The sequence below is a fragment of the Citrobacter sp. CK199 genome, from assembly GCF_030333285.1.
Lineage (GTDB): Bacteria > Pseudomonadota > Gammaproteobacteria > Enterobacterales > Enterobacteriaceae > Citrobacter_B > Citrobacter_B koseri.
The window spans coordinates 173,015-288,357 of the sequence record NZ_JAOWGF010000024.1; the positions used below are offsets into that span (position 1 = coordinate 173,015).

Here is a 115,343-nt window from a genome sequence, read left to right on the forward strand (position 1 = left end):
AGACCCTGTATGGCTATGTATCAAAATATGCTGGTGGTCATCGACCCAAACCAGGACGATCAACCCGCATTACGACGCGCTGTTTATTTGCATCAACGGATTGGTGGCAAAATTAAAGCCTTTTTGCCGATCTATGATTTTTCCTATGAAATGACTACCCTGCTCTCGCCTGATGAGCGTACCGCGATGCGTCAGGGCGTCATCAGCCAGCGAACAGCCTGGATACGCGAACAAGCGAAATACTACATCGAAGCAGGTGTTCCCGTTGAGATAAAAGTGGTCTGGCACAACCGTCCCTTTGAAGCCATTATCCAGGAAGTAATCAGCGACGATCACGATCTGGTGCTCAAAATGGCGCACCAGCATGACCGCCTGGAAGCGGTAATCTTTACGCCGACTGACTGGCATTTGTTACGTAAATGCCCAAGCCCGGTATGGATGGTCAAGGACCAACCGTGGCCTGAAGGCGGTAAAGCGCTGGTGGCCGTGAACCTGGCGAGCGAAGAACCTTATCACAATGCGCTGAATGAAAAGCTGGTCAAAGAAACGCTGCAACTCGCAGAACAGGTGAACCACACCGAAGTCCATCTGGTTGGCGCCTACCCCGTGACGCCCATCAATATCGCAATCGAACTGCCTGAATTTGATCCGAGCGTTTACAACGACGCGATTCGCGGTCAGCATTTGCTGGCGATGAAGGCGCTACGGCAGAAATTCAGCATTGATGAGAAAGTGACGCATGTTGAAAAAGGGTTGCCTGAAGAGGTTATCCCGGATTTAGCCGAGCACCTACAGGCGGGTATCGTTGTACTGGGTACGGTTGGTCGTACCGGGATATCTGCGGCCTTCCTGGGCAATACGGCGGAACAGGTTATCGACCATTTGCGCTGCGATCTGCTTGTCATTAAACCCGATCAGTATCAGACACCGGTCGAACTGGACGACGAAGAAGACGATTAAGCCTATTTTCGTGCCGGGTAGCGCTTATGCCTACCCGGCGAAGCCGCTCACTCACGTTACTGTTTGTCCTCACCACCGAGGAAATAGATCCCCAGCGGAATGGCCAGCAGAATGGTGAAAACCAGACTGTAGACGCAAATCATTGATGACTGGATGAAATACATCGAGGTTGTCCACTCGGACAACGGAATATCATACTGTTCGATCACGCCGCCGATAGTCGCCCGCGTAACCACTGATGCCGCAATAATAAACACCGCCAGCAGGCCCAACAGAAATTTCTTCCCCTTTGCTGTCTTCAGCTTTGTCATGATCATGGTATCGTCCTTTTGCAGATGAAAGCTCTGTTACTTGCGCGTAACAATACCATGACAATCCCCCGTTGTCTGCCACACAAGTCGTGACATAATATTCACATCGCGCGTCCCTGTCTGAAAATGCGCTACGTCTTATTCTTTTTGATCAATGACCAGCGCATTCGAAGCGGATAAAATATCTGCACCTCAGAATCTTTTAGCGTTATATCAACCATACGGGGTAGTGACAGACCAAAATGATTGCAGAATTTTTTTTCAAAAACGCGTTTAATCTGGCAATAATTTTTGGCAGTGGCGCCGCCTTACTTCTGATGAGTATTGTGTTTCGTCGTGGCGAGAAAAGAAGAAAAGGATTTATATTTCATGCCGTACAGTTCTTCGTTTATGCCCTTATCATCGGCACGCTGGGCAGTATCGCCAATAATGTTATTGAAAACTACGATCTGAAATTCATCTCTCCAAATGCCGTCGATTTTATCTGCACATCTCTGATTGCGCTGATTCTGACAATAAAACTGTTTTTACTCATCAACCGCTTTGAAAAATCACAGATCGGTAAAGGCAGAGATGTCACCAGTGCGAAGATCCTGTCTCGCATTATTAAGATCACCATTATTATCGCCATCGTTTTACTCTATGGCGAACACTTTGGCATGAGTCTGTCCGGGTTGCTGACTTTTGGCGGCATTGGCGGCATCGCTGTTGGGATGGCGGGTAAGGACATTCTGAGCAACTTTTTCTCGGGGATTATGCTCTATTTTGATCGCCCCTTTAGCATTGGCGACTGGGTCCGTTCCCCGGACAGAAATATTGAAGGCACCGTGACTGAAATCGGCTGGCGAATGACCAAAATTAACACCTTCGACCACCGCCCTTTATATGTGCCGAATTCGATTTTCTCCTCCATTAGCGTGGAGAATCCCGGCAGGATGACCAACCGACGTATTAAAACGGTGATCGGGTTACGGTATCAGGATGCCAGTAAAACAGGCGTTATTGTTGATGCGGTCAGAACGATGCTGCAAAACCACCCTGATATCGATCAGCGCCAGACGCTACTGGTCTATTTCAATGAATTCGGCGAATCATCGCTGAATATCATGGTCTATTGCTTTAGCAAAACCACCGAATGGGAAGCCTGGCTTGCGGTTCAGCAGGATGTTTACCTGAAGATTATCGACATTGTTCAGGCGAACGGCGCAGATTTTGCGTTTCCAAGCCAGACGCTTTATCTGGATAACGTCGCGTCACCGCAATCCGAAAATTAAAAAAGACGCGGTATTCCGCGTCTTTTCGCTCACTGCTGCATATTATTTGTCGTGCTTCACAATATACATTGTCCGGCTATACGCCACGTCTTCCGGGTTATTAATGGGATAACCTTTCAGCCACGGTTTGATCAAACGTCCGTTGGTATACTGGTAAATCGGCGCAATCGGCGCCTGTTCCATCAGGATTTTCTCTGCCGCGTTATAGTCCGCATTGCGCGCCTTCGCCGTATTTTCTACTGTCGCCTGCGTCATGATTTTATCGTAGGCCGGGTTATTGAAGCGCGAGATATTGCCCGTATGGGCCGAGGTTAATAATGACAGGAAAGTAGACGGTTCATTGTAGTCGCCCACCCAGGAGGCGCGGATAACATCAAAATTACCGGTGTTGCGGCTGTCGATATAGGTTTTCCATTCCTGGTTTTGCAGCTTCACCTCTACGCCCAGATTCTTTTTCCACATCGAGGCGACCGCAATCGCGATTTTCTGATGATTTTCAGACGTGTTATATAACAGCGTCAATTTGAGCGGTTTCTGCGGGCCATAGCCAGCCGCAAGCAATAACGTTTTCGCCTGAGCATTGAGTTCTTCCTGGCTCATTTGTTCAAATGGCGAAGGATCGGGAGTAAAGCCTGCCGTCACGTCCGGGGTGAAACGCCAGGCCGGTTTCTCCCCGGTTCCTAACACTTTTTCCGCCATGATGCGGCGATCAATCGTCATGCTCAGCGCCAGACGAACGCGGGAATCCGCCGTCGGGCCTTTTTGGGTGTTAAACGCATAATAATAGGTGCCCAACTGCGGCGGCGTGTAAACCTGCCCCGGTATATCCTTCAGCAACTTCTGATACAGATTTTTCGGGAAAGATTCGGTGATATCGATATCGCCAGCCAGATAACGTTTAGTCGCTGACGACTCCTGATTAATCGGCAGGAAAGTCACTTTTTGCAGCACCGTCTTCGCATTGTCCCAGTAGTGGGTATTGGGCACCACCACCAGTTTTTCGTTGACCACGCGATCATTCAACACATAGGCGCCATTGCCGATCAGGTTTCCGGGCTTCGTCCAGTCTTTACCGCTTTCTACATTGGCTTTCTGTACCGGGTAAAAAGCAAAGTTGGCAGTCAGGTTAACAAACCACGGCAGCGGTTTATCCAGCTGTATTTTTAGCGTGCGGGCGTCCACGGCGCTAACCCCAAGCGTATCCGGCGACGCTTTACCATCAATAATCGCCTGGGCGTTATTAATGCCAGCAAGGGCGGCAAACCAGGCAAACGGTGACAGGGTTTTCGGATCAACCAGACGTTGCCAGCTGTAGACAAAATCCTGCGCGGTCACCGGAGTGCCGTCCGACCACTTTGCGTTATTGCGCAGGGTAAACGTCCAGATCCGGTTATCATTGGTCTTCCAGCGCGTAGCGACGCCAGGAATGATTTCCCCTTTCTCGTTCTGATTCACCAGACCTTCAAACAAATCGCGAATGACCTGAATCTCCGGCAGTCCAACCGCTTTTGCCGGATCTAACGACGCCGGTTCATCTTTAATATGGCGGACCAGTTCTTGCTTCTCTGCCAGTACCGTTCCGCCGGGAACATCCGCAGCGTGTGTCAGGGAGACGCTGCTAATCAACAGCGCACAACAGGTAACTGAAACAGAGTGCTTCATAAGATGCCCTTAAATGATGAAGTTAGATGACTGCGTAATTATTTGTTTCGCATGAAGGAAATGCAAACGTCTTCCTACAGAAAGTTGATATTAACCCGATATACGCATCCGCTTCCAGGAAGCCAGACAGAGGATATTGCATAGCGCGCGCAACGCGTGAAAACGATTTGATTATCTGGACAATTTGCACAACACTGCGAGTAATAACAACAGCATTCAGAGACACTTATGACCGTTACCCGTCCTCGTGCCGAGCGCGGCGCATTTCCGCCAGGAACCGAACATTATGGGCGTTCATTGCTGGGAGCGCCGTTGATCTGGTTTCCGGCTCCGGCTGCCGATCGCGAAAGCGGCCTGATTCTGGCCGGAACGCACGGCGATGAGAACGCGTCGGTGGTGACGCTCTCGTGTGCGCTGCGTACGCTGAATCCTTCACTCCGCCGTCATCATGTGGTGCTGGCGGTGAACCCGGACGGTTGCCAGCTTGGTCTGCGCGCCAATGCCAATGGCGTCGATTTGAACCGTAATTTTCCGGCGGCGAACTGGAAAGCGGGTGAGACGGTTTATCGCTGGAACAGTAGCGCCGAGGAGCGCGATGTGGTGCTGCTTACCGGCGAACATCCGGGGTCCGAACCCGAAACCCAGGCGCTGTGCCAACTGATACACCGGGTGCATCCTGCCTGGGTGGTCTCCTTTCACGATCCTCTCGCCTGTATTGAAGATCCCAGACATAGCGAGTTAGGCGAATGGCTGGCCCGGGCATTCGAACTGCCGCTGGTCTCCAGCGTAGGTTACGAAACGCCCGGTTCGTTTGGAAGCTGGTGCGCCGACCTCAATCTGCACTGTATTACCGCAGAGTTCCCGCCGATCTCATCCGATGAGGCCAGCGAAAAGTATCTGATGGCGATGTCTACTCTGCTGCGCTGGCACCCTAAAGATGAAGTTGCCCGGTCGTAAACCGTAAAGCGGGCTCGACATCCACCGCCAGCCAGGTGGGGCCATCGAGGTCAGCAAAACGCACCTGTGGGGCCAGCGGCAACGCTGCGCTGATGGCCCTGGAGGTACACAGCATACATCCCAGCATCAGCCCAAAACCCTGTTCTCTGGCTTCGGCGGCCAGCGCCAGCGCTTCCGTCAGACCACCGGTTTTATCCAGTTTGATATTGACCATATCGTAGCGCCCTTGTAACGCCTTCAGGCTACTGCGGGTATGGCAACTTTCATCCGCGCAGATAGGGAGCGGATGAACAAAATTTTCCAGCGCGGCGTCATCCTGCGCAGGTAACGGTTGTTCCAGCATCGCGACGCCTAAATCCGCCAGCAGCTGGCATCGCGCCGCCAGCCCTTCTGTACGCCAGGACTCGTTTGCATCCACAATTAGCGTCGCATCAGGCACGACGGAGCGAATCGCGACCATTCGTTCGCTGATCAGGCGATCGTCCAGCTTAATTTTGAGCAGTTTCGCCCCTTTTTCCCACAGTGCCGCCGCGCTGGCCGCCATCTGTTCAGGCGTACCGATCACGACAGTCTGTGCTGTTGTCTGCGTAGCGGGCAATTCAACGGCCACAAACTCCGCCAGCGTTTGCTGCTGCTGGCGAGCGCTCAGATCCCACAGCGCGCAATCGACCGCATTTCTGGCCGCGCCGGCAGGCAGCAATTTTTGTAGTGCTTCGCGGGTCAGCCCCTGTTCCAGTTGCGGCGCGATACTCATGATCTGCGCCAACACCGAGGCATCGCTTTCGCCATAACGTGGATAAGGCGTACATTCCCCTACGCCTTTTACGCCCTCTTCCTCCAGCTCCACGACCACAACATGCGCTTCGGTACGACTTCCCCGGGCAATCACAAAGGGCGTGTGCAGCGGCCAGGCCTCCTCATACACCTTAACAGATCTCATTGGTTCTCCTTTTCTCGCCGTTTTTCACGTTGCAGATGCGTGGCGGTGGATTAAACACAAATAGCGTTTGCCGTGTTAACTGCTGATGGCATAAACTAGCCACGACGTTAACTATATGTAAACAGGAAGATAACCATGTCACAAACCGTTCATTTCCAGGGCAATCCAGTCGCCGTCGCCAACACCATTCCTCAAGCTGGTAGCAAAGCACAGGCTTTTACCCTCGTGGCAAAAGATCTGTCTGACGTCACACTGGCTCAGTTTGCAGGCAAGCGCAAGGTGCTGAATATTTTCCCAAGTATTGATACCGGCGTTTGTGCGGCATCGGTACGTAAGTTTAACCAACTGGCGACAGAAATCGACAACACCGTCGTACTGTGCGTTTCTGCGGATCTGCCGTTCGCCCAGTCTCGTTTCTGCGGCGCGGAAGGTCTGAGCAACGTCATTACCCTTTCCACTCTGCGTAATCCTGACTTCCTGAAAGACTACGGCGTTGAAATCACTGAAGGCCCGCTGAAAGGTCTGGCGGCGCGTGCCGTGGTGGTCATTGATGAAAACGACAACGTCATTTTCAGCCAGCTGGTGAACGAAATCACCAACGAACCTGACTATGCTGCTGCGCTGGACGTGCTGAAAGCGTAAGACGGTAAAAAAGCCCGATGGCGCAATGCTCATCGGGCTTCTAATTCTTGTGTCGTTTCTACTCTTCGCTTTTCTTCTGATTCAAACCGTATTCACGTAACTTATTGGCAATCGCGGTATGTGAGACGCCCAGGCGTTTCGCCAGTTTACGCGTGCTCGGATAATTGCGATAAAGCTGCGTCAACACGGAACGTTCAAAACGACTGGTGATATCATCCAGCGAGCCTTCCATCGCATCTTCACCAACGGCAACGGTCGTGGCGTCGTAATCCGGCAGCAAGATATCCTGCGGACGTAGTTCGTACCCTTCAAGCTGCGTCAGCGCCCGGTAGATGGCGTTTTTAAGCTGGCGCACGTTGCCCGGCCAGCCATAACGGGTTAATACGGTGCTGAGATCGGCAGAGAGTTTTGGACGCGGCACCCCCTGCTCATCGGCAAAACGCGCCACGAAAAGTTCAGTGAGCGGCATGATATCCTGCGGGCAATCACGCAGCGGCGGCAGATTGAGCGTCAGCACATTCAGACGGTAGTAGAGATCCTCGCGGAACAGCCCTTTTTGCACCAGTTCCACCAGATTCTTCTGCGTGGCGCAGATCACCCGGACATCAACGTGAACCTCATGATCCTCGCCAACGCGACGGAAAGTGCCGTCGTTAAGAAAACGCAGCAATTTGGTCTGCATGCGTGGCGACATCTCACCAATCTCATCCAGCAGCACCGAACCCTCGTTGGCCTGTTCAAAGAAGCCTTTTTTACCTTCCGGCGCATGACCAAACAGTTCGCTTTCAACCGCATCTTCAGGAATGGAGGCGCAGTTCAATGCCAGATACGGTTTTGCCGCACGCGGGCTTGCCAGGTGACAGGCATGGGCGAAGAGATCTTTACCGGTTCCGGTATCGCCGGTAATCAGCAGTGGCGCGCTCAGCGTAGCCAGCTTGCGAGCCTGCTCTACGACATGCTTCATTTTCGCGCTGACGGCGATAATCTGGCTAAACGCGCTCAAATCCTGAGTCGTCAAATTCTGCAACTGACGCCCCATTCGGATGGTGGAACGTAACATAACGACAGCGCCCGTGAGCATGTACTCGTCATTTTCCCCTTGCAAATGAACCGGGGTAATCTCCATCAGGAAGTTCTGCCCATTGATCACCACATGCTCGTTGTGAGAGACCTGCGGGTTGCTCTCCAGCCAACGCTGGAAGTTGAAGCCGTTGATCAACTGCGCGGCAGTGTGATTGCGCATACGCTCCTGATTTTGTGAGAAAAGCTGACAGCTCGCGGGGTTCGCCATCTCTATTTTACTTTTCATATCCAGAGAGAGGACGGGTTCCGGCAACGCTTCGAGCAGTGCGCTCAGCGCCAGATGCTCGCGTTCAGACGGCATCCACGGCACCGTACGGACATCGGTCACGCCGGAAATGCGGCGGATCTCCGCCATCAGGCTGCTGAAGTTGGTGAACTCCAGTTCAGCAAAATTAAGGTAAATTCGCCCGATGGGGTCAATCTCAATACCGCGTAAATCAATGCTACGAAGCACCAGCAAATCGAGTAATTCGCGGGTCAGACCAAGACGGTCTTCACAAAAGACTTCCAGACGCATGGGAACTTTCACCTAAAACAATGAGCTATTAGATAGATGATAAGCCAGTATTCGATTAGCAGGAAGGATTCTGTCAACAATTATTGACAGCATGACGGAAAATTGGGCGCCGGGCCGTAAAGTTATACGGTCAGCGCCCTTCCAGCGATCAGTTTTCGCGCGGGGTTTTGCTTTTCTGCAAGGTTTCTTTGACCTGAACGATAAGTTGGCGACGAAAATCCCCCAGACGCGGCTTATCATCGTCGATCCACGGCAAGGGACGACACAGTTCCATCGCTTTAATGCCCAGACGAGCGGTTAACAGCCCGGCGCCAATACCCTGCGCCGCACGGGCAGACAAACGCGCCGCCAGATCCTGCGACATCCAGTCCATCCCGACTTCACGCACCAGCTCGCTGGCGCCCGCAAACGCAATATTGAGCAACACCAGACGAAACAGGCGCAGACGGCTGTAATACCCCAGTTCAATGCCATACAGCGTCGCAATGCGATTGATCAGTCGCAAATTTCGCCAGGCGATAAATGCCATATCCACCAACGCCAGCGGGCTGACGGCGATCATTAACGTGGATTCGGCGGCTGAACGGCTGATTTCACGTCGCGCCTGGGCATCCAGCACCGGTTGCACCAGTTGAGCGTATAAGCTGACCACTTCCCGATCGTTTTGCGTTTCGTGAATCGAAGCATACCAGCGCTGCAACGCCGGGTGAGACTGATCGATACCGGCCTGCTGCGCCAGCTTTTCGCAAAACGCACGGCCCTTTCCCGTACCGTGGCTGTGCAACAGGTCGCGCGCTTCATCCCGTTCATGCGCCCGCTGGCGTAATCGCCATAGCCGACGCCATTCTGTCGCGACCGAGCCAACGCCTGCGCCAATGATCAACGCCCCGGCGGCACAACCGCCCAGCGCCACCCAGTCCTGGGTTTGCCATGCGTTCATGGTCCATTGCACGCCCTGGCCCACAACGCTGACGCCAAACAACGCCAGTCCCCCCATCACCATCTTGCGCCACAAACTGCGTTTCGGGCGCAGCGCGGCATCAATGACCGCTTCCGCCTGCCCCTCGTCTTCCAGAGGTTCATCCACCTGCGCGGGGGCAAAAGTCTGCGCCTGCGTCTCGCTGAAGGTCTGTTGCGTTTTAAGCGTCTGGTTTTGCTCCACCTCCAGTGGACCTGCGAAATCGATACGCGGTTTTAACGGTTCGCTCATCGCAATTTGTCTCCTATTAAAAATTCCAGCGCGGCATCCAGACGAATGTGCGGCAATGGTTTATCCACATCCATCACCTGCGGGCGAAACGCTTCAAACTGGAAACCCTGACTGTCCCAGAACGCCTGTCCCGGCAGGCGTGCGGGCACTTCGCCGGGGTACACCGTTAACGGCGTTCCGTCGCTTAAACGGTTACCGCGTAAAGCCGGGATCTTTTCACCATTCACGTCGATCAATCCACTGGTCGTCGCCTGTACGGACGCCAGTCCCAGACAATCCATGCTGATGCCTTCAAACGCCGCGTTTTGCCAGGCATCCTGAATCAGTTGCTGGAGCAAAGAGACCATATTGGCATGTTGATCGACAGTCACATGGTCTGCCTTGGTCGCCGCAAACAGCAGTTTATCAATCACCGGGGAAAAGAGTCGGCGAAATAGCGTTCGCTGACCATAGTGGAAACTCTGCATCAATTGCGTCAGCGCCAGACGCATATCGTTGAACGCCTGCGGCCCGCTGTTCAACGGTTGCAGGCAATCCACCAGTACAATCTGGCGATCAAACCGCAGGAAATGGTTTTTATAGAACCCTTTCACCACTTTTTCACAGTAGTAATTAAAGCGTTCACGCAACATTCCGGCGTTGGTGTGTTTGTCCGCCTGCGCCAGTATTGATTCGCCATGCGCATCCACATCCGGCCACGGGAAAAACTGCAACGCAGGCGCGCCCGCCATATCGCCCGGCAGCACAAAGCGGCCAGGCTGAATAAAGTGCAGCCCCTGCTGTTTACATTGGTGCAGATACGCCGTCCAGGTCGCGGCGATCTCCGCCAGGCGATTTTCATCAGCAGGCGCCAGCGGGTCCAGCCCCTGGCATAGCTGACGCCATTTGGCCGACCATTCGCCCCGCTGCCCTTGCAGTAAGCCGGTCATTTGCCGGGACCAGCTCAGGTAATCCTGCGCCAGCATCGGCAAGTCGAGCAGCCATTCGCCGGGATAATCGACAATCTCCAGGTATAACGTCGAGGTGTCTTTAAAATGGCGCAGCAAAGAATCATTGGATTTATAGCGTAACGCGAGGCGGATTTCGCTCACGCCGCGCGTTGGCGTCGGCCAGGCAGGCGGCTGGCCATAAAGCTGGGCCAGCCCTTCATCGTAGGTAAAACGTGGAATACCAAAATCACGTTGTGGAACGCGTTTCACGCCCAGCAAACGCTCCTCACGCACCGCGCTTAGCAGCGGCAGTCGCGATCCGGCATGGATGTTGAGCAGTTGGTTAACCATCGCAGTGATAAACGCGGTTTTTCCACTGCGGCTAAGTCCGGTAACGGCCAGACGTAAATGCCTGTCTACACCGCGATTAACCAGCGAGTTAAGTTCGTTTTTGAGTCGCTTCATCGCCATCCTGTTGTGCCTGAAGACCAGAAAAAAATTATAACCTATGCGTATTGATGTGGGGGCAGGCTGTTGATAATCAACCGCCTTGTGTTGTCATCCGCCAGTTAACTCCATAAGATGTGCGTCATTAACTCTCGAACGGAGTTCCCCCGACTATGTCCCCTACTATTTATGATATCGCGCGCGTCGCCGGAGTATCAAAATCCACGGTATCGCGCGTGCTGAATAAACAAACCAATATCTCCCCGGAAGCACGGGAGAAAGTATTACGCGCCATTGATGAACTGCAATACCAACCGAATAAACTGGCGCGCGCCCTGACCTCTTCCGGGTTTGACGCCATTATGGTTATTTCTACTCGTTCAGCAAAAACAACGGCCGGTAATCCTTTTTTCTCTGAAGTTCTGCATGCGATTACGGCAAAGGCCGAAGAGGAAGGTTTTGATGTCATATTACAGACCTCCCGCAGTACGGAAGATGACTTGCAAAAATGCGAAAGCAAAATTAAGCAGAAAATGATCAAAGGCATTATTATGCTGAGTTCCCCGGCGGATGAGTTCTTCTTTGCGCGTCTGAATAAGTATGATGTTCCTGTTGTCGTCATTGGCAAAGTGGAAGGCGAATACGCTCATGTTTACTCTGTTGATACGGATAATTTCCAGGACAGTATTCAACTCACAAATGCATTAATTGACAGTGGTCATCAGCATATTGCCTGTCTGCATGCGCCACTTGATTTCCATGTTTCCATCGACCGTGTTAATGGTTATAAAGCCAGTCTGGAAGTCCATAAAATCCAGTGCCGTGATGAATGGATCGTTGATGGTGGATACACGCATGAAAGCGCGCTACTGGCCGCCAGAAAACTGTTAAGCCAGACTCCATTGCCAAATGCCGTTTTCGCAACAGACAGCTTAAAGTTAATGAGTTTATACCGGGTGGCGGCAGAGAAAAATATCGCGATTCCACAACAACTCGCCGTTGTCGGTTACAGTAATGAACTGCTCTCGTTTATGCTGACTCCCGCCCCAGGCGGCATTGACGTTCCCACGCAGGAATTAGGCGAGCAAAGTTGTAATCTGTTATTTAACCTGATTGCCGGCAAGAAAGGCCTGCAAAATATTATCGTAAAAACGCAAATATCATTAGCCGGCTCCCTCGCTTAAAAACTGGGGCATGAATATGCCCCAGTACATTTTAGAACGCGTAGTTGATGCCGATCCCCGCATAATGGAATTTGTCACTCTCACCTTCGTCGTGATCTTCCCACTCAAAGGCATATTCCAGCGACATTGATAACCCATTCTGGAAATCATATGCATAAAGCAAACCGAGACGGTTAAAGTCGTGACCTTCACGCTCAGGATCATCCTGCCAGTCCCAGTTGGACCAGCGATCCAGACCGATACGGGTATAAGGCGTGAGGGTGGTATTGCCTAATGCTATCGGTAAATAGGCACGGATTTCCTGTGTGGAGAATTCACCGTTATCACGGTTTTCGGCAAGATTGAAGCCACGTTCCAGGTAATAATTCACCGTCAGACCAACCGTTTCATTAAAAGTGTAATTCAGGCCGGTTTCACTTTCGACACGACTGTCTGAGTAGCCGGTGATACTCAGGTCATTGACGAATTGATACATCGCCAGCCAGCCGCTGAAACGTAAATCGTCGGTCAGTTTCACATCCCAGTCCGGTTGTACTTTCCAGCGTTGCATATTGGCGGTGTCTTTACCCGCTTCATTTACGTAATGGTAGCCATAGTTACGAAAACCGCCGGTTAAACCGAAATTAACATCATCGCTTTCGAGGAATTGATAACGAACTTCCAGTTCCGGGCGATCAAACCATGTACCGCGTTTACCGGCACTATAATCGAAAGGTCCTTCCTGATAATACGCCAGTGAAATTTTCCACGGACCGGTTGCCGCATTAAAATAGATGGACGGTTCACCCAGCCCATCCATATCTTCACCATAGCCTTCGACGTTTTCTATTTCATACATAGCACCGATATTAAAATGCCAGTCATTGTTTTCAGCGGCCTGCGCGCAAGCCATTCCTGCGCATATGACCAGCGCAGTAGAGTACAGTAAGGTTTTCATTTTTATTCCTTGTTAAAATACCGACAAAAAAAATGCACCTGCTACCGGGGGATAATTCCCCCGGAGGAATTATTTATTGAATAGCCAGTTCGGTTTCAGCATCAAAGAAATGGCATTTCGCCATATCAAAATGTATGGTGATATTTTCTCCCGCAGAATAATCGTTAATCGCCCCGGCACGGACGACCAGCTCGTGCCCCCCAACGGTGGTATAAAGCATAAATTCCGCACCGGTTAATTCAGCCACGCTAATACGCGCCGTTATGCTATTACCATCCTGTTTTTCAGGATGGATATCCTCCGGGCGAATCCCCATTACCACCGCTTTATGCTCGTGGCCTTGTTTTATTAACGCGTTCAGCTTGTCATCCGGGATTGTTAATTTCAGCGTTTCGGTAACGAATTTATCGCCATCAATTGCACCACGAATAAAGTTCATTGCAGGAGAACCAATAAATCCTGCGACAAACATATTGGCCGGATGGTTATATACCATCTTAGGCGCACCGACCTGCTGAACAATGCCATCTTTCATAATGACGATTCGCGTTGCCATCGTCATGGCTTCAGTCTGATCGTGCGTAACGTAAATCATGGTGGTATTCAGCTTCTGGTGCAGCTTACTGATCTCTGCGCGCATCTGGACACGTAATTTTGCATCCAGGTTAGACAACGGTTCATCCATCAGGAACACACCCGCTTCACGAACGATGGCGCGCCCAAGCGCAACACGCTGACGCTGTCCGCCGGAAAGCGCGCCCGGTTTGCGTTTCAGGTAATCCCGCAATCCAAGAATTTGCGCCGCCCAGTTCACGCGTTCATCAATAATGCCCGGGTCCATCTTTTGCATTTTCAGCCCAAACGCCATGTTGTCGTAAACGGTCATGTGCGGATATAAGGCGTAATTCTGAAAGACCATGGCAATATTGCGCGCTTTTGCCGGTACATCATTCATCCGCTTACCGTCGATCAATAATTCACCGGCGCTGATCTCTTCCAGCCCCGCAATCATGCGTAGCGTGGTGGATTTGCCGCAGCCCGACGGACCGACAAAAACGATGAACTCTTTATCCTCAATCTCCAGGTTAAAGTCTTTAACCACATGCACCTGGTTATCGTATATTTTTTGGATATGTTGCAACGAAAGCTGTGCCATATTGATTCCTTTACTTTGCGTTTAGCCAGAAAGCCGATAAGCACGGCCACGTCAGAAATTCCGTTGAAGGAAGATGTAACTCCGCGCCGGTTAACCCCGGACCGATACCGACAGAATGCATACCGCAGGCATTGATGGCATCAATACCCGCCTGTGCATCTTCAATACCGATGCACGCATCAGGCCTCACCCCAAGACCGTTGCAGGCGGCAAGAAAAATCTCAGGATCCGGTTTCGAGCGGGATATGTGCGCTGCGTCTGCACAAAAATCAAAAAAGTCAGCAATCTCCAGCGCCTGTAAGATTGCAGGGGCATTGAGAGAGACGGATGCCAGCCCTACCGGAATCTGTAATTCATGCAGCGAGGTCAATAACACCCGAATACCGGGCAGGACAGAGTCGGTCGTTAACTGGCGCAGAGCGTGAACGTACAGGGCATTTTTACGCGCAGCTAGCTGCAAACATTCAGCATCGGTAAACACCCCTTCTTTACCGCCATGCTGCAAAATGCGGCACAACGATTCATTACGGCTAATGCCTTTCAAACGTTCATTGAACGCCTCATCAATCACGATCCCCGTCTCATCGGCTATCTGTTTCCACGCCAGAAAATGCAGGTGCGCGGTATCAGTAATTACGCCGTCTAAATCAAAAATGATGGCCTGAGGTTTCATTTCCCCTCCCTGGTAGCGGTCCCATTAACAGGTAAAATAACGTCACTGCATTTGAATGACCGCTCACCGTCGACAGTAACCTTGCGGTTGCAAATCCACACATCGACGGGGCCGATGCTGGTGATGCTGATGTTATCTGCATCCATGGTGATAAACAGTTCTCTGCCCTGCCACTGCAACGGAAAAGCGAGGCGTTTCCACTGCGCCGGGAGCGCCGGATGCAGATGCAGTTCGCCATGACGCACGCTTAACCCTGCAAATCCTTGTATCGCGCCCAGCCAGATAGCCCCTGTCGCTGCGGCATGAATGCCGTCATCGCAACTGTGCGGATCGTCGCCAAGATCGATTTGCCCCCCATCGCGCCAGAACTGATACCCCATTTCTGGATCTTTACAGCGCGCCGCCACGATACCGTGGATCGCTTTACTCAGAGAGGAGTCATGAATCGTGCGCGCCTCATAAAAGCGCAGGTTCGCCAGGCATGTCTGCGGCGTAAACAGCTCCGGCAGCATATACATCAGCATTACCACGTCCGCCTGCTTGAGAATTTGCATCTCATTAACTTCAGCGCGTGAATAATCAAGCAGGATCGTCTGCTTGCCCGCATTGGCTTTATATTTCGCTAAATCGATAACCGGTTTGCTGAGAAACGCATCATCCTGCGGCAAAATGCCATCCTGCTGAATGTCAGGCCGCCAAAGTTTCTGCAAAAAGTATTCCGCGCGATAAATAAACGTGTCGTCAACACAACCCTGCGCACGCGCAAAACGCAGCGCCTGCTCCACGTTGTACCAGGCCATGTAGTTGGTGAAGGCATTGTTATTAACGTGCTCGGTGTACTCATCCGGGCCAATAACGTCATGAATCTCCAGACGTCCGTTCACGTCAACCGCACGACTTATCCAGAATTTGGCGGTTTCCAGCAGCAGCGCCATACCTTCACGCGCCATAAAACTCATGTCGCCTGTGGCTTGCCAGTAGCCGATAACAGCCCAGGCAATATCGGCGACAAGATGGTGTTCCGCTAATGCCGACGCCACTTTTTGCCGCAGGCCAGTACGGATGTTGATCGCCGCAAACTCCGGCGTCTCTTCCTCACCGCTACGCGCGCTTTCCCATGGAAACAACGCGCCTTGCCAACCGTTACGTCTCGCTTTCTCACGCGCGCCGGGCAGATTATGCCAACGGTAACGTAACAGGCCTCTGGCAGTGTCTGGCTCGGTAAACAGATGAAACGGCAGCAGGAAAACCTCGGTATCCCAGAATACGTGGCCCTTGTAACCTTCTCCGGTTAATCCTTTTGCCGCGATGCTGCTGCGCTCATCATGAACCGGCGTCATGATGCGTAAGTGATAGAGCGCGAAATCCAACGCGCGCTGATCGCCAGGCGCCACGCTGCTGACCTGAACACGGCGACGCTGCCACCAGCGATGCCAGTTAGCGGCGTTTTCTGCTCTTAGCGCGTCGTACCCCTGCTCAGCACAGGCTTCCAGTTGACGAAGGGCCTGACTCCCCCAGATTTCAGGCGAGGTATTCCGTTCAGATGTCCATTCAATCCAGACCAATTTCTCCAGCGTGATACGCTGGCCCGCTTTTACACACAAACTGTTGTGCTGCATCAGGCGGCGATCTTTTGCCGTAAAGCAACGTTGCACATCGCCTTTCACGTGGCAGAAAGCGGAAATGGAAATATCGTTGCGGCCATCCTGAGTCGTATAGACCCCCTGCAAAAGGTGCTGTCCAAACACTCTGACCTGTGTTTCGTCCAGATGCTGACGGCCATGGTTAGTTATCGTCGCGTCAATGCCGGTCGAGAGAGAAAGCGTGGCGTCGGCGTCCAACGGCGTAATAGTCATTTCCATCGCAAACAGCGGTAACTTTTCTGCGGATGCAAAACGGCGGCTTTCGATCGCAAAGCGCATGCCGCCAGGCGAGCGCCATATCAGCGAACGGCGCAACTCTCCGGTGGCAAAATCCACATCGCGCCGCCAGCTTTCAATTGTGCCGCTCAGCAGGGAGAAAATATCGCCATTCAGCGTTATCTCTACGCCAACCACATCGGGGAGATTGACCAGTTCATTAATCTCTCCCTTGCCAGCCTGATGATAGAGACCCGCCAGAAACATGCCGCGAGTCTGTACTGTGTACGCTTCTTCGTGGCTTGCGCGGATCCCCATATAACCATTACCTGACGCCATAAGTGAGGCATATTTATTCAGGCTGTGCAGGCAAAAAAACGGGTCTGTTAACATTACAGGCTTCATCATAATTCCACGCAGGTTCCTGTTTCAGCAGAGTGATACAACGCAGCCACAAGTTGTTGAATGACAAAACCTTGTTCTGCATCGGCGATCGTCACCGGCTCCCCTTTCACATGATTGACAAAAGCATCCATACTCCGAAAATGGCGGTGATCATCCGCAACGTCACGCTGAAACAGGACCGCCAGCCCCCCCTCCCGGTCGGTGTAAACCTGTGCCGGGAAAAGCGTTGCTCCGGCCTTATCACCGCAAAAATTCACGTTCATGACCGACTGCTCTGGAATGTTGAGCGCAAAGGAGGTTTCCAGCCGCAAGATGCCGCCATTGTGAAATTCGATTGTGCCGAACAGCGCATCTTCAACGGTGTACGTTGCCGGGTCCCATTCACCAAACTGCCCGCTGTTTTTGCAGGTGCCGATTTTTTGAAAGCTGTGCGCGCAAACCCGTTTAACCGCCGGGAACCCTAAGACATACATTGCCGCATCCAGCATATGCACGCCGATATCGATCAACGGCCCCCCGCCCTGCAAGGCTTTGTTGGTGAATACACCCCAGCCGGGCACTCCGCAGCGGCGCAAGGCTCTGGCATTGGTGACATAGATTTCACCCAGCACGCCAGCCACAACCTGTTCACGCAACAATTGCGTGTCCAGCGCAAAGCGATGATGAAAATCGTAGGCCAACACCTTTCCCATTCGTCGCGCGGTTTTGCACATCTCCAGCGCCTGTTCTGGCGTCATGGCGGGAGGCTTCTCGCACATCACATGACAACCGGCTTCCAGGGCCAGCATGGTGTGTTCGTAATGAAAACGATTTGGCGAACAGACGCTGACGATATCCGGCTGAGCGTCGCGCAGCATCTTCTCTGGGTCATCCCAGACCTGTGCATTACCGTATTTATCTGCCAACGCTTGCGCCTGGGACAGGCGGCTGTCACAGACAGCCACCAGTTCCAGATCCTCGCGGGTGCAGTAGTACGAAGCATGAACTTTATCCGCCACCTGCCCGGCGCCAATGATGGCGACACGCAACGGCGAGCTTGTCATTGCACTTTTCACGGGAACCCTCTTAGCAGGTACGCAACCAGGCCAATGACTGACGGTAGGCTTCCGGCAGATTATCTGCGCGTACCCGCCCTTCATACACCACATAGCCCTGATAATTGTCCTGACGCAACTGATCAAACAGCGCGCCGAAATTCAGGGTGCCGGTTCCCGGCTGATAGCGGTGGTTGTCGGCAATATGCACATGGCCGAGCAGATCCCGGTTGTCATGCAGCGCCTTCGCCATATCGTCTTCTTCGATGTTCATGTGATAAAAATCACCGATAATCTCTACATGTTTGAGATCGTTTTCGACGATATAGCGACGAGCGTCGGCAAGCGTATTGATCATGTGATCCTGGTAGCGGTTAAGCGGTTCCAGGTACACCACCGTTCCAGTGCGCTCAGCCACGTTGTCAAGGAAACGCAGCGAGTCGCTCACCGCTTTGCGATCGCCTTCCAGGCTGCGCGGCGAGGCCATTGGCGGCAAACGGAAGGTAAACATTCCCCACGCGGCCGGCACGATAATGCCTTTGCCGCCCACTTCCGCCAGCGCTTCAAGAATGCGTTCAATTTGTTTCAGGCCATTCAGACGGCGCTCTTCAATAAAATCGCCAATCCAGCCGTCATAACCACCGCAGGCTGTGGTAACAGGCAGACCCGTTTCTTTAATCGCCGCTTTGACGTCATCAAGGTTATTGACCAGCAATTTGCCGTCGATCTCAAACCCGTCAAACCCCATCTCTTTGATATAGCGAAATTTATCCAGAATATTTTCTGGAAAGAAAGCCTGATTCTGAGTTCCAATTTTCATAGTATTCATTCCCTTAGAATTAAAACGTCACGCCCATTTTGATGCTCTTTTCCGGGTGCTTGTCGACAAACTCCATATAGCTTTCCGGGCTGTTGGCAAACGTTACGATGGGGTCGATAATCTCTTCGCAATCGAGATAACCATTCATCAGCAATTCCCAGCAGGTTTCTTCAATACGCTTACGGTTCCAGCGCGGGTAATCAGGGTTCGGCTCACTACAGGCACGAGCGAAAACGATTTTGGCGTTATTGAAGTGCGCTTCACGCCCGAGATTGAATCCCGCCGCAAACGGTTTAGCGAAAGCCACATAGGAGATAGTGCCGCCGTAGGCCAGCCCGCGCAGCGCCGACTGTAACGCGTCAGCATAACCACAGGTTTCGATGATCACATCAGCGCCCTGTTTCCCGGTCAGTTTTTTAATTTCCATACCGACATCCGTGCCGACCGGGTTCAGGCAATAATCCGCGCCATGACGACGCGCAATATCGCAGCGGTGAGCGATCGGGTCTACGCCGATAACCACTGACGCTCCCGCTTTTTTCGCCAGTTGCACCGCAATCTGACCAATCGCGCCCAGCCCGACAATCACGACAAAGTCACCCACGCGCACATTCGCGTCACGCACGCCGCTCATCGCGAATTGTGCCGGGTCATAGCAGACTGCGTTTTTCCAGGAACACCCTTCCGGCATTTTGCGCAGCTTATAGTTATTAACGGCGTTGATGATGACCGTCTCAGAAAGCGGACCATAACCACATACGCGATCGCCCACGGCATAGTCCGTCACGTCACTGCCGCATTCGATAATGTCGCCCACCACCATGTTACCGAGCTGGAACTTACCGAATTCGATACCGCGCGGCGCGCCTTCCGGGCGTGGCATAAACATCTGCCATTGCGCATCAAAATCTTCATCAATGAACGGGCTGGCAGCGCGGAAATCAACCACCTCAGTACCATGCTTCGGCGCGCCAAACAGAACGCGGATTTTCACTTCGTTGGCTAAAATCGCGCGATCTTCATACTCCACAAGCGCCGCAACGCGCGGTTCGGTGGCAACTAACTTTTTCATTTACAACTCCTTAATTAAACTGGCCGCCTTAGCCCTTCACGCCACCAGCGGTCAAACCACTCTTAATAAAACGTTCGGAAAGCGCATACATAATGACGACAGGTAATGCCGTTACCAGCGACGCCGCCATCATGCGTCCCCAGATATAATCCGGCGTGCTAAACAGCGTATTCAGCCCTACCGGAAGGGTGAAATTGCTGGCGCTGGAGAGGAAAATCGACGCAAACAGATAGTCATTCCAGGCCACCATAAAGCAGTAGACAAACACCGAGACCAGGCCAGACATCGCCAGCGGAACGGTAATGCGAAAAATAATTTGCAGACGGTTCAAGCCATCCATCATGGCGGCCTCTTCAATCTCATCCGGGATGGTGTCGAAGTAGCTTTTCAGCATGAACACCGCGGTCGGCAGCGTCTGAGTGACCATCGTGATAATGAGCGCCATTTCGGTGTCATAAATGCCTAACGCAGTGATGATTTTGAACAACGGCACCACCAGCAAAATGCCGGAGAACATGTACACGGTGTAAAAGCTGGCATTAATGGTCATGCGACCTTTAAAGCGCAGACGTGACAGCGCGTACGCGCCAAGCGTGCCCAAAAATACGGCCACAACGGATGACACTACCGACACCACCATGCTGTTGCGGAAATAATCGACAAACGGGAAAATCAGCGGATTAAAAATGTCGATATAGTGTTCCAGCGTCCAGTGCTGCGGGAAAAGGGTCGGATGCAGTGAAATCGCCTCTTTCGCGCTTTTAAACGAGGTCATCAGCATCACAAAGAAAGGAAACAGCGTGATGAGAAGAAAGACGATCAGGCCACAGTAAAAGCCGACACGCTCAAGTTTGCGTTTATTTGTTGCCATTGAGATTCACCCGTTTTCTGGTCAGCAAGATGACGGCAAAAATAATGATGAAGAGCACCACGGAAATGGCGGCTGCTTTACCTAAGTCATTAAATGCAAATGCTGTTTTGTAGAGATACACCCCGAGAATATCGACCTTCGTCGTCAACAGATAAACATCGGCGAACATGTAGAACATCCAGATGGTGCGTAAGGTCACGACCGTCGCCAGCACCGGCATGATGGCGGGCAGCGTTACGATGCGAAATCGCTGCCAGGCATTCGCGCCATCCATTTCGGCTGCTTCATACAGCGATTTATCGATAGTCTGTAAGATCGCCAGGAATGAAATGAACGCATACGGGAAGTAACGCCAGATCGCAAACAACACCACCAGCGCGAAACTACTGCCCGGATTGTCGAACCACAGCGGCGCATGATCGTAGAGATGCAGCAGATCCACGCCGAGGTAGTTCACAATGCCGTAGCCGTTGTTGAACATGTACTTCCAGGCGAACACCAGCGAGATGGACGGCGTCACATAAGAGAGGATCACCAGCGAACGTGCCGTTTTACGCAGGCGAAACTCCCGGTTAAAGAACATCGCGACGCCCAGCCCCAGTGCGGTACTACCGGCCACAACCAGCGCGGTATACCAGATCGTCATCCACAGCGCGTGCCAGAACCCAGGATCGGAGAGAATGTTAATGTAGTTGCTAAACCCCACGAACGTTGAGGCAATTCGCGGATTAAGCGGCAAACGCAAAAAACTGATTTCGATATTCGATATCATCGGCCATGCCACCAGACCGCCCAGCAGTAATAAACTGGGCGCCAGCAGCAACATCGCGAATGGCATATCGGAACGACCGGAAAAAAGCCTGGTCATAACTGCTTTCCTCTTTCCGCATTAGCGCTGTTCAACAAGGGTATCCAGCTTTTTCTGGCTTTCCTTTAGGGCCGAAGACAGGCTGGCGTTACCCACCGTCACGTTATGCACCAGCGAACTCACCACGCCAGAGCCCGTCACGTCGCCCATACGGGTAAAGTTCTTGTCGCCCACCGCGCCAAACACCTGGATATTAGGCAGTTTTGCAATCAACTGATAAGGCAGATCGCCAAGCGCGTTGATCACATCGTTTTCCTTCCACACGGGCGTGTTCACCACGGCTTTGTTGACCGGCAGTGCCGCTCCCGGAGACATCATCACCCAGTCCGCAATGTTGTCCGCCTGCTCCATAAAGGTGACAAATTTCTCGGCCGCCTCCGTCTCTTCCGCTTTCTGTCCGCTGGTGATGGTCAGCGAAGTCAACATGCCATAGACGGCAGAGGTTTTTTCCGTCGGAACGACAAACCCCACGTTCTGCGGTTCGCCTTCTTTAATGACGGCCGGGAGGATATAGGTGGAATAAATCGCCATTGGTGCAGTCCCGTTCATGAAAGCGTCTTTCACTTCCATGATGTCGTTAGAACCCGGCATCGTATTTGCCGCCAGCGCACGATAATATTCCAGCGCCTGCGCCATCTCTGGCGTATCAAGGGTTATTTTTCCTTGTGCATCAAAGACGTTGGCCTGATTTGACAACGCAAACTGCGAGAAAGACTGTTCAGTCAGCACGCTCTCCGCCGTCGGTAGCGCAATACCGTATTTCTTACTGGCGGGATCGTTGAGTTTTTGCGCGACGGTCAGCAATTGCTGCCAGTTTTTTGGCTCTTCCAGCCCGGCTTTCGCCAGAACATCTTTGCGATACCAGATACCGCCAATCCAGGCACTTACCGGAACGCCGGTCCACGCCGCGCTATCTTCAGTACGCACAATGCGCAGCACACCGTCATAAAACGCGCTTTCACCCACGTTCTGAATAACATCCGCAACAGCATCACGGTCGATCAGTTGCTCTTTATCCATCACTTTGGCGTAATCATGGCTGGTCTCAATAACCTCCGGCAGCGAGCCGCTGCGCGCCAGCGTGATCACTTTGGTGTTATAGGCATCTTCCTCAACAGGAACCTGTTTCACGGTGATTCCAGGATTTTCTTTTTCAAAACGCGTAATCAGTTTTGTAATAACGGCCTGACGCTCCTGTTCCACCGACGAATGCATAAATTCAATGGAGACATGAGATTGTTTGTCATCTTTGCACCCTGAAATCAGGGCGCAGGAAACCAGTGCTGATAACAGCACAACGTTAGATTTAAGCATTAGATGTTCCTTATTATTTTTTAATCCACATAACCTGCCATGGGTGCAGTGTTAATGTTTCCCCGGTGATATAACTTTCACTAATTAAGTCATAACCACCCGAGCAACAAATATTCACAGTTTGAATTTGATCGCTCACATTAAACAATGCAGTAATGGCTTCGCCATCTTTTGTTGTACGCGTCACTCGCATAACTTCTGATGTGAGACTCTCTATTTCAAAAGCGCTGTTCGGATGAAAGGCATTATTATGACGACGTATAATAATAAGCTTTGATAATGTCTGAAAGACGTTATGTCTTAGCGTGTCGTCATCGTTTAAAGCCGATCCAATTGTTGCCAGATCATATTTTTTACGATTAATAGCGCGGTTATACCCCAGTTGTTCCACACCATCATAGTCATTACGAGAACCCAGAATACTTTGAATATATACCGCAGGTACGCCAGGGAAACTCAATAATATGGCATGCGCTAAAATAAACCGGGCGAGTCTCTCATCATCACTACTGTCGCGCTTGCTGAGCGCATCCATATAAGTAACATTGATTTCGTAAGGGCTTCGACTCCCGTCCGGGTTGTTTTTCCAGTTGACTAACGCCCCTTCCTGCTGCAACGCTTCAACTAATTGCAGTATTTCCTCTTCCGGCAAAATACCGCGTAATGGATTCAGGCCTATTCCGTCATGGGAAGCCAGAAAGTTAAACCAGGTCGTTTTCGAGGATGGCAGCGACAGCGTTTTCGCCCAGTCGCACAACGCACGCGTATCCTGGCGTTGCACGGCATGCAATACCAGCGGCGGAAGAGAAAACTGGTAGACCATGTGCGCTTCATCATAGCCATTACCCAGATAGGAAATGTTATCCTGATGCGGAACGTTGGTCTCAGTAATGATGACGGTCCCCGGAGCCACCTCATCAGCAATAGCCCGGAACAGCTTGATTAACTGGTGCGTTTTTTCCAGGTGAATACACGTTGTACCCGGTGCTTTCCACATAAACCCGACGGCGTCCAGACGAATATAGTCCGCCCCTTGTTCGAGGTAGGTCAGTAAAACATCAACCATCGCCAGCAGCACGTCAGGGCAAGCATAATTCAGGTCAATCTGATCATCACTGAATGTCGTCCATAAATGACGGACGGTGCCATCGTGCAATGTAAAAGGCGTCAGTAACGGTAATGCGCGCGGACGCGTCACTGCACTCAGGTCTGTCGAAGGGGCCATTTCAATAAAGAAATGCTCATAGCCCGGCTTTTGCTGTAAATAGTTTTTAAACCATTCACTTTTGGCAGACATATGATTGCAGACAAAATCAAACATTAATTGACTTGTTTGATTCAGTTCACCGATATCTTTCCACTCCCCTGTTTCCTGCGCCACCTGGTGATAATCAATGACCGAAAATCCATCATCAGATGACCATGGATAAAAAGGTAACAGATGGACATGAGAAAAACTCGCGTTTAGCCGTTTACGGAAGAACTGATTAAATGCGGGAAGCGGTTTTGACGTCTCACAGTGAAATTGGTCGGCATAGGTAATAAGCACAACATCACTTTCATCCCAATGCAACTTACGCTGTTTTTTAATTAATGAACGTGATTTTTCAATACGCCTTTCCAGTACGTCGTAGTGGCGTTGCGAAAATGTTTCCCCATAGACTTCAAGCAGGTATTTCTGGATTTTTTGGCTCACTTTTGTTTTCCGTGGTAGCGGTCCCATGAAAGAAGAGACTACTCCGTGAAAAATAAGCTGTCAATCAGGCGAGCGGGTTTAGAGGGAGGATAAAAAAGAATTTTGGCAGCCCAAAAATCGTATTTGTGAGCTGCCGCAAATTACCGGGGAATATGTAATCGAAGTGTTACTCTGCGTACACAGAATCGTAGTCAGGGATGATTTCCGGTATAACGCCGGGATAATTTAGCCGCTGCCCGACTCAGTAAAGGCTCAAGCGCCACCGCCAGCAACATCTTCAGCGGGCGCCGGGCCACGGATTTCACCGCCCACCCCGCTACGCCTGCGGGACCGTAGCGTAACGCGGTCAGGAGAACCAGCTTCCCTGCAAGTTTAAAGCCCGGCTTCACCTTTTGCCCGGCGCGTTGCCAGCGAGTATTCATCTCTGTCCTCTTACAATTGACGGAAGCGGCTGCGTAACGTGAAGGTATCAGAGGTCACATAGCGCTCCATTTCGCGTAAACGTTTTTCGCCTGCGGCCAGTTCACGATCCACCGCATCTAACAGTTCACCGCAGGAAGGCTGTTGCTCGCCCGTTGCCATGCTGTCCGGCATCGGGTCCAGTACAAAAGAGAGAATGATGTAAGCCACCAGGGTGAAAAATGCCAGACCAAAGAAGATCGATAACACCACCAGGATACGCACCAGTTTCACCGGTACATCAAGGTACTGCGCGATACCGGCACACACCCCTCGCACCATCCCCTGCTGCGGCATACGCCATAATTTCTTGTTCAGGTTAATTCCTCCCATTAGCGATCCCTCCAGTTCGGATGTTCGGCGTCAAGAATGGCTTCCAGCGCCTGAATACGCTCGCGCATGCGTTGCGCTTCGTCGGTTAGCTGCATTAAACGTTGCTGTTCGCTTTGCGACAATTCGCCCCGACCGGAACGGTTGCTGTAATGCAGCCATAACCAAATCGGTAACACGAACAGCACGAAAATGGTTAACGGTATGGCCAGAAATAACGCGCTCATGAGTGCTCCTTACAGGTGATGAGCGGCGGCGCGTTCGGGCGCCGCCAGGTATTATTATTGGTTATCTTGCTTCATTTTGGCTTTCAACTGCGCCAGTTGTTCGCTGATTTCATCATCTGCTTTCAGATCGGCAAACTGCTGATCCAGGGTTCTCTGCTTGCCAAAGTTTTGGCTTTCCGCTTCCGCCTCCATCTGATCGATACGGCGTTCAAACGATTCAAAACGCGCCATAGCCTCATCCAGTTTGCCGCTGTCCAGTTGACGACGGACATCACGGGAAGAGCTTGCCGCCTGGTGGCGCAACGTCAATGCCTGCTGACGGGCACGGGTTTCACTGAGTTTATTTTCCAGCTCGCCAATCTCTTTCTTCATCCGCACCAGCGTGTCGTCAACCAGTGCCGCTTCCTGATCGAGGGTGGCGATCAAATCCGTCAGTTTTTGTTTCTCAATCAGCGCGGCGCGCGCCAGATCCTCTTTATCTTTACGCAGCGCCAGCTCGGCTTTCTCCTGCCACTCCGCCTGTTGCGCGGCGGCCTGCTCAATGCGACGGGATAACTGTTTCTTTTCTGCCAGCGCGCGCGCGGAATTAGAACGGACTTCCACCAGCGTATCTTCCATTTCCTGAATCATCAGGCGCACCAGCTTTTGCGGATCTTCCGCTTTTTCCAGCAGCGCATTAATGTTGGCGTTCACGATGTCGGCAAAACGAGAAAAAATACCCATAATTCAATCCTCACACGGTATGTTCTGATATCGGGCTATGCCCTGCTACAGGGTTAATACAATCTGCGTGCCAACTTTTTAATTTATTGATTATTAAAACAATGTACGATTTTACCTCACGAGAGAAATAGGCTAAAGTGGTGAATAACACTAACAAGTGGTGAATCTCATCATGGCAGAATACAAAGATAACCTTCTCGGCGAAGCCAACAGCTTTCTTGAAGTGCTGGAGCAGGTTTCCCATCTGGCGCCGCTGGATAAACCCGTGCTTATCATTGGCGAACGCGGAACAGGGAAAGAGCTGATCGCCAACCGGCTGCATTTTCTCTCAACGCGCTGGCAAGGGCCGTTCATCTCCCTTAACTGCGCCGCGCTCAATGAAAACCTGCTCGACTCCGAGTTATTTGGTCATGAGGCAGGCGCATTTACCGGCGCGCAAAAACGTCATCCCGGGCGCTTTGAACGCGCCGATGGCGGTACGCTCTTTTTGGATGAGCTGGCGACCGCTCCCATGCTGGTTCAGGAAAAACTGCTGCGGGTGATCGAATACGGCGAGCTGGAGCGCGTCGGCGGCAGCCAGCCGTTGCAGGTTAATGTGCGTCTGGTCTGCGCGACAAATGCCGATTTGCCACAAATGGTGAGCGAAGGGACATTTCGCGCCGATCTGCTGGATCGGCTTGCTTTCGACGTCGTGCAGCTTCCCCCTTTACGCCAGCGTCAAAGCGACATCATGTTAATGGCCGAACACTTTGCCATTCAGATGTGCCGTGAGATTCATCTGCCCCTCTTCCCGGGTTTTACCGCGCGGGCGAGAGAAACCCTGCTTCAGTACCGCTGGCCGGGAAATATTCGTGAGCTGAAAAACGTGGTTGAGCGTTCGGTTTATCGGCATGGCAGCAGCGATTATCCGTTAGATGAAATTATCATCGACCCATTTAAGCGTGACATTCCCGAACCAACGCCGCCGGAAACGCCCGTTTCTGCGCCATCATTGCCGCTGGATTTACGCGAATTTCAGCAACAGCAGGAGAAAGACTTTCTGCAAATCAGCCTGCAACAGGCGAAATTTAATCAAAAACGGGCAGCAGAATTGCTGGGTCTGACCTACCACCAGTTGCGCGCATTGCTCAAAAAACATCAGATTTAGCGCTCATGCCCGGGACAGTTGTTCTCATTCTGTGGGGGTAATATGTTAAGTGAATTAATGAGGTTTTCTTTATAATTAATTTCGATATTGGTTAATAACATAATAAAAATAATTACAAAGGTGATTGAATTTCCAGCGTAATGTTATACCCAACGATTTTGAATACAAGGGAAATGCCATGAATTGGGATAAACACGCAGCCGTAGAATACGCACGCAGACATGCTATGATGGGTGCGAGCCTGGCTGGCTTGTTAATCAGCTCTTCTGCTTTTGCGGCGTTGTCTCCCGGCGGACCCGAAGCTACAGCTTTAACATTTAATCGCTGGTACATATCCCAGTTAATACAGGAGAAAAATCCACTGGCTGATTATGAGGGACTCCAGCCCTACGTTACAGCAAACACCATTGCTGCGTTAAAGGCCTCAAATACAGCAGACCCAGACTCCGAAGATGTACCCGATTCTGATATGTTCATCAAAGCCCAGGATTTTGACGATGACTGGCAGCAAATAGAGATCGTCTCATCAGACTTAGATCCCGTATGTACACAGGTCTATGTCTCTTTCGGCGCTGAACAGAAACACACCGTAATAGACTGCATGGTGAAAGAAAACGGTACCTGGAAAGTACAATCTGTCGCAGGCCAGAAAATATTGCGAAACGTAAGCCTGAAGTAATCATGTATCAAAGCCCGTAACTTAACTGAACGGGCATTTCCTTTGGTGTTTATTCCACCAGTATGACGATTCCTTCATCGCAATTGTGTACATTTACGCCAGTTGTCCGCAGTCATTTTTACCTGGCGGGCCGAAGTGCGATACACTTTGCAGATCGAATCTAAAAACCTTAAAAATTATGCGCCTGGTTTTATCGTCTCTGATCGTGATGGCTGGACTCCTGAGTGGTCAGGCTGCGGCTGCGCCTGAACCGACTACGCACGCTGATATTCGCGACAGCGGCTTTGTCTATTGCGTCAGTGGGCAGGTCAACACCTTCAATCCACAAAAAGCGAGCAGCGGCCTGATCGTTGATACGCTTGCCGCCCAGCTGTATGACAGACTGCTGGATGTGGACCCTTATACTTATCGTCTGGTGCCGGAACTGGCAGAAAGCTGGGAAGTGCTGGACAACGGCGCGACCTACCGTTTCCACCTGCGTCGCAACGTCGCTTTCCAGAAGACCGCCTGGTTCACCCCTACCCGCAAGCTGAACGCGGATGACGTGGTGTTTACCTTTGAGCGCATTTTTGATCGCAAACATCCCTGGCATAACGTTAACGGCGGCAGCTTTCCCTATTTCGACAGTTTGCAGTTTGCCGATAACGTCCAGAGCGTGCGTAAGCTGGACAACAATATCGTCGAGTTTCGCCTGACCCAACCAGACGCCTCCTTCTTATGGCATCTGGCGACGCACTATGCGTCAGTCATGTCAGCGGAATATGCGGCGCAGCTGACAAAGCAGGATCACCCGGAACTGATTGACCGCCAGCCGGTCGGCACCGGCCCGTTCCAGCTCTCGGAATATCGCGCCGGACAATATATTCGTCTGCAACGTCATGAGGGATTCTGGCGTGGTAAACCGCTGATGCCGCAGGTGGTGGTTGACTTAGGCTCCGGCGGCACAGGCCGTTTATCGAAATTGCTCACCGGCGAATGCGATGTGCTGGCCTGGCCCGCCGCCAGTCAACTCACGATTCTGCGCGACGATCCGCGCCTGCGTCTGACGCTGCGCCCCGGTATGAACATCGCCTACCTGGCCTTTAATACCGATAAGCCGCCGCTGAATAATCCCGCCGTGCGCCATGCGCTGGCGTTGTCGATCAACAACCAGCGGCTGATGCAGTCGATCTACTACGGTACAGCAGAAACCGCCGCCTCTATTTTGCCGCGCGCCTCGTGGGCCTATGACAACGAGGCTAAAATTACAGAATACAATCCGGCTAAATCCCGCGAGCAGTTGAAAGCGCTGGGGCTGGAAAACTTAACGCTACAGCTGTGGGTGCCGACCAGTTCCCAGGCCTGGAACCCCAGCCCGCTGAAAACCGCCGAGCTGATCCAGGCGGATATGGCGCAGGTCGGCGTAAAAGTGGTGATTGTTCCGGTAGAAGGTCGTTTCCAGGAGGCGCGGTTAATGGACATGAACCATGATCTGACGTTGTCCGGTTGGGCAACCGACAGTAACGATCCAGATAGTTTCTTCAGGCCGTTGCTGAGCTGCGCCGCCATTAACTCACAAACCAACTTTGCACACTGGTGCCATCCTGAGTTTGACGGCATTCTGCGAAAAGCGCTCTCGTCCCAGCAGCTTGCGGCGCGTATTGACGCGTATGATGAAGCGCAAAATATTCTGGCAAAAGAGCTGCCGATACTGCCGCTCGCCTCCTCGCTGCGTTTACAGGCTTATCGCTATGATATTAAAGGGCTGGTTTTAAGTCCCTTTGGTAACGCCTCGTTTGCCGGTGTTTCGCGGGAAAAAGAAGATGAGGTGAAAAAACCATGATTATTTTCACCCTGCGTCGGTTTCTGCTGCTGTTGGTCACGCTGTTCTTTCTGACCTTTATCGGCTTTAGCCTGAGCTATTTCACGCCCCATGCGCCATTACAGGGCGCATCGTTGTGGAACGCCTGGGTTTTCTGGTTTAACAGCCTGATCCACTGGGATTTTGGCGTTTCCAGCATTAACGGCCAGCTGATCTCCGAACAGCTCAAAGAGGTTTTTCCCGCCACGATGGAGCTGTGCGTTCTCGCTTTCGGCTTTGCTCTGATGGTCGGGATCCCGGTGGGGATGCTGGCAGGCGTAACGCGGAATAAATGGCCAGACCGTTTCATCAGCGCCCTCGCCTTAGTGGGATTTTCGATTCCGGTCTTCTGGCTGGCGCTGCTGTTGACGCTGTTTTTCTCGCTCACGCTCGGCTGGCTGCCGGTATCAGGTCGTTTTGATCTGCTTTACGAAGTGAAGCCGGTCACCGGTTTCGCCATTATTGATGCCTGGATTTCCGACTCGCCCTGGCGCGATGAGATGGTGATGAGCGCAGTGCGCCATATGGTATTGCCGGTGCTGACGCTGGCCGTCGCCCCCACCACGGAAGTGATTCGTCTGATGCGCATCAGCACTATTGAAGTGTATGACCAGAATTACGTGAAGGCAGCGGCGACGCGCGGTCTGTCACGGCTGACGATTCTGCGTCGGCATGTGCTGCACAACGCGCTGCCGCCGGTGATCCCGCGTCTCGGCTTGCAGTTTTCCACCATGCTGACGCTGGCGATGATCACCGAGATGGTCTTTAGCTGGCCGGGGCTGGGACGCTGGTTGATCAACGCTATCCGCCAGCAGGACTACGCCGCTATTTCCGCAGGCGTAATGGTGGTTGGTTCGCTGGTGATTATCGTCAACGTGATCTCTGATATTTTGGGTGCTATGGCTAACCCTCTGAAACATAAGGAATGGTATGCCTTACGATAGTGTGTACAGCGAAAAGCGCCCACCGGGAACGCTGCGCACTGCCTGGCGCAAATTTTATGGCGACGCTTCTGCGATGGTCGGTCTTTACGGCTGCGCAGGTCTGGTGGTGCTGTGTATTTTTGGCAGCTGGTTTGCTCCCTACGGCATCGATCAGCAGTTCCTCGGCTACCAGTTGTTGCCACCGTCCTGGTCGCGCTATGGCGAAGTCTCGTTTTTTCTGGGGACGGACGATCTGGGGCGTGACGTTTTAAGTCGCCTGCTGAGCGGCGCGGCGCCCACCGTCGGCGGCGCGTTTATCGTCACGCTGGCGGCAACGCTGTGCGGCCTGATTCTGGGCGTTGTCGCCGGGGCTACGCACGGCTTACGCTCCGCCGTACTCAACCATATTCTGGACACCCTGCTCTCTATTCCGTCGTTGCTGTTGGCGATTATCGTTGTTGCCTTTGCCGGGCCGCATCTGAGTCACGCAATGTTTGCCGTCTGGCTCGCACTGCTGCCGCGTATGGTGCGCTCGGTCTACAGCATGGTGCATGACGAGCTGGAAAAAGAGTATGTGATCGCCGCGCGCCTCGATGGCGCCACCACGCTCAATATTCTCTGGTTTGCCATTCTGCCCAATATTACCGCCGGTCTGATTACCGAAATCACCCGCGCGTTGTCGATGGCAATCCTCGATATCGCCGCGCTCGGTTTTCTCGACCTCGGCGCGCAACTCCCCTCTCCTGAATGGGGCGCCATGCTCGGCGACGCGCTGGAGCTGATATATGTCGCGCCGTGGACGGTGATGTTACCTGGCGCGGCAATTATGATCAGCGTTCTGCTGGTGAACCTGCTTGGCGACGGCATCCGGCGCGCGATTATCGCGGGGGTGGAATAATGCCGTTACTGGATATACGTAACCTGACCATTGAATTTAAAACCGGCGAAGACTGGGTTAAAGCCGTAGATCGGGTCAGCATGACGTTAAATGAAGGGGAAATTCGTGGGCTGGTCGGCGAATCCGGCTCCGGGAAAAGCCTGATTGCGAAAGCCATTTGCGGTGTGGCGAAAGACAACTGGCGCGTCACCGCCGACCGTATGCGCTTTGACGATATCGACCTGCTGCGTCTTTCCGCACGCGAGCGCCGCAAACTGGTCGGCCATAACGTGTCGATGATCTTTCAGGAACCGCAGTCGTGCCTTGATCCTTCGGAGCGCATTGGCCGTCAACTGATGCAGAATATTCCCGCCTGGACCTATAAAGGTCGCTGGTGGCAGCGTATTGGCTGGCGAAAACGCCGTGCCATTGAACTGTTGCACCGGGTCGGCATTAAAGATCACAAAGACGCGATGCGTAGTTTTCCGTATGAGCTGACGGATGGCGAATGTCAGAAAGTCATGATCGCCATTGCGCTCGCCAATCAACCGCGCTTGCTGATTGCCGACGAACCGACCAACGCGATGGAACCCACCACCCAGGCGCAGATTTTCCGCCTGCTGACGCGCCTGAACCAGAACAGCAATACCACTATTTTGCTGATCAGCCATGACCTGCAAATGCTCAGCCAGTGGGCAGACAAAATCAACGTTCTGTATTGCGGGCAGACGGTTGAAACTGCGCCCAGTAAGGATCTGGTGGCGACGCCTCACCACCCTTATACTCAGGCGCTCATCCGCGCGATACCGGATTTTGGCAGCGCCATGCCGCATAAAAGCCGCCTGAATACCATGCCAGGGGCAATCCCGCTGCTGGAACAATTACCGATAGGTTGTCGTCTGGGGCCGCGTTGCCCGTATGCTCAACGAGAATGCATTGAAACCCCGCGTCTGACCGGGGCGAAGAATCATCTCTACGCCTGTCATTTTCCGCTGAATATGGAGAAAGAGTGACATGGTGGAAACTCTGCTCGAAGTGCGTAACCTGAGTAAAACCTTCCGCTACCGTACAGGATGGTTCCGGCGTCAGACCGTCGAGGCGGTAAAGCCGCTCAGCTTCACCTTACGCGAACGCCAGACGCTCGCCATTATTGGCGAGAATGGCTCCGGCAAATCCACGCTGGCGAAAATGCTGGCAGGAATGATCGCGCCGACCAGCGGCGAACTGCTGATTGACGATCATCCGCTGAAATACGGCGACTACTCGTTTCGCAGCCAGCGCATCCGCATGATTTTTCAGGACCCGTCAACGTCACTCAATCCGCGACAGCGCATCTCGCAGATTCTGGATTTCCCGCTGCGGTTGAACACCGATCTGGAACCGGAGCAGCGACGTAAGCAGATTATTGAAACCATGCGGATGGTCGGCCTTCTCCCTGACCACGTCAGCTATTATCCGCACATGCTGGCGCCAGGGCAGAAACAGCGTCTGGGATTAGCCCGCGCCCTGATTTTACGCCCGAAGGTGATCATCGCCGACGAAGCGCTGGCTTCGCTCGATATGTCGATGCGCTCGCAGCTCATCAACCTGATGCTGGAACTCCAGGAAAAACAGGGGATTTCGTATATCTACGTCACTCAGCATCTGGGGATGATGAAACACATCAGCGATCAGGTGCTGGTCATGCACCAGGGCGAAGTGGTCGAACGCGGCAGCACTGCTGATGTTCTCGCCTCGCCGTTACATGAACTCACCCGCCGTTTGATCGCAGGACACTTCGGCGAAGCCCTCACCGCCGACGCCTGGCGAAAAGATCGCTAGCCTGAAGGAGCGTTATGATGTTGTTGTCTGAACCAATTAACGGCCATTTGGCCATCCACCACGCGCCCCGAATGCAGGAGCGCCCATGAGAAAATATTCCTGGCTGATCCTGTGTCTGGCGCTGGCTGTGCTACTGGCGTCTGCTTTCGCATTCACTCGCGCTGACAACCAGACTGAACCGGCATTCGGCTACACTCTGGACTTCAAAAAACCGTTGTCCGGGATCGACAATTTATCCTCCCTGAGCTACGTGCCCGAAGAAGATGTTTTTGTCGCCACCCTCAACAGACCCGCCACCATCCTCAAACTGTCTAAAAATGGAGAAATACTCGCCAGAAAAAGCATCGCAGATCGAATTAAAGATGCTGAATCAATCGAATACGTGGGTAACGGGACATACTTACTGGTCGATGAAGCAGACTCCGCGATGTATGTTTACCAGCTCAGCCAGGATCTGGACATCAGGTCAGTGAGAAAAATAGAAACAGACCTGTTTGAGAACGCGCGCAATCGGGGAATCGAAGGCATTGCCTGGATGGCCGGACGAAATGAACTCTATTTCGCCAAAGAACGTAAACCGGTCATGCTGTACCGAACCCAAAGCGACGGCGGCCTTACTCATTTTTCTGAGATCGTCCCGCTGGATGATCTGATTAAAAATCTGGACGTAGACGATATCTCCGCCCTTCACATCCACGGTGAACATCTGCTGATCTTATCTGATGAGTCACGCAGCCTGACAGAGATAGACCTGAACGGCAATGTGCTGCGCCGGATGTCATTAACGCAGGGCGAAAATGGTCTTGAGGAAGATATCCCGCAACCTGAAGGCGTGTCGATGGATAAGGCCGGCAACATTTATATTATGAGTGAGCCGAACCTGTTTTATCGATTTGAAAAGGTCTCGACTGGCAGGTAAACCGTAAGTTCAGACTCTTCTTTCCCGTTGACGCGCGGTTTTGACGGGAGAGGAGAAACGGCGATACGCGGGCTTTTATGAAGTCAGAAAACACTGGAAACGTTTGAAATGGTGCCGACTACCGGAATCGAACTGGTGACCTACTGATTACAAGTCAGTTGCTCTACCTACTGAGCTAAGTCGGCCTGGGCCGCCATCGAGGCCTCGAACCCCGTTCCCTACAACACCCACAACAAATGTCGTTCGCTCTTCCAGATGAGCTAATGGCGGTTTGACGGTTCTTGTGAGTTATCACGCACTTACGCATCATAACGAACCGGCTGCGAATAATACATAAGTAGAATTAGTCATGCAACCATTATGATTCGTCCAAATGTATTTATCCCTTATATTCGCAGCGCGTCACCCGCTCGTGCTGGTTGGATGAGGCGAACCTGATAGCGGGTGATATACTGGACGGATGCAGGAAAATATCGAAAGTAAACAGGCTCGTCCTGCGCCGCCCCGGAGCTAAGTCACGGGAAATGACGGAAAAATATCGTGACACAAAGGGCTGTGAGTGGGATATAATTTCGAGCTAATTTCGAATAACTTTGAAATGTTGCTTTTAATTTATTGATATTAAAAGCAAAAAATAAGTAATGACTATAAGGATTAAAGCTATGGGTTTTCTTTCCGGTAAGCGCATTCTGGTAACGGGTGTTGCCAGCAAATTGTCCATCGCCTACGGTATCGCTCAGGCGATGCGCCGCGAAGGAGCTGAACTGGCGTTCACCTACCAGAACGACAAACTGAAAGGCCGCGTGGAAGAGTTTGCCGCTCAACTGGATTCCAGCATCGTGTTGCAGTGTGATGTGGCTGAAGATGCCAGCATCGACGCTATGTTTGCCGAGCTGGGTAAAGTCTGGCCGAAATTCGACGGTTTCGTTCACTCTATCGGCTTCGCGCCTGGCGATCAGCTGGATGGCGACTATGTGAATGCCGTTACCCGTGAAGGCTTTAAAATCGCGCACGACATCAGCTCTTACAGCTTTGTGGCGATGGCAAAAGCTTGCCGTACCATGCTGAATCCGGGTTCCGCCCTGCTGACCCTGTCTTATCTGGGTGCTGAGCGCGCAATCCCGAACTACAACGTCATGGGTCTGGCAAAAGCGTCTCTGGAAGCAAACGTGCGTTACATGGCTAACGCGATGGGCCCGGAAGGCGTTCGTGTTAACGCAATCTCCGCAGGTCCGATCCGTACTCTGGCCGCGTCCGGCATCAAAGATTTCCGTAAAATGCTGTCGCATTGCGAAGCGGTTACGCCGATTCGCCGCACCGTTACCATTGAAGATGTGGGCAACTCTGCCGCCTTCCTGTGCTCCGATCTGTCTGCCGGTATCTCCGGTGAAGTCGTTCACGTCGACGGTGGTTTCAGCATCGCAGCCATGAACGAACTGGAACTGAAATAATCGTTTCACTTCCCGCAATGGGCGGCGCAGCGTCGCCCATTATTCCCTTCTCTGATGACGCCTTTCACCCCCTTCCATTCTTCGCGCGCTGTCGCATCGCGGTATATATCATTCTGATATTTATTATCACCTAACAATCTTTTATCCCCTCTCTTGCTTACGCCAGGATAATGCAGCGAAAACGATCCGGCGTGATTCGACGACGACGTGTCCGGGTCGCCACTTTTAGACCAAGGAACGCCCATGGAACAACGCCGAATTGAAGGCAAAAGCCACTGGTATCATGAAACTCAGTCCAGCACTTATCCGCAAGAGGTTCTCCCGCTGGTGCCGGAAGCCGCGAACGTCGAGGACAGTTTTCTGCTGGATTTAGCGATCGCCGAAGACGTGCTTTTACCCTTTCAGTCCTGGTTGCACCCTGCCCGTCAACTTGCTCAACGCCTCTTTCCCGAGCGCGTCACACAGAATCGTCTCCACACGTTCAGCGCCTATGAACGGATGAGTACCGCATTGACCGTTGCCCAGGTCTATGGCGTACAGCGGCTCTGTAACCATTACGCCGCGCGACTGACCCCGCTTCCCGGCCCGGACTCCTCCCGGGAGAGTAACCACCGACTGGCGCAAATCACGCAATACGCGCGTCAACTGGCCAGTTCCCCTGCGGTCATTAATGCCCGCGACCGCCAGCATCTTGACGATGTGGGTCTGACGACCTGCGACATCATTCTGATAAACCAGATTATTGGTTTTGTGGGTTTTCAGGCGCGCGTCGTGGCGATATTCCAGGCTTATCATGGACACCCCGTCCGCTGGGTGCCGGGCCTGGATATACAGCAATTCGCCGATGCGCAGCTTTTCCAGGAAAAGGACGCGCAATGGCACCCGGCTCAGGAAGGCGTGGAAATACGTTACGCCAGCGCCGAACAGCTGGAGTGCCTGTCTCACCATCAGCCGGTTGCAGAACTGCTGACGCTCGCGCCAGTCCTGGTTCACGAACCCGCCCTGCTTTCTTTGCTTGGCACACTGCTCACCAGCGCCCTGCGTACGGATGCGCCACCGGCGTCGCTCCCACTCGCCACGCTGCTCACGTCGCGCATCAATGGCAGCGTCGCCTGTTTTAATGAACAGTCACACCACGCGGGCGAATGGGCAGAAACAATTTCGGTGTTCCGCCGGGGTGAACGGGAGATACAGCACTGGGAAAGCCAACATCCGGTTGAGCGTCCTGTCACGCAAGCGATACAATGGCTGACCAGGGCGCCCGATCGTTTTAGCGCTGCGCAATTCACGCCGTTACTCGAACAGGGGGCGTCACTGGAACAGGCCGTCAACTTGCTGGGCTGGTGCGGATTGTGCGGTTGGTTGAACCGTTTAAAAATCGCGTTGGGCGAAACACATTAACCGCGCCTTTACTGAAAGAGCGCTTGCTGCGCCAGGCAGAATCGCGTAAAACTGTCAGCCGCTCTTTTGGCCACGAAAATAGACAATTATGTTTCAGGACAACCCGCTGCTAGCGCAGCTTAAACAGCAACTACATTCCCAGACGCCGCGTGCTGAAGGGGTGGTAAAAGCCACGGAAAAAGGCTTTGGCTTCCTGGAAGTCGATGCACAAAAAAGTTATTTCATCCCGCCGCCGCAGATGAAAAAAGTCATGCATGGCGACCGTATTGTCGCGGTGATCCATACGGAAAAAGAACGCGAGTCCGCCGAGCCAGAAGAACTGATCGAGCCGTTCCTGACCCGCTTCGTGGGCAAAATCCAGGGTAAAAACGATCGTCTGTCCATCGTACCGGATCATCCGTTGCTGAAAGACGCTATCCCATGCCGTGCCGCCCGTGGCGTGGAACACGAATTTAAAGAGGGTGACTGGGCCGTTGCTGAAATGCGCCGTCATCCGCTGAAAGGCGACCGCTCTTTCTACGCCGAGTTAACCCAGTTCATCACCTTCGCCGACGACCACTTCGTACCGTGGTGGGTCACGCTGGCTCGCCATAATCTCGAAAAAGAAGCGCCGAACGGCGCGGCGACAGAAATGCTTGATGAAGGTCTGGTACGCCAGGATCTGACCGCGCTGGATTTTGTCACTATCGACAGCGCCAGCACCGAAGACATGGATGACGCCCTTTATGCGCAAGAGTTGGGCGAAGGTAAGCTGCAACTGACGGTTGCGATTGCTGACCCGACCGCGTGGATTGCGGAAGGCAGCAAGCTGGATAACATCGCAAAAATCCGGGCGTTTACCAACTATCTGCCGGGCTTCAACATCCCGATGTTGCCGCGCGAACTGTCTGACGACCTCTGTTCCCTGCGCGCGCAGGAAGTTCGTCCGGCACTGGCCTGCCGCATGACCATTGCCGCCGACGGCACTATTGAAGATGACATCACCTTCTTTGCGTCCACGATCAAGTCGAAAGCCAAACTGGCCTACGACAATGTCTCCGACTGGCTGGAAAATACCGGCAGTTGGCAGCCTGAGAGTGACGCTATCGCCCAACAGATCCGCCTGCTCCAGCGCATTTGCCTGAGCCGTGGCGAATGGCGTCACAACCATGCGCTGGTGTTCAAAGATCGCCCGGACTATCGCTTTATTCTTGGAGAGAAAGGCGAAGTGCTGGATATCGTCGCGGAACCTCGCCGCATTGCGAACCGCATTGTGGAAGAGTCCATGATCGCGGCGAACATTTGCGCCGCCCGCGTGCTGCGCGACAAACTGGGCTTTGGTATTTACAACGTTCACATGGGCTTCGACCCGGCCAACGCCGACGCGCTGGCAGCGTTGTTGAAAACGCATGGCCTGCACGTTGACGCAGGAGACGTATTAACCCTGGAAGGCTTCTGCAAACTGCGCCGCGAGCTGGATGCCCAACCATCCGGTTTCCTGGACAGCCGCATTCGTCGCTTCCAGTCATTCGCAGAGATCAGCACCGAACCGGGCCCTCACTTCGGACTGGGTCTGGAAGCGTATGCGACCTGGACCTCTCCGATTCGTAAATACGGCGACATGATTAACCACCGCCTGCTGAAGGCCGTCATCAAAGGCGAAACCATCGCGCGACCGCAGGAAGAGACAACGCAGCAGATGGCTGAACGCCGCCGCCTGAACCGTATGGCGGAACGTGACGTCGGAGACTGGTTATATGCGCGTTTCCTGAATGATAAAGCCGGTACAGAAACACGCTTTGCGGCGGAAATCGTTGATATCAGCCGCGGCGGGATGCGCGTTCGCCTGGTCGATAATGGCGCAATGGCCTTTATCCCGGCGCCGTTCCTGCATGCTGTACGTGACGAGCTGGTTTGCAGCCAGGAAAGCGGCACCGTGCAGATCAAAGGTGAAACGGTATACAAAGTGACGGATGTGATCGATGTAACGATCGCGGAAGTTCGCATGGAAACCCGTAGCATTATCGCCCGGCCTGTCGCCTGACGTTTTTGATGTAGCGGCCTTTCTTTAACCGGAAAGGCCGTTTTTTTTCTGCCCGCCCCCCCCACCGCACGCTACACTTCACTCATCCGTTCAGAATTATTTTTATCCGCTCGCTATGCTTTTTTCTGAATCTGGATTACATATAAATACATAAGTAAAACAATATGTTCAGCCATAATTACCTCGTACGAATCATGGCTAACCTTTCTCCTGAGGCTGTATGCGCTTTAAACGGGATGGTAAGCATCATGAAAGACGTTCTGGAGCCTGTTTCATTGTTTAGCGATTTGGGAACTCATAGCCCTTACTGGCGTTTATCGGATGACTGCGACACCCTGCGTTTATCCGCGACTGAGGCTGCCGACGCTGACCAGACCGTTGCGTTATCTTCCGAGCAGGCTGACCGCATCCGGGAGATGACCGTCATCACGTCAAGCCTGTTACTCACCCTTCCAGGTGAACATAATGCCGTTCCCGTGCAACTTGTCGGGCGAAAAATCAACAAGCGCGAATGGGCAGGAAACGTATCGGTCTGGCATGATGCGCCCTCAGATACGCAGGAGGCCGTTCTGGGACTCTCCTTTGCCGAGCAGGTGGTATCAGAGGCCAACTCAGCGATCGTAATCCTTGACAGCCGCGGGAATATCCAGCGTTTTAACCGTCTTTGCGAAGAATACACCGGGTTAAAAGAGCATGACGTCATTGGGCAAAGCGTCTTCAAATTATTTATGAGCCGGCGCGAAGCCGCTGCCTCCAGGCGCAACATCAGCGGTTTTTTCCGCAACGGCAACTCTTATGAGATCGAACGCTGGGTAAAGACCCGCAAAGGCCAGCGCCTGTTTCTGTTTCGGAATAAATTTGTCCATAGCGGCAGCGGTAAGAACGAAATCTTTTTAATCTGTTCAGGCACCGACATTACCGAGGAGCGGCGTACGCAGGAGCGTTTACGCGTACTGGCGAATACGGACACAATCACCGGGCTGCCTAACCGGAATGCCATTCATGAGCTGATTAACGATGCCATTGAAAACGCGGGCGACAATCAGGTTGGTATCGTCTATCTGGACCTGGACAACTTCAAAAGGGTGAACGACGCCTACGGGCATATGTTTGGAGACCAGCTGCTACAGGCCGTCTCGCTGGCGATCCTGAGTTGCCTTGAGGAGAATCAACTGCTGGCCCGCCTCGGCGGCGATGAGTTTATCGTTCTCGCCACGCAGACTTCGCAAGGGTCACTGGAGGCCATGGCATCGCGAATTCTCACACGCTTACGTCAACCCTTTCGCATTGGCCTTATCGAGGTGTATACCGGCTGTTCTATCGGTATCGCCCTTGCGCCACAGCACGGGCATGACAGTGAAAGCGTGATTCGTAATGCGGATACCGCAATGTACACCGCGAAAGAAGGCGGACGTGGACAGTTTTGCGTGTTCTCTCCCGAGATGAACCAGCGCGTCTTTGAGTATCTTTGGCTGGATACCAATCTGCGCAAAGCGCTGGAAAACGATCAGCTCCTGATCCACTACCAGCCGAAGATGACCTGGCGCGGCGAAGTCCGCAGCCTCGAAGCGCTGGTGCGCTGGCAATCACCGGAACGCGGGTTAATTCCCCCGCTGGAGTTTATCTCCTACGCCGAAGAGTCTGGGCTGATTGTCCCGCTGGGGCGATGGGTGATGATGGATGTTGTACGGCAGGTCGCCAAATGGCGCAGCAAAGGCATCAACCTGCGCGTCGCGGTGAATGTATCCGCCCGCCAGCTCGCGGATCAAACTATTTTTACCGACCTGAAGCAGGTGCTTCATGAACTGAACTTCGAATATTGCCCGATTGATGTCGAACTGACAGAAAGCTGTTTGATTGAAAACGAAGAGCTGGCGCTGACCGTCATCCAGCAATTCAGCCAGCTTGGCGCACAGATACATCTGGACGATTTTGGCACCGGCTACTCGTCGCTTTCTCAGCTTGCCCGCTTCCCCATTGATGCGGTCAAGCTGGATCAGACGTTTGTCAGAGACATTCATAAGCGGTCGGTTTCGCAATCGTTAGTACGCGCGATCGTCGCCGTAGCGCAGGCGTTAAATCTACAGGTGATTGCGGAAGGCGTCGAAAGCGCAAAAGAAGATGCATTTTTAACCAAGAATGGCGTCAACGAGCGCCAGGGGTTCCTGTTTGCCAAACCCATGCCCGCCGCCGCTTTTGAACGCTGGTACAAACGTTATCTGAATAAAAAGATGCGCTGAGATGGGCAAAAAACAGGCGTTCGGGACAGGGTAAGAGGCCTCTGGTAACAAACTTATCTGCATGTAATAACAGAATATATAATATTACCCAATGGTTTTGGCGAATCCTGTTTTTCCCCTTCTCTTTTGGCATTATTTTTTGCATCATGAAATTCATACATTTTTGACGTAAGGATGATAACCATGTCTGATATCGACGCCCAACGTGTTGCCGAACGCATTGATACCGTGCTGGATATCCTTGTTGCTGGCGATTACCACTCTGCCATCCACAACCTTGAAATTCTTAAAGCGGAGTTGTTAAGTCAGGTGAAAGAAGATACCGACGCCTCCTCGACAAAACCCCGGGCTCCGTGGGAGATCTAAGTGACGCGAGCTTTTCGTGGCACCTGACTCAGGAAACGCAGCATCCCTTATACTCCCCGGTACTGATACCGTTATAAAAATTAAAATTATGAATTCCCGACAACAATCAATTTTGCAAATGGTCATTGATAAAGGCCAGATGAGCGTGGCTGAGCTGGCGAAAATCACCGGCGTCTCTGAAGTCACGATCCGACAGGATCTTAACACCCTGGAAAAACAGAGCTATCTGCGCCGTGCGCATGGTTTTGCCGTCTCGCTGGACAGCGATGACGTCGAAACGCGCATGATGACCAATTACACGCTCAAACGCGAACTGGCTGAATTTGCCGCATCACTGGTCAGCCCCGGCGAATCGGTGTTTATTGAAAACGGCAGCAGCAATGCCCTGCTGGCCAGAACGTTAGCGGAACAAAAGGATGTCACCATTATTACGGTGAGTAGCTATATCGCTCACTTGCTCAAAGAGACGCCGTGCGAAGTGATCCTCCTTGGCGGAATCTACCAGAAAAAAAGTGAAAGTATGGTCGGGCCATTGACCCGCCAGTTTATCCAGCAGGTTCACTTCAGTAAGGCCTTCATCGGTATCGATGGCTGGCAGCCAGATACCGGTTTTACCGGACGGGACATGATGCGATCGGATGTGGTTAATGCCGTACTGGAAAAAGGCTCTGAAGCCATTGTTCTGACGGACAGCTCTAAATTCGGCGCAGTACATCCTTATACGCTGGGGCCGTTAACACGTTTTAGCCGCGTTATCACCGATTCCAGAATAAGTGCGGACCATCAAATGCAACTGGAACGCACCGGTCTGACGGTGAACATCATCGAACCTCGCGCCTGAGCGCATTGCAGATGATTTGCCGGATGGCAAATCATCTTTCCCCTCTGAGATTTTTCCGACAATCTAATTAAGACTATTTACCTGTTATTAACAGGGTAAAGTCGTAAAATTTATATTAGCGATATAACAGGAAGTGACTATCACCTGCGTGATTTTAAGCTGTTACCCCTGCGCAACAAGGTTTTGCGGAAAGTCTCTTTAATGGCTTTAATGAACATCATTTTAGCTATAATTAAAGAGAACTTACTTCCGTGAATCAATTATTCAGGAGAAAGTATTATGTTTATGACGAGCAAAAAAATGACCGCCGCTGTTCTGGCAATTACCCTGGCGATGTCTCTGAGCGCTTGCTCTAATTGGTCTAAACGTGACCGTAACACTGCGATTGGTGCAGGGGCTGGGGCGTTGGGCGGTGCTATTTTAACTGACGGTAGCACGCTGGGTACGCTAGGCGGGGCTGCGGTAGGTGGTGTTATCGGCCATCAGGTAGGTAAATAATCTACGGTCGACCGGCTCGAAATAATAATACGGTAATTCTTTACAGGTCTTTACTCTAAATATACACAGTGAAATTTAAAGCCACGATAAATAACTATCGTGGCTTTTTTCATTAGCCGCCCGCCAGTTTAACTTTCATTCCTTTGGCTTCCAGTAATAATTTAATCAGATCGCGCTTATCGCCCTGAATTTCAATTATTCCCTCTTTAACCGCCCCGCCGCAGCCGCATTTTTTCTTCAACTCTGCGGCCAGTTTGGTCAGTTCAGCATCATCCATATCAATGCCGGTAACGAGGCACACACCCTTACCTTTCCGCCCACTGGTCTGGCGCTGAATACGGACGATACCGTCACCCTTTGGGCGTTCAACCGCCGCTTTCGGTTCGTCAATCCGGCCCGTTTCCGTGGAATAGACCAGACGGCTGTCAGAATTGTTCATCAGGCCCCCCGTTTCAGTGATGCATTAATGGCCTTCAGGGTTTGCGCAGGGTCAGCAGACTGCGTAACCGGTCGTCCTATAACCATATAGTCCACGCCCGCCGCCAGCGCCTGTTCCGGCGTCATGATACGGCGCTGATCGCCAGCGTCAGATCCCTGAGGACGGATACCCGGCGTTACCAGCTTAAACTCTGTGCCAAATTCCTGCTTAAAGCGCACCGCTTCATGCGCCGAGCAGACCACGCCATCCAGCCCGCAATTTTGCGTCAGGCGCGCCAGACGTTCCGCATGCTCAGCCGGTGACAACGTCACGCCAAGATCCGCCAGATCGCTGGCTTCCATGCTGGTCAGTACCGTCACCGCAATCAGCAATGGCGCATCCTTACCCAGCGGCAGTAAGGCTTCGCGCGCTGCGGTCATCATCCGAGCCCCACCCGACGCATGGACGTTAACCATCCATACGCCCAGATCTGCTGCCGCCGCAACGGCATGTGCCGTGGTATTTGGAATATCATGAAATTTCAGGTCAAGAAAGATATCGAAGCCACGCTGCTGCAAATCACGAACCAACTGCGGGCCGAACAGCGTGAACATCTCTTTGCCGACTTTCAGGCGGCAATCACGCGGGTCGATTCTGTCGACGAAAGCCAGCGCGTTATCACGATTATTGTAATCCAGAGCAACAACGACAGGAGAATCGGTAACAGCGCGGGAAGAAGATGAAGCAGTAAACGTCATGACCAGACCTTCTTGATGATGGGCACCGGGTGCGGCGCGAAATGGGTAAACGGCGTGCATTCTACCTGCGCAAGGGCAAAATGAACAGGCGCGATTGTACCCCTGCGAGGCGATATTGCCCGGATGTCAGCGTGAGGGACAGGTAAAAACCAACAGTATGTTGTAACTAAAATGCAGACTTTTTTAAAACTACTGCCCATCGAGGCCGCGAATAGGTTTAATCGTCGACCACGCCCGGCAGGAAGGACAATGCCAGTACATGGTATAGGCGGTAAACCCGCACTTCTGGCAGCGATAGCGCGGCTTGCTGCGTACCTGCTCACCGACCATATCACGCAGCACCATCAGGCTCTCTTTCGCGCGTCCTTCTTCTGCCTCATTGAGGTGATAATCCATCAGCTTATGAAACACCCGCATGGTCGGATGGCGCTGTAACTGGCGAGTAATATAGACCTGCGCAGTGTCGTGCCCTTCCCGCGCTTCCAGAATATCGGCAAGCATCAACTCAGCGGCGGCGCCGGTGTTTTCTTCCACGGCCCGACGTAAGAACTCCGCCCATTCATCATTTTTACCAAGCTGCTGATAGCACGTCTGCAACATCTCCAGCGTTTCACTGACCAGTTCTTTATCCTGGGAGATAACCCGCTGTAAGCTCTCCACCGCTTTGGCGTATTCCCCCTTTGCCATAAACACACGGCCCATCATGATAGAAACACGGGCGCTGTTTTTGTCTGCGGCGGCGCCTTTTTTCAGCAACGTCATAGCGCGATCCATATCATCGCAGCCCATCTGTTGCAGCGCCAGTTCACAATAGAAATGTGCGATCTCAATGCGCTGCTTATCTTTGCCGAGCTTCACCAGCCGCTCAGCCACATCAATCGCTTTCTGCCAGTCGCTGGTCGCCTGATAAATTTGCAACAGCTGTTGCAACGCCCCTACGCGGAAATCCGTTTCATCCGTGAGCTGGTTGAACATATCTTCCGCCCGGTCATACAACCCGGCCGCCATGTAATCACGCCCCAGTTGCTGCACAGCCAGCAGACGCTGCTCATAAGTCAGCGACGCGCTTTCCATTAAGGTCTGGTGGATGCGGATGGCGCGGTCTACTTCACCGCGAGAACGAAACAGGTTTCCAAGAGTGAGATGAGCCTCAACGGTGCCGGTATCCTCTTTCAGCATATCGAGGAACAGATCCACCGCTTTATCCTGTTGGTTACTCAGGAGGAAGTTAACCCCCGCCACATAGTCGCGAGAAAGACGGTTAGCTTCGTCCTGTTTTGTTTGTTGCGCACTTCTGCGACCCATATACCAGCCATAGGCTGCCGCTACAGGTAAAAGCAGAAACAACAACTCCAGCATAAATGATTATTCCTTCACAACCGGCGAATCGGCAGATACCGCAACGTCGGTCGCAGGCGAAAGCTGGTTTTCCAGTCGTTTGATTTTACGTTCGGCACGCACCAGGGAGACGCGAACACGCAGCCAGAACAGGCCGCAAATTAGCCAACCAATAGCAAAGCCTGCGGCAAATAAAACGGCAAGCAACGTAGAAATACGGTACTCCCCTTGAGCCAGCAGGTAATTAAACGTTACCTGTTGATCGTTCTGCGCACCCAATGTCACCGAAATAACAAAAATCGCCAACACCAGTAAGAAAATGAGTAAATATTTCACATTACTTCCCGTTATGTGGTTTGAGCGAATAAATCGTGTTCAACTTACCGCATTCAGCCCTTTAAATTACCATTTTCGCGACGCGCGCGAAACGGAAAAGCGTTCTGTCCACTCATGATTTAAGGGCAAATTACGGAAAATCAACCACCGTCAACGTTCTTGCTCCCGCTGCGCTATCTCGCGAGCCTCTTCAACGGGTGGCGTAAGCGGCCCGCAAATGCGCTGAGCAAGCCAGGTCGCCAGCGTCACCAGAAGCCAGGATATCAACGTCGCGACAACTAAATCACGCGGCCAATGCATACCCAACAACAGGCGACTGCCCATAACACTTGTCGCCCAGACTAACAAAATCGCAATCGTAAGGGTACGCCTGCGCGGCCATAATAGTCCTACCGCCAACAACGCCCAACTTGCGGCAAACAGGGTATGCCCGGAAGGAAACGCGAATCCGGTCTCTTTTTGCCAGTGTTGACGCAGAAAAGCCGGAATATCCTGCTGCCCGGACAGTTGTTCTTTGACTAAGTGCCCGCGTTCTTTACGTTTTAAAGTGTAGAACTCATCAACGGGAATATGGTGCGTTTTTTCCAGCCAAATAACAAAAGGTCGGGGTTCCTGCACCCGCTCCTTCACCAGCGATTTTACCCCCTGCCCCAGCAGGATCGCACCGGCCAGAATAGCAAAAAGCATCATTGCGGCTTTCAGGCGAAATCTCAGGCACCAAAGAAACCAGGCGCACAGAAGCACATGCGTAATAATTCCCCACGGCTGCGTCACCGTTTCTGTCACCCAGTATAAGGATTTTAACCACCAGACCGAGTGTCCGGGTTGCCAGTTCCAGCCTGAAATCCATACGCTAACCGGCATCACAAGCAACAGAGCAGCGCCTACGGTTGTGCGCTTCGCAATCGAAAGCATGACCTCTCCTTTCGTCGATAAGTGCCACAATCATAACTGAAAACCTGGCGTGCCGGAAAATTGACAAATTTGTGCCATTCCAAAAGCGATCGCACGGCAGCGATTAGGTGAAGTCCGCCGCCTTATGGCAAAATAGAAACATACAGAAGCCAATTGGCGATGACACCAGCATTATCTGGAGAAATACATGCAGCTTAAACGAGTGGCAGAAGCCAAACTGCCAACCCCATGGGGCGATTTCCTGATGGTGGGATTTGAAGAACTGGCAACCGGACACGACCACGTCGCGCTGGTTTATGGCGATATCTCTGGTCAAACCCCTGTCCTGGCTCGCGTCCATTCAGAATGTCTGACCGGCGACGCATTGTTTAGTCTGCGCTGCGATTGTGGTTTTCAGTTAGAGGCGGCGCTGACGCATATCGCGGAAGAAGGTCGCGGTATTCTGCTCTACCACCGTCAGGAAGGACGTAATATTGGCCTGCTCAATAAGATTCGCGCCTACGCGTTACAGGATCAGGGCTACGATACCGTGGAAGCCAACCATCAGCTGGGGTTTGCCGCCGATGAGCGTGATTTCACCCTGTGTGCCGATATGTTTAAACTGCTGGGCGTCGATGAAGTCCGTCTACTGACCAATAACCCGAAGAAAGTCGAAATTCTGACGGAAGCAGGTATCAATATTGTTGAGCGCGTACCGCTGATTGTTGGCCGTAACCCAAATAACGAACACTACCTGGATACCAAAGCCGCTAAGATGGGGCATTTATTGGGTAAATAAATTTTTGCTATTAAAGGCCTGATAAGCACCGCGCTATCAGGCCTTTTTTATGTCTTAATGCAACATATTACGAATCACATAATGCAGAATTCCGTCATTCTGGTAGTAGGTTAATTCAGTTGCGGTATCGATACGGCACCGGCACGAAATCACCTCTGTGCTGCCATCCACTTTGGTTAACGTCACCGGAATGGCGGCGCCAGGCTTCAGGTTTTGCAAACTGGCAATATCAATTGTCTCCTCACCGGTTAACCCGAGCGTTTTACGCGTAACGCCCTGCGGGAATTCCAGCGGTAGAATCCCCATACCAATCAGGTTTGAACGGTGAATACGTTCAAACGACTCGGCAATCACGACGCGAATACCCAGCAAACGCGGGCCTTTGGCCGCCCAGTCACGGCTGGAACCGGAACCGTACTCTTTACCCGCAATCACCGCCAGCGGCGTTTTCTCCTGCTGATACAGCATCGCTGCATCATAGATGGAGATCACCTCCGTCCCCGGCAAATGTCGGGTCATTCCTCCTTCAACGCCGGGAACCATTTCGTTGCGGATACGAATATTCGCGAACGTACCGCGCATCATCACTTCATGGTTTCCACGGCGCGAACCGTAGGAGTTGAAGTCCCGACGCTCAACGCCATGATTCTGCAAATAGCGCCCTGCCGGGCTGTCCGCCTTTATGCTGCCCGCCGGGGAGATATGGTCAGTGGTGACGGAATCACCCAGCATGGCCAGAATACGGGCGCCATGAATATCCTCCACCGGATCGGGTTGAACCTGCATTTCGTCAAAGAACGGCGACAAGCGGATATAGGTGGAGTCATCCTGCCAGCCATAGGTGTCTGAGCGATCAACATTGATCGCTTTCCATTCCGGCGTCCCTTCAAAAACCTCGGCATACTCTTTGTGGAACATTTCTGACGACACCAGCTCAACGGCGCGAGCGATCTCCTGCGCGGAAGGCCAGATATCCTTCAGATAAACCGGGTCGCCTTTGCGATCGTGGCCCAGCGGCTCTTTCGCCAGGTTAATATTCATATTGCCCGCCAGCGCATAGGCGACAACCAGCGGCGGCGACGCCAGCCAGTTGGTTTTCACCAGCGGATGGATTCGGCCTTCAAAGTTACGGTTGCCGGAAAGTACCGCGCCTACCGTCAAGTCGCCCTTTTTGATTGCCGTTTCGATAGGCTCCGGCAGTGGGCCGGAGTTACCAATACAGGTGGTGCACCCATACCCCACCAGATTAAAGCCAAGCTCATCAAGATAAGGCGTGAGTTTCGCCTGCGCCAGGTAATCCGAGACCACTTTCGATCCCGGCGCCAGCGAGGCTTTCACCCACGGCTGCCGTTTCAGTCCCAGCGTTACCGCTTTTTTCGCCAGCAAACCGGCGGCCATCAGCACGCTGGGGTTTGAAGTATTGGTACAGGAGGTGATAGCCGCAATCACGACAGCGCCGTCCGGGAGCTGGTATTGATGGCCGTTCATAACATAATCGATTGGCTGCCGGTCTTTTTGCGCGGTGTTCAGTTCCAGCTCCGTGCTCGCGGCGAAGGCTTTCGGCACATCTGCCAGCGCAACCCGATCCTGCGGGCGCTTCGGCCCGGCAAGGCTCGCCTCGACATCCCCCATATCCAGTTCCAGCGAACTGGTGAAAACAGGTTCATCGCCAGGGTTTCGCCACATCCCCTGCGCTTTGGCATAGGTTTCGACCAGCTCAACCTGCTCCTCGCTACGGCCGCTTAAACGCATATATTCGAGGGTGATGCCGTCAATCGGGAAGAAGCCGCAGGTCGCGCCATATTCCGGCGACATGTTTGCTATCGTCGCGCGATCGGCCAATGGCAAGGAGTCCAGACCGTCGCCGTAGAATTCAACGAATTTACCAACGACGCCGTGTTTACGCAGCATCTGGGTCACGGTCAGCACCAGGTCGGTCGCGGTGATACCTTCACGCAGCTTACCGGTCAACTTGAAGCCAACAACATCGGGAATGAGCATTGAGACCGGCTGGCCCAGCATCGCGGCTTCCGCTTCAATCCCCCCGACGCCCCATCCCAGCACGCCAAGGCCGTTGATCATCGTGGTGTGGGAGTCGGTGCCGACCAGCGTGTCCGGGTATGCAACCCACTCTCCCGCCTGCAATTCGCTCCAGACGGCCTTACCAAGGTACTCCAGGTTCACCTGGTGGCAGATCCCGGTACCTGGCGGCACCACGCTGAAGCGACTAAAAGCCTGTTGCCCCCATTTCAGGAACACATAGCGCTCGTGGTTGCGTTCCATTTCCAGACGCACGTTCTCTTCGAAAGCGTCATCATCGCCAAAGCGATCGACCGTTACCGAGTGGTCAATAACAAGGTCTACCGGGGATAGCGGATTCACTTTCGCAGTATCCCCGCCGAGGCGTTTGACCGCTTCGCGCATGGCGGCCAGATCCACCACCGCCGGGACGCCGGTAAAATCCTGCATTAATACACGGGCGGGTCGATAGGCAATTTCGCGATCGGCATGGGCTTTTTTCAGCCACCCGGCTAACGCCTGAATATCTTCTTCGGTAACAGAGTCACCGTCCTGCCAGCGCAGCAGGTTTTCAAGCAGAACTTTTAGCGACTTGGGCAAGCGGGTAATATCGCCCAGTTTTTTGGCAGCCAGGGGCAGACTGTAGTAATGATAGGTTTTGTCTTTGGCCTGCAACGTGTCCTTACTGGCTTCTCGTAGGGTTGACGACATAGCTCCTCCTTAATAACAGGGTTGGATACCCTGACTCTCCTCAGGGTTAGTATTAAAGATAACACAAACAGAATGTAACGTTTTGATAACAACCCGAATTGATAAAAGAGGAGAAACCTTACGGACGGGAATTGGCATGCGCAGGCCCGATGACGTTGCGCCATCGGGCATTGACCGGCATACGATCAGAAAGAGACAATCCAGATAAGTTGAGCCCAGAACAAGAGCGATACTGAGAACGCCCCAATCCATGACCAATATTTAAGATTCACAGTTTGCATAGGCTACACCGACATTTGTTTAATACTTTATGCTGAGATTTACTCAGCGCTTATTGCTGTGGTGTATAAGAAAGTACAGTACGGGATGTTAATGACCTGTACTGGAAATGATGATTAAAAAAATCGCCAATTATTGTTTCTGTTGCTCATCTTCAGCGAATGAATCAATAAATGCCTGTTGCTGTTGTGTGAGTTTCCAGGATTCTGGAATATTCGTCACACATTCGCTCCGCGCTTCCTTCACGCTATCACGAGGCTGACGTGCTGGCGTTGAGGGTTGCTGATGTTCCTGCGAAACCATGACTTACCCCCACACTTGCCAGATAACCAGCGCAATCACAACCCAGAACAGCGCAGAGCCGAGGAATACCGCCAGCCATGCTTTGCGTTTAAGCTCGGGGTCCCTGCGGGGTTCCTGGTTTCCAGAAGGCATTGCTAACCTCATACAATCGGCATCACTTATCATTTTAGCACCAAACAATCGGTACAATTAATCATCAGATGAGACAAATCCTAAAGAAACTTTAGTCAAAAATCCAGTGAATTTACGAATCGTTTCCCATGAATAAATCAATCTTTTGACCGGAAATAAATATTTGAAAGGCGGAATTTGCGAGGCGGGTAATTCGAAACTACTTTACTGGCGCTTTTCCATGAATACGATGCAGGTAATATGATCGCAGAAAAAACGAAAACCATAATCCATAAATTTAGTGGTTATTCAGGTATCTCCTCGTGTCTGGAGATACCTGAAAACTCACGCGCGTGATTACTTTTCCGGTAATTTAATATCGTTAAACATGGCTTCAATTTCTTCGTTAGAACGCAAGGCCACGGCGGTATCCACAACATCGCGCGTCAGATGCGGCGCAAAGCGTTGAATAAAGTCGTACATATAGCTGCGTAAAAACGTGCTGCGGCGAAAACCAATTTTCGTGGTGCTATGGCTGAAAATATCATGCGCATCGACACGCACCAGGTCCGGGTCGGAAATCGGATCGACGGCCATGCTGGCAATCACCCCAACCCCCAGGCCAAGTCGGACGTATGTTTTTATCACGTCCGCATCGGTTGCCGTAAAGACAATACGCGGCGTCAGCCCGGCGCGATTAAACGCGGTATCCAGCTCGGAGCGCCCGGTAAAGCCAAAGGTGTAGGTCACCAGCGGATACTGTGCCAGTTCCTCAATCGTCACCGATGATTTAGCGGCCAGCGGGTGCTCTGGCGTGACGACGATAGAGCGATTCCAGTGGTAGCATGGCAGCATCACCAGATCGTCATACAGGTGCAGCGCTTCGGTGGCGATAGCGAAGTCGGCATTCCCTTTCGAAACCGCTTCCGCGATTTGCGTGGGCGACCCCTGATGCATATGCAATGAAACGCGAGGATAGCGCTCAATAAAGCCCTTGATCACATTTGGCAGCGCATAGCGCGCCTGAGTGTGCGTGGTGGCAATATACAGAGAACCTTTATCCGGCCAGGTGTGTTCGCCCGCCACGGACTTGATGGCATCGACTTTGGACAACACTTCGCGCGCAATGCGAATAATTTCCTGCCCCGCTGGCGTCACCTGCGTCAGGTGTTTACCGCTACGCGCAAAAATCTGGATGCCAAGCTCATCTTCCAGCATACGAACTTGCTTACTGATGCCCGGCTGGGAGGTGTAAAGCCCTTCGGCGGTGGAAGAGACATTAAGGTTGTGATTAACCACCTCAACAATGTAGCGAAGCTGCTGTAATTTCATGTTAAACCATCCAGATTAGCGCCGTCATGTCATCGTTTGATAAGCAGCACGTCATGCGCTGCTAATACGATTTAATAATAAAAAAGCCGTTAACTATAACCACTATATCATTTATATCAGAGCTGTATAGATGCGAAGAAAAAATAATAAGCCCGGAATAAAAAAGGGCCGCTTGCGCGACCCTCTTAAGTGAAATTCAGCCAGGTGACTGTTATTTCTTACCTTCTACCCACTTGCCATCAACGAAGAATGCGGACCATCCCGTCGCTTTCCCGTCTTTTTCAGCGGCAACATACTGCTGTTTCGTCTTACGGCTAAAACGCACCAGCGTCTTATTGCCTTCCGGGTCCTGCTGCGGCGCATCGGCCAGATAACGCAGTTTTTCCGGCAGACGGTCGCGGAAGCGGTACAACTCTTCCACTAACGGCGCACGCGTTTCACGCGATTTCGGGAAGGTATTCGCCGCGAGGAAGATCCCTGCGGCGCCGTCACGCAGCACGAAATACGCGTCCGATTTCTCGCACGGCAGTTCCGGCAACGGCACCGGATCTTCTTTCGGCGGCGCGACTTCACCGTTACGCAGAATCTTACGGGTATTTTTACATTCGTCGTTAGTACAGGCCATGTACTTACCAAAACGCCCCATTTTCAGGTGCATTTCAGAGCCACATTTTTCGCACTCAACGATCGGGCCGTCATAACCTTTAATGCGGAACTCGCCCTCTTCGATTTCGTAACCGTCGCAGGTCGGGTTATTACCGCAGACATGCAGCTTGCGTTTCGGATCGATCAGGTAGCTGTCCATTGCGGTGCCGCACTTCTGGCAACGACGTTTTGCACGCAAGGCGTTGGTTTCCGCATCATCGCCTTCCAGTACGTTCAGCACTTCATTTTCCGGCACCAGGTTGATGGTGGTTTTGCAGCGCTCTTTCGGCGGTAGCGCATAGCCGGAACATCCCAGGAACACGCCGGTGCTGGCGGTGCGAATCCCCATCTTGCGCCCGCATGTCGGGCAGTCAATGCTGGTCAGCACCATCTGGTTAGGACGCATGCCGCCCTCTTCAGGATCTTTCTCCGCTTTATCAAGCTGCTGAGTAAAATCGCTGAAGAAGTTATCCAGCACGTTTTTCCACTCGGCTTCGTGGCTGGCCACCTTGTCGAGGCTGTCTTCCATCTGGGCGGTGAAATCGTAGTTCATCAGCTCGCGGAAGTTTTCTTCCAGTCTATCGGTGACAATCTCACCCATTTTTTCAGCATAGAAGCGACGGTTTTCCACGCGGACATAACCGCGATCCTGAATGGTCGAGATGATCGACGCATAGGTGGATGGACGACCAATACCGCGTTTTTCCAGCTCTTTAACCAGCGATGCTTCACTGAAGCGCGCCGGTGGTTTGGTGAAGTGCTGCGCCGGGGTCAGTTCAACCAGCGTCAACACATCGCCTTTATTCACCGCAGGCAACGTCCGGTCTTCATCGCCTTTACGCAGCGCAGGCATGACTTTCGTCCAGCCGTCGAAACGCAGAATGCGGCCGCGCGCTTTCAGGCGGAAATCACCCGCGCCGACCGTCAGCGTGGTGGAATCGTACTGGGCTGGCGTCATCTGACAGGCGACAAACTGACGCCAGATCAGCTGATACAGTTTCTGCGCGTCTGCTTCCATATCCTTCAGCGCTTCGGCCATCACCGCGACATCAGAAGGACGGATCGCTTCGTGCGCTTCCTGTGAATTTTCTTTGCTGGCGTACTGGTTCGGGTTCTCCGGCAGGTATTTCTTGCCGAAGCTATCGCTGATATAACCGCGAACCATGTTTACCGCATCCTGACTCAGGTTGGTGGAGTCAGTACGCATGTAGGTGATGTAGCCCGCTTCGTACAAGCGCTGCGCCATCATCATGGTTTTTTTCACGCCAAAGCCCAGACGCGTGCTCGCCGCCTGTTGCAGCGTCGACGTGATAAACGGCGCGCCAGGCTTGCTGCTGGTCGGTTTATCTTCACGCTCCAGTACGCTGTAACGCGCTTTTTCCAGCAGGCTGACCGCCGCCAGCGTTTGCTCGCGGTTAACCGGACGGAACGGTTTATCATTTTGGTGCGTAACGTCGAGCGGCAAGGCATCGCCAGAAGGCGTTGTCGTGCTGGCGTTCACTTCCCAGAACTCTTCCGGTACGAACGCTTTGATGTCACGTTCGCGTTCAACAACCAGACGCACGGCAACGGACTGTACGCGGCCTGCCGACAGGCCTCGCGCAATTTTTTTCCACAGCAATGGCGACACCATATAGCCCACAACGCGGTCCATAAAGCGGCGCGCCTGCTGCGCGTTAACACGGTCGATATTCAGTTCGCCTGGCTTATCAAACGCCTGGCGAATCGCGTTTTTGGTTATTTCGTTAAACACCACGCGGCTATAGCGCGTGTCATCACCCCCGATCACTTCCCGCAGGTGCCAGGCAATGGCTTCCCCTTCGCGGTCAAGGTCGGTTGCGAGATAGATGTGGTCGGCTTTTTCAGCCAATTGTTTCAGTTCAGAGACGACCTTCTCTTTACCGGGCAGCACTTCATACTGCGCATCCCAGTTATGCCAAGGGTCAACCCCCATTCGGTTGACGAGAGCGCCACGTTCATCCTTTTTGGGCTTTTTAGCCGTTTTGGTGGAGGTAGAGTCGGCGCTCTTTTTAGCTGCTGAGCCACTGGTCGGCAAATCACGGATATGACCGACGCTGGACTTAACCACGTAATCATTACCCAGATACTTGTTGATCGTTTTGGCTTTTGCCGGGGACTCAACGATGACAAGAGCTTTACCCATATTCACCTTTACCTAAATTGATTCTTCCTGGAATGCGTCGCACGTTGATTCACCTTCCACTGGCGACGAGACACCGATATGGTCTCTGTGTCGGCGGATATCAACCCCTTGTACTGACTCGGTGCGCGAAACGTGATCCTCAGGTGACTGAGTTAACAGGCTTTTTAGCACACAAGCGCTATAGCACGACGGAATTTTGGTCGAATGTCAAGCAAATCTGTTGCCAGATTGACGAAAGCGTCACACTGTACCTGATAAAATTCGTTACGCAACTTTATTAGCATGCAAAAACAAATCTCGCCAGTAACAGCACCTTTACAAGACCTTCGTGTTTATCAGGGAATATTTGCCCATAAGCAGCGCCCGGCGTAGACTAATGTCCTTGTTTAAGGAGTAAATAATGCATAAAGACACCCAACCTATCGATCGTGAAACACTGCTGATTGAAGCCAACAAAATCATTCGTGAGCATGAGGACACGCTGGCGGGGATTGTCGCCACCGGTGTGACGCAGCGAAACGGCGTGCTGGTCTTCAGCGGCGATTACTTTTTAGACGAGCAAGGTTTACCGACGCCAAAAAGCACCGCCGTGTTTAATATGTTTAAACATCTGGCACATGTGCTTTCTGAGAAGTATCACCTGATCGATTAACGCAGGAAAGGTTTTGCCGGATGGCGGCTACGCCTTATCCGGCCTACAAAACAGTCCGCAAGCCCGGTAAGCGTTAGCGCCACCGGGCTGTTTGCCGGATGGCGACTGCGCCTTATCCAGCCTACAAAACAGTCCGTAGGCCCGGTAAGCGTTAGCGCCACCGGGCAATGACAATTTTACATCAGCGGTTTTTGTCCGCGCTGCCACCAGCGTAGCAACAAACGGTCGGCGCTTTCTGCGGCGCTACCCGTAAACCGATCCATCAATTTCTTGCGCTGCATAAAGCGAACGTTGAACACCTCATAACCGTCCATCAAGCGGAGAATAACGTCATCACTGGTGTTGATTTCGTCCACCAGACCTTTCTCCAGCGCCTGTTGGCCATACCAGTGCTCGCCTGTGGCCACCTGTTCGATATCCAGCACAGGGCGCATCTGCTGCACAAAATGCTTAAACAGGTGATGGGTTTCATTCAGATCTTCACGGAATTTCTGACGCCCTTCCTCCGTGTTCTCGCCAAGCAGCGTCAGCGTGCGCTTATACTGGCCCGCCGTGTGCAGCTCAATATCGATATCCTTCCCTTTCAAAAAGCGATTAAAGTTAGGGATTTGCGCCACAACGCCAATAGAGCCGACAATCGCAAACGGCGCCGAAACAATTTTGTCGGCCACACAGGCCATCATGTAACCGCCGCTGGCGGCGACTTTGTCCACCGTTACCGTCAACGGGATCTGCTTATCGCGCAGACGCTGCAATTGCGAAGCCGCCAGGCCATAGCCATGCACAACGCCGCCGGGGCTTTCCAGACGCACGACCACCTGATCCTGCGGTTTAACCGCCGCTAACACCGCCGTCACCTCCTCACGCAGCGCGCTGACTTCGTGGGCATCCATACTGCCTTTAAAATCCAGCACCCAGGCACGAGGTTTCTCCGTCGCGGCATTTCCCCCCTGCTTTGCTTTTGCTTTCGCCGCTTTTGCCTCCAGCTTCTGCTTCTTTTTCTGCGCTTTATGCCAGAGTTTCTGTTGATGACCGTCCATCAGCGCCGTCGCCAGATCGTCCTTCATCTCTTTATATTGCTCGCTGAGATTCGTTACCCGCAGTTCCCCACGCTGGCGTTTACGCTGGGCAGCATTCACGATCAGCATCACAATGACGGCGATTGCCACCACGACAGTGACGATTTTTGCCAAAAACAACCCATATTCAGACAACAATTCCACGAGTCCCACCTTGGTTACACAACGCTATTTTGGCTCAGTGTACAACAGGCGTGTTAGCCCGTCTCGTTTGATCCTGCGTTGCGGTTACTGGGTGAAAAGTATGACAAAGTGTTCATTTTTCGGCGTTATCGCCGTTGACTGATTGAAATGACGCGGGCTTTCAGGCATAAAGCCGAAAAGTTAAAGAGAAGATAAGACAACTGGCAGGGTGACCCAACGCGTCGCCGAGGAGTAGCCGTGCATTACCAACCTAAACAAGATCTACTGCAAAATCGCATTATACTGGTCACTGGCGCCAGTGATGGCATTGGCCGCGAAGCCGCGCTCACCTACGCGCGCTACGGCGCAAACGTTATTTTGCTGGGTCGAAATGAAGAAAAACTGCGTCAGGTCGCACAGACTGTCGCCGAAGATACAGGCGCATTGCCACAGTGGTTTACGCTGGATCTACTGACCTGCACCGCTGAAGAGTGCCACCAGTTAGGCCAGAGGATTGCGGCGCACTATCCACGACTGGATGGCGTTCTGCATAACGCCGGGTTACTGGGCGATATCTGCCCAATGAGCGAACAAAATCCGCACGTCTGGCAGGATGTTATGCAGGTTAACGTCAATGCGACATTCATGCTGACCCAGGCGCTGCTTCCTTTATTACTTAAATCCGACGCCGGTTCGCTGGTCTTTACCTCATCAAGCGTCGGTCGTCAGGGACGCGCCAACTGGGGCGCTTACGCCACCTCTAAATTCGCCACCGAAGGCATGATGCAGGTACTGGCAGACGAATACCAGAACCACCCCTTACGTGTAAATTGCATCAACCCAGGCGGCACGCGCACGAGTATGCGCGCCAGCGCCTTCCCTACGGAAGATCCGCAGAAGTTAAAAACGCCCGCCGATATCATGCCCCTCTATTTGTGGCTGATGGGCGACGACAGCCGCCGTAAAACCGGTATGACTTTTGATGCCCAGCCAGGCCGTAAACCAGGAATCGCCCAATGACTGAAGAACGCTATCAACAACGCCAGCAGCGTGTGAAAGACCGGGTCGACGCCCGCGTTGCGGCGGCGCAGGACGAACGCGGCATCATCATTGTGTTTACCGGCAACGGTAAAGGCAAAACCACGGCGGCATTCGGCACCGCAACGCGCGCCGTCGGCCACGGTAAAAAAGTGGGCGTGGTGCAGTTCATTAAAGGCACATGGCCTAACGGCGAGCGCAATCTGCTGGAGCCCCACGGCGTGGAGTTTCAGGTGATGGCGACCGGGTTCACCTGGGAAACGCAAAATCGCGAAACCGACACCGCAGCCTGTATGGCTGTCTGGGAACATGGCAAACGTATGCTGGCGGACCCAACGTTGGATATGGTCGTGCTGGATGAACTGACCTACATGGTGGCGTATGACTATCTGCCGCTTGAAGAGGTCATCAATGCCTTAAATGCCCGTCCGCAAAATCAGACGGTAATTATTACCGGTCGCGGTTGTCATCGCGATATTCTGGAACTGGCCGACACGGTCAGCGAGCTGCGTCCGGTCAAACATGCTTTTGAAGCGGGCGTGAAGGCCCAGATGGGAATTGATTATTAGGAAACGGTGCCGGATGACGGCGTAAACGCTTTATCCGGCCTACAGGCAAAACGTAGGCCCGGTAAGCGTAAGCGCCACCGGGCATTCAGCATCAACCGTTGTTGTTACGACCGCCTGAACGACGACCGCCGCCAACCTGGCTGTGACGCTTCACCGCACGGCGAATCTGGTTCGCCTTCATACGACGTCGGTCTTTCTCGACGGCCACTTTGGAGGTGGTTTCCGGCGCCAGCTGCACCAGCTCACGCAGATAGTTGGTCTGCGCCAGATCCAGTTCAGTCCAGCCACCGCGCGGCAGCCCTTTCGGCAATGGAATATCACCATAGCGCACGCGGATCAGTCGGCTAACCTGCACGCCAACCGCTTCCCACAGACGACGCACCTCACGGTTACGCCCTTCGGTCAGCGTGACGTTGTACCACTGGTTAATGCCCTCACCACCGCTGAATTTGATGGTCTTAAACGCCGCCGGGCCATCTTCCAGTTGAACGCCACGACTCAGGTCACGCAGCTTGGCGTCATCAACCTGACCAAATACGCGCACGGCGTATTCACGCTCAACTTCACGACTCGGGTGCATCAGACGGTTCGCCAGTTCGCCATCCGTCGTGAACAACAGCAAACCGCAGGTATTCACATCCAGACGACCTACGGCAATCCAGCGCGCGCCGCGCAGTTTCGGTAAGCGATCAAAAACGGTAGGACGACCTTCCGGGTCGTTACGGGTGCACAGCTCACCTTCTGGTTTGTAATAGGCCAGAACGCGACAAATTTGTTCCGCAGACTCTTTCACCGAGATCAGATGACCGTCGATACGGATTTTCAGACCCGGCGTGATTTCAACGCGATCGCCAAGCGTGGCGATTTTGCCGTCAACGCTTACGCGGCCTGCTTCAATAATGGATTCAATTTCACGGCGAGAACCGTGGCCAGCGCGAGCCAGCACTTTTTGTAACTTTTCGCTCATAGAGCTTCCTTCAGGTGTCGCCTTCACAGGCGTCGAACAGGAGAATCAACGGCGCTTTACAGCGCCATTTTAAGGCCGCGTAGTATACAGAGTTGCGCCCTTATAAGAAAGGTTTAACGTCACCAACGCCTTCGCGCAAGACAACCGGAGAATCATCGGTTAAATCAATCACCGTGGTCGGTTGCTGGCCGAGGTAACCGCCGTGAATGATCAAATCGACCTGTTTTTCCAGGCGGTCTTTGATCTCTTCCGGGTCGGACTCGGTAAATTCGCTGCCGGGCAGCATCAGCGAGGTGGAGAGCATCGGTTCGCCCAGCGCTTCCAGCAGTGCCAGCGCGATCGGGTTCGACGGCACGCGCAGACCGATTGTTTTCCGTTTTTCCTGTAACAGGCGGCGCGGCACGTCTTTCGTTCCCTTCAGGATAAAAGTGTAGTTGCCCGGCGTATTGTTTTTAATTAAGCGAAAAGCAACGTTATCGACAAACGAATAGGTCGATAACTCAGACAGATCCCGACACATCAGCGTGAAGTTATGCCCGTCCGGCAGGTGGCGAATGCGGCAGATGCGCTCCATCGCCCCTTTATCTTCGATTTTACAACCCAGCGCATAGCCGGAATCGGTTGGATAAACAATCACCCCGCCTTTACGCACAATTTCAACCGCCTGATTGATCAGCCGTTGTTGCGGGTTTTCAGGATGAATATAAAAAAACTGGCTCATACTTCCCTCACTGTGGTGTTTGTGGCTCTTCCCACAGCTGCCATACGCCTTCGACGCCTGCTGGCAGCCAGAGCTTGCGGCCCAGTTCAATCCACGGGCACGGCTGATGAAAATCAGAGCCTTGTGATGCCCATAAATGGTGCTGGCGCGCATAGGTCGCCAGTTGGGTTCGCTCATTGGGCGACTGCTGGCATTGCGCCACTTCCATCGCATCACCGCGATGCAGCGCAAAATACGCAATCAACCTTTTCAGCCACTTAGCGCTAAGGTCGTAGCGGCCCGGATGGGCCAATACTGCCTTACCGCCAGAATGATGAATCACATCAATAGCTTGTTCTATTGTACACCACTGTGGCGGAACGTATCCGGTTTTCCCACGCGCAAGGTATTTTTTAAAAACATCGGCAATGCTCCCGGCTTTGCCGCACTCCACCAGAAAACGGGCGAAATGCCCGCGCGTCACGGCCCCACCGTCGGCAAGCCGCAAAGCGCCTTCCCACGCCCCTGGAATATGCGCTTTCTCCAGACGCTCGGCAATCAGACGCGCACGCTGCTGACGACGTTCGGTTTGTTCCGCCAGGAACGCGCACATCGCCGGATGCGCAATGTCGATATTCAGACCCACAATATGGATCTCATGATTTTCCCAGACAGTTGAAATTTCCACGCCAGGAATCAGGTTCAGGGCAAGCCCGGAACGTGAAATTTCTTCTCTTGCCGCCGGAATAGCGGCTGTGGTGTCATGATCGGTGATCGCCAGTGTGCCGACTCGCATCTCTACCGCACGATGTACTAACGCTTCTGGCGTTAACCGACCATCGGACGCCGTTGTATGACTGTGCAGGTCGTAAATCACTGCGTAATTCGTGTCGCTCAAGGCGGCTCCCGTCTTAATAAATGTTCTTTCACAAACATCATAACGGTTCCGGCAAATATACTGAAATCAGGTGTTGACTTTATTTCATCGAACTAGTTAACTAGTACGCAAGTTCACATGAAGAAGGTATCTGAGATGAAAGCAACATTCGTACTGCACGGTTGGTGGCGCACTTCCTGATTTCGGGCAGTGTATGACGTCTGCAATAAGCAACCAGATACCCGGCCCGCCAGATGAGCGGGCTTTTTTTTGAACAGAATGAATGAGAATAACGATGCAAATACAAAAACCAACACTCGAATTGCTTTCCTGCAATGCCGCCTACCGTGAGAACCCGACGGCGTTGTTCCATCAGGTTTGTGGCGACCGCCCGGCAACGCTGCTGCTGGAATCCGCTGATATCGACAGTAAAAATGATCTGAAAAGCCTGCTGTTGGTCGATAGTGCGCTGCGCATTACCGCTTTGGGTGACACTGTCACTATCGAAGCGTTAACGGATAACGGTGCATCCCTGCTCCCGCTGCTGGATGCCGCGCTGCCCGCAGGCGTTGAAAATACAGCGCTGCCCGGCAACCGGAAGCTGCGCTTTCCCGCAGTAAGTCCGCTGTTAGATGAGGATGCGCGTCTGTGTTCGCTGTCGGTATTTGACGCATTCCGTCTGTTGCAGAACCTGGTGAATGTGCCTGCTGAAGAGCGCGAAGCCATGTTTTTCGGCGGTTTGTTTGCCTATGATCTGGTGGCGGGATTTGAAGCGTTACCGCAACTGGAAGCCGGTAATCGCTGCCCGGATTACTGCTTCTATCTGGCGGAAACGCTGATGGTGATTGACCATCAGAAGAAAAGCACCCGTATTCAGGCAAGCCTCTTTACCGATAATGAAGCGGAAAAACAGCGTCTGACGGCGCGCCTCGTGCAGCTGACGCAGCAATTAACCGAACCCGCGCCGCCGTTGCCCATTACACCAGTGCCGCAAATGCGCTGCGAATGCAGCCAGAGCGACGAAGAGTTTGGCGCCGTTGTGCGTACCATGCAGAAAGCGATTCGCGCAGGAGAGATTTTCCAGGTGGTGCCTTCCCGCCGCTTCTCATTACCCTGCCCGTCACCGCTGGCGGCCTATTACGTACTGAAAAAGAGCAACCCAAGTCCATACATGTTCTTTATGCAGGATAACGATTTCACCCTGTTTGGCGCCTCCCCGGAAAGCTCGCTGAAGTACGACGCGACCAGTCGCCAGATTGAGATTTACCCCATCGCCGGCACGCGCCCGCGCGGTCGCCGTGCCGACGGCTCGCTGGATCGCGATCTCGACAGCCGCATTGAGCTGGAGATGCGCACCGACCATAAAGAGCTGTCTGAACACCTGATGCTGGTCGATTTGGCGCGTAATGATCTGGCGCGCATTTGTACTCCCGGCAGCCGCTACGTTGCCGACCTGACGAAAGTCGATCGTTATTCGTTCGTTATGCACCTGGTGTCCCGCGTGGTGGGTGAATTACGCAGCGATCTGGATGTGCTGCATGCTTACCGCGCCTGTATGAATATGGGCACGCTGAGCGGCGCGCCAAAAGTTCGCGCCATGCAGCTTATCGCCGGTGCCGAAGGGCGTCGTCGCGGCAGTTATGGCGGTGCGGTGGGCTATTTCACCGCGCATGGCGATCTCGATACCTGCATTGTGATTCGCTCTGCTCTGGTGGAAGACGGCATCGCCACCGTGCAGGCCGGTGCCGGAATCGTGCTGGATTCTGTTCCGCAGTCTGAAGCCGACGAAACCCGTAATAAAGCGCGCGCGGTTCTGCGTGCTATTGCCACCGCGCACCATGCACAGGAGATTTTCTAATGGCTGACATTCTGCTGCTCGATAACATCGACTCTTTTACTTACAACCTGGCAGATCAGCTACGGGCCAACGGCCACAATGTGGTGATTTACCGTAACCATATCCCGGCGCAGACCTTAATCGACCGTCTTGCGACGATGAAAAACCCGGTGCTGATGCTTTCTCCAGGGCCAGGCGTCCCCAGCGAAGCCGGTTGTATGCCGGAGTTGTTGACCCGTCTGCGCGGCAAGTTGCCCATTATCGGCATCTGCCTCGGACACCAGGCGATTGTTGAAGCCTACGGTGGCTACGTCGGTCAGGCGGGCGAGATTCTCCACGGTAAAGCATCGAGCATTGAACATGACGGACAGGCGATGTTTGCCGGTCTGGTGAACCCGCTGCCGGTTGCTCGTTATCACTCTCTGGTGGGCAGCAACGTGCCTGCGGGGCTGACGATTAACGCCCATTTTAACGGCATGGTGATGGCGGTACGTCACGACACGGATCGCGTCTGTGGTTTTCAGTTCCACCCGGAGTCCATTCTTACTACGCAAGGTGCGCTGTTGCTGGAACAAACGCTGGCCTGGGCGCAACAAAAACTGGAGCCGACCAATACGCTGCAACCGATTCTGGAAAAATTGTACCAGGCGCAAACCATGACCCAGCAGGAAAGCCACCAGCTTTTCTCTGCCGTGGTCCGTGGCGAACTGAAGCCAGAACAGCTGGCGGCGGCGCTGGTCAGTATGAAAGTGCGTGGCGAACATCCGAATGAAATCGCTGGCGCCGCTACCGCGCTGCTGGAAAATGCCGCGCCGTTCCCGCGCCCGGACTATCTGTTTGCCGATATTGTCGGCACCGGCGGTGATGGCAGCAACAGCATCAATATTTCCACCGCCAGCGCCTTTGTGGCGGCGGCCTGCGGACTGAAGGTGGCCAAACATGGCAACCGCAGCGTCTCCAGTAAATCCGGTTCGTCCGATCTGCTGGCGGCATTCGGTATCAATCTGGATATGAACGCCGATAAATCGCGCCAGGCGCTGGACGACCTGGGCGTCTGCTTCCTGTTCGCACCGAAATACCATACGGGTTTCCGTCATGCGATGCCGGTTCGCCAGCAGCTTAAAACCCGCACCTTGTTCAATGTGCTGGGGCCGCTGATCAACCCGGCTCACCCGCCGCTGGCGCTGATTGGCGTCTACAGCCCGGAGCTGGTGCTGCCCATTGCCGAAACTCTGCGGGTACTGGGTTATCAGCGTGCGGCGGTGGTTCACAGCGGCGGTATGGATGAAGTGTCGCTGCATGCGCCAACCATTGTGGCTGAACTGCACGATGGTGAAATCAAGAGCTACCAGCTCACGGCGGAAGACTTCGGCCTCACCCCGTATCACCAGGAACAGCTGGCAGGCGGCACACCGGAAGAAAACCGTGACATTCTCACCCGCTTGTTACAAGGTAAAGGTGAAGCCGCTCACGAGGCCGCTGTCGCTGCGAATGTCGCCATGTTAATGCGCCTGCATGGTAAGGAAGATTTAAAGGCCAATGCGCAAACTGTGATTGATGTACTGCGCAGTGGCGCAGCTTATGACCGGGTTACCGCACTGGCGGCAAGAGGGTAAATGATGCAAACCGTTTTAGCGAAAATCGTCGCGGATAAGGCGATCTGGGTAGAAGCCCGTAAACAACAACAACCGTTAGCCAGTTTCCAGAATGAGGTTCAGCCAAGTGCCCGCCATTTCTATGATGCGCTGCAAGGCACGCGTACCGCATTTATTCTGGAGTGTAAAAAAGCGTCCCCCTCCAAAGGGGTGATTCGTGATGACTTCGACCCCGCGCAGATTGCCGGTGTTTATAAACATTACGCGTCGGCGATTTCCGTTCTGACCGATGAGAAATATTTCCAGGGGAGTTTTGACTTTCTCACTGTTGTCAGTCGTATCGCGCCGCAGCCGGTTCTGTGTAAGGACTTCATCATCGATCCTTACCAAATCTATCTGGCGCGTTACTACCAGGCCGATGCCTGTCTGCTGATGCTCTCCGTACTGGATGACGAGCAATATCGCCAGCTTTCCGCCGTCGCCCACAGTCTGAAAATGGGCGTGCTGACGGAAGTCAGTAACGAAGAAGAACTGGAGCGCGCCATCGCACTGGGTGCGAAAGTCGTCGGCATTAATAACCGCGACCTGCGCGATCTGTCGATTGACCTTAACCGTACCCGTCAGCTTGCGCCGAAACTGGGGCACGGCGTGACCGTGATCAGCGAGTCCGGGATTAACACCTATGCACAGGTGCGCGAGCTAAGCCACTTCTCTAACGGTTTTCTGATCGGTTCTGCGCTGATGTCCCATGACGATCTGCACGCCGCCGTGCGTCGCGTGCTGCTTGGCGAGAACAAAGTCTGCGGCCTGACGCGCGGGCAGGATGCAAAAGCCGCTTACGAAGCGGGCGCCATTTATGGCGGGCTGATTTTTGTTCCCTCGTCGCCTCGCGTCGTAAATCTCGACCAGGCGCGCGAGGTGATAGCCGCCGCCCCCCTGCAATATGTCGGCGTATTCCGCAATACCGCTATCACCGAGGTATGTGAAAAAGCGACCACCTTGTCGCTCAAGGCCGTGCAACTACATGGCAGTGAAGACCAGGCTTATGTCGATGCTCTGCGCGCCGCATTACCGGAACAGGTACAAATCTGGAAAGCGCTTAGCGTGGGCGACACACTGCCTGCTCGTGATTACCAGCACGTTGATAAGTACGTTCTCGATAACGGCCAGGGCGGCAGCGGCCAACGTTTTGACTGGTCGTTATTGAACGGTGAAACGCTGGACAACGTATTGCTGGCGGGCGGATTAGGCGCAGACAACTGCGTGGAAGCGGCAAAAACCGGCTGTGCCGGTCTCGATTTTAATTCTGGTGTAGAGTCACAGCCGGGCATCAAAGATGCACACCTTCTGGCCTCGGTCTTTCAGACACTGCGCGCATATTAAGGAAGAAAACATGACAACATTACTCAATCCCTACTTTGGTGAATTTGGCGGCATGTATGTCCCGCAAATTCTGATGCCTGCCCTGCGCCAGCTGGAAGAAGCGTTCGTCAGCGCGCAGAAAGATCCGCAGTTTCAGGCCCAGTTTGCCGATCTGCTGAAGAACTATGCAGGCCGTCCAACCGCGCTGACCAAATGCCAGAATATCACCGCCGGCACCAAAACCACGCTGTATCTGAAGCGTGAAGATTTACTGCACGGCGGCGCGCACAAAACAAACCAGGTACTGGGTCAGGCGCTGCTGGCGAAACGCATGGGTAAAACAGAGATTATCGCCGAAACGGGCGCAGGTCAGCATGGCGTGGCTTCCGCGCTCGCCAGTGCCCTGCTCGGTCTGAAATGCCGTATCTATATGGGCGCAAAAGACGTCGAGCGTCAGTCGCCAAACGTCTTTCGTATGCGACTGATGGGCGCAGAAGTGATCCCTGTACACAGCGGCTCCGCTACCCTGAAAGACGCCTGCAACGAAGCGCTTCGCGACTGGTCCGGCAGCTATGAATCCGCGCACTATATGCTCGGAACTGCGGCAGGCCCGCACCCGTTCCCGACCATCGTCCGTGAATTTCAGCGCATGATCGGGGAAGAGACGAAAGCGCAAATCCTCGAAAAAGAAGGTCGTCTGCCGGATGCCGTGATTGCCTGCGTGGGCGGCGGCTCCAACGCAATCGGCATGTTTGCGGACTTCATCAACGAAACCAGCGTGGGTTTGATTGGCGTCGAACCTGGCGGCCACGGGATTGAAACAGGCGAGCACGGCGCACCGCTGAAGCATGGCCGCGTAGGCATCTATTTCGGTATGAAAGCGCCGATGATGCAAACCGAAGAAGGGCAAATTGAAGAGTCCTACTCCATTTCCGCCGGGCTGGATTTCCCGTCCGTTGGGCCGCAGCACGCGTATCTGAACAGCATTGGTCGCGCCGATTATGTGTCGATCACCGATGACGAAGCGCTGGAAGCCTTTAAAACGCTCTGTCTGCATGAAGGGATTATTCCGGCGCTGGAGTCGTCCCACGCCCTGGCTCACGCCCTGAAAATGATGCGTGAAAATCCAGAAAAAGAACAGTTGCTGGTCGTTAACCTTTCCGGTCGCGGCGACAAAGACATTTTCACCGTACACGATATTCTGAAAGCGCGAGGGGAAATCTGATGGAACGCTATGAAAACCTGTTTGCACAGCTGAAGGATCGCAAGGAAGGCGCATTTGTCCCCTTCGTGACCCTGGGCGATCCTTCCGTTGAACAGTCACTGAACATTATTGATACGCTGATTGAAGCCGGCGCCGACGCCCTTGAACTCGGCATTCCGTTCTCCGATCCGCTGGCAGACGGGCCGACCATCCAGGAAGCCACGCTGCGCGCGTTTGCCGCAGGCGTAACGCCTACGCAATGCTTTGAGATGCTGGCGCTGATTCGTCAGAAACATCCGACGATTCCGATTGGTCTGCTGATGTACGCCAACCTGGTGTTCAGCAAAGGGATCGACGAATTTTACGCGCAGTGCGAGAAAGTCGGCGTGGATTCCGTACTGGTGGCAGATGTGCCTGTTGAGGAGTCTGCGCCCTTCCGTCAGGCGGCATTACGCTACAACGTGGCACCGATTTTCATCTGCCCGCCCAATGCCGATGACGATCTGTTGCGCCAGATAGCCTCTTATGGCCGCGGCTATACCTATCTGCTTTCGCGGGCAGGCGTGACGGGCGCAGAAAACCGCGCCGCATTACCGCTGCATCATCTGGTGGAAAAACTGAAAGAGTATAACGCCGCGCCCCCGTTGCAGGGCTTTGGCATCTCTTCCCCGGAACAGGTTACAGGTGCCATTGAAGCCGGCGCCGCCGGGGCGATTTCCGGGTCAGCAATCGTTAAGCTCATTGAGAAAAACGTCGCAAACCCCGGGCAGATGCTGACCGAGCTGAAAGCGTTTGTCACGGCAATGAAAGCCGCGACCCGCGCATAATATTGCTCAGGCAACAGGCCCGATAATGCCATGCTTATCGGGCCAATCCCGTCATTCCCTCACCTGCTTCATTTTGTACATTTCGTTATCCGCATCCTGAATAGCCGTATCCAGATCGCGGGTTACTTCTGCGACGCCCCATGACACCGACAGCGGTACAACATGACCATCAACCATAAATGCATAATCATTTATCTGGCCGGTTATCCGCTCCGCGATGGCTATCGCGTCACCGATCTGCGCACGGTAAAGCAAAATAACGAACTCATCGCCGCCGGTACGAATCACCAGGTCATGACTGGTGCGGGTGTTAGAGAGCATTCTGTTGGCGATGATTTGCAACGCCCGGTCTCCCGCCACATGCCCCCAGGTGTCGTTGATGGCTTTAAACTTATTACAATCCAGCAGCACCACGCAGCTGCGCGTTAAGTCCCTGCGCTTCACAATATCAAGGATCTTGCGGTTAAAGCAGCCCGTCAGCGAGTCGATATACACCTTCAGGTCGCTCGCGTTCAGCCAGTATTTTAAGCCGAGGAAGATCAGGATAAAGAAGAATGGCGCCAGCAGAATCGCAATCCCGGCCTGCGTGTCGTATCTGACGAACCGATGCAGAGAGAGTGAGGAATGGAACGCATATTTTGCAGACATTGCGCGGATGGACTCCCCGGCGACAGGCTGGCAATCACCGCTCAGGCAGAGATTTTCCTGCGTGGGCGTATGCACCAGGGCCACATTAAGGCCGGGTGGAATATGATGTTCAAAGGCCTCCGTCAGCGCCTCCTGTAGCTCAGGTTTAGAATGGTCATACACCAGATACGCAACGATATGATCGGAGATCTCTTTTCCAGAAAGATCGTAAATATAACTGACTACGCTGTACGCTTTTTCATTCGTGATTTTGTCCGTATAAAAGTCCGTTGAACTGAGCGACTTGGATTTGACATTCTTTTGCAGCAGACGCGTATAAAAGCCCACGGGCGGTAAGAAAAAGTCGGTGATATCGCCCGCCATTTTAGAGTCGCTAAAATAGAAGGGTTTTGCATCTGCTGGCGTGAACCAATAAAAATAGCTGGCATCTTTGGCGATAATGTAGCGATGCGCGGCATAATCCCCCGGATTAAGGGTGTTCATCCGATCCCGAATAAACTCCGCCGCCGCAAACATACATAAAGCGTTAATATTGGGCTGACGGGAAACAATAGTGCCCGTTGCGGAATGGATCCGCGCCCGGTCGGCATTGATTCCCCATGAATCCGCATCTCTGGGGGAAAACCTTGAGAGGTTGCCGCACTGCCCGGCATTTTTGATCTGGTGATAGCGAACCCCTGTCGCATCGGCGATGAGTTCGTTATCGTTGAAAATATCCATCATCCGCGTTTGCAGACGACTCATCCCTTCATTCACAACGGCCTGTCGTTGTTCGTAAATAATAAAGAGATACAGTGAAGTAAAAAGTAAAGTGATAAGCGCTGACATCAACAACGCCTGGCTATTTCTTAGGCTGTCCTGAACAATCTTCACTGAGGCACCTTAAGCCTGAATCGCGGGGCCGAATACGTTAGTAGATTTTGCTGATACAGTACAGTTTTCAGTGATTAATCATCTCCTTCAATCGGGTATCCCGCCCTGCGAATAGCCTCACGGCAGTCACTAACGCCAGCGGCGTACCCGGCTTCAATCTCACAAACCGGACTCGAACTGCAATAAGGTAAACGGACGGGCGTAGTAATATTCTCTTCCAGCGCATCAATCTTATGCATTGCATCCAGCAGCATACGCAGCGCCTGTAAAGTGAACTCAGCCTCTTCATCTCTGACTATCGATTCCAGGGTCGCGATTTTTTGTTGCAGAAGGGCTTGAGTTACTATCATCGTCAATGCTCTCAAAACAGGCTTGTTTCAAAGATAGCATCTCAGGGAGAGGTATGATGTTGAAATCAGCAGAATATAAAAAGCGGGCTGTATGACAGCCCGCTTTTTAGATGGGTCACATAAACTCAGAAACGATAACCGGCAGAGAACATAAATACCCACGGGTCGAGGCGGACGCTGTCATGCTGCTGGGCACCACCGAGTTTATAGCTTGCGGTAGTATCAATATCCATATACCAGACCGACATGTTAATTAACCAGTCCCGGTTAATCAGGTAATCCATACCCACCTGCCCGGCCATTCCCCAGGAATCCTTCAGACTCAGATCGGACAACCCTGTCTCTTTACCATTGTTGTTGAAACCTTCGTCAAAGAAGGTGGTGTAGTTTACACCCGCGCCAATATAAGGACGCAGTTTGCTACTGGCGTCGCCAAAGTACCACTGCGCCATTAATGTCGGCGGCAGGTGACGCACGGTAGCGATATCACCGGTATCCCCTGTCCCAATTTTATGACGGAACGGCGTCGCCGCCAGCAGTTCAATACCAATGTTGTCGGTTGCCATATAAGTAAAAGTCAAACCGAGTTGCGTATTGTTACTGACGTCAAAACCGTTCAGATGCCCCAGCGTTCCACCTGCCCCTTCCGTCGGTCTCACGGTCGCCGAGCCCGCACGGATAAAAAACTCACCGCTCTCATGCGCAAGCGCACTACCAGAGAGAAGAGTACTTACTGCCAGGGCTGCCACTGTTAACTTTTTCATATCCGCTCCATCGTTATGGTTATAAATGCGTCACGAATATACCTACAATGGAGTAATAAGTGATCCAATACAGATCACATTAGGTCCTGTAATTTAACCTTTATTGATCCAGATTAATTTAGAACTTGCATCTAAAATCCTGGTTAAAGCCGTTTGAATCAAATTTTCCGAATTTTAGTGATAAATGACCTTCTTTGACCAGGCGGATGGATTGTAAAAGAGAGGACGGCTGGCGCTTTCGCAGCCAAAATTACCCGCGCTTTACAAAGATATGCTTTTCCATACACCCCGTGATGCTGCCACTGTAGAGTTATCCAGGGTACAATTGCCCGCAAATTAACACCTGCAAAACTCAAGGAGAGTGCATGTCTATCACGGCGAAGTCCGTTTACCGTGACACGGGGAACTTTTTCCGTAATCAATTTGTAACCATCTTGCTGGTTTCGTTGCTGTGCGCATTTATTACGGTGGTTTTAGGTCATGCCTTTTCCCCCAGCGATGCCCAAATCGCGCAACTCAGTGAAGGGGATCATCTGACCGGTAGCGTCGGCCTGTTCGATCTGGTGCAGAACATGACGCCGGAACAGCAGCAAATATTATTACGGGCTTCAGCGGCATCAACATTTTCAGGACTCATTGGCAATGCGATCCTGGCAGGGGGCGTTTTGCTGATGATCCAGCTGATTTCCGCCGGTCATCGGGTCAGCGCATTACGTGCTATCGGTGCCAGCGCGCCGGTTTTACCTAAATTGTTTGTCCTGATTTTTCTGACTACCCTGTTAGTGCAAATCGGTATTATGCTGATTGTCGTACCGGGGATTTTGATGGCGATTCTGCTGGCGCTTGCGCCGGTGATGCTGGTTCAGGACAAGATGGGCGTATTTGCCGCCATGCGCAACAGTATGCGTCTGGCGTGGTCTAATATGCGACTGGTCGCTCCGGCGGTGATCGGCTGGTTACTGGCGAAAACGCTCTTGCTGCTGTTTGCCCCCAGTTTTGCAGCGCTGACGCCGAATGTTGGCGCAGTGTTGGCGAATACGCTGAGCAATTTGATTTCCGCCATATTGCTCATCTATTTGTTCCGCCTGTATATGTTGATTCGCCAATAACCCTGAACGTGTTAAGGGCCAGTTTGCCCAAAACTTTTGATTACGGAATCGAAGAATGAAGCAGTTTCTTGATTTTTTACCGCTGGTTGTCTTTTTTGCTTTTTATAAGCTGTACGACATCTATGCGGCGACCTCCGCCCTGATTGTCGCGACAGCCATTGTGTTGATCTACAGTTGGGTTCGCTATCGCAAGGTCGAAAAGATGGCGTTGATCACTTTCGTTCTGGTTGCCGTGTTCGGCGGCCTGACCATTTTCTTCCACAACGATGAGTTTATTAAGTGGAAGGTGACGGTGATTTACGGCCTGTTTGCCGGTGCGCTGCTGATAAGCCAGTGGGTCATGAAAAAGCCGCTGATTCAACGCATGTTAGGGAAAGAACTGACGTTGCCGCAGCCGGTCTGGTCTAAGCTGAACCTGGCATGGGCCGTATTTTTCATCCTCTGCGGGCTCGCCAATATCTACATCGCGTTTTGGCTGCCGCAAAACATCTGGGTCAACTTCAAAGTGTTCGGTTTAACTGCGCTGACGCTGATTTTTACCCTTCTGAGCGGAGTCTACATTTACCGCCATCTGCCGCAGGAAGATAAATCCTGAGTTCTGTTTGCCAGACCGTCTGGTCTGGCATCCCCTTCACGCCAGCCTGGCGCGCGTTTCCCCTCTGTTCTCCCTGCGCAAATCATAGTAGCATTCGCGCCTGAAATCTTTCTTCACAGTCGGTTCTACAATGACAACAACAAATAACGCTCCTCAGGGCGAACTGGTTTTACGCACGCTGGCCATGCCCGCCGATACCAATGCTAACGGCGATATTTTTGGCGGCTGGCTCATGTCTCAAATGGATATTGGCGGCGCGATTCAGGCTAAAGAAATTGCTCATGGTCGCGTAGTGACCGTGCGCGTTGAGGGAATGAGTTTTCTGCGCCCTGTCGCCGTAGGCGACGTCGTATGCTGTTATGCCCGCTGCGTTAAACGCGGCACAACGTCTGTCAGCATTAATATTGAAGTGTGGGTGAAAAAGGTGGCGTCAGAGCCAATCGGTCAGCGTTATAAAGCAACCGAGGCGCTGTTCATCTATGTGGCGGTAGACAGTGACGGTAAACCTCGCCCGCTGCCGGTTCAGGCATGAATTACCGGATAAGGCGGTGCGCCGCCTTATCCGCTCTACGATTTAAGGGGATCGCGATTACTCGATCTGCGTGGTGCCGTTCAGACGGAAGATGATATTAACCACTAAGCCCGACCCCGGTTTCCCTGCTTCATAGCGCCATCTGCGCATCGCGTTTTTCACTTCACGCTCAAACATGTTCGCTGGCTGAGCGGAAAGCACCTGAACATTCTCCACTCGCCCGTCTGAGGTGACGTCGAATTTCACTTTCACGCGGCCTTCGATACGCAACGCTTGCGCTCGTGCCGGATACTGCGGCTGGTTGCGGCTCAACGCGCGAGGCCCCGCAGGAACACTGACGGCCGGTTTGCTGGTTGCCGCTGCGGTATTCGTTGCCGGACGCGACGGCGCCGTATTTTCAAACGGTGCGGCCGGGCGCGGTTCAGCAGGCTTAACATCACGTTTAGGCTGCTCCTGAACCTTTTTCACCGGTTTAGGTTTTGGCTTCGGCTTAGGTTTCGGCTTCTCAATCACCACCGGCGCCTCTTTTGGCGGCTCAGGAATAGGTTCCGGCTCAGGTTCGACGACGGGTTCCGGCGGCGGCTGAACCGCCTGTGGTGGCTCAAGATCGGCAGGCGCGACCATTGTGATTGAGATCGGCTGCGCGGGCGCAGGCAGTTCAATAACCTGATGTACCGAGGTATACAGCAGACCCGCCACTACAGCACCATGAATGCCAACGGAAAGTAACGTCGGCCAGGGAAAGCGACGAGGTAAATCAAGGGTCATTGAAGTCATAATCGTTTCAGTTAAAAAACCAGGCCTCGATTTTAAATGCAAATAGCAATCATATTCAATAAGACATCACGGTAAGCCGCATTTAAAACGCAATATTACCGCAAAAAGTCCCTGTGTTATGCACGGTCTTAACAAAGTCGTTATCTTTGCGTTGCAGTTGAAAGACCTTTCCAATAACGTAATTAACGACTTTTACCGATTAAGGAGCTCTACCCGTGCTGTATGTCATTTACGCTCAGGATATCGCCGGTTCTCTTGAAAAACGTCTTTCCGTCCGCCCTGCCCATCTGGCGCGCCTGCAACTGCTCCATGATGAGGGCCGACTGTTGACCGCTGGCCCTATGCCAGCCGTCGACAGCAACGATCCCGGTGCAGCCGGGTTTACCGGCTCAACCGTGATTGCACAATTCGAATCGCTGGAAGAAGCGCAGTCCTGGGCAGACGCAGACCCGTATGTGGCTGCGGGCGTGTATGCGCAAGTCTCTGTAAAACCGTATAAAAAAGTCTTTTAAATCAGGCGGGGTTTGCATTCATGGGCACCGAATACGGTGCCCTGGTTGTATCAGATGCTGTGAATCGCAAACAATAACGTGTTACGTTGATGATTGAGAATGCATTTTCTGATTGAGTGGATACGCATATTACGACGCGATTGTCCTTCAAGCCAACGTGCTTTACGGCGGCTAGCCTGACGTTGCATGCGCCAGCGTCCCACTTCCGTTCTACTACGCTTCATGTTAACTACTCTTACAGTGCCAGAGCAGGCATTATACCCTCTCGTCAGGAGCAGACCAGCGCTTTTCCGGTGTTTTTATTTGCCAGATGAAGCCTGATGCGTAAACTCTTAACAATACGCTTTCAAAAGGATTTTTAAATTTATGACAACCTTCTACACAGTGGTGAGTTGGCTGGTCATTCTGGGGTACTGGATACTTATTGCCGGTGTGACGTTACGTATTTTAATGAAACGACGCGCCGTTCCCTCCGCGATGGCCTGGCTCTTAATCATCTATATTCTGCCGCTGGTAGGGATTATTGCTTATTTATCATTCGGCGAGCTGCATTTAGGGAAACGCCGCGCCGAACGCGCCAGAGCGATGTGGCCGTCCACCGCTAAGTGGCTGAACGACCTCAAAGCCTGTAAACACATTTTCGCCGAAGAGAACAGCAGCGTCGCTTCGTCACTGTTTAAGCTGTGTGAACGACGCCAGGGAATCGCTGGCGTTAAAGGCAATCAGTTGCAACTGCTGACCGACTCTGACGATGTGATGCAGGCGCTTATCCGCGACATTCAACTGGCGCGCCATAACATTGAGATGGTGTTCTACATCTGGCAGCCCGGCGGCATGGCGGATCAGGTTGCAGAGTCGCTGATGGCGGCGGCGCGACGCGGCATTCATTGCCGTCTGATGCTGGACTCCGCCGGGAGCGTGGCCTTTTTCCGCAGCCCGTGGGCGGCCATGATGCGTAACGCCGGAATTGAAGTGGTTGAGGCGCTGAAGGTCAATCTGATGCGTGTCTTTCTGCGCCGTATGGATTTGCGCCAGCACCGCAAGATGGTGATGATTGATAACTACATCGCCTATACCGGCAGCATGAATATGGTCGATCCGCGTTTCTTCAAACAGGACGCCGGCGTGGGACAATGGGTTGATCTGATGGCAAGAATGGAAGGCCCGGTAGCGACCGCGATGGGGATTGTCTACTCCTGCGACTGGGAAATCGAAACGGGTAAACGCATCCTGCCGCCGCCTCCAGACGTCAATATCATGCCGTTTGAGCAGGCCAGCGGACACACCATTCATACTATCGCCTCAGGGCCTGGCTTCCCGGAAGATCTGATTCACCAGGCGCTGTTGACGGCAGCCTATTCCGCTCGTGAATATCTGATCATGACAACGCCCTATTTCGTCCCCAGCGACGATTTACTGCACGCGATCTGCACGGCGGCGCAGCGCGGCGTGGATGTCAGCATCATCCTGCCACGTAAAAATGACTCCATGCTGGTCGGCTGGGCCAGCCGCGCCTTTTTCACTGAACTGCTGGCCGCCGGAGTCAAAATCTATCAGTTTGAAGGTGGATTGTTGCACACCAAGAGCGTGCTGGTGGATGGCGAGCTGAGTCTGGTTGGCACCGTGAACCTGGATATGCGCAGCCTGTGGTTAAATTTTGAAATCACGCTGGTGATTGACGACGCCGGATTCGGCGGCGATCTGGCTGCGGTTCAGGATGATTATATTTCACGTTCTCGCCTGCTTGATGCCCGTCTGTGGGTAAAACGGCCATTATGGCAGCGGATTACTGAGCGACTGTTTTACTTCTTCAGTCCGTTGCTGTAAAACGTGCCCAAGAGACGGTAAACGGGTAGTCATTATGGAAATGGATCTGAACAATCGCCTGACTGAAGACGAAACGCTTGAGCAGGCTTATGATATTTTTCTCGAACTGGCGGCAGATAATCTCGATCCGGCAGATATTATTCTGTTCAATTTACAGTTCGAAGAGCGCGGCGGCGCGGAGTTATTCGATCCGTCAGAAGACTGGCAGGAACACGTTGATTTTGACCTCAACCCTGACTTTTTTGCCGAAGTCGTGATTGGCCTGGCGGATAGCGAAGACGGTGAAATTAACGATATTTTTGCCCGCGTGCTGTTATGCCGCGAAAAAGATCACAAACTTTGCCATATCCTTTGGCGTGAATAAGAAAGACGTCGAGCGATCGGGCCAGTGCCAAAAAAAAGGGCTGACATCATGTCAGCCCTTAAATTTATAGCGGGTCCACCTTCAGGCAGGAAACCGCATGCCTGAAACTGCCCTCCAGCACCGGTCGGGTTTTCGCACATTCTGGCCCGGCAATCGGGCAACGCGTGCGGAAAACACACCCCGACGGTGGATTGATGGGTGACGGTAATTCTCCTTCCAGCAACTGAATCGTCTTGTTCTTTTCCAGATCGGGGTCGGGAATCGGCACGGCGGACATCAGCGCTTTGGTATAAGGGTGCAGCGGATTATGATACACCTCATCGTAGGTTCCCAATTCCACCGCATGACCCAGGTACATCACCAGCACACGATCGGAAATATGCTTCACCACCGCCAGATCGTGAGCGATGAAGATCAGCGATAACCCCATTTCACGCTGTAGCTGTTGCAGCAGATTCACCACCTGCGCCTGAATCGACACGTCCAGCGCCGAAACCGGCTCATCGCAAATAATCAGCTTCGGCTCCAGGATCAGAGCACGCGCGATACCAATACGCTGGCACTGGCCGCCGGAAAACTCATGCGGGTAACGGTTAATCAGATTCGGCAGCAGCCCCACCTTCATCATCATCGCTTTCACCCGATCGCGCACTTCCTGGCGCGGCAATTTTGGATGATAGGTGCGTAATGGTTCAGCGATGATTTCTCCAATGGTCATGCGTGGGTTCAATGACGCCAGCGGGTCCTGGAAAATCATCTGAATATCGCTGCGTACGTCCCGCCATTCATCAGGTTTCATCCCCAGCAGATCTTTCCCTAACCACGCCACGCGGCCATCGGTCGCTTTCACCAGACCAATAATCGCCCGCGCAAAGGTCGATTTACCGCAGCCGGATTCCCCAACCACCCCCAGCGTTTCACCTTCATACAATCGCAGCGTAACGCCATCGACCGCTTTCAGGGTTTTCGCCGGCTGCCAGAACCACTGTTTGCCATCTTTGATATCGAAATGCACTTTGAGATCGGCAATTTCGAGGAGCACTTTTCTCTCCTGGGTCACAGCATTCATACCAGCTCCTCCACCGGTTTAAAGCAGGCGCGCAAACGCCCCGGACTGAACTCCTCCAGGGGTGGAGTTGAACTGCAAATCTCCATCGCATACGGGCAACGCGGCTGGAATGGACACCCTTTAGGCAAGCGCAGCAAGTTCGGCGGGTTGCCCGGAATGGTCAGCATCGTTTCCCCTTCGGCATCCAGACGCGGAACCGCATTGAGCAAACCGATGGAATACGGATGAACAGGCTGGTAAAAGACGTCGCGCGCCTTGCCGTATTCCATCGTACGCCCGGCGTACATCACCAGCACCTTATCGCAAATACCGGCCACGACGCCAAGGTCGTGCGTAATCATGATAATCGCCGTGTTAAATTCGCGTTTCAGTTCATTAAGCAACGTCATGATCTGCGCCTGAACGGTCACGTCCAGCGCGGTTGTCGGTTCATCCGCAATCAGTAATTTCGGCCGACACAGCAGCGCCATCGCAATCATCACACGCTGGCGCATCCCGCCGGAAAACTCATGCGGATACATCTTCATCCGTTTCCGCGCTTCCGGCATTTTCACCGCGTCCAGCATTCTGACAGACTCTTCAAACGCTTCGGCCTTGCTCATACCTTTATGCAGCATCAGCACTTCCATTAACTGCTCGCCAACCCGCATATACGGGTTAAGAGAGGTCATTGGGTCCTGAAAAATCATTGAGATTTGTTCAGCGCGTAGCCTGTTGAGTTCACGCTCCGGCAGGTTGAGAATTTCGCGGCCGTTAAACGTCGCAGAACCACCAATGCGGCCATTCGCCGCCAGCAGCCCCATCAACGCAAACGCCGTTTGCGATTTGCCTGAACCTGACTCGCCGACAATGCCTAAGGTCTCCCCGGCACGCAGCGTAAAGTTCAGGTCGTTTACGGCCGTCACATCGCCGTCGGGTGTACTAAACGTCACGCGAAGATCTTTCACGTCCAGCAGTGCGTTAGCCCGTTGTTGCGCGAGTGGCGCGGTTGAGGTTTCAATTACGCTCATGGCTGCACTCCTTAACGATCTTTCGGGTCGAGGGCATCACGCAGGCCATCGCCGATAAAGTTAAAACAGAATAAGGTCACAACGAGAAAACACGCCGGGAACAGCAGCAACCAGGGAGAGACTTCCATAGAGTTCGCACCATCGCTCAACAATGCGCCCCAACTGCTCAGCGGCTCCTGCGTCCCTAAACCCAGAAAGCTGAGGAAGGATTCAAACAGGATCATGCTCGGCACCAGCAGCGATGCATAAACCACCACCACGCCCAGTACGTTCGGCACAATATGACGCACAACAATGCTGACCGTTGAGACCCCGCCAACCTGCGCCGCTTCGATAAACTCTTTGCGCTTCAGGCTTAACGTCTGCCCGCGAACGATACGCGCCATATCCAGCCAGGAGACCATCCCGATCGCCACAAAAATCAGCAGGATGTTTTGGCCGAAGAAGGTCACCAGCAAAATGACGAAGAACATAAACGGAAAGGAGTTGAGGATTTCCAGCAGACGCATCATTACGGAGTCAATTTTGCCGCCAAGATAGCCGGACAGCGACCCGTACAGCGTACCGACAACCACCGCCACCAGCGCGGCAGCAATGCCGACCATCAGCGAGATTCGCCCGCCTATCGCCACACGAACCAGCAGATCGCGACCGGAGGAGTCCGTACCAAAATAGTGGCCCGACTCCATATCCGGCGCGCTGGACATCATGCCCCAGTCGGTATCGAAATAGGTGAACTGCGACAGCATCGGCGCCAGTGTGACAAACAGCGCGATAATGACCAGAACGACAAGGCTGGCCACCGCCGCGCGGTTATGCATAAAACGACGGCGCGCATCCTGCCACAGGCTGCGCCCTTCAACCTCCAGCTTCTCACTGAAATTCTCCAGCGTCTCGCTGTTTTTCTTACTTAACATCATAGCGAGCTCCAGTATCAGTAACGAATTTTCGGGTCGATAACGGCGTACAGCACATCGACAATCGCATTAAACAGAATGGTGAGCGTACCGACGAGAATGGTCAGACTCAGCACCAGCGAATAGTCGCGGTTCAGCGCCCCGTTCACGAAAAGTTGCCCGATACCCGGCAAACCATAAATCGTCTCGATAACCATTGAACCCGTAATGATACCGACAAAGGCCGGGCCCATATAAGACAGTACGGGTAACAACGCCGGTTTTAAGGCATGACGGAAGATAATCCGGCGCATCGGCAAACCTTTTGCGCGCGCGGTACGGATAAAATTGGAGTGCAACACTTCAATCATGGAGCCACGGGTAATACGGGCGATACTGGCGATATAGGCGAGCGACAGCGCGACCATCGGCAGAATCATAAATTTCAGCGCCCCGCCATTCCAGCCGCCGCCGGGCAGCCATTTTAAGGTGATGGCAAATATCATGACTAATAAGGGGGCGACCACGAAACTGGGAATCACGACCCCGGTCATTGCCACCCCCATCACCGTATAATCCCAGCGCGTATTTTGTTTCAGCGCCGCAATCACGCCCGCGCTCACGCCAATAATAACGGCAAGGAAAAAGGCGGCTGCACCCAGCTTCGCCGAAACCGGGAAACTCGATGCCACCAGATCGTTGACCGTATAGTCCTTATATTTAAACGAAGGCCCAAAATCGCCATGCGCCAGTTGTTTCAGATAGCTGAAGTACTGCGTCATGATGGGATCATTAAGATGGTATTTCGCTTCGATATTCGCCAGCACTTCCGGCGGTAATGCGCGCTCTCCGGTGAAAGGGCTTCCCGGTGCAAGACGCATCATAAAGAACGAAATCGTAATAAGTATAAAAAGCGTCGGAATCGCTTCCAGACAGCGACATAAAATAAATTTTAACATTGCCCGTACCTTCTGGCGTGTGCCTTTACATCTCGTCATTCAGACGCACTGAAAGAGAGATGTTTATAGTGCGATGAAAATAAGACACTGTGGGGCAAAACACATTTGCCCCACGCTTTGCCATTAATGCTTGATAATATACAAGTTCTTAACGTAGATATTATCCATCGGGTCTTTACCGGTATAGCCGCCTACCCACGGTTTCACCAGACGCGCGTTCACATAGTAATAGAGCGGCACAATCGCAGAATCTTTATCAAGCTGCTGTTCCGCTTTGGCATACAACTCGGTGCGTTGCGCTTCGTCGGTCACTTTCAGCGTGTCGGCAATCAGCTTGTCAAACTCCGGGCTCTTATAGTGAGCGGTGTTGTTTGAGCTGTCGGACAGCATGGTGTTCAGGAAGGACGTCGGTTCATTGTAGTCTGCACACCAGCCCGCACGCGCGACATCAAACGTCCCCTGATGACGGGTATCAAGGAAGGTTTTCCACTCCTGGTTTTCCAGCTTCACGTTGGCGCCCAGGTTTTTCTTCCAGATTGATGCGACCGCGATTGCCAGTTTTTTATGCAGATCGGAGGTGTTGTACAGCAGGTCAAACGTTAACGGCTTATCAGCGGTATAACCGGCTTCCGCCAGCAGTTTTTTCGCTTCTTCGTTACGTTTTTCCTGTGACCATGTGAACCACTCAGGCTCGACCAGTTTCGCGCCATCGGTATACGGAGGGGTGTAGCTGTAGGCTGGCAAATCGCCCTGGTTCTTCACTTTATTAACGATAATGTCGCGATCCATCGCCAGTTTCAGCGCGGTGCGAACGCGCACGTCGTTAAACGGCGCTTTCTGGTTATTAATTTCGTAATAGTAAGTGCACAGATACGGGTCAACGCGCACTTCATTTGGGATCTCTTTTTTCAGCTTCTGGAATAACTCAATCGGCATGTTGTTATAGGTCATGTCGATTTCACCGCTGCGGTAGCGGTTCACATCAGTTACTTCAGAAGAGATTGGCAGATAAGTCACCTGGTTGATAACCGTTTTATCGTTATCCCAGTACTGGGTATTACGTTCCAGAACAATCCGCTCGTTGACGACCCAGTTTTTGAGTTTATACGCGCCGTTGGTCACGATATTCGCAGGTTGGGTCCATTTCTCGCCAAATTTTTCCACAGCCGCTTTAGGAACCGGAGAAACGGACGGGTGAACCAGCAGTTTGTAGAAATAAGGCACCGGTTCGCTCAGCGTCACTTCGAACGTATTATCGTCGATGGCTTTTACGCCGAGATCGGTCGCCGGTTTTTTGCCCGCAATAATGTCATCGATATTCGCGATGTGCCCGTATTGCAAATAGCTGGCATACGGTGATGCGGTGTTCGGATTCGCCAGGCGCTGCCAGCTATATACAAAATCGTGCGCGGTAACAGGCGTGCCGTCTGACCATTTTGCGTTTTTACGCAGATGGAATGTCCAGACTTTAAAATCTTTATTTTCCCACTTTTCAGCGACGCCCGGTGACGGGTGGCCTTCAACGTCGCTGATCAGTAAACCTTCAAACAGGTCGCGGCTGACGTTTGACTCCGGGACACCCTCAATTTTATGTGGGTCGAGAGACTGAACTTCAGAACCATTATTGCGAACCAGCGTCTGCTTGTCAGACAGCTGAACACCCGCCGGGACATCTGCGGCCATTGCGACATTCCCGCCGATTAGCGCAGTTAAAATCCCCGCCGCCAGCAAACTTTTTTTTGTGATGTTGGACATTGTGTTTGTACTCCACTCATTATAATTACTGGTTTTCTTAACCAGCCTGTTTAATCCCGTTAGGGTCCTGTACAGCACTGGAGATTTTGCTGCTGCCAGGTCGTTTACTGCTTTGCTATCACCGACTTTATTTATTCTGACGATTCGTACGATCGCCTTACGTCGATTCCGTATCCGCCTCCCCTGTCAGAGACGGACATTTATTCTGTCTGGTGCAAGAAGCTTATTGAAAATAATTCTCATCACCGCAAAATCTTCTGCAAAATATCTGGCCGGAAAGTACCAAATGCGTTTCTTAACCGCCAATACATTTTACAGATTTGTTAACTAATTCTCTTTTACGGAAAAATTTTTGACCAGAAAGACATCTCCAAAAGAGACGTTTAGGAAAAATTATTTGCCCAGTCAATATGTTAACTACTCACCCGCAATCTGACCTCGTTCTGTTGCTGCTGCCAGGCCAAAATGCACATAAATTTAACAATTGGTTATTATTTAGCACATTCATCTGAGAGAGCGTTGAAATAACTAATAACATTTCGATAATCCTTCATCAAGCCCCAGAGTATGATGTTAAGAAAATAACAGGCGACATAACGGCAGGTGTGAGTGTTATTAGAATAATTTATAATAGAATCAATAACAAAGAGGCATAAACATTATCAGCATCTTTTATTATTTCAACGCTGAATTTCAACTTTAGTGAGAAGATTTACTGATAATGAAAAAGAAACGGAGCCTGAAGCGGCTCCGTTTTATCGGTCAGGATCGTTAACTCAGTAAACCGGGGAAAATCGCTTTAATCCCCGTAACAATAAATTCAATGCCCAATGCCATCAGCAACAAGCCCATAATACGCGTAATGACGTTGATGCCCGTTTGCCCCAATAACCGCACCAGCCAGGGCGCCATGCGGAACACCCCCCAACAACAAAACGCAAACAGAGCGATGGCCACAGAGAAGCCGATTAAATGCATAATGGTGTGGTAACGCGTTCCCCACACAATCGTCGAACTAATGGCCCCCGGCCCTGCCATTAATGGTAAGGCCAGCGGAACCACGCCAATACTTTCGCGAATGGCGGTCTCTGATTTTTCCTGTTTGTTTTGCTTATCTTCACCCAGCTTCCCGCTGATCATCGACATCGCGATCGTCACCACCAGAATCCCACCGGCAATTCTGAACGAATCGATCGAAATGCCGAAGAGTTGCAAAATGCCATCTCCGAGAAAGAGCGAAATCCACAAAATGATGGCTACCGACAGGTTTGCCGTGAGATTTGTTTTGTTGCGCGCCGCTGCCGTCTGGTAGCTGGTCATACTAATAAAGACGGGGATAATCCCCACCGGGTTTACCAGCGCAAATAACCCTATGAAAAACTTGGAATAAACAGGAAAATCAAAAAGCGTTTGGGTCACGGTTAGCTCCGAAACGTTAGCCGGATAAATGATGTCGATAAAAATGGTGAAAAACGCGCTGAAGATACGCCTTTTGTCAGCATATTTCACCTCCTGACTGCTTGAAATTACGACTATTTCTCGGTGTTATAAATATGTGTAGATTATGCTAACTTCACCTCTATTCATCACCACTATTTATTAACACTTGGCGGAAATGGCTCAAATGGGCTGCTGAAAGGTGTCAGCTTTGCTTAAATTTGATCTGGATCACGCAATTACTACTCAGAAGTGAGTAACCTTGCTTACGCCACCTGGAGGTAACGCGTTAGAGTTAGATAACGCTATCGCTTAAGCTCTTTTAGTAAATCAGAGCGAAATGGACGTTAAGTAACCGTTTGATTTTCAGACTGTTATACAAACTTTCGTCAATCTGTCTATACTCTCGTATCGAGCAGATGATTTACTAAAAAAGTTTAACATTATCAGGAGAGCATTATGGCTGTTACTAATGTCGCTGAACTTAACGCACTCGTAGAGCGTGTGAAAAAAGCCCAGCGTGAATATGCCAGTTTCACTCAAGAACAGGTTGACAAAATCTTCCGCGCCGCCGCTCTGGCTGCCGCAGATGCTCGAATTCCCCTCGCTAAGATGGCCGTTGCCGAATCCGGCATGGGTATCATCGAAGATAAAGTGATTAAAAACCACTTCGCCTCCGAATACATCTATAACGCCTATAAAGATGAAAAAACCTGTGGTGTGCTGTCTGAAGACGACACCTTCGGGACTATCACCATTGCTGAACCGATTGGTATCATCTGCGGTATCGTACCGACCACTAACCCGACGTCTACTGCGATCTTTAAGTCTCTGATTAGCCTGAAGACGCGTAACGCAATCATCTTCTCTCCGCATCCGCGCGCCAAAGATGCAACGAACAAAGCGGCTGACATCGTTTTGCAGGCGGCTATCGCTGCGGGCGCGCCGAAAGACCTGATTGGCTGGATCGATCAACCTTCCGTTGAACTGTCTAACGCGCTGATGCACCACCCTGATATCAACCTGATCCTGGCGACAGGCGGTCCGGGCATGGTTAAAGCTGCATACAGCTCTGGTAAACCGGCTATCGGCGTTGGTGCAGGTAACACGCCGGTTGTTATCGACGAAACAGCAGATATCAAACGTGCTGTGGCTTCCGTACTGATGTCCAAAACCTTCGATAACGGCGTAATCTGTGCATCTGAACAGTCCGTTGTTGTTGTTGACTCCGTTTATGACGCAGTTCGCGAACGTTTCGCCAGCCACGGCGGCTACCTGCTGCAAGGCAAAGAGCTGAAAGCCGTTCAGGACGTTATCCTGAAAAATGGCGCGCTGAACGCGGCTATCGTTGGTCAACCGGCATATAAAATTGCTGAACTGGCTGGCTTCACCGTACCAGAAACCACTAAGATTCTGATCGGCGAAGTAACGGCTGTTGATGATAGCGAACCGTTCGCTCACGAAAAGCTGTCTCCGACGCTGGCAATGTATCGCGCTAAAGACTTCGAAGACGCTGTTGATAAAGCAGAAAAACTGGTTGCAATGGGCGGTATCGGTCATACCTCCTGTCTGTACACCGACCAGGACAACCAGCCAGAACGCGTTGCTTACTTCGGTCAGATGATGAAAACCGCGCGTATCCTGATTAACACCCCGGCTTCTCAGGGTGGTATCGGCGACCTGTATAACTTCAAACTCGCACCTTCCCTGACTCTGGGTTGTGGTTCCTGGGGTGGTAACTCCATCTCTGAAAACGTTGGTCCGAAACACCTGATCAACAAGAAAACCGTTGCTAAGCGAGCTGAAAACATGTTGTGGCACAAACTTCCGAAATCTATCTACTTCCGCCGTGGCTCTCTGCCAATCGCGCTGGATGAAGTGATTACTGATGGCCACAAACGTGCGCTCATCGTGACCGACCGTTTCCTGTTCAACAATGGCTATGCTGACCAGATCACCTCCGTGCTGAAAGCGGCTGGCGTTGAAACTGAAGTCTTCTTTGAAGTTGAAGCTGATCCGACGCTGACTATCGTTCGTAAAGGCGCAGAGCTGGCGAACTCCTTCAAACCAGACGTGATCATCGCGCTGGGCGGCGGCTCCCCGATGGATGCGGCGAAAATCATGTGGGTCATGTACGAACATCCTGAAACCCACTTCGAAGAACTGGCGCTGCGCTTTATGGACATCCGTAAACGTATCTACAAGTTCCCGAAAATGGGCGTGAAAGCGAAAATGGTCGCAATCACTACCACTTCCGGTACCGGTTCTGAAGTAACGCCGTTTGCTGTTGTTACCGACGATGCGACCGGTCAGAAATATCCGCTGGCAGACTATGCGCTGACGCCGGATATGGCGATTGTCGATGCGAACCTGGTTATGGACATGCCGAAGTCTCTGTGTGCTTTCGGTGGTCTGGATGCGGTCACTCACGCTCTGGAAGCCTACGTTTCCGTACTGGCATCTGAGTTCTCTGACGGTCAGGCTTTGCAAGCACTGAAACTGCTGAAAGAAAACCTGCCAGCGTCCTACCACGAAGGGTCTAAAAACCCGGTAGCGCGTGAACGCGTTCACAGTGCAGCGACTATCGCCGGTATCGCGTTTGCGAACGCCTTCCTGGGTGTGTGCCACTCTATGGCGCATAAACTGGGTTCTCAGTTCCACATTCCGCACGGTCTGGCAAACGCCCTGCTGATTTGTAACGTTATCCGTTACAACGCGAACGACAACCCGACCAAGCAGACTGCGTTCAGCCAGTATGACCGTCCGCAGGCTCGCCGTCGCTATGCAGAAATCGCCGACCATCTGGGTCTGAGCGCACCGGGCGACCGTACTGCCGCTAAGATCGAGAAACTGCTGGCATGGCTGGAAAGCGTGAAAGCGGAGCTGGGTATTCCTAAGTCTATCCGTGAAGCTGGCGTGCAGGAAGCTGACTTCCTGGCTCATGTAGACAAGCTGTCTGAAGATGCATTCGATGACCAGTGCACCGGCGCTAACCCGCGTTACCCGCTGATCTCCGAGCTGAAACAGATTCTGCTGGATACCTACTACGGCCGTGAATTCACTGAAGGTGAAGTTGCTGCGAAGAAAGAAGCTACCGCACCGAAAGCTGACAAGAAAGCGAAGAAATCTGCTTAATTCGTTAGCCCAGGCGACATTCTGAAAAAGCCCCCGTCTTCGGGGGGCTTTTTTTTGCCTGATGGCGGCACAAGCGCCTTATCAGGCCTACAGGTTCTGCGTAATGTTGTAGAGGGGTTGCCTGATGGCAGCGCAAGCGCCTTATCAGGCCTACAGAACGCACGCAATCACGCGTGGCGGTGTTTCTCCTGAATCGACGTCAGGGAGCCTTCGGCAAGGGCTTCTTTGTAATGCTTGCGGCATACGGAGACATAACGCTCGTTCCCACCAATCACAACCTGCTCCCCTTCATTATAAGGTCTGCCAGACTGATCAAGACGCAATACCATGCTTGCCTTACGGCCACAGAAACAGATTGTCTTTAATTCGACGAGTTTATCTGACCACGCGAGTAAGTATTGGCTGCCGCCAAATAACTCGCCACGAAAATCAGTACGCAACCCGTAACACAACACCGGAATATCCAGTTGGTCAACAACCTCAGATAATTCGTACACCTGCTGGCGAGTCAAAAACTGACACTCATCAACCAGAACGCAATGTATTGTCTGTTGCGCATTCTCGGCGCGAATCTCTTCAAACAACGATGAATTTTGGTTAAACAATTTTGCTGGCGAGGAGAGACCGATACGCGAACTGACTTTACCGGCGCCGAAGCGGTCATCAATTTCCGCTGTATATACAACGGTACGCATCCCGCGTTCCTGATAATTGTATGAAGATTGCAGCAATGCAGTCGACTTACCCGCATTCATTGCCGAATAGTAGAAATATAGCTGTGCCATTGGCAGCAGGCCCTCACCTGGCTGAAATAAAGATTGGGCGGGATTGTATCATAATTTACCGGCATGTCGGGGGCGCCTCGTCACGCCTCCAGTATAAAGAATTGAGCAAACATCGTTCGGTTATACACATTCCTTCACAAATTGTGCCTAAGATATTCATCAATGCTGCTTATCATCTCATCGCATAACCGGGCGCTCATACTTATTGTTACGCTTCCTCATAAATGTGGCAACGTATTAGGACTTTCCCGTAAGGGAAACTAATACAAAAGGTTGAAATTACTGCAATGACAGCCTATTCCACCCTGATAAAATGTGACTAAAATCCTGGAATTTTAACGTTATGCCATGAGTAACCTCGTTGCCAATAAGCTCTTTTTTGTGCGGTTCTTCAAGAAAAATTTAAGATGGGATAATTAATATCTGTACTTAATAAAGAGCAATTTTGAATTCCTTACATTCCAGGCTATTGCACATCTGAATTTATCGCTCTATTATTAGCTCAACAAACCACCCCCAATATAAGTTTGAGATTACTACAATGAGCGAAGCACTTAAAATTCTGAACAACATCCGTACTCTTCGTGCACAGGCAAGAGAATGTACCCTGGAAACGCTTGAAGAAATGCTGGAAAAATTAGAAGTTGTTGTTAACGAGCGTCGCGAAGAAGAAAGCGCCGCCGCAGCTGAAGTTGAAGAGCGTACCCGTAAACTGCAACAATATCGTGAAATGCTGATTGCCGACGGTATTGATCCGAACGAACTGCTGAATAGCATGGCTGCCGTTAAATCTGGCACTAAAGCTAAACGCGCTGCTCGTCCGGCTAAATATAGCTACGTTGATGAAAACGGTGAAACGAAAACCTGGACTGGCCAGGGTCGTACACCGGCAGTGATCAAAAAAGCGATGGAAGAACAAGGTAAACAACTGGACGATTTCCTGATCAAGGGATAATTCGGAATATGTTTGCTTAAAATCCCGCCAGTGGCGGGATTTTTTTTGCCCTTCCCTCATACCTCGTCTGTTCAGGGCAAAAAAAACGGCGCTGTTAAACAGCGCCGCGCCTTTCAGATTATACCGCTTACTTCTTAATACCCAGCTCGTCTTCAAGCCATGCTTTAAATTCAGCGCCCAGAGAATTATGACGGATGCCATATTCAACGAACGCCTGCATGTAACCTAATTTATTACCGCAGTCGTGGCTTTTGCCCTTCATATGGTAGGCTTCGACCGTTTCTTTTTCGATCAGCATATCAATCGCGTCGGTCAGCTGAATTTCGTCGCCCGCTCCCGGAGGGGTTTTCGCCAGCAGAGGCCAGATGTCCGCGCTCAGGACATAACGGCCAACTACCGCGAGATTAGACGGCGCGACATCCGCTTTCGGCTTCTCTACAACGCCAACCATCGGCACGCTTTCGCCCGGTGCCAGCGCCGCGCCTTTGCAATCAACAACGCCGTACGCGGTAACATCTTCAACAGGCTCAACCATAATCTGGCTACAGCCGGTTTCGTCAAAACGACGAATCATTTCAGCAAGGTTATCCTGAGACAGATCGGATTCGTATTCATCCAGAATAACGTCCGGCAGAATCACCGCGACGGGCTCATTACCAACAACAGGATGCGCGCACAATACGGCATGACCCAGGCCTTTCGCCAGCCCCTGACGCACCTGCATAATCGTTACGTGCGGAGGGCAAATAGATTGCACCTCTTCCAGCAGCTGACGCTTAACACGTTTTTCCAGCATAGCTTCCAGCTCGAAGCTGGTATCGAAATGGTTTTCGATCGAGTTTTTGGAAGAGTGCGTCACCAGCACAATTTCAGTGATGCCCGCAGCAATACATTCATTCACGACATACTGAATTAATGGCTTATCAACCAGCGGCAGCATCTCTTTCGGGATCGCTTTCGTCGCCGGTAACATCCTGGTTCCTAATCCCGCGACCGGGATAACGGCTTTTTTGACTTTCGAATTTAGGGCAGCCATTTAAAAATCTCCTGGACTGTTCATGTATTGAACGTGTTCATCAATCTGTATCGCATCCGAGTATATCAGCACTGGTACAAGCCTCAGTTCCGAAAAGGATGCGTGTTAGTATAATTAAGACAAATACGTATAATCTGGCGCTGATAGTAGCACCCACAGAGAAAGGCGGGTAAATCAATTTCACTTTGCCTTTTCATTTGCTCATTCCGCAGACAACATAAGACGCAAACGCCCGCCCGCGCCCCAAATTTGGCACTGCCATGACTCGCAGCGTTGGCTTAATTGGTTCAGGTAGGTATTGCCCAATGTGCCCAGCGGAACGCCATTACTGATCTGTACCTGGTGAGAACCGGTATTTAACGTCGCATTCAGGCCTGCTGAAACCAGTATCAAATTTTTAAGACCGCTGTGGTAATAACCCACTAATAGCGGAAACTGTCCCGGCAAATTCGCCTGCCGAAGCAGATGATTGACCTGTTTCAATAACGCCCCCAGTTCCGGCAAACGCTGATTCTGATGAGCGAGCTGTTCCTGCAATAAGCCATTAAATAGCGCCCGCAGTAATAACGCGGCCAGTACGCCATTATCCCCTGCCCGCGTCACGTCGAGGCAATAAAAAGCGAGATCGTTATCAGACAGCGGCGCAATATCCAGCACCAGGCCGGGTTTGTCTGCCGCAACAAGTTGGCGGTAATTGATTCGGCAATGCGAGATAACCTGCTGAACCGGAGGTTGCAACTCCTGCAACAGCTTTGCTGCCGCCACCGGGTTATCAACCATCGCATCCCAGTCCCGAAACAGGCGTTCTTCTTCTTCAACCCGAGAGTTAAACATATTGGGATAGAGGCAGGCGAAGACGGTTTCCCGCAGACGATTGAGATCTTTCACTGGCTTTAGCAGGACGTCCTCAACGCCCAGTCGCAGCGCTTTGGCGATATCTGCCATATTTTCTGTCGCCGAGATAACCAGAATGGGGGTCTGATCGCCCCGATTACGTAAATGCTCTACCAGTTTGAGACCGTTCATCCTTGGCATCGCAAGATCGCAGATCATCAGATCAGGCGTAAAACTTCCCAGTAACTCCAGGGCGTCAAGACCATCGCCCGCCAGTGCCGTTGTCGCTCCCAAAGAGGAAAACCACGAATCCAGAAGCGAGCGAAATACAGGCTCGTCCTCCACAATAAGAATCTGTTTTCCGACCAATGGCTGCGTCATGTTTTCTCCCCTGACTGGCTTTAGTAAATAGTGGCATGCTATTGCCGCTCGCGCCTGTCAGAATTTGCTTAAGTGTGTATAAAAGGTGCGTTAAACGTCGGTACGCACCAAAGGCAAAAGTTCGTCCATCTTTTTCTCTACCGCCAGTTGTCCCGCAGCAATAGCGGCACTGGCACGGTGGAAGTCCAACGTGGATATTTGCGGACAGAACGGTTGAATCAGAATATCCGGCGGGTCGCCTGCCATTCGGTTGCGTTTAAGGCGGTTTTCCAGCACCTGAATGGACGTTGTCATAATCTCCATCGCCGTTGGCGCGGTGACCGCACGGCGTGAAGTCATGCTGCTGAGGCGTTCTTTCAAACGCGCATGCCAGGAGAGCGAATCATCACTCTCGTCGTTATCATTGCTGACATTCAAAGACAGAAGATCTTGCTGCATGAGGTGCGCATCGTGCTGAAGATCGACCGCAATAACAATATCGGCGCCCATCGCACGCGTCAGAGAAACGGGAACAGGGTTAACGACGGCGCCATCCACCAGCCAGTAGCCGTTATGCGCCACCGGGGACATCAGGCCAGGCATACTGCAAGACGCGCGAACCGCAAGGTGCAGGTCGCCTTCGGTAAACCACAATTCTCGCCCTGTACTCAGGTTGGTCGCCACCGTACCAAAACGTCGGGTGCATTGTTCAAAATCCAGTACCGGCATAACGTTCCGGTACTGATTGAAGACGCGCTCGCCGCGCAGCAACCCTCCTCTGCGCCAGGAGAGATCCATCAGGCGCAGGACATCCCAGTAACTGAATGAGCACACCCACTGTTCAAGCGCGGGCAGTTTATTGCAGGCGTATGCGGCGCCAACCAGCGAACCAATTGAACATCCCGCCACGATATCGATATCAATGCCCATGTGTTTCAGGGCTTTGATGACACCAATATGCGACCATCCTCTTGCGGCGCCGGAACCTAGCGCCAGCCCTATTTTAATTTTTCTCATCGTACGTAAAAACTTCCCCTGACTTCCAGACGTAGCAACATCGTCACCACTCGGTTAACATAGCGCTACCCTGGCGTTTGTACGCCGTTTTTTTTATCCAGGGAGATGATTGTGTCTCAGCTTTGTCCCTGCGGTAGCGCTGTCGAGTATAGCCTATGTTGCGGCCCTATTGTGTCCGGTGAGCGAGTTGCACCCGATCCGTCACATCTCATGCGTTCTCGCTACTGCGCTTTTGTGATGAAAGACGCAAATTACCTGATTAGAACCTGGCATCCCGCATGTGGTGCAACCGCCTTTCGGGACGATATTGTCGCGGGGTTCGCCAATACTGAGTGGCTTGGGTTGACCATTTTTGAAGAGAGCGGGTCAGACGCGGAAAACACAGGGTATGTCAGTTTTGTGGCCCGTTTTATCGAACAGGGAACACCCGGCGCGATTATTGAACGTTCGCGTTTCTTAAAAGAAAACGGTCAGTGGTACTATATTGACGGTACGCGCCCCCAGTTTGGTCGAAACGATCCCTGCCCCTGCGGGTCCGGCAAAAAATTTAAAAAGTGCTGCGGCTAAAACGCCTGACAGTGCTGATACAGCAAACACATTAAACAGGATTTACCCGGTAATGCACTCACTACAACGAAAAGTTCTGCGTACTATCTGCCCCGATCAGAAGGGCCTCATCGCGCGTATTACAAATATCTGCTACAAGCACGAACTCAATATCGTGCAAAACAACGAATTTGTTGACCACCGGACCGGGCGCTTCTTTATGCGCACAGAGCTGGAAGGCATTTTTAATGATGTCACGCTGCTTGCCGATCTCGACAGCGCATTACCGGAAGGTTCGGTGCGCGAGTTGAATCCTGCCGGGCGTCGCCGCATCGTCATTCTGGTCACCAAAGAAGCGCATTGTCTGGGCGATCTGTTAATGAAAGCCAACTATGGCGGGCTCGACGTTGAGATTTCCGCCGTAATCGGCAACCACGAAACCCTGCGACCTCTGGTTGAACGTTTTGATATTCCTTTCGAACTGGTCAGCCACGAAGGGTTAACGCGCGACGAGCACGATAAACAGATGGCGGACGCCATTGATGCGCACCAGCCTGATTATGTCGTGCTGGCTAAGTATATGCGCGTCCTGACGCCGGAATTCGTTTCCCGCTTCCCGAATAAGATTATCAATATTCACCATTCGTTCCTGCCGGCTTTTATTGGCGCACGTCCTTACCATCAGGCTTATGAGCGTGGCGTGAAAATTATCGGCGCTACCGCGCACTACGTGAACGATAATCTGGACGAAGGCCCGATCATTATGCAGGACGTAATTCATGTCGATCACACCTATACGGCTGAGGATATGATGCGTGCAGGGCGTGATGTTGAAAAGAATGTGTTAAGCCGTGCATTGTATAAAGTGCTGGCCCAGCGTGTGTTTGTTTACGGGAATCGCACCATCATTCTGTAATCGTCAACGATATGAATTGATTAGCTTTACTCCGTTACGGATGAAAAGTACGCAAACAGTTCATTTTAAGCAAAGGAATGCTTTACAGCGGCGTGTCATTTGATATGATGCGCCCCGCTTCCCAACAGGAAGCAGGCCAGTACAAAGCATTACCCCGTGGTGGGGTTCCCGAGCGGCCAAAGGGAGCAGACTGTAAATCTGCCGTCATCGACTTCGAAGGTTCGAATCCTTCCCCCACCACCATCTCTTCGCAAGACCTCTACAATTTGAATTACCCCTGGTGGGGTTCCCGAGCGGCCAAAGGGAGCAGACTGTAAATCTGCCGTCATCGACTTCGAAGGTTCGAATCCTTCCCCCACCACCATTATTTATCTGTTGCACCCCAGCCAAATTAAATTCCTGTACTCCATATTTTGCCCGGTGGCACTCCGTTTACCGGGCCTACATGATCACATAACCACATGTTATGTCCGATCGTAGGCCGGATAAGGCGCAGCCGCCATCCGGCAAACAGGCATAAAAAAACCTGCCGAAGCAGGGTTTAGCAACGCGCCGAGTCATCCTTCCCCCACCACCATTACTTATCTGTTACACCCCAGCCAAATTAAATTCCTGTGCTCTATGTTTTGCCCGGTGGCACTCCGTTTACCGGGCCTACATGATCGCATAACCACATCTTATGTCCGATCGTAGGCCGGATAAGGTGCAGCCGCCATCCGGCAGACAGGCATAAAAAAACCCTGCCGAAGCAGGGTTTAGCCGCACGCAAAGCCGTATCAGCGACGGGCGCGCACGACCTGGTATTTACGCGTCAGGTACTCGACCGGCGCACTCCAGATGTGAACCAGGCGCGAGAACGGGAACAGCAGGAACAACGTCATCCCCAGCACCAGGTGCAGGCGGAAAATGAACGCTACGCCCTCTAAATGCTCAGACGCGCCGCCGTGGAACGTCACTACAGATTGCGCCCATCCCACCAGTTTCATCATTTCGCTACCGTCCATATGTTGCGCAGAGAACGGAATAGTCAGCAGTCCCAACGCGCACTGAATTACCAGCAGAGAAAGGATCAAAATATCCGCTCCCGTGGTCGTTGCACGCACGCGTGGGCTGAACAAACGGCGTTTGAGCAGCAGTACGCCACCGACCAGCGTCATCACGCCACAGGCGCCGCCTGCAATCATCGCCATTTTCTGCTTCACTTCAATCGGCAGGAACGCTTCGTACATCCAGTGCGGCGTCAGCATCCCCAGGAAGTGACCCGCGAAGATCCCCAGAATACCGAAGTGGAACAGGTTCGAAGCCAGGTTCATCCCTTTGCGATCCAGCATCTGGCTGGAAGCCGCGCGCCAGGTGTACTGACCGTAGTCATAGCGCAGCCAGCTGCCAATCAGGAACACTGACCCGGCAATGTACGGATAGATATCAAAGAAGAACATATTCAGGAAGTGCATTATTGCTGTCCTCCGGTGGTGATATTCAAATATTGCGGAGCGACAGCCCCGGCAAAACGACGCTGGTGAGCGGAAATCTCCGACTCGCCGCAACCCTGCTCAGCAAAGAATTTCACCTGTTCTTCTTCCCAGACGGCATCCAGTGCTTGCGGGGTATCGTCACGGACTTCATCCGCAATTTTCTCTGCCACTTTGTCGCTGTCGATAACGGTATTAGCCAGCTTCAGCAGCAGATCGAACAGCACCGCATAGCGACTTTCCCGCTGTTGCAGACGTGCGCCCAGCAACGCCAGAATCGGCGCGATGTCCTGCAAGCCGCCAAGCGCGTCGTTTTTCGGCAACTGCGCCAGATACTCCAGATACAGCGGCAGATGGTCAGGCAACTCACGACTGTCGAGTTGCAGGCCGTGCTGCTCGTACTGCGCCATCAAATCGACCATTGCCTGGCCGCGATCGCGGGATTCGCCATGAACATGCTCAAACAGCAACAGCGACGTGGCGCGACCGCGATCAAACAGTTCGCTGTAGCTTGCCTGTACATCCAGCATCTCCTGCGCAGTGAGATCGCGCAGGAAAACCGCCAGACTCTGGGCATCTTCTTTATCCAGGTTTTCAGATGACGCGAGTGCATCGAAAAGTTCCTGTTGATGCTGCCATAAGGCAGCATCCGGGTACTCGAGCAGACGCGAAACAATGACGAGTTCAATCATTGGTGCGGCTCCGTTTTGCTGCTCACATCGATGGCATCAATGCGGCGGCTGTTGAACAGGTTGAATTTGGTATCTGAACCGTGGCAACCATCGCCGAACGTAAAGCCGCAACCACTTTTCTCCGGGAACGCCTCACGCGCCAGCTCACGATGGCTGCTCGGGATAACGAAACGGTCTTCATAGTTCGCAATTGCCAGGTAACGGTACATTTCCTGCGCCTGCGCTTCGCTCAGACCCACCTCTTCCAGCGCGCGGGTATCCAGTTTACCGTCAACGGTTTCCGCACGTTTGTAGTGACGCATCGCCAGCATACGTTTCAGCGCCAGCAGTACCGGCTGGGTGTCGCCTGCGGTCAGCAGGTTCGCCAGGTACTGAACCGGGATACGCAGGCTTTCCACGTCCGGCAGGATGCCGTTACTGCCCAGTTCACCGGCGTCCGCCGCAGACTGAATCGGTGACAGCGGCGGCACGTACCAGACCATCGGCAGCGTACGGTATTCCGGGTGCAGCGGCAGCGCCAGCTTCCAGTCCATCGCCATTTTGTAAACCGGGGACTGCTGCGCCGCATCGATAACGCTCTGCGGAACGCCGTCTTTCAGCGCTTGTTCAATGACCGCCGGATCGTTCGGATCGAGGAACACATCCAGTTGGCGCTGATACAGATCTTTCTCGTTCTCCGTACTGGCTGCGCTTTCAATCGCATCGGCGTCATACAGCAGCACGCCAAGGTAACGGATACGACCCACGCAGGTTTCGGAACATACGGTCGGTTGACCCGCTTCAATACGCGGATAGCAGAAAATACACTTCTCGGACTTCCCGCTCTTCCAGTTGAAGTAGATCTTCTTGTACGGGCAACCGGTGATGCACATACGCCAGCCGCGGCATTTGTCCTGATCAATCAGGACGATGCCGTCCTCTTCACGCTTGTAGATGGCGCCGCTCGGGCAGGTCGCCACGCACGCCGGGTTGAGGCAGTGCTCGCACAGACGCGGCAGATACATCATGAAGGTGTTTTCGAACTGGCCGTACATCGCCTTCTGCATGTTTTCGAAGTTCTGGTCTTTGGCGCGTTTTTCAAATTCGCCGCCCAGAATTTCTTCCCAGTTCGGACCGCTGGTGATTTTGTTCATCCGCTGACCGGTGATCAGCGAGCGCGGGCGCGCAATCGGCTGATGCTTGCTTTCCGGCGCGGTATGCAGGTTCTGGTAGTCGTAATCAAACGGCTCGTAGTAATCATCAATGCCCGGCAGATGCGGGTTAGCGAAGATTTTACCCAGCAGCATCGCGCGGTTGCCCATGCGAGGTTGCAGTTTGCCGTTAATTTTACGGACCCAGCCGCCTTTCCATTTTTCCTGATTTTCCCAGTCGTTCGGGAAACCGACGCCAGGCTTACTTTCCACGTTATTGAACCAGGCGTATTCCATACCTTCACGGCTGGTCCAGACGTTTTTACAGGTCACTGAACAGGTGTGGCAGCCGATGCATTTATCGAGATTCAGCACCATGCCGACTTGTGAACGAATTTTCATTTTACGCTCTCCTGTACCTGGTCATTGCCTTCGCCATCCAACCAGTTAATGTTCTTCATCTTACGCACCACAACAAACTCATCGCGGTTTGAACCGACCGTACCGTAGTAGTTAAAGCCGTAGGCCAGCTGCGCATAACCGCCGATCATGTGGGTCGGCTTCGGCGTGATACGGGTTACAGAGTTGTGAATACCGCCGCGCTGCTGGGTAATTTCTGAACCCGGCAGGTTAACGATACGTTCCTGCGCGTGGTACATCATGGTCATCCCGGCCGGAACACGCTGACTTACCACCGCGCGTGCCGTCAGCGCACCGTTGCTGTTAAAGACCTCGATCCAGTCGTTATCTTCAATACCCAGATCTTTGGCATCGGTTTCGCTCATCCAGACAATCGGCCCACCGCGCGACAGCGTCAGCATCAGCAGGTTGTCGCTGTAGGTAGAGTGGATACCCCACTTCTGGTGCGGCGTCAGGAAGTTGAGCGCTTTTTCCGGGTTGCCGTTAGATTTTTCACCCATCACCGCTTTCACTGAACGCGTGTCGATTGGCGGACGGTAAACCAGCAGGCTTTCGCCAAAGTCACGCATCCACTGATGATCCTGATACAAAGACTGGCGGCCAGACAGCGTACGCCACGGAATCAGCTCGTGAACGTTGGTATAACCGGCGTTGTAAGAGACGTGTTCATCTTCCAGGCCAGACCAGGTCGGGCTGGAGATAATCTTACGCGGCTGCGCCTGAATATCGCGGAAGCGGATTTTCTCTTCTTCTTTATTGGTCGCCAGATGCGTATGGTCGCGACCGGTGAACTCACTCAGCGCCGCCCAGGCTTTCACCGCTACGTGGCCGTTAGTTTCCGGCGCCAGCGTGAGGATCATCTCGGCGGCATCAATCGCGGTATTCAGCATCGGCTGGCCTTTTGCCGGGCCTTCAGCTTTGGTGTAATTGAGCTTGCGCAGCAAATCCATTTCGCTCTGAGTGTTCCAGGCGATACCCTTGCCACCGTTGCCGATTTTCTCCATCAGCGGGCCGATAGAGGTAAAGCGCTCATACGTCGCCGGGTAGTCGCGTTCCACCGGAATGATGTGCGGCGCGGTTTTACCTGGGATCAGGTCGCATTCGCCTTTTTTCCAGTCTTTCACGTCCAGCGGCTGCGCCAGTTCGGCAGCGGAGTCATGCTGAATCGGCAGCGTCACCACATCGGTTTCTTTGCCAAGGTGTCCCACGCAGACTTCAGAGAATTTCTTCGCGATGCCTTTATAGATTTCCCAGTCGCTTTTCGATTCCCAGGCCGGGTCAACGGCGGCAGACAACGGGTGAATAAACGGATGCATATCCGAGGTATTCATGTCGTCTTTTTCATACCAGGTGGCGGTCGGCAGTACGATGTCGGAGTACAGGCAGGTGCTCGACAGACGGAAGTCCAGCGTCACCACCAGGTCCAGTTTGCCGTCAAGACCGTTATCCTGCCATTCCACTTCTTCCGGCTTCACGCCGCCCTGCATACCCAGATCTTTGCCCTGAATACCGTTTTCCGTACCCAGCAGGTACTTCAGCATGTACTCATGCCCTTTACCGGATGAACCCAGCAGGTTCGAGCGCCAGATAAACAGGTTACGCGGGTGGTTTTTCCCGTTTTCCGGCTGCTCCGCCGCAAAACGAATCGAGCCTTCTTTCAGCGATTTCACGGTGTAATCCACCGCCGTCATCCCGGCTTTTTCCGCCTCACGCGCGATGTACAGCGGGTTGGTGCCCAACTGCGGCGCAGACGGCAGCCAGCCCATGCGTTCAGCACGCACGTTGAAGTCGATCAGATGACCGCTGTAGCGGGATTTATCCGCCATTGGCGACAGCAGTTCCTGCGCGGTAACCGTCTCGTAGCGCCACTGGCTGGAGTGGTTATAGAAATAGGAGGTGCTGTTCATGTGACGCGCCGGACGCTGCCAGTCAAGAGCAAACGCCAGCGGCTGCCAGCCAGTCTGCGGACGCAGTTTTTCCTGGCCGACATAGTGCGCCCAGCCGCCGCCGCTCTGACCGATACAGCCGCAGAACACCAGCATGTTGATAAGCCCACGATAGTTCATATCGAGGTGATACCAGTGGTTCAGACCGGCGCCAACGATGATCATTGAACGACCATGCGTCTTATCGGCGTTATCCGCAAATTCACGGGCGATACGGGTGATTTGCGCACGCGGTACGCCGGTTATCTGCTCTGCCCACGCCGGAGTATAGGCTTTAATGTCGTCGTAGCTGGTTGCGCAGTTTTCGTCGTTCAGACCGCGTTCCAGGCCATAGTTCGCCATCGTCAGATCGTAAACGGTAGTCACCAGCGCGGTGGTTCCGTCTGCCAGTTGCAGGCGTTTCACCGGCAGCTTGTGCAGCAGAACGTTTTGCAGCTCGACTTTGTTGAAGTGTTCAGTGCCTTCACCGCCAAAGTACGGGAAGCCCACTTCTGCGATATCGTCCTGGCTACCCAGCAGGCTGAGTTGCAGTTCGGTTTCCTCGCCTGACGTACCGTCACGCTGTTCGAGGTTCCATTTGCCTTTCTCACCCCAACGGAAGCCAATAGAACCGTTCGGCGCAACCATATCACCGCGGGTGTTGATGGCAACGGTTTTCCATTCCGGGTTGTTTTCCTGACCCAGCGCGTCAATAAGATCGGCGGCGCGCAGCATACGGCCAGCGGCATAGTAACCATCGCGTTCTTCAAGCATCACCAGCATCGGCATGTCGGTATAGCGACGGACGTAATCGGTGAAATACTGGCTCGGGTTATCAAGGTGGAATTCACGCAGCATAACGTGGCCCATCGCCAGCGCCATCGCGGCGTCAGTCCCCTGCTTCGGCGCCAGCCACAGGTCGCACAGCTTGGCGATTTCAGCGTAGTCAGGCGTAACGGCAACCGTTTTGGTGCCTTTGTAACGCACTTCAGTAAAGAAGTGGGCATCCGGGGTACGGGTCTGCGGAACGTTAGAGCCCCAGGCGATGATGTAGCTGGAGTTGTACCAGTCAGCGGATTCCGGTACGTCCGTCTGCTCGCCCCAGGTCTGCGGAGACGCAGGCGGCAGATCGCAGTACCAGTCGTAGAAGCTCAGGCAAGTCCCGCCGATCAGAGACAGGTAACGCGCGCCAGATGCGTAAGAGACCATCGACATTGCCGGAATCGGCGAGAAGCCCGCCACGCGATCGGGACCGTAATTTTTGATGGTATAAACGTTGGATGCCGCAATCAGTTCGTTCACTTCCTGCCAGGAAGAACGAACGAAGCCACCACGACCACGCGCTTGTTTGAAGCTTTTTGCTTTATCGGCGTCTTCGATGATGGAAGCCCAGGCTTCTACCGGATCGCTGTGCAGTTTTTTCGCATCACGCCACATTTTCATCAGGCGCTTACGCATCAGCGGATATTTCAGGCGGTTTGCACTGTAGAGATACCAGGAGTAGCTCGCGCCGCGCGGGCAGCCGCGAGGTTCATGGTTCGGCATATCCGGGCGGGTGCGCGGGTAGTCTGTCTGCTGGGTTTCCCAGGTGACCAGACCGTTTTTCACATAAATTTTCCAGCTGCAAGAGCCGGTACAGTTTACCCCGTGGGTTGAACGCACGACTTTGTCATGCTGCCAACGTTGGCGGTATCCATCCTCCCAGTCCCGGTTTGTTTCGAGAAGCTGGCCGTGCCCATCGGCAAAGGTTTCGCCCTTCTGTTTGAAGTAGCGAAACCGGTCCAGGAATTTACTCATCGGGTTTCTCCTGTTTGGAGCCTGACGGCTCTCTGATAAATCGACATTGCTGGATTGGCTGTGAAGGTAACGCTCTGAAAGGGCGTCAGAATTGATAACGATCAAGGCAGACGGGGATGAAAATCGGGGGTGTTTTTTGACATACCCCTTAAGGAGGATGATTTTTATTCACTCAACATACTGATTAATATGAATATTTTTAAATTAATACATTATGTAAATGTTAAATTCTTTATAAGTGGGTATTAAGGGGTATGCCCCCTGCAAGGCATAAATGAACGCTGTTCTGACAAACCAGCGCTGTTTATTTATAAATAAGTATGTTGTAACTAAAAACAGGCCAAAAAAAGCGCGGTCTAACGCCGCGCAATGGATAATCAAACAATTACTTTTTTATTTTTTAGAATGACGTCCGTATACCGCCCAGGTGATGACTACGCAGGCGATATAGAAAATCAGGAACACTTTCATCGCATCGACCGGTGAGCCGGTTAATGCCAGAGATGTCCCGAATGCTTTCGGAATAAAGAAACCGCCGATTGCGCCAATCGCAGAGATAAAGCCCAATGCGGCTGCGGTATCGGTCGCGGCTTCACGCAGCGCTTTCTCTTCAGAACCCCCTTCCGCTTTAACCCTGTCCATCGTCAGCTTACGGAAAATAACGGAGATCATCTGGAAAGTAGACCCACTGCCCAGCCCGGCAGTCAGGAACAGCGCCAGGAAGACAACGAAGAAGGCGATAAAGCTGCCGCCCTGGCCGTTAGAAGGCAAGGTCAGGAACAGTAAGGCGCTGAAAATCGCCATCAGCACAAAGTTAACCAGCGTCACCCGCGTTCCGCCCAGACGGTCGGAAATTGCCCCGCCCGCAGAACGGGCCAGCGCGCCGATTAACGGGCCGAAGAAGGCATAATGCAGGATCTGTACTTCCGGGAACTGCGTTTTGGACAGCATCGCAAACCCGGCGGAGAAGCCGATGAATGAACCGAACGTCGCCAGATACAGCAGGCTCATCATCCACAGGTGCCCACGTTTAAGTACCGGCAACTGATCTTTCAGCGAAGCCTTCGAGGTCGCCAGCTCATTCATACCGAACCAGGCGGCCAGGGTGAAAATGGCCAGGAACGGCACCCAAATCCAGGCGGCGTTCGCCAGATACAGCTGCGAACCGTCCGGCTGTTCCACACCGTGACTGCCAAATACGGCAAAGACAGACAACGAGACCACCAACGGCGCGACCAGCTGCATAACGCTCACGCCCATGTTGCCTAAACCGCCGTTCAGACCCAGCGCACCGCCCTGTTTCTGTTTTGGAAAGAAGAAGCTGATGTTAGCCATGCTGGAAGCAAAGTTCGCGCCGGCAAAACCGCACAGCAGAGAAATCAGAATAAAGGTGCTAAACGGCGTGGAGGTGTCCTGCACGGCAAAACCTAACCATACGCAAGGAATGACCAGAATCCCGGTGCTGAACGCCGTCCAGCGGCGGCCGCCAAACAGAGGAACCATAAAGGAGTACGGCACACGCAGTAATGCGCCAGAAACAGACGGCAAGGCGGTCAGCATGAACAGCTGATCGGTGGTGAAGTTAAAACCGACCTTCGGTAAATTCACCGCGACAGCGCTGAATAACATCCATACACAAAACGCCAGCAGCAAACAGGGGACGGAAATCCACAGGTTGCGGCTGGCAACACGATGACCACGCTGTTCCCAGAAAGCGGGATCTTCCGGCCGCCATTCTGTGATTACAGCTCCAGATGCCCTTTCGGGGGCAGATGAGTGACTCATAGACACCTCTGTTACTCGATTCGATGTCTGCCACATTAGGGTTTACAGCCGGGGGTAAGTTGATATAAATCAAAGGAAAAGCCGTCATTATTCGCGGCTAAAAATTATCATGCCCCTTAGTGAGTAGGCTTTGTCGACAAAAAAGATGTGGTTTTTCACGGTGCTGTATAACCCTACCCCCCGGCTTCGCGATCCCCTCCCACCACCAGCAATTAAGAGGTAACTCGTTATAGGTATGGGTATACTCCAGGGTATGGCTGAGAATAACGTCACTGTCGAAACGACCCTCGGTGAGCATCCCGGCAGAATCGTCATTCATTAAGGTTTCCTGAGCAGGAAGCCTGAAGGAAGAAGTCTACATGTTTAAACGTTGTCTCTCTCCACTCACGCTGGTCAACCAACTGGCGCTTATTGTTCTCCTGTCCACCGCTATCGGTGTGGCGGGCATGGCTATCTCTGGCTGGCTGGTTCAGGGCGTACAAGGCAGCGCCCATGCGATCAACAAGGCCGGTTCGCTGCGTATGCAGAGCTATCGCCTGCTGGCAGCAGTGCCGCTGAGCGCCCACGACCAAAAGCTGCTGGATGAGATGAAACAGACGGCGTTCAGCCCTGAACTGACCCGCGCTGCGGAACGCGACGGGCAACAAGAGCAGCTTCGCGCACTACAGGACTACTGGCATACGGAACTGGCGCCAGGGCTGCAACGCGCGCAGGACAGAAACGCCGTTGCCGGCGATGTTATGCGTTTTGTCACCGGTCTGGATCGGTTAGTCACCGCCTTTGATCACACGACCGAGCTGCGCATTGAGCGCGTGGTGATGGTGCATCGGTTAATGGCCATCTTTATGGCGCTGCTGTTCGTCTTTACGATCATCTGGCTACGGGCGCGCCTGCTGCAACCGTGGAAACAACTGCTTTCGATGGCGCGAGCCGTCAGCCAGCGCGACTTCACCCAGCGGGCGCATATCAGCGGGCGCAATGAGATGGCGATGTTAGGCTCAGCGCTCAACAACATGTCGGAAGAGCTGGCCGAAAGTTACGCCGTACTGGAACAACGCGTGCAGGAAAAGACAGCCGGGCTAGAGCACAAAAACCAGATCCTCTCATTCCTGTGGCAGGCCAACCGCCGCCTGCATTCCCAGGTGCCGCTGTGCGAGCGCCTCTCCCCGGTGCTGAACGGCCTGCAAAACCTGACGCTGCTGCACGATATTGAACTGCGGGTTTATGACCTGGAAGATGAAGATAATCATCAGGAGTTCACCTGCCAGTCCGACAGCAGTTGTGATGACAAAGGGTGCCACCTCTGCCCGCGCGGCGCGCTGCCTGCGATCAACGGCGGCACCACGCTGAAATGGCGACTTACCGATGCCCATACGCAATACGGCATTCTGCTGGCGACGCTGCCGCACGGGCGCCATCTGAGTCACGATCAGCAGCAGATGATTGATACGCTGGTCGAGCAATTGACCGCTACGCTGGCGCTGGACAGAAATCAGGAACGCCAGCAACAGTTGATTGTGATGGAAGAGCGTGCCACCATTGCCCGCGAACTTCATGATTCTATTGCACAATCGCTCTCCTGCATGAAGATGCAGGTCAGCTGTCTGCAAATGCAGGGCGCGACGTTGCCGGAAAGCAGCCGCGAGTTGCTCAGCCAGATCCGCAACGAACTGAATACCTCCTGGGTACAGCTACGTGAACTGTTGACCACCTTCCGGTTACAGTTGACCGAACCCGGCCTGCGGCCTGCGCTGGAGGCGAGCTGTCAGGAATATAGCGCCCGATTTGGTTTTACGGTGAAGCTGGATTATCAGCTCCCGCCGCGACGGGTGCCGTCGCATCAGGCTATCCACCTGTTGCAAATTGCCCGCGAAGCGTTAAGTAACGCCCTCAAGCATTCCCATGCCGATGAGGTGGCCGTCGCCGTGGTGCAAAATGGCAATCAGGTCAAACTGACAGTAAAAGACAACGGCTGCGGCGTACCGGAAAATGCCGAGCGCAGTAACCATTATGGCATGATTATTATGCGTGACCGCGCGCAGAGCCTGCGTGGCGATTGTCGTGTACGCCGTCGTGAGACGGGCGGTACGGAAGTTGCTGTCACCTTTATTCCCGAAACAAACTTCACAGAAGTCCAAGGAGATACCCATGAGTAATCAGGAACCGGCTACCATCCTGCTGATCGACGATCATCCGATGTTACGGACCGGTGTTAAACAGCTTGTCAGCATGGCGCCCGATATTAGCGTAATCGGCGAAGCCAGTAATGGCGAGCAGGGTATTGAGCTGGCAGAGTCTCTTGATCCCGATCTGATCCTGCTGGATCTGAACATGCCGGGCATGAACGGTCTGGAAACCCTGGATAAGCTGCGTGAGAAATCACTGTCAGGCCGTATCGTGGTATTCAGCGTGTCCAATCATGAAGAAGACGTGGTGACGGCGCTGAAGCGCGGCGCAGACGGCTATCTGTTAAAAGATATGGAGCCGGAAGATCTGCTGAAAGCCTTACAGCAAGCGGCCGCTGGCGAAATGGTGCTGAGCGAAGCGTTAACGCCGGTTCTGGCCGCCAGCCTGCGGGCGAACCGCGCGACCTCTGACCGCGACGTGACCCAACTGACGCCGCGCGAACGCGATATCCTGAAGCTGATCGCCCAGGGACTGCCGAATAAAATGATCGCCCGCCGCCTGGATATCACCGAGAGTACGGTCAAAGTGCATGTGAAACATATGCTGAAGAAGATGAAGCTGAAGTCACGCGTCGAAGCGGCGGTATGGGTGCATCAGGAACGCATCTTCTGATTACTCCTCCGGGAGCAACTTCCAGCGCGGATCGTTATCGGGCATCGCCATAAACGGTTCAGTCAGTGATAGCGTGATCTCATTGGAGGAGACACGCTGGCCCTGCTCATCTTCAACAACGACCGACAGCCGCCAGCGATTTGTCGCCCCTTCGCTGCTGTCCCAGGCAGGCATGATAATGGTCCAGCCCTCTGCGCTGTCCGCCTTCGCTCCTGCCGTCAGACTCAGCGCCTGCGTATCGCCCTGCCACGTCACATGACGAACGCCATGCCGACTGCGAATCTGCACCTTCAGCGGCACCGTCTCGCCAGGCTGGAGATCCCACGGCGGCGTCGCCAGAAAAACAGTGAGCGTTTTACGCTGACGATACTCCATCGTCGGGAGATTATTGCGCTGCGGGTTGTCATAGCGACTGCCGCGCAACGACTGACTCTCCGCCACCTCGCTGGCCGACAGCTGTTTGTTCAGCGGCACGCCAAAACGGTAATTCAGGTTCAACCCCAGATTATTCTGGCTCACCCCGCTCTCGCCCTGTTTATGTTGCGCCGTCACCGTCACCAACGGCACCGGCGTGTAATTAAGCCCCAGTTTTACCGCTACCGGATTATGGTATCCCGTGCCTGAGTCAAACAGATCCACCCGTTCGCCGAAATACTGTTCCACGCTGACGCTGGTGTTGAGGTGTTGATAAAACGGCATACGCATCTGCGCGGTAACATCGTAGCCGCGCGCCATACGCTGCTCTAAGGCGGAGGTCTGTTCATGCCAGGAAGCGAAAGGCTGGTAGTAATTGGCGGATAATCGCAGGTATTCGCCCCACGCTTCCGCGCCAAATCCCGCCCGTTGCAGATTTTCATCCAGCAGATTGTCATAAAAAGTGTTGTACCCTAACAGCCAGCCGTCGCGCGCCCAGCGTTGGCCGATGCCGACATTACTGACCAAGCCATCGTCCTGCTGAGTCAGCCCGAGTTGACTCCAGGTCAGATACCGCGTGTTGTCCTGCCAGGGAATAAACCAGCCCCCACGACTGCCGGTAAAGCTCCCTTCGTTATCAATCCTGAGATCGACACTCGCATTCCCCCAGGGCGAAAGCCAGGACTCCAGTTGATGATTAACCTGTTCACTCACGGCGTCCCGCACCTGGCCAAACGCAAACTGACGCGCCTGCTCGCCGGTATCCAGCCCATTGTCGGTCATGCTCGCTTCGCCAAAGGCTTTCACCATCTCAGCAAACTGTTTTTCACCTTCGTGTGACTCAGGCGTCATGCCCAAATCAGGTAAACCATCCTGGTTGTTATCGAAGGGATTTTCCGCCTGTTGAATAAACGAGGATTGCGCGCTGGCAGTACCGCCTGCCAGCAGCAAGAGTATGCAAAGGGAAAGAGGGCGATAAACAATACGGCTCAAATTGTCAGCTGCTTTTACATTAAACGAATGAAATCTCACACTTAACTAAAACCATAACGTTTCCATCCGCGTTTTGCAGCCCTTTATCGCATTTTCAGGAGAATCCCAGGCTTCCGGCGGATGCCGTTTGCGCCAGCAGCGCTTTCAGCTCCGGTACGCATGAGCCGCAGTTGGTGCCGCAGCGTAATGTTTTGCCCAGCGCCTGAACGGAGTCGCACCCTTGTGCGATAGCCTGCTGAATAGCACACTCCCCCACGCTAAAGCAGCTACAGATAATGCGTCCCTGGTCGGGTATCCCGCCGCCCGGTTTGCCACTCAACAGGCCATGCCGTTCAGGGGCATTTTCCGGCGGATGGCGGAACGCGGCAATCACCGCCGCATCGTCTGTTTCGGGTTTTATCGCATCTGACCAGAACCCCAGCATTAATTGTCCCGTCTGCCAGGCCAGAATATTCAGCCCCTGCGACGTCTGCGCGGTCTGCAATTGCCAGCGCTGTTCGCGGCACATCGCCAGCAACCAGTCGCGATCGTCACGATCGCTTGCGAGAGTGAAACGCGCCACGCCTTCCGCCGCTTTACGCCACCAGTGAACAAAAGGAGGAAAGGTTATCTCCTCGCGAATGAACAACTCCCCCTGCCAGCGCGGCTGCCACGGCGTGATGCGCACCGCCGTTTGTTTACTCTCCGGCTGCCCTGATTGAGGATCGCAGACGGGCGCGACCAGCGCATTCACCCTTCCCTGCCGGGCAAAGCGATTATTCCAGTGCATCGGCGTAAACGCCGTCCCTTCCCGCAAGCCGGCCTGAATCACCACTCTGGCGACCATTACCCCGCGCGAGGAGCTGATACGGCCAAATGCGCCATCCACCAGGTGAAAACGGGCGGCATCAGACGGTGAAACCTCAACAATCGGTTCGCTAATGTGCTGCATAAGCCGAACCACCGTTCCGGTTCGGGTCATGGTGTGCCACTGATCGCGCAGGCGACCGCTGTTTAAAATAAGCGGATAGAGCGCGTCACAGTGCGTTCTCATGCCCTCCGGTTCAACGGGCACCAGCCGCAGACGCTTATTGCGATGCCAGCCGCGAGCCAGGTCCAGCGCTCCGTGGTGACGGCTGACCGGCCAGCGGACAGGCGCCATTTCATCCCACGCCGCGCGGTTCAGATCCGCCAGCGCGCCAATATCAAACGCGCGGTCGCCGTCATTCTCAAACCCCGACAGCGCAGCGTGTTCCCGAAAGACATCCCACGCATCCTGCCAGGCGAATGCCTCGCCAAAGCCAAGTTGTTTTGCCATCTGCGCGACAATCCACCAGTCTGCTCTGGCCTCGCCGGGGGCGGTTAAAAATGCGCGCTGACGCGAGATGCGCCGTTCAGAGTTGGTGACGGTGCCGTTTTTCTCCCCCCAGGCCAGCGCCGGAAACCGGATATGCGCCAGTCGACTGGTATCGGTATCGGCCACCACCTCCGAGACAATGACCAACGGGCAGGCAGACAGCGCCTGACAGACGGCATGAGTGTCCGGCAGCGATACCGCCGGATTCGTGCCCATGATCCACACCGCCTTCATCTCGCCGCGCGCGATAGCGTCGAACAGATCCACCGCCATCAACCCTGGCGTCTGCGCCAGCCGCTCCGTGCCCCAGAAACGGGCAACCCGCGACAGATCCTGCGGCTCAAAATTCATGTGCGCCGCCAGCTGTGTCGCCAGCCCGCCGACTTCACGCCCTCCCATCGCATTTGGCTGTCCGGTCAGCGAAAAGGGCCCGCAGCCTTCCCGCCCGTATTTACCGCTGGCAAGGTGTACATTAATGATCGCATTGCATTTATCACTGCCGCTGGCGGACTGGTTAATCCCCATCGTGTAAAGGGTTATTGCGCGCGGCGCGGTCAGAAAACCATCATAAAACCGGCGGATTTCCGCGGGTTCCAGACCACAAAATTGCGCGACTCGCTCAACAGGCCAGCGGCTGGCGCGGGCAAACGCCGCCTGCGCATCATCAAAATCGACGTCATGTTCGCCGCTTGTCACGATGGCGTGCAGCAGCCCGACAAACAGCCCGCCATCGCTGCCGGGCGTCAGGGCAAGGTGCATATCCGCAATATCACAGGTGGCGGTGCGCCGGGGATCAATCACCACCACTTTCATGGACGGGTTCTCTTTTCGCGCCTGCACCAGGCGCTGATAGAGCACCGGATGCGTCCACGCCGCGTTCGAGCCGACCAGAATCACCAGATCGCTGCGCTCTATATCTTCGTAGCTGCATGGCACCACATCCGCGCCAAACGCGCGTTTGTAGCCCGTAACGGCTGACGACATGCACAGGCGCGAGTTGGTATCGATATTGGCCGCACCGATGAATCCCTTCATCAGTTTATTCGCCGCATAGTAGTCTTCCGTCAGCAGTTGTCCCGAGGCGTAGAAAGCCACCGACGTTGGGCCATATTGCGCGATGATGCTGCGCAGGCGCTCGCCCGCCGTGTTCAGCGCCTGCTGCCAGCTTACCGTTTCACCGTTAACCTGCGGGTGTAATAACCGTCCGGTCAGTCCGGTGGTTTCTCCCAGCGCGGCGCCTTTCACACACAGTCGCCCAAAATTGGCCGGGTGATCGGGATCGCCCTGAACCGTGACGCCCTGTTCGCTGACGCGGGCGATCACCCCACAGCCGACGCCGCAGTAAGGGCACGTTGTCCGGGTTTCATTCATGACGCCTCCGCGCGCAGCAGTAGCGCCTGATTCCCTACCCATACCTTGCCCGCTTCGACTTTCACCGGCCAGGCGCGCACAACGGGCTCACCGCTGTCATACTGCCGACCATCGCGCAGGCGAATACGCTGTTTGTAGAGCGGTGAAATGACAACGGGCTCACCGCCGGCATCCCCCAGAATTCCCCGGGAAAGCACGTTTGCGTCGCTGCCGGGTTCATGGTTATCAAGGGCGTAAATCGTCTGACCAAAGCGGAACAGCGCAATTTGCAGGTTGCCTAGACGGGCACCAATGCCCGCCTGCTCGGGGATCTCCTCCAGTTGACAAACCTCCTGCCAGGGTTTTGTCGGCAGGATGGCTCTCGCTGGCGCCGCCGGTTTCGCCAGCTGCGGCTGTCCACGTAGCATCTGGCGCGCTACGGCTTCATCCGGTTCGTCACCGTTCACGCTGGAGCGGAACAGCGCCAGACGCTGCGGATCGTTCAGCGTGGTTTGCCATTCACACTGGTATGTTTCCACAATCCGCGCCATCTCCTGTTCAAGCTCGTCGCCGATACCCAGACTGTCGTGTATAACCACCTCGCGCAGATAGTCGATGCCCCCTTCAAGATTATCCATCCAGGTGCTGGTGCGTTGCAGGCGATCGGCGGTACGGATATAGAACATCAGGAAGCGATCCACGAATTTAATCAGCGTGGCGTCATCCAGATCGCTGGCGAACAGATCCGCATGACGCGGCTTCATACCGCCGTTTCCGCAGACATACAGGTTCCAGCCCTTATCGGTGGCGATCACGCCAACGTCTTTCCCCTGCGCTTCGGCACACTCGCGGGTACAGCCGGAGACCGCCATTTTGATTTTGTGCGGGGCGCGCAGTCCCTTGTAGCGGTTCTCCAGCGTGACGGCCAGACCGGTTGAATCCTGAACGCCATAGCGACACCAGGTTGACCCGACGCAGGATTTCACCGTGCGCAACGACTTCCCGTAGGCGTGCCCGGTTTCAAAACCGGCGGCAACCAGATCGCGCCAGATATCCGGCAGTTGTTCGAGGCGCGCGCCAAACAAGTCGATACGCTGCCCGCCGGTAATTTTGCTGTAGAGCTGATAACGTTTGGCGATTTCGCCAATGGCGATCAGCCCATCCGGCGTCACCTCGCCTGCCGCCATGCGCGGTACGACGGAATACGAACCGTCTTTCTGGATATTGGCAAAATAACGATCGTTGGTGTCCTGCAACGGCAGATGCGCAGGTTTTAGCAGATACTCATTCCAGCAGGAGGCCAGCACCGAGCCCACCAGCGGTTTGCAAATCTCACAACCATGCCCGCGACCATAGCGGCTAATCAACTGCTCAAAGGTGTGGATGCGGTTCACCCGCACCAGGTGGTAAATCTCCTGTCGCGAGTACGCAAAGTGTTCACAGATATCCTTTTTAACCTCCACGCCCTGTGCCGCCAGCTGGAACTCCATCACCTGTTTCACCAGCGCGCTGCACCCACCGCAGCCGGTTGCCGCTTTGGTGCACTGCTTGATTGCGCCCATCTCCGTTGCGCCCGCGCTGACCGCCTGGCAAATGTCCGCCTTGCTGACGTTATGACAAGAGCATATTTGCGCGCTGTCCGGTAATGCCGCAACGCCCAACGCTTTCGGCGCGCTGCCCGCCAGTGCAGGTAAAATCAGCGATTCCGGCTGTCCGGGCAGCGCCATACCGTTAAGCATCATTTGCAATAACGTGGCGTAATCCGCCGCATCACCCACCAGCACGCCGCCCAGCAGCGTCTTGCCGTCCGCGCTGACCACAATTTTTTTGTAGATTTGCTCCGGGCCATGCGTCCACTGATAGCTTTGCGCGCCTGGCGTGCGCCCCTGCGCATCGCCGAACGAGGCCACATCCACCCCCAGTAATTTGAGTTTGGTGCTCATATCCGCCCCGCTGAACGCCGCATCTTCACCGGCCAACTGCGCTGCCGCCACGCGCGCCATCTGGTAGCCCGGCGCAACCAGCCCGAACACCCTGCCGTCCCAGAGCGCACATTCACCAATGGCAAAAACATCCGCGTCAGAGGTCAGACATTGATTATCAATACACACCCCGCCGCGTTCTCCGATACGAAGTCCGGCGCCGCGCGCCAGCGCATCCTGCGGGCGAATACCGGCAGAAAACACCACCATATCCGTCTCCAGACGCTTACCATCCGTAAACACCAACTGTAACCCTTGCGGGGTGGAGACAATTTCCGCAGTGGATTTCGAGGTATGCACGCTCACGCCCAGCGCCTCGATTTTTTCGCGCAGCATCACCGCGCCAGCATTATCAAGCTGAACCGCCATTAACGATGGCGCGAACTCGACAACATGCGTCTCCAGCCCTAATTGCCGCAAGGCGTTCGCCGCCTCCAGCCCCAACAGCCCGCCGCCAATCACCACCCCACGGCGAGAGTGTTTTGCCTTCGCGGCAATCGCATCCAGATCGTCCAACGTGCGATAGACGAAACACGCCGCCGAATCACCGCCTTTCACCGGCGGAACAAAGGGATATGATCCGGTTGCCAGCACCAGTTTATCCCAGTGCGTTTCATGTCCGCTGGCGGTGCGAATAACGCGGGCATCCCGATCGATCGCCGTAACGCATTGCGACAACCGCAGTTCAATACCGTGGCGGGCAAAAAAATCGCCTTCCACCAGCGAGAGCGCTTCTGCGCTGCGCCCGGCGAAATACTCCGACAGATGAACACGGTCATAGGCGGCATAACGCTCTTCGCCAAAGACCACAATCTGATAGTCAAGATGCAGATTGCGGCTAACGCATTGCTCAAGAAAATGGTGGCCAACCATACCGTGTCCAACAACAGCCAACGTGGGTTTTGTCATAGTCACCTGTCCTGCAGCCGCAGGCTGCGTATCGAATCTGTCGAATAACCAGTCAGGATTCGCCGACGCAGCCTGCGCCAGCAAATCAGTCAACGGCGCGGCGCTGCGGCAATCGCCCATCAGCAGCACCCCCTGTAACCGTCCATTGCGGATCAGCAGACGACGGTAATGGCCGCTCAGCGGGTCAAATGTGCGCAGCAGGTCATCACCTGCCGTAGCGTTTACCTCCCCGGCGCTGAACAGATCGATGCCCGTCACCTTCAAACGCGTACCGCTGTCCTGCCAGTGAAAATCAGCGCCGGGGATTCCCGCCAGGCGGGCCGCCAGCACCTCCGCGTGCGCCAGACAGGGCGCGACCAGCCCCCAGGTCTGACCGTCGATTTCACAGCACTCTCCTATCGCGCTGATCCCCGCCACCGCCGTGCGCAGTTGCCCGTCCACCACAATTCCACGCTGACAGGGCACCCCGCTTGCCTGCGCCAGCGCCGTATTGGGTTTTACGCCAGTGGCAATCACCACGCGCGTTGCAGACAGCACGCAACCGTTCGTCAACGTGACGTCATCAGGCGTAATCCTGTCGATACCGGACGACAGCACGCAGTCAATCCCGCGTGCGTTAAGGTGTTCCGCCAGCAGTTCCCCGGCCTTCTCATCAAGCTGTTGCTCCATGAACCGATTGCCGCGATGAATTAACGTGACATTGTCACCTTTTAGTCGCAGCGCGGCAGCCGCCTCGACGCCAAGCACACCGCCGCCCAGCACGACAACCGGCCCGCAGCCATGCAGGATGCTGTCCACATCGTTAATCGTGCGAAAAGCATGCACATGGGGTAAATCAGCGCCGGGGATCGGCGGAATAAACGGAACCGAGCCGGTGGCAAACACCAGCGCATCCCACGCCAGCGTTCGACCGGTGGTGGTGGCGGTACGCGCTATCGCGTCAACGGCGATGACGGTTTCCCCCGTCAGCACCGTGACGCCGTGGCGCTGATACCACTCAGGCGGATGCAGCAGCGTCTGCGCAAAGCGCTTTTCGCCGCCCAGTACGGGCGAAAGCTGAATGCGGTTATACGCATGCTGCGGTTCTTCCCCCACCACGGTTATCGTGAAGGCCTGCGGCGCCTGCGCCAACAGCGCCTCCACCAGACGGGTGGCAGCCATCCCGTTGCCGATAATGACCAGTCGCTGCGTCATACCGCCTCCCTACGCCGCCTTCGGCTGCTTTTCGTAGAGGAAGTGAAGAATCTGCTGGCGCAGCTGGTGGTATCGGCTGTCGTCAGCCAGCTGCACGCGATTACGCGGGCGAGGAAGCGTGACGGGCAAAATGTCGCCTACCGTCGCCGCCGGGCCGTTGGTCATCATCAGCACGCGATCGGAGAGCAGCACCGCTTCATCCACATCGTGGGTAATCAGCACAATGGTGGTATTGAGCGACTGCTGGATTTGCATCACCGTGTCCTGCAAATGCGCGCGCGTCAGGGCGTCCAGCGCGCCAAACGGTTCATCCATCAGCAGCACTTTGGGTTTCATCGCCAGCGCCCGGGCGATGCCGACGCGCTGCTTCATCCCCCCGGACACTTCTCCCGGATGCTTGTGCATAGCGTGCCCCATTTGCACCCGTTCAAGATTGTGTTCAATCCATTCCCGACGCTCTGTTTTCCCCATCGTGCGGCGAAAGACCCGATCAACCGCCAGCGCAACGTTATCGAAGCAGGTCAGCCACGGCAGCAGCGAGTGATTCTGAAAGACCACCGCTCTTTCCGGCCCCGGCCCGGCGATTTCCCGGTTGTCGCAAATAAGCCCCCCGTCGGTAGGGAGCGTAATTCCGGCAATCAGATTCAACAGCGTCGATTTCCCGCAGCCGGAATGCCCAATAAGGCTGACGGTTTCACCTTCATGAATGTCGAAAGAGACGTTTTGCAACGCCAGAAACTCGCCGCTGGCGGTAGAAAAACGCTGACTGACGGCCTGTACCTGAATTAACGGTTTCATGGTGTTCCCCTTATTTTTCCTGCCAGCTAAAACGACGCGCCACCAGCATTAAGCCCTGCTCCAGCAGCAGGCCAACCACGCCGATGATGACGATAGCGATGAGAATGTTTTCCACATTGAGGTTGTTCCACTCGTTCCAGATCCAAAAGCCAATGCCGAGACCGCCGGTGAGCATTTCCGCCGCCACAATCACCAGCCAGGCGATGCCGATAGACAGGCGTACGCCGGTCAGCACCGCAGGCAGAACCGCCGGAAAGAGAATACGGCGCATCACCGTCCATTCCGGGAGTTGCAGGACACGGGCAACGTTAAGGTAATCCTGTGGGATGCGGCGCACGCCTTCGGCGGTGTTGATCACCATCGGCCAGATAGAGCAGATAAAAATGGTCCAGCTTGATGCCGGTTCCGCTTTCTGAAACAGCAGCAAGCCAATTGGCAACCAGGCCAGCGGGCTGACCGGTCGCAGCAGCGCGATCAGCGGGGTAAACATGCGTGAGAAAAAGGTGAACCGGCCGATCAGGAAGCCAAGCGGGATACCCACCAGCGCCGCCAGCCCAAAACCAATCGCCACGCGCTGTAGCGACGCCAGCACATTCCAGCCAATCCCCATATCATTAGGCCCACCGTTATAAAACGGGTCGGCAAACAGCGTCAGCGCGGAATCAAGGGTGCTGAGCGGCGTCGGGAAGCCTTTGCTGTTAATGGCCGCCAGTTGCCAGCCCACCACCAGCAGCGCCAGCCCCAGCAATGCGGGAACGATCCG

The 115,343-nt window shown here is 53.3% G+C and carries 102 protein-coding genes, 3 tRNA genes, 2 pseudogenes and 1 other annotated feature (1 of these 108 cut by a window edge); of the genes and pseudogenes, 45 read left to right on the plus strand and 62 right to left on the minus strand.

Annotation, left to right across the window (positions count from 1 at the left end; all coding sequences use genetic code 11):
• Positions 1 to 9: 9 nt before the first annotated feature.
• Positions 10 to 960: a universal stress protein UspE gene (gene uspE, locus OGX75_RS04950; RefSeq protein ID WP_012132283.1), complete on the plus strand. Its 951-nt coding sequence runs from the start codon at positions 10 to 12 to the stop codon at positions 958 to 960.
• Positions 961 to 1,016: 56 nt separating this feature from the next.
• Here the strand turns inward: uspE and OGX75_RS04955 are convergent, their stop codons facing one another.
• Positions 1,017 to 1,277 carry a DUF2534 family protein gene (locus OGX75_RS04955; RefSeq protein WP_012132282.1) on the minus strand — a complete coding sequence of 87 codons (261 nt, stop codon included), beginning with the start codon at positions 1,275 to 1,277 and terminating at the stop codon, positions 1,017 to 1,019.
• Positions 1,278 to 1,513: 236 nt separating this feature from the next.
• Between OGX75_RS04955 and OGX75_RS04960 the strand changes: the two genes are divergently transcribed.
• Complete coding sequence (locus OGX75_RS04960; protein ID WP_286451306.1) at positions 1,514 to 2,545, plus strand: mechanosensitive ion channel family protein; 1,032 nt, start codon at positions 1,514 to 1,516, stop codon at positions 2,543 to 2,545.
• A gap of 42 nt (positions 2,546 to 2,587) precedes the next feature.
• On the opposite strand, the gene OGX75_RS04965 is transcribed toward OGX75_RS04960, so the two are convergent.
• Positions 2,588 to 4,207 (minus strand): peptide ABC transporter substrate-binding protein, encoded by a 1,620-nt coding sequence (locus OGX75_RS04965; RefSeq protein ID WP_200023407.1) that lies wholly within the window; start codon positions 4,205 to 4,207, stop codon positions 2,588 to 2,590.
• 228 nt (positions 4,208 to 4,435) lie between these two features.
• Between OGX75_RS04965 and mpaA the strand changes: the two genes are divergently transcribed.
• Complete coding sequence (gene mpaA / locus OGX75_RS04970) at positions 4,436 to 5,164, plus strand: murein tripeptide amidase MpaA (RefSeq protein ID WP_012132279.1); 729 nt, start codon at positions 4,436 to 4,438, stop codon at positions 5,162 to 5,164.
• On the opposite strand, the gene ycjG is transcribed toward mpaA, so the two are convergent.
• The gene (gene ycjG / locus OGX75_RS04975; RefSeq protein WP_049008184.1) at positions 5,139 to 6,104 is read right to left on the minus strand and encodes an L-Ala-D/L-Glu epimerase; all 966 of its coding nucleotides are present in this window, start codon (positions 6,102 to 6,104) and stop codon (positions 5,139 to 5,141) included. The genes mpaA and ycjG overlap by 26 nt on opposite strands.
• 135 nt (positions 6,105 to 6,239) lie before the next feature.
• Between ycjG and tpx the strand changes: the two genes are divergently transcribed.
• Complete coding sequence (gene tpx / locus OGX75_RS04980; RefSeq protein WP_012132276.1) at positions 6,240 to 6,746, plus strand: thiol peroxidase; 507 nt, start codon at positions 6,240 to 6,242, stop codon at positions 6,744 to 6,746.
• 58 nt (positions 6,747 to 6,804) lie between these two features.
• Here the strand turns inward: tpx and tyrR are convergent, their stop codons facing one another.
• The 3 genes from tyrR to OGX75_RS04995 all read right to left on the minus strand — a co-directional run bounded on the left by tyrR (position 6,805) and on the right by OGX75_RS04995 (position 10,950).
• On the minus strand, positions 6,805 to 8,346 hold the full coding sequence (gene tyrR / locus OGX75_RS04985; protein ID WP_286451305.1) for a transcriptional regulator TyrR: 1,542 nt from the start codon (positions 8,344 to 8,346) through the stop codon (positions 6,805 to 6,807).
• Positions 8,347 to 8,494: 148 nt separating this feature from the next.
• Positions 8,495 to 9,556: a YcjF family protein gene (locus tag OGX75_RS04990; protein ID WP_012132270.1), complete on the minus strand. Its 1,062-nt coding sequence runs from the start codon at positions 9,554 to 9,556 to the stop codon at positions 8,495 to 8,497.
• Entirely contained in the window at positions 9,553 to 10,950 is a 1,398-nt protein-coding gene (locus tag OGX75_RS04995; RefSeq protein ID WP_047464077.1) for a YcjX family GTP-binding protein, read from the minus strand. The genes OGX75_RS04990 and OGX75_RS04995 overlap by 4 nt, the downstream gene beginning before the upstream one ends.
• Positions 10,951 to 11,105: 155 nt before the next feature.
• On the opposite strand from OGX75_RS04995, the gene OGX75_RS05000 reads away from it, so the two are divergent.
• Complete coding sequence (locus tag OGX75_RS05000; protein WP_071258375.1) at positions 11,106 to 12,116, plus strand: LacI family DNA-binding transcriptional regulator; 1,011 nt, start codon at positions 11,106 to 11,108, stop codon at positions 12,114 to 12,116.
• A 31-nt stretch (positions 12,117 to 12,147) separates the two neighbouring features.
• Here OGX75_RS05000 and OGX75_RS05005 read toward each other — a convergent pair whose 3' ends face one another.
• The 15 genes from OGX75_RS05005 to pspA all read right to left on the minus strand — a co-directional run bounded on the left by OGX75_RS05005 (position 12,148) and on the right by pspA (position 26,560).
• Positions 12,148 to 13,053, minus strand: coding sequence for an OmpG family monomeric porin (locus tag OGX75_RS05005; protein WP_071258376.1), 906 nt, complete (start codon positions 13,051 to 13,053; stop codon positions 12,148 to 12,150).
• Between the two features lie 73 nt (positions 13,054 to 13,126).
• Positions 13,127 to 14,209 (minus strand): ABC transporter ATP-binding protein, encoded by a 1,083-nt coding sequence (locus OGX75_RS05010; protein WP_071258377.1) that lies wholly within the window; start codon positions 14,207 to 14,209, stop codon positions 13,127 to 13,129.
• Between the two features lie 10 nt (positions 14,210 to 14,219).
• Positions 14,220 to 14,882, minus strand: coding sequence for a beta-phosphoglucomutase (gene pgmB, locus OGX75_RS05015; protein WP_275375246.1), 663 nt, complete (start codon positions 14,880 to 14,882; stop codon positions 14,220 to 14,222).
• Positions 14,879 to 17,149, minus strand: a complete 2,271-nt coding sequence (locus OGX75_RS05020; RefSeq protein ID WP_286451304.1) for a glycoside hydrolase family 65 protein — start codon at positions 17,147 to 17,149, stop codon at positions 14,879 to 14,881. The genes pgmB and OGX75_RS05020 overlap by 4 nt, the downstream gene beginning before the upstream one ends.
• Positions 17,146 to 18,201: a D-glucoside 3-dehydrogenase gene (ycjS, locus tag OGX75_RS05025; protein ID WP_286451303.1), complete on the minus strand. Its 1,056-nt coding sequence runs from the start codon at positions 18,199 to 18,201 to the stop codon at positions 17,146 to 17,148. The genes OGX75_RS05020 and ycjS overlap by 4 nt, the downstream gene beginning before the upstream one ends.
• A 10-nt stretch (positions 18,202 to 18,211) precedes the next feature.
• Positions 18,212 to 19,000, minus strand: a complete 789-nt coding sequence (gene ycjR, locus OGX75_RS05030; RefSeq protein ID WP_071258381.1) for a 3-dehydro-D-guloside 4-epimerase — start codon at positions 18,998 to 19,000, stop codon at positions 18,212 to 18,214.
• Positions 19,001 to 19,019: 19 nt separating this feature from the next.
• On the minus strand, positions 19,020 to 20,072 hold the full coding sequence (gene ycjQ / locus OGX75_RS05035; RefSeq protein ID WP_071258382.1) for a D-guloside 3-dehydrogenase: 1,053 nt from the start codon (positions 20,070 to 20,072) through the stop codon (positions 19,020 to 19,022).
• Between the two features lie 28 nt (positions 20,073 to 20,100).
• The gene (locus tag OGX75_RS05040) at positions 20,101 to 20,943 is read right to left on the minus strand and encodes a carbohydrate ABC transporter permease (RefSeq protein WP_071258384.1); all 843 of its coding nucleotides are present in this window, start codon (positions 20,941 to 20,943) and stop codon (positions 20,101 to 20,103) included.
• Positions 20,930 to 21,811, minus strand: coding sequence for a carbohydrate ABC transporter permease (locus OGX75_RS05045; RefSeq protein WP_110494216.1), 882 nt, complete (start codon positions 21,809 to 21,811; stop codon positions 20,930 to 20,932). The genes OGX75_RS05040 and OGX75_RS05045 overlap by 14 nt, the downstream gene beginning before the upstream one ends.
• 21 nt (positions 21,812 to 21,832) lie before the next feature.
• Positions 21,833 to 23,125, minus strand: a complete 1,293-nt coding sequence (locus OGX75_RS05050) for an ABC transporter substrate-binding protein (RefSeq protein ID WP_071258387.1) — start codon at positions 23,123 to 23,125, stop codon at positions 21,833 to 21,835.
• A 13-nt stretch (positions 23,126 to 23,138) separates the two neighbouring features.
• Entirely contained in the window at positions 23,139 to 24,848 is a 1,710-nt protein-coding gene (locus OGX75_RS05055; protein ID WP_286449563.1) for a sugar phosphorylase, read from the minus strand.
• A gap of 164 nt (positions 24,849 to 25,012) precedes the next feature.
• The gene (pspD, locus tag OGX75_RS05060) at positions 25,013 to 25,243 is read right to left on the minus strand and encodes a phage shock protein PspD (RefSeq protein ID WP_198448156.1); all 231 of its coding nucleotides are present in this window, start codon (positions 25,241 to 25,243) and stop codon (positions 25,013 to 25,015) included.
• Between the two features lie 10 nt (positions 25,244 to 25,253).
• On the minus strand, positions 25,254 to 25,613 hold the full coding sequence (gene pspC / locus OGX75_RS05065; protein WP_286451301.1) for an envelope stress response membrane protein PspC: 360 nt from the start codon (positions 25,611 to 25,613) through the stop codon (positions 25,254 to 25,256).
• On the minus strand, positions 25,613 to 25,837 hold the full coding sequence (gene pspB / locus OGX75_RS05070; protein WP_012132266.1) for an envelope stress response membrane protein PspB: 225 nt from the start codon (positions 25,835 to 25,837) through the stop codon (positions 25,613 to 25,615). The genes pspC and pspB overlap by 1 nt, the downstream gene beginning before the upstream one ends.
• A 54-nt stretch (positions 25,838 to 25,891) precedes the next feature.
• Positions 25,892 to 26,560: a phage shock protein PspA gene (gene pspA / locus OGX75_RS05075; RefSeq protein WP_012132265.1), complete on the minus strand. Its 669-nt coding sequence runs from the start codon at positions 26,558 to 26,560 to the stop codon at positions 25,892 to 25,894.
• 172 nt (positions 26,561 to 26,732) lie between these two features.
• Between pspA and pspF the strand changes: the two genes are divergently transcribed.
• From pspF to OGX75_RS05115, 8 genes are all read left to right on the plus strand, one after another.
• On the plus strand, positions 26,733 to 27,707 hold the full coding sequence (gene pspF / locus OGX75_RS05080) for a phage shock protein operon transcriptional activator (RefSeq protein ID WP_012132264.1): 975 nt from the start codon (positions 26,733 to 26,735) through the stop codon (positions 27,705 to 27,707).
• 178 nt (positions 27,708 to 27,885) lie between these two features.
• Positions 27,886 to 28,386, plus strand: a complete 501-nt coding sequence (locus OGX75_RS05085; RefSeq protein WP_199975851.1) for a DUF3828 domain-containing protein — start codon at positions 27,886 to 27,888, stop codon at positions 28,384 to 28,386.
• Between the two features lie 178 nt (positions 28,387 to 28,564).
• The gene (sapA, locus tag OGX75_RS05090) at positions 28,565 to 30,208 is read left to right on the plus strand and encodes an ABC transporter substrate-binding protein SapA (RefSeq protein WP_134769382.1); all 1,644 of its coding nucleotides are present in this window, start codon (positions 28,565 to 28,567) and stop codon (positions 30,206 to 30,208) included.
• On the plus strand, positions 30,205 to 31,170 hold the full coding sequence (gene sapB / locus OGX75_RS05095; RefSeq protein ID WP_286451300.1) for a peptide ABC transporter permease SapB: 966 nt from the start codon (positions 30,205 to 30,207) through the stop codon (positions 31,168 to 31,170). Before sapA ends, sapB begins: the two co-directional genes overlap by 4 nt.
• Positions 31,157 to 32,047 (plus strand): peptide ABC transporter permease SapC, encoded by an 891-nt coding sequence (gene sapC / locus OGX75_RS05100; RefSeq protein WP_012132258.1) that lies wholly within the window; start codon positions 31,157 to 31,159, stop codon positions 32,045 to 32,047. Before sapB ends, sapC begins: the two co-directional genes overlap by 14 nt.
• Entirely contained in the window at positions 32,047 to 33,039 is a 993-nt protein-coding gene (sapD, locus tag OGX75_RS05105) for a peptide ABC transporter ATP-binding protein SapD (RefSeq protein WP_012132257.1), read from the plus strand. The genes sapC and sapD overlap by 1 nt, the downstream gene beginning before the upstream one ends.
• A gap of 1 nt (position 33,040) precedes the next feature.
• A complete protein-coding gene (gene sapF / locus OGX75_RS05110; protein WP_012132256.1) occupies positions 33,041 to 33,847 on the plus strand; it encodes a peptide ABC transporter ATP-binding protein SapF in 807 nt (268 codons plus the stop codon).
• Positions 33,848 to 33,932: 85 nt separating this feature from the next.
• Complete coding sequence (locus OGX75_RS05115) at positions 33,933 to 34,766, plus strand: SdiA-regulated domain-containing protein (RefSeq protein WP_115181594.1); 834 nt, start codon at positions 33,933 to 33,935, stop codon at positions 34,764 to 34,766.
• Positions 34,767 to 34,875: 109 nt separating this feature from the next.
• On the opposite strand, the gene OGX75_RS05120 is transcribed toward OGX75_RS05115, so the two are convergent.
• A tRNA-Thr gene (locus tag OGX75_RS05120) sits at positions 34,876 to 34,951 on the minus strand.
• 477 nt (positions 34,952 to 35,428) lie between these two features.
• Here OGX75_RS05120 and fabI point away from each other — a divergent pair.
• The 7 genes from fabI to osmB all read left to right on the plus strand — a co-directional run bounded on the left by fabI (position 35,429) and on the right by osmB (position 43,586).
• Complete coding sequence (gene fabI, locus OGX75_RS05125) at positions 35,429 to 36,217, plus strand: enoyl-ACP reductase FabI (RefSeq protein ID WP_024130306.1); 789 nt, start codon at positions 35,429 to 35,431, stop codon at positions 36,215 to 36,217.
• A 243-nt stretch (positions 36,218 to 36,460) separates the two neighbouring features.
• Positions 36,461 to 37,618, plus strand: a complete 1,158-nt coding sequence (locus tag OGX75_RS05130) for a carboxymuconolactone decarboxylase family protein (RefSeq protein ID WP_110494205.1) — start codon at positions 36,461 to 36,463, stop codon at positions 37,616 to 37,618.
• Positions 37,619 to 37,706: 88 nt separating this feature from the next.
• Positions 37,707 to 39,641 carry an exoribonuclease II gene (locus OGX75_RS05135; RefSeq protein WP_286451299.1) on the plus strand — a complete coding sequence of 645 codons (1,935 nt, stop codon included), beginning with the start codon at positions 37,707 to 37,709 and terminating at the stop codon, positions 39,639 to 39,641.
• A 248-nt stretch (positions 39,642 to 39,889) separates the two neighbouring features.
• On the plus strand, positions 39,890 to 41,881 hold the full coding sequence (pdeR, locus tag OGX75_RS05140) for a cyclic di-GMP phosphodiesterase (RefSeq protein ID WP_047463555.1): 1,992 nt from the start codon (positions 39,890 to 39,892) through the stop codon (positions 41,879 to 41,881).
• Between the two features lie 183 nt (positions 41,882 to 42,064).
• Complete coding sequence (locus OGX75_RS05145; RefSeq protein WP_024130304.1) at positions 42,065 to 42,247, plus strand: YciZ family protein; 183 nt, start codon at positions 42,065 to 42,067, stop codon at positions 42,245 to 42,247.
• A gap of 88 nt (positions 42,248 to 42,335) precedes the next feature.
• Positions 42,336 to 43,088, plus strand: coding sequence for a DNA-binding transcriptional regulator YciT (gene yciT / locus OGX75_RS05150; protein WP_024130303.1), 753 nt, complete (start codon positions 42,336 to 42,338; stop codon positions 43,086 to 43,088).
• Positions 43,089 to 43,367: 279 nt separating this feature from the next.
• On the plus strand, positions 43,368 to 43,586 hold the full coding sequence (gene osmB / locus OGX75_RS05155; protein ID WP_012132246.1) for an osmotically-inducible lipoprotein OsmB: 219 nt from the start codon (positions 43,368 to 43,370) through the stop codon (positions 43,584 to 43,586).
• A gap of 112 nt (positions 43,587 to 43,698) precedes the next feature.
• On the opposite strand, the gene yciH is transcribed toward osmB, so the two are convergent.
• From yciH to pgpB, 5 genes are all read right to left on the minus strand, one after another.
• Entirely contained in the window at positions 43,699 to 44,025 is a 327-nt protein-coding gene (gene yciH / locus OGX75_RS05160; protein WP_286451298.1) for a stress response translation initiation inhibitor YciH, read from the minus strand.
• A complete protein-coding gene (pyrF, locus tag OGX75_RS05165) occupies positions 44,025 to 44,762 on the minus strand; it encodes an orotidine-5'-phosphate decarboxylase (RefSeq protein ID WP_286451297.1) in 738 nt (245 codons plus the stop codon). The genes yciH and pyrF overlap by 1 nt, the downstream gene beginning before the upstream one ends.
• Positions 44,763 to 44,951: 189 nt before the next feature.
• A complete protein-coding gene (gene lapB, locus OGX75_RS05170) occupies positions 44,952 to 46,121 on the minus strand; it encodes a lipopolysaccharide assembly protein LapB (protein ID WP_012132243.1) in 1,170 nt (389 codons plus the stop codon).
• 6 nt (positions 46,122 to 46,127) lie between these two features.
• A complete protein-coding gene (locus OGX75_RS05175) occupies positions 46,128 to 46,436 on the minus strand; it encodes a LapA family protein (protein ID WP_286451296.1) in 309 nt (102 codons plus the stop codon).
• A gap of 150 nt (positions 46,437 to 46,586) precedes the next feature.
• Positions 46,587 to 47,351, minus strand: a complete 765-nt coding sequence (pgpB, locus tag OGX75_RS05180; RefSeq protein ID WP_012132240.1) for a phosphatidylglycerophosphatase B — start codon at positions 47,349 to 47,351, stop codon at positions 46,587 to 46,589.
• A gap of 187 nt (positions 47,352 to 47,538) precedes the next feature.
• Between pgpB and ribA the strand changes: the two genes are divergently transcribed.
• Positions 47,539 to 48,129 (plus strand): GTP cyclohydrolase II, encoded by a 591-nt coding sequence (gene ribA / locus OGX75_RS05185; protein ID WP_012132238.1) that lies wholly within the window; start codon positions 47,539 to 47,541, stop codon positions 48,127 to 48,129.
• A 54-nt stretch (positions 48,130 to 48,183) separates the two neighbouring features.
• Here ribA and acnA read toward each other — a convergent pair whose 3' ends face one another.
• The 6 genes from acnA to topA all read right to left on the minus strand — a co-directional run bounded on the left by acnA (position 48,184) and on the right by topA (position 55,693).
• Complete coding sequence (gene acnA / locus OGX75_RS05190; protein WP_047463548.1) at positions 48,184 to 50,859, minus strand: aconitate hydratase AcnA; 2,676 nt, start codon at positions 50,857 to 50,859, stop codon at positions 48,184 to 48,186.
• 185 nt (positions 50,860 to 51,044) lie between these two features.
• Complete coding sequence (gene ymiC, locus OGX75_RS05195) at positions 51,045 to 51,140, minus strand: small membrane protein YmiC (protein ID WP_223849120.1); 96 nt, start codon at positions 51,138 to 51,140, stop codon at positions 51,045 to 51,047.
• Between the two features lie 130 nt (positions 51,141 to 51,270).
• Positions 51,271 to 51,441 carry a YciX family protein gene (locus OGX75_RS05200; RefSeq protein WP_096753854.1) on the minus strand — a complete coding sequence of 57 codons (171 nt, stop codon included), beginning with the start codon at positions 51,439 to 51,441 and terminating at the stop codon, positions 51,271 to 51,273.
• Between the two features lie 3 nt (positions 51,442 to 51,444).
• Positions 51,445 to 51,606 carry a YmiA family putative membrane protein gene (locus OGX75_RS05205; protein WP_012132233.1) on the minus strand — a complete coding sequence of 54 codons (162 nt, stop codon included), beginning with the start codon at positions 51,604 to 51,606 and terminating at the stop codon, positions 51,445 to 51,447.
• Between the two features lie 303 nt (positions 51,607 to 51,909).
• Entirely contained in the window at positions 51,910 to 52,884 is a 975-nt protein-coding gene (gene cysB, locus OGX75_RS05210; RefSeq protein ID WP_012132231.1) for an HTH-type transcriptional regulator CysB, read from the minus strand.
• A 211-nt stretch (positions 52,885 to 53,095) separates the two neighbouring features.
• Positions 53,096 to 55,693 carry a type I DNA topoisomerase gene (gene topA, locus OGX75_RS05215; RefSeq protein WP_049011909.1) on the minus strand — a complete coding sequence of 866 codons (2,598 nt, stop codon included), beginning with the start codon at positions 55,691 to 55,693 and terminating at the stop codon, positions 53,096 to 53,098.
• A gap of 400 nt (positions 55,694 to 56,093) precedes the next feature.
• On the opposite strand from topA, the gene OGX75_RS05220 reads away from it, so the two are divergent.
• On the plus strand, positions 56,094 to 56,345 hold the full coding sequence (locus OGX75_RS05220) for a YciN family protein (protein ID WP_003020616.1): 252 nt from the start codon (positions 56,094 to 56,096) through the stop codon (positions 56,343 to 56,345).
• Positions 56,346 to 56,521: 176 nt separating this feature from the next.
• On the opposite strand, the gene sohB is transcribed toward OGX75_RS05220, so the two are convergent.
• Positions 56,522 to 57,568 carry a protease SohB gene (gene sohB, locus OGX75_RS05225; RefSeq protein WP_200090650.1) on the minus strand — a complete coding sequence of 349 codons (1,047 nt, stop codon included), beginning with the start codon at positions 57,566 to 57,568 and terminating at the stop codon, positions 56,522 to 56,524.
• Between the two features lie 237 nt (positions 57,569 to 57,805).
• Here sohB and OGX75_RS05230 point away from each other — a divergent pair, with 237 nt between their 5' ends.
• Together OGX75_RS05230 and cobO are read left to right on the plus strand one after the other, a co-directional pair.
• Positions 57,806 to 58,567 carry a YciK family oxidoreductase gene (locus OGX75_RS05230; RefSeq protein ID WP_047463540.1) on the plus strand — a complete coding sequence of 254 codons (762 nt, stop codon included), beginning with the start codon at positions 57,806 to 57,808 and terminating at the stop codon, positions 58,565 to 58,567.
• Positions 58,564 to 59,154, plus strand: a complete 591-nt coding sequence (gene cobO, locus OGX75_RS05235; protein ID WP_012132224.1) for a cob(I)yrinic acid a,c-diamide adenosyltransferase — start codon at positions 58,564 to 58,566, stop codon at positions 59,152 to 59,154. Before OGX75_RS05230 ends, cobO begins: the two co-directional genes overlap by 4 nt.
• A gap of 91 nt (positions 59,155 to 59,245) precedes the next feature.
• On the opposite strand, the gene rluB is transcribed toward cobO, so the two are convergent.
• The 3 genes and pseudogenes from rluB to rnm form a co-directional block, all read right to left on the minus strand.
• Positions 59,246 to 60,121, minus strand: a complete 876-nt coding sequence (gene rluB, locus OGX75_RS05240; protein WP_012132223.1) for a 23S rRNA pseudouridine(2605) synthase RluB — start codon at positions 60,119 to 60,121, stop codon at positions 59,246 to 59,248.
• A gap of 100 nt (positions 60,122 to 60,221) precedes the next feature.
• A complete protein-coding gene (locus OGX75_RS05245; RefSeq protein ID WP_012132222.1) occupies positions 60,222 to 60,842 on the minus strand; it encodes an L-threonylcarbamoyladenylate synthase in 621 nt (206 codons plus the stop codon).
• Positions 60,839 to 61,719, minus strand: a pseudogene (gene rnm / locus OGX75_RS05250) (RNase RNM). The gene OGX75_RS05245 and the pseudogene rnm overlap by 4 nt, the downstream one beginning before the upstream one ends.
• A gap of 135 nt (positions 61,720 to 61,854) precedes the next feature.
• On the opposite strand from rnm, the gene trpL reads away from it, so the two are divergent.
• The 6 genes from trpL to trpA all read left to right on the plus strand — a co-directional run bounded on the left by trpL (position 61,855) and on the right by trpA (position 68,523).
• The gene (gene trpL, locus OGX75_RS05255) at positions 61,855 to 61,899 is read left to right on the plus strand and encodes a trp operon leader peptide (RefSeq protein WP_012905981.1); all 45 of its coding nucleotides are present in this window, start codon (positions 61,855 to 61,857) and stop codon (positions 61,897 to 61,899) included.
• Positions 61,876 to 61,970, plus strand: a sequence feature (Trp leader region). It overlaps the preceding gene by 24 nt.
• A gap of 23 nt (positions 61,971 to 61,993) precedes the next feature.
• Complete coding sequence (locus OGX75_RS05260; RefSeq protein WP_286451295.1) at positions 61,994 to 63,556, plus strand: anthranilate synthase component 1; 1,563 nt, start codon at positions 61,994 to 61,996, stop codon at positions 63,554 to 63,556.
• A complete protein-coding gene (gene trpD, locus OGX75_RS05265; protein ID WP_012132219.1) occupies positions 63,556 to 65,151 on the plus strand; it encodes a bifunctional anthranilate synthase glutamate amidotransferase component TrpG/anthranilate phosphoribosyltransferase TrpD in 1,596 nt (531 codons plus the stop codon). Before OGX75_RS05260 ends, trpD begins: the two co-directional genes overlap by 1 nt.
• Before the next feature lie 3 nt (positions 65,152 to 65,154).
• Complete coding sequence (trpCF, locus tag OGX75_RS05270) at positions 65,155 to 66,513, plus strand: bifunctional indole-3-glycerol-phosphate synthase TrpC/phosphoribosylanthranilate isomerase TrpF (protein ID WP_101744153.1); 1,359 nt, start codon at positions 65,155 to 65,157, stop codon at positions 66,511 to 66,513.
• Positions 66,514 to 66,523: 10 nt separating this feature from the next.
• Positions 66,524 to 67,717 carry a tryptophan synthase subunit beta gene (gene trpB / locus OGX75_RS05275; RefSeq protein ID WP_012132217.1) on the plus strand — a complete coding sequence of 398 codons (1,194 nt, stop codon included), beginning with the start codon at positions 66,524 to 66,526 and terminating at the stop codon, positions 67,715 to 67,717.
• The gene (gene trpA, locus OGX75_RS05280; protein ID WP_049009727.1) at positions 67,717 to 68,523 is read left to right on the plus strand and encodes a tryptophan synthase subunit alpha; all 807 of its coding nucleotides are present in this window, start codon (positions 67,717 to 67,719) and stop codon (positions 68,521 to 68,523) included. Before trpB ends, trpA begins: the two co-directional genes overlap by 1 nt.
• A gap of 51 nt (positions 68,524 to 68,574) precedes the next feature.
• Here the strand turns inward: trpA and OGX75_RS05285 are convergent, their stop codons facing one another.
• The 3 genes from OGX75_RS05285 to ompW all read right to left on the minus strand — a co-directional run bounded on the left by OGX75_RS05285 (position 68,575) and on the right by ompW (position 71,158).
• Complete coding sequence (locus OGX75_RS05285) at positions 68,575 to 70,044, minus strand: GGDEF domain-containing protein (RefSeq protein WP_049009725.1); 1,470 nt, start codon at positions 70,042 to 70,044, stop codon at positions 68,575 to 68,577.
• 74 nt (positions 70,045 to 70,118) lie between these two features.
• On the minus strand, positions 70,119 to 70,394 hold the full coding sequence (locus tag OGX75_RS05290) for a hypothetical protein (RefSeq protein WP_110494199.1): 276 nt from the start codon (positions 70,392 to 70,394) through the stop codon (positions 70,119 to 70,121).
• A 125-nt stretch (positions 70,395 to 70,519) separates the two neighbouring features.
• Positions 70,520 to 71,158: an outer membrane protein OmpW gene (gene ompW / locus OGX75_RS05295; protein ID WP_047463524.1), complete on the minus strand. Its 639-nt coding sequence runs from the start codon at positions 71,156 to 71,158 to the stop codon at positions 70,520 to 70,522.
• 250 nt (positions 71,159 to 71,408) lie between these two features.
• On the opposite strand from ompW, the pseudogene OGX75_RS05300 reads away from it, so the two are divergent.
• The 4 genes and pseudogenes from OGX75_RS05300 to yciA form a co-directional block, all read left to right on the plus strand.
• Positions 71,409 to 71,498: pseudogene (locus OGX75_RS05300) on the plus strand (YkgJ family cysteine cluster protein); the annotation flags it as partial.
• A gap of 25 nt (positions 71,499 to 71,523) precedes the next feature.
• Positions 71,524 to 72,267 (plus strand): YciC family protein, encoded by a 744-nt coding sequence (locus tag OGX75_RS05305; protein ID WP_012132212.1) that lies wholly within the window; start codon positions 71,524 to 71,526, stop codon positions 72,265 to 72,267.
• A 55-nt stretch (positions 72,268 to 72,322) separates the two neighbouring features.
• Entirely contained in the window at positions 72,323 to 72,862 is a 540-nt protein-coding gene (locus OGX75_RS05310; RefSeq protein WP_012132211.1) for a septation protein A, read from the plus strand.
• Positions 72,863 to 72,992: 130 nt separating this feature from the next.
• Positions 72,993 to 73,394, plus strand: a complete 402-nt coding sequence (gene yciA, locus OGX75_RS05315) for an acyl-CoA thioester hydrolase YciA (RefSeq protein ID WP_012132210.1) — start codon at positions 72,993 to 72,995, stop codon at positions 73,392 to 73,394.
• A 57-nt stretch (positions 73,395 to 73,451) separates the two neighbouring features.
• Here the strand turns inward: yciA and tonB are convergent, their stop codons facing one another.
• Positions 73,452 to 74,162: a TonB system transport protein TonB gene (gene tonB, locus OGX75_RS05320; RefSeq protein WP_286451346.1), complete on the minus strand. Its 711-nt coding sequence runs from the start codon at positions 74,160 to 74,162 to the stop codon at positions 73,452 to 73,454.
• Positions 74,163 to 74,386: 224 nt separating this feature from the next.
• Here tonB and OGX75_RS05325 point away from each other — a divergent pair, with 224 nt between their 5' ends.
• Positions 74,387 to 74,683: a YciI family protein gene (locus OGX75_RS05325; protein WP_286451294.1), complete on the plus strand. Its 297-nt coding sequence runs from the start codon at positions 74,387 to 74,389 to the stop codon at positions 74,681 to 74,683.
• Positions 74,684 to 74,733: 50 nt separating this feature from the next.
• Here OGX75_RS05325 and OGX75_RS05330 read toward each other — a convergent pair whose 3' ends face one another.
• Positions 74,734 to 74,907, minus strand: coding sequence for a YciY family protein (locus tag OGX75_RS05330; RefSeq protein ID WP_012132207.1), 174 nt, complete (start codon positions 74,905 to 74,907; stop codon positions 74,734 to 74,736).
• Positions 74,908 to 75,049: 142 nt separating this feature from the next.
• On the opposite strand from OGX75_RS05330, the gene cls reads away from it, so the two are divergent.
• Positions 75,050 to 76,510, plus strand: a complete 1,461-nt coding sequence (gene cls / locus OGX75_RS05335; RefSeq protein WP_012132206.1) for a cardiolipin synthase — start codon at positions 75,050 to 75,052, stop codon at positions 76,508 to 76,510.
• Positions 76,511 to 76,544: 34 nt separating this feature from the next.
• Positions 76,545 to 76,874, plus strand: coding sequence for an HI1450 family dsDNA-mimic protein (locus tag OGX75_RS05340; RefSeq protein ID WP_012132205.1), 330 nt, complete (start codon positions 76,545 to 76,547; stop codon positions 76,872 to 76,874).
• Between the two features lie 64 nt (positions 76,875 to 76,938).
• Here OGX75_RS05340 and oppF read toward each other — a convergent pair whose 3' ends face one another.
• The 6 genes from oppF to OGX75_RS05370 all read right to left on the minus strand — a co-directional run bounded on the left by oppF (position 76,939) and on the right by OGX75_RS05370 (position 83,982).
• On the minus strand, positions 76,939 to 77,943 hold the full coding sequence (oppF, locus tag OGX75_RS05345) for a murein tripeptide/oligopeptide ABC transporter ATP-binding protein OppF (protein WP_012132204.1): 1,005 nt from the start codon (positions 77,941 to 77,943) through the stop codon (positions 76,939 to 76,941).
• Positions 77,940 to 78,953 (minus strand): murein tripeptide/oligopeptide ABC transporter ATP-binding protein OppD, encoded by a 1,014-nt coding sequence (gene oppD, locus OGX75_RS05350; protein ID WP_012132203.1) that lies wholly within the window; start codon positions 78,951 to 78,953, stop codon positions 77,940 to 77,942. The genes oppF and oppD overlap by 4 nt, the downstream gene beginning before the upstream one ends.
• Before the next feature lie 11 nt (positions 78,954 to 78,964).
• Positions 78,965 to 79,873, minus strand: a complete 909-nt coding sequence (gene oppC / locus OGX75_RS05355) for an oligopeptide ABC transporter permease OppC (protein ID WP_012132202.1) — start codon at positions 79,871 to 79,873, stop codon at positions 78,965 to 78,967.
• 14 nt (positions 79,874 to 79,887) lie between these two features.
• A complete protein-coding gene (oppB, locus tag OGX75_RS05360) occupies positions 79,888 to 80,808 on the minus strand; it encodes an oligopeptide ABC transporter permease OppB (protein WP_286451293.1) in 921 nt (306 codons plus the stop codon).
• Between the two features lie 123 nt (positions 80,809 to 80,931).
• The gene (gene oppA, locus OGX75_RS05365) at positions 80,932 to 82,563 is read right to left on the minus strand and encodes an oligopeptide ABC transporter substrate-binding protein OppA (RefSeq protein WP_012132200.1); all 1,632 of its coding nucleotides are present in this window, start codon (positions 82,561 to 82,563) and stop codon (positions 80,932 to 80,934) included.
• A 771-nt stretch (positions 82,564 to 83,334) separates the two neighbouring features.
• Positions 83,335 to 83,982, minus strand: a complete 648-nt coding sequence (locus OGX75_RS05370; RefSeq protein ID WP_047464047.1) for a YchE family NAAT transporter — start codon at positions 83,980 to 83,982, stop codon at positions 83,335 to 83,337.
• Positions 83,983 to 84,459: 477 nt separating this feature from the next.
• Between OGX75_RS05370 and adhE the strand changes: the two genes are divergently transcribed.
• On the plus strand, positions 84,460 to 87,135 hold the full coding sequence (adhE, locus tag OGX75_RS05375; protein ID WP_049011363.1) for a bifunctional acetaldehyde-CoA/alcohol dehydrogenase: 2,676 nt from the start codon (positions 84,460 to 84,462) through the stop codon (positions 87,133 to 87,135).
• Between the two features lie 167 nt (positions 87,136 to 87,302).
• Here the strand turns inward: adhE and tdk are convergent, their stop codons facing one another.
• The gene (gene tdk / locus OGX75_RS05380; RefSeq protein WP_049011365.1) at positions 87,303 to 87,920 is read right to left on the minus strand and encodes a thymidine kinase; all 618 of its coding nucleotides are present in this window, start codon (positions 87,918 to 87,920) and stop codon (positions 87,303 to 87,305) included.
• A 541-nt stretch (positions 87,921 to 88,461) separates the two neighbouring features.
• Here tdk and hns point away from each other — a divergent pair.
• Positions 88,462 to 88,875 (plus strand): histone-like nucleoid-structuring protein H-NS, encoded by a 414-nt coding sequence (hns, locus tag OGX75_RS05385; protein WP_012132196.1) that lies wholly within the window; start codon positions 88,462 to 88,464, stop codon positions 88,873 to 88,875.
• A gap of 127 nt (positions 88,876 to 89,002) precedes the next feature.
• Here hns and galU read toward each other — a convergent pair whose 3' ends face one another.
• The 3 genes from galU to rssA form a co-directional block, all read right to left on the minus strand.
• Positions 89,003 to 89,911, minus strand: coding sequence for a UTP--glucose-1-phosphate uridylyltransferase GalU (gene galU / locus OGX75_RS05390; protein ID WP_012132194.1), 909 nt, complete (start codon positions 89,909 to 89,911; stop codon positions 89,003 to 89,005).
• 201 nt (positions 89,912 to 90,112) lie between these two features.
• The gene (gene rssB / locus OGX75_RS05395; RefSeq protein ID WP_012132193.1) at positions 90,113 to 91,126 is read right to left on the minus strand and encodes a two-component system response regulator RssB; all 1,014 of its coding nucleotides are present in this window, start codon (positions 91,124 to 91,126) and stop codon (positions 90,113 to 90,115) included.
• 90 nt (positions 91,127 to 91,216) lie between these two features.
• A complete protein-coding gene (rssA, locus tag OGX75_RS05400; RefSeq protein ID WP_012132192.1) occupies positions 91,217 to 92,122 on the minus strand; it encodes a patatin-like phospholipase RssA in 906 nt (301 codons plus the stop codon).
• Positions 92,123 to 92,233: 111 nt separating this feature from the next.
• On the opposite strand from rssA, the gene OGX75_RS05405 reads away from it, so the two are divergent.
• The 4 genes from OGX75_RS05405 (at position 92,234) to OGX75_RS05420 (ending at position 93,948) form a co-directional block, all read left to right on the plus strand.
• Positions 92,234 to 92,689, plus strand: coding sequence for a YchJ family protein (locus tag OGX75_RS05405; RefSeq protein WP_200053783.1), 456 nt, complete (start codon positions 92,234 to 92,236; stop codon positions 92,687 to 92,689).
• A 52-nt stretch (positions 92,690 to 92,741) separates the two neighbouring features.
• On the plus strand, positions 92,742 to 93,584 hold the full coding sequence (gene purU, locus OGX75_RS05410; RefSeq protein ID WP_104868603.1) for a formyltetrahydrofolate deformylase: 843 nt from the start codon (positions 92,742 to 92,744) through the stop codon (positions 93,582 to 93,584).
• Between the two features lie 158 nt (positions 93,585 to 93,742).
• A tRNA-Tyr gene (locus OGX75_RS05415) sits at positions 93,743 to 93,827 on the plus strand.
• Positions 93,828 to 93,863: 36 nt separating this feature from the next.
• Positions 93,864 to 93,948, plus strand: a tRNA-Tyr gene (locus OGX75_RS05420).
• Between the two features lie 412 nt (positions 93,949 to 94,360).
• On the opposite strand, the gene narI is transcribed toward OGX75_RS05420, so the two are convergent.
• From narI to OGX75_RS05445, 5 genes are all read right to left on the minus strand, one after another.
• Complete coding sequence (narI, locus tag OGX75_RS05425; protein WP_012132187.1) at positions 94,361 to 95,038, minus strand: respiratory nitrate reductase subunit gamma; 678 nt, start codon at positions 95,036 to 95,038, stop codon at positions 94,361 to 94,363.
• Positions 95,038 to 95,748 carry a nitrate reductase molybdenum cofactor assembly chaperone gene (gene narJ / locus OGX75_RS05430; RefSeq protein ID WP_012132186.1) on the minus strand — a complete coding sequence of 237 codons (711 nt, stop codon included), beginning with the start codon at positions 95,746 to 95,748 and terminating at the stop codon, positions 95,038 to 95,040. The genes narI and narJ overlap by 1 nt, the downstream gene beginning before the upstream one ends.
• On the minus strand, positions 95,745 to 97,280 hold the full coding sequence (narH, locus tag OGX75_RS05435; RefSeq protein WP_012132185.1) for a nitrate reductase subunit beta: 1,536 nt from the start codon (positions 97,278 to 97,280) through the stop codon (positions 95,745 to 95,747). Before narH ends, narJ begins: the two co-directional genes overlap by 4 nt.
• Complete coding sequence (locus tag OGX75_RS05440) at positions 97,277 to 101,020, minus strand: nitrate reductase subunit alpha (protein ID WP_012132184.1); 3,744 nt, start codon at positions 101,018 to 101,020, stop codon at positions 97,277 to 97,279. Before OGX75_RS05440 ends, narH begins: the two co-directional genes overlap by 4 nt.
• A 393-nt stretch (positions 101,021 to 101,413) precedes the next feature.
• Positions 101,414 to 102,805, minus strand: coding sequence for a NarK family nitrate/nitrite MFS transporter (locus tag OGX75_RS05445; protein WP_024130296.1), 1,392 nt, complete (start codon positions 102,803 to 102,805; stop codon positions 101,414 to 101,416).
• Between the two features lie 359 nt (positions 102,806 to 103,164).
• On the opposite strand from OGX75_RS05445, the gene narX reads away from it, so the two are divergent.
• A complete protein-coding gene (gene narX, locus OGX75_RS05450) occupies positions 103,165 to 104,961 on the plus strand; it encodes a nitrate/nitrite two-component system sensor histidine kinase NarX (protein WP_049010662.1) in 1,797 nt (598 codons plus the stop codon).
• The gene (gene narL, locus OGX75_RS05455) at positions 104,954 to 105,604 is read left to right on the plus strand and encodes a two-component system response regulator NarL (protein WP_012132179.1); all 651 of its coding nucleotides are present in this window, start codon (positions 104,954 to 104,956) and stop codon (positions 105,602 to 105,604) included. Before narX ends, narL begins: the two co-directional genes overlap by 8 nt.
• On the opposite strand, the gene OGX75_RS05460 is transcribed toward narL, so the two are convergent.
• The 5 genes from OGX75_RS05460 to ntrB all read right to left on the minus strand — a co-directional run.
• A complete protein-coding gene (locus OGX75_RS05460) occupies positions 105,605 to 107,011 on the minus strand; it encodes a YchO/YchP family invasin (RefSeq protein WP_286451292.1) in 1,407 nt (468 codons plus the stop codon). It abuts the gene before it with no gap.
• Between the two features lie 94 nt (positions 107,012 to 107,105).
• Positions 107,106 to 109,718: a nitrate reductase gene (locus OGX75_RS05465; protein WP_286451291.1), complete on the minus strand. Its 2,613-nt coding sequence runs from the start codon at positions 109,716 to 109,718 to the stop codon at positions 107,106 to 107,108.
• Positions 109,715 to 113,782 (minus strand): nitrite reductase large subunit NirB, encoded by a 4,068-nt coding sequence (gene nirB / locus OGX75_RS05470; RefSeq protein WP_286451290.1) that lies wholly within the window; start codon positions 113,780 to 113,782, stop codon positions 109,715 to 109,717. The genes OGX75_RS05465 and nirB overlap by 4 nt, the downstream gene beginning before the upstream one ends.
• Before the next feature lie 9 nt (positions 113,783 to 113,791).
• Entirely contained in the window at positions 113,792 to 114,580 is a 789-nt protein-coding gene (locus OGX75_RS05475; RefSeq protein WP_012132175.1) for an ABC transporter ATP-binding protein, read from the minus strand.
• Between the two features lie 10 nt (positions 114,581 to 114,590).
• On the minus strand, positions 114,591 to 115,343 hold the 3' portion of the coding sequence (gene ntrB / locus OGX75_RS05480) for a nitrate ABC transporter permease (protein ID WP_286451289.1). 129 nt of this gene lie beyond the right edge of the window; 753 of the gene's 882 nt are visible here — the last part of the coding sequence; its start codon lies off the right edge, out of view; the stop codon is at positions 114,591 to 114,593.

Coding starts and splice junctions, on each gene's coding strand:
- purU (WP_104868603.1), top strand. CDS start 92,742: ATGCACTCACTACAACGAAAAGTTCTGCGTACTATCTGCCCCGATCAG.
- OGX75_RS05045 (WP_110494216.1), bottom strand. CDS start 21,811: ATGACCAGGCTTTTTTCCGGTCGTTCCGATATGCCATTCGCGATGTTG.
- lapB (WP_012132243.1), bottom strand. CDS start 46,121: ATGCTGGAGTTGTTGTTTCTGCTTTTACCTGTAGCGGCAGCCTATGGC.
- narX (WP_049010662.1), top strand. CDS start 103,165: ATGTTTAAACGTTGTCTCTCTCCACTCACGCTGGTCAACCAACTGGCG.
- pspC (WP_286451301.1), bottom strand. CDS start 25,613: ATGGGAGGAATTAACCTGAACAAGAAATTATGGCGTATGCCGCAGCAG.
- pyrF (WP_286451297.1), bottom strand. CDS start 44,762: ATGACGTTTACTGCTTCATCTTCTTCCCGCGCTGTTACCGATTCTCCT.
- OGX75_RS05330 (WP_012132207.1), bottom strand. CDS start 74,907: ATGAAGCGTAGTAGAACGGAAGTGGGACGCTGGCGCATGCAACGTCAG.
- ompW (WP_047463524.1), bottom strand. CDS start 71,158: ATGAAAAAGTTAACAGTGGCAGCCCTGGCAGTAAGTACTCTTCTCTCT.
- pspA (WP_012132265.1), bottom strand. CDS start 26,560: ATGGGTATTTTTTCTCGTTTTGCCGACATCGTGAACGCCAACATTAAT.
- tpx (WP_012132276.1), top strand. CDS start 6,240: ATGTCACAAACCGTTCATTTCCAGGGCAATCCAGTCGCCGTCGCCAAC.
- pgpB (WP_012132240.1), bottom strand. CDS start 47,351: ATGCTTTCGATTGCGAAGCGCACAACCGTAGGCGCTGCTCTGTTGCTT.
- OGX75_RS05310 (WP_012132211.1), top strand. CDS start 72,323: ATGAAGCAGTTTCTTGATTTTTTACCGCTGGTTGTCTTTTTTGCTTTT.
- ycjQ (WP_071258382.1), bottom strand. CDS start 20,072: ATGAAAAAGTTAGTTGCCACCGAACCGCGCGTTGCGGCGCTTGTGGAG.
- OGX75_RS05040 (WP_071258384.1), bottom strand. CDS start 20,943: ATGGCAACAAATAAACGCAAACTTGAGCGTGTCGGCTTTTACTGTGGC.
- ribA (WP_012132238.1), top strand. CDS start 47,539: ATGCAGCTTAAACGAGTGGCAGAAGCCAAACTGCCAACCCCATGGGGC.
- pdeR (WP_047463555.1), top strand. CDS start 39,890: ATGAAAGACGTTCTGGAGCCTGTTTCATTGTTTAGCGATTTGGGAACT.
- tonB (WP_286451346.1), bottom strand. CDS start 74,162: ATGACCCTTGATTTACCTCGTCGCTTTCCCTGGCCGACGTTACTTTCC.
- narH (WP_012132185.1), bottom strand. CDS start 97,280: ATGAAAATTCGTTCACAAGTCGGCATGGTGCTGAATCTCGATAAATGC.
- OGX75_RS04995 (WP_047464077.1), bottom strand. CDS start 10,950: ATGAAGCGACTCAAAAACGAACTTAACTCGCTGGTTAATCGCGGTGTA.
- hns (WP_012132196.1), top strand. CDS start 88,462: ATGAGCGAAGCACTTAAAATTCTGAACAACATCCGTACTCTTCGTGCA.
- OGX75_RS05130 (WP_110494205.1), top strand. CDS start 36,461: ATGGAACAACGCCGAATTGAAGGCAAAAGCCACTGGTATCATGAAACT.
- OGX75_RS05135 (WP_286451299.1), top strand. CDS start 37,707: ATGTTTCAGGACAACCCGCTGCTAGCGCAGCTTAAACAGCAACTACAT.
- oppB (WP_286451293.1), bottom strand. CDS start 80,808: ATGTTAAAATTTATTTTATGTCGCTGTCTGGAAGCGATTCCGACGCTT.
- adhE (WP_049011363.1), top strand. CDS start 84,460: ATGGCTGTTACTAATGTCGCTGAACTTAACGCACTCGTAGAGCGTGTG.
- sapF (WP_012132256.1), top strand. CDS start 33,041: ATGGTGGAAACTCTGCTCGAAGTGCGTAACCTGAGTAAAACCTTCCGC.
- acnA (WP_047463548.1), bottom strand. CDS start 50,859: ATGTCGTCAACCCTACGAGAAGCCAGTAAGGACACGTTGCAGGCCAAA.
- topA (WP_049011909.1), bottom strand. CDS start 55,693: ATGGGTAAAGCTCTTGTCATCGTTGAGTCCCCGGCAAAAGCCAAAACG.
- trpA (WP_049009727.1), top strand. CDS start 67,717: ATGGAACGCTATGAAAACCTGTTTGCACAGCTGAAGGATCGCAAGGAA.
- cysB (WP_012132231.1), bottom strand. CDS start 52,884: ATGAAATTACAGCAGCTTCGCTACATTGTTGAGGTGGTTAATCACAAC.
- pspD (WP_198448156.1), bottom strand. CDS start 25,243: ATGAATACTCGCTGGCAACGCGCCGGGCAAAAGGTGAAGCCGGGCTTT.
- uspE (WP_012132283.1), top strand. CDS start 10: ATGGCTATGTATCAAAATATGCTGGTGGTCATCGACCCAAACCAGGAC.
- OGX75_RS04965 (WP_200023407.1), bottom strand. CDS start 4,207: ATGAAGCACTCTGTTTCAGTTACCTGTTGTGCGCTGTTGATTAGCAGC.
- rssB (WP_012132193.1), bottom strand. CDS start 91,126: ATGACGCAGCCATTGGTCGGAAAACAGATTCTTATTGTGGAGGACGAG.
- OGX75_RS05260 (WP_286451295.1), top strand. CDS start 61,994: ATGCAAATACAAAAACCAACACTCGAATTGCTTTCCTGCAATGCCGCC.
- OGX75_RS04990 (WP_012132270.1), bottom strand. CDS start 9,556: ATGAGCGAACCGTTAAAACCGCGTATCGATTTCGCAGGTCCACTGGAG.
- pspB (WP_012132266.1), bottom strand. CDS start 25,837: ATGAGCGCGTTATTTCTGGCCATACCGTTAACCATTTTCGTGCTGTTC.
- rssA (WP_012132192.1), bottom strand. CDS start 92,122: ATGAGAAAAATTAAAATAGGGCTGGCGCTAGGTTCCGGCGCCGCAAGA.
- oppF (WP_012132204.1), bottom strand. CDS start 77,943: ATGAATGCTGTGACCCAGGAGAGAAAAGTGCTCCTCGAAATTGCCGAT.
- OGX75_RS05145 (WP_024130304.1), top strand. CDS start 42,065: ATGTCTGATATCGACGCCCAACGTGTTGCCGAACGCATTGATACCGTG.
- OGX75_RS05475 (WP_012132175.1), bottom strand. CDS start 114,580: ATGAAACCGTTAATTCAGGTACAGGCCGTCAGTCAGCGTTTTTCTACC.
- ycjR (WP_071258381.1), bottom strand. CDS start 19,000: ATGAAAATTGGAACTCAGAATCAGGCTTTCTTTCCAGAAAATATTCTG.
- OGX75_RS05340 (WP_012132205.1), top strand. CDS start 76,545: ATGGAAATGGATCTGAACAATCGCCTGACTGAAGACGAAACGCTTGAG.
- OGX75_RS05020 (WP_286451304.1), bottom strand. CDS start 17,149: ATGATGAAGCCTGTAATGTTAACAGACCCGTTTTTTTGCCTGCACAGC.
- OGX75_RS05200 (WP_096753854.1), bottom strand. CDS start 51,441: ATGGTTTCGCAGGAACATCAGCAACCCTCAACGCCAGCACGTCAGCCT.
- OGX75_RS05290 (WP_110494199.1), bottom strand. CDS start 70,394: ATGATAGTAACTCAAGCCCTTCTGCAACAAAAAATCGCGACCCTGGAA.
- tyrR (WP_286451305.1), bottom strand. CDS start 8,346: ATGCGTCTGGAAGTCTTTTGTGAAGACCGTCTTGGTCTGACCCGCGAA.
- ymiC (WP_223849120.1), bottom strand. CDS start 51,140: ATGCAAACTGTGAATCTTAAATATTGGTCATGGATTGGGGCGTTCTCA.
- OGX75_RS05050 (WP_071258387.1), bottom strand. CDS start 23,125: ATGCTTAAATCTAACGTTGTGCTGTTATCAGCACTGGTTTCCTGCGCC.
- tdk (WP_049011365.1), bottom strand. CDS start 87,920: ATGGCACAGCTATATTTCTACTATTCGGCAATGAATGCGGGTAAGTCG.
- mpaA (WP_012132279.1), top strand. CDS start 4,436: ATGACCGTTACCCGTCCTCGTGCCGAGCGCGGCGCATTTCCGCCAGGA.
- trpD (WP_012132219.1), top strand. CDS start 63,556: ATGGCTGACATTCTGCTGCTCGATAACATCGACTCTTTTACTTACAAC.
- pgmB (WP_275375246.1), bottom strand. CDS start 14,882: ATGAAACCTCAGGCCATCATTTTTGATTTAGACGGCGTAATTACTGAT.
- OGX75_RS05000 (WP_071258375.1), top strand. CDS start 11,106: ATGTCCCCTACTATTTATGATATCGCGCGCGTCGCCGGAGTATCAAAA.
- fabI (WP_024130306.1), top strand. CDS start 35,429: ATGGGTTTTCTTTCCGGTAAGCGCATTCTGGTAACGGGTGTTGCCAGC.
- OGX75_RS05010 (WP_071258377.1), bottom strand. CDS start 14,209: ATGGCACAGCTTTCGTTGCAACATATCCAAAAAATATACGATAACCAG.
- OGX75_RS05005 (WP_071258376.1), bottom strand. CDS start 13,053: ATGAAAACCTTACTGTACTCTACTGCGCTGGTCATATGCGCAGGAATG.
- OGX75_RS05115 (WP_115181594.1), top strand. CDS start 33,933: ATGAGAAAATATTCCTGGCTGATCCTGTGTCTGGCGCTGGCTGTGCTA.
- cobO (WP_012132224.1), top strand. CDS start 58,564: ATGACTGAAGAACGCTATCAACAACGCCAGCAGCGTGTGAAAGACCGG.
- cls (WP_012132206.1), top strand. CDS start 75,050: ATGACAACCTTCTACACAGTGGTGAGTTGGCTGGTCATTCTGGGGTAC.
- oppC (WP_012132202.1), bottom strand. CDS start 79,873: ATGATGTTAAGTAAGAAAAACAGCGAGACGCTGGAGAATTTCAGTGAG.
- OGX75_RS04955 (WP_012132282.1), bottom strand. CDS start 1,277: ATGATCATGACAAAGCTGAAGACAGCAAAGGGGAAGAAATTTCTGTTG.
- OGX75_RS05465 (WP_286451291.1), bottom strand. CDS start 109,718: ATGAATGAAACCCGGACAACGTGCCCTTACTGCGGCGTCGGCTGTGGG.
- OGX75_RS05440 (WP_012132184.1), bottom strand. CDS start 101,020: ATGAGTAAATTCCTGGACCGGTTTCGCTACTTCAAACAGAAGGGCGAA.
- osmB (WP_012132246.1), top strand. CDS start 43,368: ATGTTTATGACGAGCAAAAAAATGACCGCCGCTGTTCTGGCAATTACC.
- galU (WP_012132194.1), bottom strand. CDS start 89,911: ATGGCTGCCCTAAATTCGAAAGTCAAAAAAGCCGTTATCCCGGTCGCG.
- OGX75_RS05085 (WP_199975851.1), top strand. CDS start 27,886: ATGAATTGGGATAAACACGCAGCCGTAGAATACGCACGCAGACATGCT.
- narL (WP_012132179.1), top strand. CDS start 104,954: ATGAGTAATCAGGAACCGGCTACCATCCTGCTGATCGACGATCATCCG.
- OGX75_RS05055 (WP_286449563.1), bottom strand. CDS start 24,848: ATGGGACCGCTACCACGGAAAACAAAAGTGAGCCAAAAAATCCAGAAA.
- rluB (WP_012132223.1), bottom strand. CDS start 60,121: ATGAGCGAAAAGTTACAAAAAGTGCTGGCTCGCGCTGGCCACGGTTCT.
- yciA (WP_012132210.1), top strand. CDS start 72,993: ATGACAACAACAAATAACGCTCCTCAGGGCGAACTGGTTTTACGCACG.
- narJ (WP_012132186.1), bottom strand. CDS start 95,748: ATGATTGAACTCGTCATTGTTTCGCGTCTGCTCGAGTACCCGGATGCT.
- OGX75_RS05245 (WP_012132222.1), bottom strand. CDS start 60,842: ATGAGCCAGTTTTTTTATATTCATCCTGAAAACCCGCAACAACGGCTG.
- sapD (WP_012132257.1), top strand. CDS start 32,047: ATGCCGTTACTGGATATACGTAACCTGACCATTGAATTTAAAACCGGC.
- yciH (WP_286451298.1), bottom strand. CDS start 44,025: ATGAACAATTCTGACAGCCGTCTGGTCTATTCCACGGAAACGGGCCGG.
- OGX75_RS05305 (WP_012132212.1), top strand. CDS start 71,524: ATGTCTATCACGGCGAAGTCCGTTTACCGTGACACGGGGAACTTTTTC.
- narI (WP_012132187.1), bottom strand. CDS start 95,038: ATGCACTTCCTGAATATGTTCTTCTTTGATATCTATCCGTACATTGCC.
- sapB (WP_286451300.1), top strand. CDS start 30,205: ATGATTATTTTCACCCTGCGTCGGTTTCTGCTGCTGTTGGTCACGCTG.
- OGX75_RS05205 (WP_012132233.1), bottom strand. CDS start 51,606: ATGATAAGTGATGCCGATTGTATGAGGTTAGCAATGCCTTCTGGAAAC.
- oppA (WP_012132200.1), bottom strand. CDS start 82,563: ATGTCCAACATCACAAAAAAAAGTTTGCTGGCGGCGGGGATTTTAACT.
- OGX75_RS05445 (WP_024130296.1), bottom strand. CDS start 102,805: ATGAGTCACTCATCTGCCCCCGAAAGGGCATCTGGAGCTGTAATCACA.
- OGX75_RS05220 (WP_003020616.1), top strand. CDS start 56,094: ATGCATAAAGACACCCAACCTATCGATCGTGAAACACTGCTGATTGAA.
- ycjG (WP_049008184.1), bottom strand. CDS start 6,104: ATGAGATCTGTTAAGGTGTATGAGGAGGCCTGGCCGCTGCACACGCCC.
- nirB (WP_286451290.1), bottom strand. CDS start 113,782: ATGACGCAGCGACTGGTCATTATCGGCAACGGGATGGCTGCCACCCGT.
- sapC (WP_012132258.1), top strand. CDS start 31,157: ATGCCTTACGATAGTGTGTACAGCGAAAAGCGCCCACCGGGAACGCTG.
- sapA (WP_134769382.1), top strand. CDS start 28,565: ATGCGCCTGGTTTTATCGTCTCTGATCGTGATGGCTGGACTCCTGAGT.
- OGX75_RS04960 (WP_286451306.1), top strand. CDS start 1,514: ATGATTGCAGAATTTTTTTTCAAAAACGCGTTTAATCTGGCAATAATT.
- yciT (WP_024130303.1), top strand. CDS start 42,336: ATGAATTCCCGACAACAATCAATTTTGCAAATGGTCATTGATAAAGGC.
- pspF (WP_012132264.1), top strand. CDS start 26,733: ATGGCAGAATACAAAGATAACCTTCTCGGCGAAGCCAACAGCTTTCTT.
- trpB (WP_012132217.1), top strand. CDS start 66,524: ATGACAACATTACTCAATCCCTACTTTGGTGAATTTGGCGGCATGTAT.
- trpCF (WP_101744153.1), top strand. CDS start 65,155: ATGCAAACCGTTTTAGCGAAAATCGTCGCGGATAAGGCGATCTGGGTA.
- oppD (WP_012132203.1), bottom strand. CDS start 78,953: ATGAGCGTAATTGAAACCTCAACCGCGCCACTCGCGCAACAACGGGCT.